Here is a 109,894-nt window from a genome sequence, read left to right as displayed (position 1 = left end):
TTGCGGCGGTGCGCGTGGTCGCGCAGGCCGGCGATGCGCCCATCACGCTCGACGTGGTGCATTGCGACCTGTATTTCTTCTTCGACATCGATGTGGTGATGCTCAACCTCGAAGTCGGCGCGGACCACCTGAGCCTCGCGCAGGCGCAAGACCTGCTCTATCGCTTCGGCCGCGCGTATCCGGCGGGCTGGAATGCCGAGGGCGGCGCGCTGCATTGCATGGCCAGCGTCGAATGGCTGGCTGCCGATGGCAGCGTGCTCGCACGTTCGGATGCACAGCAACGCGAAGCTTTTCTTTCGCACGTGGCCCAGCACCGCGCACCACGCATCTCGGCCCACTGGGCCTATCTGATGCAGCCGCTGGTGAGCGACCATTCCGACGATCCGGGCGTGCTGCGCTACCGGCAGATCGAGTACTACCGCATGCCGGTGATGGCGTACCTTTCGCTCGACGATCCAAAGCGCCTCTCGCGCAACGACTTCATCCGGCTCGGGCTGGTCACCGGCGCCGCCGAGGCCGATGCGGCGCAGCGGGCGCACCTGCCCTATGCCGAGCAGCATCTTGCCGACTTCGAGAAGCGCTATTGCTACGACCGCTTCTGGGTCGATGCGGGCGCGGCGCCGAACACGCGCTACCTGTGCAACGGCCACGCACTGATCGTGGTGGGCGATGCGCGCTCCGAATTCTTCTGCTGCCGCGACCGCGGCGTGCTCGCGCAGTTCAGGCACCAGCACTTCCTGCTGTTCCTCATCGCGCACTTCCAGAAGGCCTCGCTCCTGATGTTCTCGGACCAGCTGGTGGAAGCCCTCAAGCGGCTCGACATCCGCAGCACGCCGAGCGTGAAGCAGTTCAAGCGCGCCATTCGCGCGAGCTTCGAACGCTTTCTGCGCTTCACGCACCGCTACTGGTTCCATGAAATCTCGGAGCAGGCGCAGGTGCGCGCGCTGTCCCACATGTGCACCGCGCACCTCGGGCTCGACCCGCTCTACGACGAGGTCAAGGCACGTATCGCCGACATGAACACCTATCTCGATGCAGACAGCCTGCGCCGGCAGGCCAGCACCGTGGTGCGGCTCACCGTGGTCACGCTGTTCGGCCTGATCGGCACCGTGACGACGGGCTTCCTCGGCATGAACCTGCTGGCCGAGGCCGACGCGCCGCTGTGGCGCAAGGTGCTCTGGTTTGGCGTGGTGTTCGTCCTCACCACCTGGCTCACCATCTACACCATGGTGAAATCGCAGCGGCTTTCGGACTTCATCGATGCGCTCTCGAACGACCGGTTGAGCCTCAGGGGCAAGCTGGCCGCGCTCGCGCGGGTGTGGCGGCCGGGCTCGGACTGATCAGAAAGCCATGTCGGCCGAGGCCACGGCGCGGATCGGCACGCCAAAGCTCGTGATGTCCGACAGCGTGGCGTTGTGGTGTGCGCGAATGAAGGCGCCCGTGGCGTGCGGCTTGTCGTGCGAGGTGTGGGCGTCGGCCGCGAGCATGACCTCGTAGCCCAGCCCGGCGGCGCGGCGCGTGGTGGTGTCCACGCAAAACTCCGACGAGTAGCCGCAGATCACCACGCGCTGCACCCCTTGCCCGGTCAGCCAGGCCTCGAGCGGCGTGCGCAGGAAGGAGTCGGGCGTGGTCTTGCGGATCTTGGTGTCGCGCGAATCGACGTGCAGCGCATGAGCCAGTTGCCAGCGCTCGGAATCGAACTCCAGGTCGACGGCGTTCTCGTGCTGGATGAAAGCCACCGGCACGCCTGCGGCACGCGCGCGTTCGGTGAGCGCATTGATCCGCTGCACGACCTCACCGGCCTCGTGAGGGCGCGGCGGATCGTCGCAGAGGCCATGCTGCATGTCGATGACGAGAACGGCAGTTTTCATGATGATGGAAAGCAGGACCTTGGGTCACCGAGTATGACCCCGGAGCCGCCCTTCCGGGGCGCCGCTTCAGCTCCAGGCGCTCACTTCGAGCCGTACCTTGCCGCTGATGCCCGGAGCCGCCGGTGCCGCGCCCAGGCTGGAAAGCGGAACGATGAACTGCAGCTTGCCATTGGCCAGCTGCTTCGGGCTGATCGGCAGCGACGCCTGCCCCGCGGTGTCGGTCTGCCAGCCGTACTTGACGTTCCAGTTCTGCGCCGGATCGTCCGCCCGGGGCGGCGCGATCTCGATGACCAGCGTGTCGCGGAACAGCGAACTGCCTTCGTAGTGGCCGTCGATCCAGAACTTCTTGTTCACCTGGTAGTCGGGCACGCGCACGCCCAGCGTCATGGCGTAGGCCAGCGTCGGGCGGTCCTGCTTCACGCGGGCCTTGTTGGCAAGGAACACGGTCGAGAGATAGATCGAGCGCCGCTCGGGCTTTTCGGGGTCGGTCAGTTCCTTGTGCGTGCGGCAGGCGGGCGAGTCTTCCTCGGCCACGCGCCGGCTCAGGTACCAGCGCTTGCCGCGCGGCGCGGCGAGCAGTTCGACCTGGTAGAGCGCATCCACGTCGGCATCCTTGGGCAGATCCGGTGGCAGGGTGACGCCGTCGACGTCGAACCAGAGATCGACGCGCACGTCGCCAAACAGAAAGCGCACGAGGTTCTGGTAGGCCTCCTCGGAATTGACGATGCCGAAGTAGCCCGAGTGCGAACGAAAGGCATAGGCAGTGGCCACGGGCTTGCTGCGTTTCAGCTCGTCGATGGACCAGAGCGAGGCGTTCTCGATGCGCACCAGCCCGTCGCTGCCGTGGCCCGCGAACATGCGCGAAAGGCCCTTGGCCGCTTCGTAGTCGCCGCGGTTGGAGCCCACCATGCAGAAGAAGCGCTCGGCCGGAAAGGCCGCGGCCGGCAGGTAGTCCATGCGGCCGTCGACCGGGGCCGTGTCCAGAAACTCCGACATCTTCTCGCGGTTGAAGGTGTTCATCTCGTTGGCCGTGAGCCAGGCCGGCACGTTGACGCCGCCCATGTCGATGCCGTTGTGCGGTGTGGCATAGGTAAACACCTTGTCGACGCAGGCCCGCGCCGCTGCATCGCCGAGCGCCGGGTTCTGCAGGAAGGCCCGCACCACCAGGCCGCCCATCGAATGCGCCACCAGGTAGCAGCGGAAGTCGGCCGCCGGGAAAGCGGGCCCCTCGCGCAGCGCCACCAGGTCGCGCACGCGAAGGATCAGCTTGCCCAGGCCCTGCGCGTAGATCTTCACGTCGCGCGACTTGCCGTCGCCCAGCAGCTCCGAGCCGCTGTCGTAGTAGCGGTAGATGACGATGGAGGCGGCCGGAATGCCGTCCACGTCCTTGCCGGTTTCGTCGGGCGAAGGCTTCCAGTCGTTGTCGAGAATGTCCAGGCCGTTTTGATAGACGCTCTGGTATTGGTAGTCGGCAAGGAGCCGCACCACCGGAGATTCGAAGACGAACTTCTGCGCCGGCGCGTCCTTCTTGACCGTGGCGCGGTACACGGTGGAGCCCACATTGAAGCCGCAGAACGGATCGGCGGCGGTGTCGTCGCGCTCAGCTTCGGTCATGGCGTAGCCGCGCACGTAGATGATGGGATAGCGGTTGCTGCTCATGGTGTGTGCGCCTCTTCGAAGCCCGCGAAACGTGGCGCTTTTCAGTGTGCCGCGCCAGGCCCTTGCCATCCATAGAACGCATGGCATACGACAGGTGGCGGGCCGGCGAATGGCCCTTCGCACCGAATGTTTCTGCCGCTGAAACCATTGCACGCGGCGCACGGGCTAAGCTCGCGCCGCAAAAATCCGACGACTTGCCCCGCCCATGAACAACGATCCTCGCCCCCCGAACCTCCTGAAGCGCAGCTTTCGCCGTTGCGCCACTTTGCTGTTCGCGGCCAGCTGCACGCTGGTGGCCGCCTGCACCAGCAACAGCGGATGCGAGGCGCGCTACGACGCGTCGCCGCAGTTCAAGGGCTGTACTTTCCAGAATCTGCCGAACCCCGAAGTCATGCCTTCCGCCAGCGGATGGCGGATCTGGTCGCGCTTCATCGTGGGCAGCAAGATCGACACCGTGCCGGTCGATCCGATTCCCGTGCGCATGCTGAGCACCGCCGATCTGGACGCGCTCGATGCCAAGGCCAACCACGTGGTTCGGCTCGGCCATTCGTCGCACCTGTTCAAGCTGCAGGGCAAGTACTGGCTGATCGACCCGGTGTTCAGCGAACGAGCCTCGCCGTTCAGCTTCGTCGGGCCCAAGCGCTTCCACAAGCCGCCGCTCACGCTCGAGCAATTGCCGCCGATCGAAGGCCTCGTCCTCTCGCACGACCACTACGACCACCTCGACGTGGCCACCATCGAGTACCTTGCACTGCGCGTAAAGCACTACTTCGTGCCGCTGGGCGTGCGTGCGCGGCTCGTGGCCATGGGCGTGCCCGCGGAGCGCGTGACGGAGTTCGACTGGTGGCAAAGCGGCGAGCACGACGGCGTGAAGCTCACCGCCACGCCGGCACAGCACTTCTCGGGCCGCACGCTGACCGACCGCGACCGCACGCTGTGGGCTTCATGGGTGGTGCAAAGCGGCGACCAGCGCATCTTCTACAGCGGGGACTCGGGTTACTTTCCGGGCTTCAAGCAGATCGGCGAGCGCTTCGGCGGCTTCGACCTGGCACTGATGGAAAACGGCGCCTACGACGCCTACTGGCCCGCCGTGCACATGACGCCCGAGCAGAGCGTGCAAGCATTTGAAGACCTGCGCGGCAAGGTCCTCTATTCGGTGCACAACAGCACCTTCGACCTCGCCTTTCACACCTGGCACGATCCGCTGGACCGCATTGCCGATCTGTCGCAGGCAAAGAAGATCGAACTGGCGACACCGGTGATCGGCGAAGTGCTGACGGTAGGGAAGGCGCGCACCAATGAGCGCTGGTGGCAGGGCCTGCGCTAGGACCTGCCCACCCCAGGAGGCCCTAGCCGCGCTCCTTGCGCTCCCGGGCCCGGCGCTGCTGCCGGGTTTCGTTGGCCTGCGCCGCGATGCGGTCCTTCTCGCGCTGCTTGGCCCCGCGCTTCATGCGCATGCGGCGGCCGAACCAGAAGCTGGCAAGGCCGGTGACCACCGCAATGACGAGGCCGATGACGCTGATGTCGATGCCGCCCATCACAACACCCGCACGATGCCGGCCGGCTTGAAGCCGAGGTCGGCCGCCTTGCCCTTGCGTGCACGGCTGCCGCGCGCGTTGTTGAGCGTGCGGATCTCCAGCGTCTCGTCGCGCTCCTTGCCACCGCGGCCAATGCCTTCGATCTTCACGCTGCGCGTGTAGGCCGCGGCGCCCGCCAGCGTGTCCTTCGCCTCCAGGTCGATCAGCGTGAGGCCGCGGCCGCCCTTCGGCAGGCTCTTGAGCTCGGTGATGTCGAAGGTCAGGATGCGGCCGCCGGTCGAGGCGCAGGCCACGTGCGTGGCCGCCGGCATCGGCTCCGCGCCGCTCGCGCCGCCCACCAGCGACGGCCGGCAGAGCTGCTCGCCCTCGCCCACGTCGATGAAGGCCTTGCCGCCGCGCTGGCGCGACATCATGTTCTCGACGGTGGCGATGAAGCCGTAGCCGCCCGTGTTGGCCAGCAGCACGCTCGCGCCCACCGGCCCCGCGAAGAAGTGCGTGACGTGCGTGCCGGCATCGAGTTCGATGAGCGTGGTCACGGGTTGGCCGTCGCCGCGCGCGCCGGGGAGCGACGCCACGGGCACCGTGTAGACGCGTACCGATTTGTCCTTGGCGCTGCCGAAGACCAGCAGCGTGTCGACGCTGCGGCACTCGAAGGCGCCATAAAGGGCGTCGCCGGACTTGAAGCTGTATTCGGGCGCTGCCGAGCCGTTGGCGCCGTTCTTCTCGCTGGCCCAGCCCTTTTGCGCACGGACCCAGCCCTTCTGCGAGACGATGACGGTGACGGGCTCATCGACCACCTTGACTTCGGCCACGGCGCGCTTCTCGGCCTGGATGAGCGTGCGGCGCGGGTCTTCGAAGGTCTTGGCGTCGGACTCGATTTCCTTGACCAGCAAGCGGCGCAGCGCGGCGGGGCTGGCCAGGATGTCCTCGAGCTTCTTCTGCTCTTCGCGCAGGCCTTTGAGCTCCTGCTCGATCTTGATGGCTTCGAGCCGCGCGAGTTGGCGCAACCGGATTTCAAGGATGTCCTCGGCCTGGCGTTCGCTGAGGTTGAAGCGCGCAATGAGTGCCGCCTTCGGGTCCTCCGCCGCGCGGATGATCGCGATCACCTCGTCGATGTTGAGCAGCACCAGCTGCCGGCCTTCGAGGATGTGGATGCGATCCAGCACCTTGCCCAGTCGATGCTGCGAGCGCTTCTCGACAGTGACCGCGCGGAACGCGATCCACTCGTTGAGCATCTGGCGCAGCGACTTCTGCGTGGGCTTGCCGTCGATGCCCACCATGGTGAGGTTGATCGGCGACGAGGTTTCGAGCGAGGTCTGCGCGAGCAGCGTGGTGATGAACTCTTCCTGGCTGATGCGCGAGGTCTTGGGCTCGAACACCAGCCGCACGGCGGCATCCTTGCTGGATTCGTCGCGCACCACGTCGAGCACCGAGAGCAACGCGGCCTTCAGCTGGGTCTGCTCGGCGGAGAGTGCCTTCTTGCCGGCCTTGACCTTCGGGTTGGTGATTTCCTCGATCTCTTCGAGCACCTTCTGCGTGCTGACGCCGGGCGGCAGCTCATTGACCACGAGCTGCCACTGGCCGCGCGCGAGGTCTTCGATCTTCCAGCGCGCGCGCACCTTGAGCGAGCCGCGGCCGGTGCGGTAGGCGTCGGCGATGTCGGCCGGGCCGCTGATGATCTGGGCCCCACCGGGATAGTCGGGGCCGGGCACGATCTGCAGCAGTTCCTCGTCGCTGAGCTTGCCGTTTGCCTTGATCAGCGCCACGCAGGCATCGGCGATCTCGCGCAGGTTGTGGCTCGGGATTTCGGTGGCCAGGCCGACGGCGATGCCGCTGGCGCCATTGAGCAGCGTGAACGGCAGGCGCGCAGGCAAGAGGCGCGGCTCTTCGGTGCTGCCGTCGTAGTTGGGAATGAAGTCGACCGTGCCTTCGTCGATCTCGTCGAGCAGCAGGCTGGTGATGCGCGCGAGCCGCGCCTCGGTGTAGCGCATGGCCGCGGCGCCGTCGCCGTCGCGGCTGCCGAAGTTGCCCTGGCCGTCGACCAGCGGGTAGCGCTGCGAAAAATCCTGCGCCATGCGCACCAGCGCGTCATAGGCCGCCTGGTCGCTGTGCGGGTGGAAGCGGCCGAGCACGTCGCCTACCACGCGCGCGCTCTTGACGGGCTTGGCACCCACGGCGCCGTTGGCGCCGCCAAAGCCCAGGCCCATGCGCGACATCGAATAGAGGATGCGCCGCTGCACCGGCTTCTGGCCGTCGGAAACGTCGGGCAGTGCGCGGCCCTTGACCACGCTGAGTGCGTATTCGAGATAGGCGGTTTGTGCGTAGTCGGCCAGCGTGAGGGTGGTGTCGCCGTCGGTGGGACCCTGGAGATCGAGCGGAGGTTGGGAGTCCATGTAGAAGAGAGAAAGAGAAACAGTTGCGGGCCGTGCGTTTTTTTCGCTCAGCCTAGTGTGAAAGCCTCGTGCACCGCGGACTGCACGGAGCCGCCGAGCACCGCGCCGCCGCCGGCCACGTAGATCCAGTCGCCGATCACCGCGGCACCGACGGCGTGCCGCGGCGTGGTCATCGGTGCGTGGCGCTGCCAGGTGTCGGCCACGGGATCGTAGCTTTCCATCTGGCCGAACACCTTGGCCTGGCGCGGCACGCCGCCCGCCAGGAAGCCGCCCTCCCCGCCCATGGCGAAGAAGCGGCCGCGATACACCACGAGCCCATGGCCCGATCGCGCGGTGGGCAGCGGCGAGCGCAGCTCCCAGGTGTCGCGCGCGGGCAGGTAGGCGTGGTGCAGGTCGGTGTTGTATTCGAAGGTGTTGAAGCGCCCGCCGATCACGTGGATCTGGCCGCCGTGCGCCACGCAGCCCACGTGGTCGCGCGCGCCGGGCAGCGGCTTGGCGCTCGACCAGCGGTCGGCCTTCGGGTCGTAGACCTCGTGCCAGCCCACGCTGGCGCGCTCGGCCGCGGGCTCGGAAGCGCCGCCGATCAGGTGCAGAGCGCCGCCAAGCATCACGGATGCCGCGGCGCCGCGCGGTCGCGGCAACGGCGCGATGGCGGTCCAGCGGTTGGCCGCGATCTCGTAGACGTAGGCGTTGGTGTCGGAGCGGCGGTTCTGTTCGACGAAACCGCCAAGCGCATACACGCGCCCGTCATCGGCCGTCACCGCGACATGGTTGGCGCCGCGCGGCAACGGCGCGCCGTCCAGCCAGCGGTCGGCCTTGGGGTCGTAGATGTGGTGGTAGTCGCGGTTGACCGCGCCCTCGCCATAGCCGCCGACCACGTGCATGCGCCCCTGGGCCGCCGTGGCCCAGGCCATCTCGCTGCGCGGAATCGGCAGTGCCGCGCGCGGCACCCAGCGTCCGGCGGAGCCGGCCGGTGCGGGGCTCTCGGTGACGCGCTGCGCCTCCTGCTCGGGCGTCATGTGGTGTGGCACGCCGCCTTGCAGCCGCGCATACGGCTCGTTCGAGGAAGGCGCCACGGGCAGGGTGTCGTGCGGGGCCGCATGCTGCGCGCGCGCCGTGCCCGCCAGCGCGCAGGCAGCTGTCGCGAGGACGAAGCTTCGGCGGTGCATGGCGGACTCCTTCATCGGCGAGGAAAGCACGAATGCGGCATCAGGACACCGGCGCGTCCGCTGCGCCGTCCAGCACCGTCGGCTGCTCGGGCATCTCGGGCATCGCCGGCATGCCGCTCGGTGAATCGGGCGGCATGTTGCCACGGCCCAGGGCACCGCCCTTCGGCACCGTGAGCTCCATGCGGATGCGCCCCGGTGCCTTGCCGCCGCGCGCGCCGCCACCCAGCGTTGCCGAGGGCTTCAAGTACGCATAGAGCTGCAACACCGTCTGCACGTAGTTCTGAGTTTCCTTGTAGTTCGGAATCTTGTTGCCTGCGCGCTGCACGGCGCCCTCGCCGGCGTTGTAGGCGGCCAGCGCCAGTTCGATCTGGCCCGGGAACATGGCGATCAGGTCACGCAAATAGCGCGAGCCCGCGGCGATGTTGACGCGCGGATCGAACAGCTTCTTCTCGATGGTGCTGCGCTTGTCCGCCGAGACGCCATAGCGCTGCGCGGTGGCCGGCATGAGCTGCATGAGCCCCATCGCGCCCTTGGGCGACACGGCCTGCGCATCGAAGCCCGATTCGGTCGCGATCAGCGCCTGCAGCAATTCGTAGTCGATCGAATGCTTGTCCGCCGCATCGCGCAACGCGGCCTTCGCGGTCTTGTAGCTCGGTGAGGCCTCGAAAAGAGCAAGCAGGGTCTGCGACGCCTGCGGCACCTTTCCATCGAGCTTGCGCCCGCCGCGCCCGAACGGCGCCACGCCCTGCGAGGTGTCGAAACTCTGGCCGCGGCGAAAGAAGATCTGATAGCGCTCGTCGATCTTTTCCGCCGCGAAATGGGCCACGCCCTTGCTGTCGATGTAGCCGTAGATGTCAGCGGCGTGCGCAAGCCCCTGCTGCGTGCAAAAAAGCAGCAGGGCCAGGAACAACGGACGCATGAAATCTGAAATTTTCACGAGGGTGGTCAAACATCGATGTCGACATCGTCGGCGCGCAGTTCCATCAACTCGCGCCGCGCGGCTGCCTCGCCCTTGCCCATGAGCTTGGTGATCTCTCCCTGGGTGGACGTGAAGTCGAAGCGCCCCAGCTGCACCTTCATCAGGCGCCGGGTATCCGGATTGAGCGTGGTTTCCCACAATTGTTCCGCGCTCATTTCACCCAGGCCCTTGAAGCGGCTGATGCTCCAGGCGCCTTCGCGCACGCCATCTTTGCGCAATTTGTCGAGCGTGGCGGTCAATTCGCCCTCGTCGAGCGCATAGACCTTGGAGGCCGGCTTCTTGCCGCGCGCCGGGGCGTCGACGCGAAAGAGTGGCGGCTTTGCGACATACACATGGCCGGCTTCGATGAGTTTCGGAAAGTGCCGGAAGAACAGCGTGAGCAGCAGCACCTGGATGTGCGAGCCGTCCACGTCGGCATCGGAAAGGATGCAGATCTTGCCGTAGCGCAGGCCGCTCATGTCGGGCGAGTCGCTGGGGCCGTGCGGATCGACGCCCACGGCCACCGAGATGTCGTGGATTTCGGTGTTGGCAAAGAGCCGGTCGCGCTCGACTTCCCAGGTGTTCAGCACCTTGCCGCGCAGCGGCAGGATGGCCTGGCTTTCCTTGTCGCGGCCCATCTTGGCGCTGCCGCCGGCCGAGTCGCCCTCGACCAGGAAGACTTCGTTGTGGCTGATGTCCTTGCTCTCGCAATCGGTCAGCTTGCCCGGCAGCACGGCCACGCCGGAGCCCTTGCGCTTCTCGACCTTCTGGCCGGCGCGCTGGCGCGTCTGGGCGGCCTTGATCGCCAGTTCGGCGAGCTTCCTGCCGTAGTCGACGTGCTGGTTGAGCCACAGCTCGAGCGCGGGGCGCACGAAGCTCGACACCAGCCGCACCGCATCGCGCGAGTTGAGCCGTTCCTTGATCTGGCCCTGGAACTGCGGGTCGAGCACCTTGGCACTCAGCACATACGAGGCGCGCGCGAACACGTCTTCGGGCAACAGCTTCACGCCCTTGGGCAGCAGCGAATGCAGCTCGATGAAGCCCTTCACCGCCGTGAAGAGGCCGTCGCGCAGGCCGCTTTCGTGCGTGCCGCCGGCGCTGGTGGGAATCAGGTTGACGTAGCTCTCGCGCACCGGCTGGCCGTCTTCGGTGAAGGCCACGCACCAGTCGGCGCCCTCGCCTTCGGCGAAGTTGTCCGCGTTCTTGTCGGCATGGCCGCTGCCTTCGAACAGCGGGATCACCGGGTCGCCGTTGAGCGTCTGCATCAGGTAGTCGCTCAGGCCGCCCTTGTAGAGCCACTGCTGCGTTTCCTTGGTCTTCTCGACAGTGAGCGTGACGCTCACGCCGGGCATCAGCACGGCCTTGCTGCGCAGCAGGTGCGTGAGCTCGCCCATCGGCAATGCGGCGGTCTCGAAGTACTTGGCGTCGGGCCAGGCGCGCACCGTGGTGCCCTGGCGGCGCTCGCCGGCTTCGAGCTTGCGGATTTCGAGCGCCTCGACCACGTCGCCGGCGCTGAAGGCCAGCCTGGCCACGGAGCCTTCGCGGTGCGAGACGACTTCAAGCCGCTTGGAAAGCGCATTGGTCACCGACACGCCCACGCCGTGCAGGCCGCCCGAGAAGCTGTAGGCGCCGCCCGAGCCCTTGTCGAACTTGCCGCCCGCGTGCAGGCGGGTGAACACCAGCTCGACCACCGGGGCCTTTTCTTCGGGGTGCAGGCCGAACGGAATGCCGCGGCCGTCGTCTTCGATGCTGACCGAGTTGTCGGCGTGCAGCGTGACCTTGATCTTCTTGCCGTAGCCCGCCAGCGCCTCGTCGGCGGCGTTGTCGAGCACTTCCTGGATGATGTGCAGGGGGTTGTCGGTCCGGGTGTACATGCCCGGGCGCTGCTTCACGGGCTCGAGGCCCTTGAGCACGCGGATGGAACCTTCCGAGTACCCGGAGGACGCGGACGATGAACTGGGGGGAGTCTTGGGGGGAGTCGCCATGGGGGCGGATTGTAGTCAGTCGAACCGAAATGACTGGATACCCATACAGGAACATCGCCCGGCCGCTCCTTCATGCCGTCGAATTTCGAGGCGTTCACGGTGCCGGTCTGCTTTGATGCCCGGGGCGCATCAAAGCCGTGGCTATAAATCATCAATGACGCGACGCCCCTCCGCCTGCCAGAGGACGCAAGTCGCTACATTCGACGCCATGCAAGCCTCCGCTCCCACTCTCTCGATCAAGCAGGTGCTGATCTGCGGCGCCATGATCGTCACGCTTTCGATGGGCATCCGACACGGCTTTGGCCTCTGGCTGCAGCCGATCACGCAGGCGCAGGACTGGACGCGCCAGACCTTCTCGTTCGCGCTGGCCGTGCAGAATCTGTCGTGGGGCATCTTCGGCGTGTTCGCGGGCATGGTGGCCGACCGCTTCGGCGCCTTCCGGGTCCTGGTCGCGGGCACGGCGTTCTATGCGCTGGGCCTGCTGGGCATGGCGTATTCGCCCACGCCGCTGCTGTTCACGCTCAGCGCCGGCGTGCTGATCGGCGCGGCGCAGGCGGGCACGACCTATGCGGTCGTCTACGGCGTGATCGGGCGCCAGATTCCGGCCGAGCGGCGCTCGTGGGCCATGGGCGTGGCGGCGGCGGCCGGCTCGTTCGGCCAGTTCCTGATGGCGCCCATCGAGGGCCGCTTGATCGGCCACCTGGGCTGGCAGACCGCGCTGGCGGTGGTGGCGGTGCTGGCGCTGGTGATCGTGCCGCTGGCCTTCGGCCTGCGCGAACCGCAGCGCGGGGCGCTGGCCGGACACCGCGAGCAATCCGTGCTGCAGGCTGTGGGCGAGGCCTTCCGCTACCCGAGCTTCGGCCTGCTGATGGCCGGCTACTTCGTCTGCGGCTTCCAGCTTGCGTTCATCGGCATCCACATGCCGACCTACCTGCGCGACCAGCGCCTGGCGGCCGACGTGGCGGGCTACGCGCTGGCGCTGATCGGGCTTTTCAACGTGTTCGGCACCTACACGGTCGGGCTGCTGGGGCAGAAGCTGGCCAAGCGCAAGATCCTGGCGGCCATCTACCTTGCGCGGGCGGTCTCGATCGTGCTGTTTCTGCTGGTGCCGATCTCGCCGCTCAGTGTGTATGTGTTCTCTGCGGCCATGGGCTTTCTCTGGCTTTCGACCGTGCCCGCCACCAACGCGATCATCGCGGGCATCTTCGGGGTCGCCCATTTGTCGATGCTCAGCGGCTTTGTGTTCCTGAGCCACCAGGTCGGATCGTTCATCGGCGTCTGGCTCGGCGGCTACCTGTACGACACCACGGGCAGCTACGACATCGTCTGGTACATCGCGATTGCCCTGGGCGTGTTCGCGGCGCTGATCAACCTGCCGGTCAAGGAAGGCGCCATCGGGCGCGGCGTCCGGCCGGCCGTCGTGCCCGGCTGACGGCGGAGAATGGCAACCCATATGACTGCGCAGTTGCGCCATCGCCTCGTGCATGCCGGCTGGCTGGCCGGCGCGCTGGCGGCGCTGGGCGGGGTTTTCGCGCTCTACGTTCAGCCGGGTTTTCTCGTGACGCTGGTCGACCAGGTCTGGTCCTGCTTCTGATCGCCATGAAAGACATGGCAAACCCGCACGCCGGGCTGGCACCCTCGGAATGGATCGTGAAGTGGTCGCACCTGCTCGCGCCCGGCGCCACCGTGCTCGACGTGGCCTGCGGCCAGGGACGGCACATGCAATGGTTCGCGGGGCGCGGGCATGCGGTCACCGGCGTCGATCGCTCACCGGAAGCCACCCAGGCCGCAAGTGCCTTCGGCCATACCCTGACCGCCGACATCGAGTCCGGCCCCTGGCCTTTCGCCGGCGAGGCTTTCGGCGCGGTGGTCGTGACCAACTACCTGTGGCGGCCGCGCATGGCGGACATCGTGGCCGCAGTCGCGCCGGGTGGCGTGCTGCTCTACGAGACCTTTGCCGCCGGAAACGAAAGCGTGGGCAAGCCCTCGCGCCCGGACTTCCTCCTGCAGCCCGGCGAACTGCTGGCCGCCTGCCGGGAACTGCGCGTGGTGGCCTATGAAGACGGCTTTCTTGCCGAGCCGCCGCGCTTCGTTCAGCGCATTGCGGCCGTCCGTGCCGGCGAGGCCGGTTCGGGCCAGCCTGCACGCCATCCGCTGCGGGGAAACTGACCCCACCGGGGGGCCGGTTTCCCCCGACCACGGAGTAAGTAGAATCGGCGCTTTCGTCCACCGACAGAGAGATTCCCCCTTGGAGCAACTGACAGGCAGCATCGTCGCTCTCGTCACGCCGATGCACGACGACGGCAGTGTCGACTATCCCGCCCTGCGCCGGCTGATCGATTGGCACATCGACGAAGGCACCGACTGCCTCGGCGTGGTCGGCACCACCGGCGAATCGCCCACGGTCGACGTGGAAGAGCATTGCGAAATCATCCGCGTCGCGGTCGAGCAGGCCAAGGGCCGCGTGCCCGTGATGGCCGGCTGCGGCGCCAACTCGACCAAGGAAGCCATCGAGCTCGCCCGCTTCGCCAAGGGCGTGGGTGCCGATTCGCAGCTGCAGGTCGTGCCCTACTACAACAAGCCGACGCAAGAAGGCCAGTACCAGCACTTCAAGGCCATTGCCGAAGCCGTGGGCGACCTGCCCACCGTGCTGTACAACGTGCCCGGCCGCACCGTGGCCGATATGGCGCACGACACCGTGCTGCGCCTGGCCCAGGTGCCGGGCATCATCGGCATCAAGGAAGCCACCGGCAACATCGAGCGCGCGCAGTGGCTCATCCGCGACCTGCCCAAGCACTTTGCCGTGTATTCGGGCGACGATCCGACCGCCGTGGCCCTCATGCTCTGCGGCGGCCAGGGCAACATCAGCGTCACGGCCAACATCGCGCCGCGCAAGATGCACGAGCTGTGCGTTGCAGCCATCGCAGGCGACGTGCGGCGCGCCATGGAGATCCAGTTCGAGCTCATGCCGCTGCATCGCCACCTGTTCGTCGAGCCCAATCCGATTCCGGTCAAGTGGGCCATGTCCAGGCTCGGCCTGTGCGGCGGCACGCTGCGGCTGCCACTCACCGAACTGGCCGAAACGAACCAGCCCGTGGTCGAGGCCGCCCTGCGCGCCACCGGCCTGCTCAAGGGCTGAGCCGGCTCGCCGCTCCCCGACACCCCCTGCACTTCTTTTTCGCCTGCCGCACCAAGGTCAAGCAACCTTTTGCCCGAACCGTGCTCAGAGAGTGCGGGCAATGCGGCCCCTAGATTGATCGAACCCATTCCAACAAGGAAGACGACGTTGAAGAACCTTTCGCACATCTCGCGATTCGCACTGCTGGCCCTCGTTGTCAGTCTCGCCGCCTGCTCCGTCCTCGAGAGCGACAAGATCGACTACAAGAGCGCCGGCAAGGCCCCGACGCTCGAAGTCCCCCCCGACCTGTCGCAGCTTTCGCGCGAAAACCGCTATGCGGTGCCGGGCGGCGCGGTCACGGCCAACGCCTACCAGGCCGGCGTTGCCAACGCGCCGGGCGTTCCCACCGCGGTGGCCAACATCGGCGACGTGCGCATGGAGCGCTCGGGCACCCAGCGCTGGATCATCGTCAACCGCTCGCCCGACCAGCTCTGGGACCCGGTGAAAGACTTCTGGCAGGAAAGCGGCTTCCTCCTGACCACCGAGCAGCGCAACCTCGGGATCATGGAAACCGACTGGGCCGAGAACCGCGCCAAGCTGCCGCAGGACATCATCCGCGGCACGCTGGGCAAGCTGGTCGACTCGGTCTACTCGACCGGCGAGCTCGACCGCTTCCGCACCCGCCTGGAACGCACGCCCACCGGCACCGAGATCTTCATCAGCCACCGCGGCATGCAGGAGGTCTATAACAACAGCCGCCAGGACCAGACCGTGTGGCAGCCCCGTCCGAGCGACCCTGAACTCGAAACCGAGTTCCTGCGCCGCCTGATGGTCAAGCTCGGCGTTTCGCAAGAGCAGTCGAAGATCCTGGCCGCCACCACCGCGCCGACCAAGACCGCAACCGTCGCCGCCGTAAGCGGCCAGCCGGTCGTGCAGATCAGCGAAGGCTTCGATCGCGCATGGCGCCGCGTGGGCCTGGCACTCGACCGCACCGGCTTCACCGTGGAAGACCGCGACCGCACCGCCGGCATCTACTACGTGCGCTACGTGACGCCGAACCCCGACAAGAAGGAACCCGGCTTCTTCGGCAAGCTGTTCGGCAGCTCGAGCAAGAACGAGTCCCCGATCAAATTCCGCATTCTGGTGAAGGGCCAGGGCGAGAGCACCACCGTCTCGGTCCTGAACGAATCCGGCGCGCCCGAAACCTCGGCCAACGCACAGCGCATCGTCCAGGTCATTGCCGACGACCTGAAGTAACCCGCATGCTCCGCTTCCGAAGCCTCGGCAGCGGCAGCACGGGCAACGCCGCGCTGGTCGAGGCGACCAGCGGCGGCCGCACCTCGCGGCTCCTGATCGACTGCGGCTTCGGCCTGCGGCAACTCGATCTGCGGCTCGCCAAGGCGGGCCTCGCGGCCGGCGACGTCGACGCGATCTTCATCACCCACGAACACGGCGACCACATCGGCTGCGCCCATTCGCTGTCGCGGCGCAACCGCATTCCCGTCTGGATGAGCGAAGGCACCTGGCTCGCCACCGGCGGACGGGATTTCGAAGGCCGGCTCAACCTCGCGCAGGACGATGCGGAATTTGCGGTCGGCGATATTGCGGTGCGGCCCTTTACCGTGCCGCACGATGCGCGCGAGCCGCTGCAGCTGCGCTGCTCCGACGGCGCCCGCACCTTGGGCGTTCTCACCGACCTGGGCCATGCCACGGCCCACGTGCTCTCCCGGCTCAGCGGCGTGCATGCGCTGCTGCTCGAGTTCAACCACGACAGCGAGCTGCTGGCCAATTCGGCCTATCCGCCGTTCCTGAAGCTGCGTGTCGGCGGCAAGCACGGCCACCTGTCGAACGCGGCGGCTGCGGACATTGCGCGCGCGGTGCGCCACGACGGCCTGCGCCATGTGGTCGCGGCGCATCTGAGCGAACAGAACAACCGTCCCGAGATCGTGCGGCGCCTGATGGCCGACGCCCTCGGCGGACATGAGGCCGAGATGCTCACGGCCAATGCATCGGAAGGCTCACCCTGGCTGGACGTCTGAGCGCAGCAGCCCGGCCGCGCTCTTTTCGAGCGCCATGCAAAAAGCCGCCCCTGGGCGGCTTTTTGCCGGGCGCATGAAACGCCCCATGCCGGCCTTGCTTACTGCTTTGGTGCTTCCTTCTTCTTGGCAGCCTCTGTCGCGGCATTGGCCGCGTCCAGAGCCGACGAGGCGCCCGGCGAAGGTGTTGCAGCTGCGGGATCGCTGGTCGAGGGCGCCGGCGTGACCGCAGGCGGCGGAGGCGCCGGCTCGGTGACGGGAGCGGGCGGCGGGGTCACAACCGCCGGCGCGGCATCCTCCTTCTTTCCGCAAGCCACGAGTGCGGCAGCGGCGATCAACGAGGCGAGCAGGACGGAAGACGACTTCTTCATGGAAACTCCTTTGGCGATGAATGTCTGAACGAAAAAATTCTAGACCCGCATCACTGCCCGTTCATGTCTCGCAGCCTCATTCGCGGCATTGGCTTACAAGCCCAGTGTCGATGCCGGAAATGCGGGCCGCCCTGCCCGCCACGACTCATCAATTGTTTCTCGAAGTTCGCGCCGCGCACGCGGATCGAAGCCGCACACGCCGCGGCTGCGTTCCGGATCGGCCCGGTGCACGAACCAATCCGGAGTCCAGATGGCACTCGGCACCGCGGGGCTCCCCGCCTCCGGCCGGACCGCCCTGCATTCGATGATGTGATCCCACATGCGCCGCCACGGCACCAGCCGCGTGTGGGCACGTTCGATGACGTCGAAGCGCCGTGCCAGCAGTATGAAACGGCGGCCGGTGGCCGACCAGGCCTGTAGCGCCTGGATGCTGGCCCGCTCGCCGAGCGGCCAATCGGCAAAGTCGGGGTCGCTCAGAACCAGTTCTCTCCAGCCTTGCCGCGCCGCGTTCTCGAGCGCAGCCCGCACGATGCCCTCGAAGGCCTCGCGGCCATCGAACCGTCCTTCGGGCAAGGACGGTTCCGAAGGTACGGGCGTCTCACCCTGCATGAACCCACCCCGCTTCGCACCACTCGGCCAGCAGCGCCAGCGCCCCCTCGCTCGCACGCGCCAGTTCGCGTGGACCGAGCGCACGCCGGTCGGCCAGCCGCCGCATCAGCGTTGCGTCGGCCCCGCCGGCGCGAAAGCTCTCGCCGTTGATGTACAGGTGCCGCGCGTCGTAAAGCATGCGCGTGCGGCGGTCGAGCACCACCTGGTTCAACCCGTCCGGCGCTTCGGCGCCTTCATCGAACCAGACGTTGGCCTTGGGCTCCGTGAGCGATTCGCCGAGTGCGCGGTCGATCGCGTCGGGGTCGCGCAGCGCGGCTTCGACGGCCTTGCGCGCGAACGCCTGCAGCGCGGCCGGCATGGCGGCCGGTGCATCGACCGCGGGCTGCGACGGATCGCGATAGCGCGCGAGCTCGGCCGGGCCCGCATCTTCGAGCGCCTCCGAGTAGGCCTGCGCCATGCGCGCCAGCAGGTCGGCGCCAAGCTCGCCCGCCGCGGACGAACGCAGGCCGATGGAGCAGGTCATGCAGTCGTCGCCGATCGCCACGCCATCGTGCGCATAGCGCGGCGGCAGGTAGAGCATGTCGCCCGGCTCCAGTACGAAGCTTTGCTCGGGCTCGAAATGCTCGAGGATCTTGAGCGGGACGCCTTGCTGCAGGCGCAGGTCGCTCTGCTTGCCGATCGACCAGCGCCGCGTGCCCTGCGCCTGCAGCAGGAACACGTCGTAGCTGTCGAAATGCGCGCCCACGCCGCCCTGGTCGCTCGCGTAGCTGATCATCAGATCGTCCAGCCGTGCATCGGGCAGGAAGCGGAACTGCTGCAGCAGCGCATGCACGCCCTCGTGATACAGGTCGACGCCCTGCACCAGCAGCGTCCATGCGGGCTGCTTCAGCGGCGGCAGCGCACGCCGCGCAAGCGGCCCGTGCCTGATCGTCCAGCCGGCCTTGCCTTGGCGGATGAGGCGCGATTCCACGTCCTCACGCTCGGCCAGGGCAAACAGCGCGCCGCGCTCGACCGGTGGCACCATGGCGGGGATGGCCTGGCGCACCAGCAACGGTTTTTTCTGCCAATACTGCCGCATGAACTGCGCGGCGCTCAGGCCGCCGAGCAACGGCAGCGGTTGTGTAGTCTCCATGGGAGAATTCTGCAATGGAAATCTCTGAACAATGCGTGGTCGGCCTGACCTGGACGATGAAAGACACTCTGGGCGAAGTGTTGGACGTGCTCGACGAACCGGTGGAATTCATGGTCGGGGGCGACGACCTCTTCGACGTGATCGAAGCCGCCCTGCAGGGCCATGAGCCCGGTGCCCGGGTGCAATTGCAGCTCGAGCCCGAACAGGGCTTCGGCGACTTCAACGACCAGTTGCTCTTTCTCGAGCCGCGCTCGCTGTTTCCCGAGGGCACCGAGGAAGGCATGACCTTCGACGGCGCCGCGCTGCCCAAGGGCGTGAGCGACGCCATGCCCAAGGACGTGATCTACACCGTGGCCGAAATCTACCCGGAGCACCTGGTGCTCGACGGCAACCATCCGCTCGCGGGCATTGCGATCCGGCTCGACATCACGGTGCGCTCGGTGCGCGAGGCCACGGAAGAAGAAGTCGGCCGCGGCACCGCAGGCACGGCCTTTTTCAAGGTGCCGCCGACCGCGCCGGGCAACGATCTGCTGCACTGACCGAAAGGCGGGCATGCCGCTGCAGCGGCCAGCAAAAAGCCGGGTACTGCCCGGCTTTTTGTTGCTTGCGAAAACCGCTGCAAGGCGGTTACATGCGCGAGATCTGGCCGTTGTCGATGCGCACGCGGTCGCCAATGCGCAGGTCGCCCGGATGCTGCACATCGAAGGCGCGATAGCCGCCGCGATCGGTTTGCACCGAGATGCGATAGCTCTCGTAGGCGCGAGGGCCGCTGTTCTGTGCCTCGATGGTGTTGCCCAGCAGCGCACCGCCCACGATGCCCAGGGCGGTTGCAGCGGCGCGGCCGCTGCCGTGCCCGAACTGGTTGCCCACTACGCCGCCCACGACACCACCCGCCACGGCCCCCCCGCCGGTGGTGCCGGTGCCCCTGGTTTCGCTGCGCAGCACTTCGATGTTGGCCACGTGGCCGTATTCGACGTAGGCCGCTTCCTGGTACGGAACGGCCTGTGGCGGCGCCTGATAGGGGTAGCGCGTGGTGTGATAGACCGGCGCGGGAGCGACGCAGGCCGTGAGCGTGGCAATCGCCAGCGCGGAAGCGCCGATGGAAACGAAGCGCGTTGAAATTTTCATGTTGAAGGCTCCTCGAAATAATGGGTGCATCCGAATGCACCAAGCCTGTGTCTAACGCCTTTCCCGCAACAGGGATGACGCGTGACACACACCGAAACGTAGGAGCGGGCCGTGAACCGCCGGTTCCGATCTTTACCGGCCCGATACGCGAAGACGAGGTCAGTGCTTGCCGGTGGACCCGTAGCCGCCTTCGCCTCGTTGCGAAGCTGCAAATTCTGTGACCACGCGAAACTGCGCCTGCACCACGGGCACGATCACGAGTTGGGCGAGCCGCTCCATCGGCTGGAGCACGAAGGGCGTGTCGCTGCGGTTCCATGCGCTGATCTTCAGTTCGCCCTGGTAGTCGCTGTCGATCAGGCCCACGAGGTTGCCAAGGACGATGCCGTGCTTGTGGCCGAGGCCCGAGCGCGGAAGGATCAGCGCCGCATAGCCCGGATCCGCCAGGTGGATCGCGATGCCGGTGCCCACGAGCTGCCAGGCATTGGGCTCCAGCGTGATGGGTGCATCGAGGCAGGCCCTGAGATCGAGGCCTGCGCTGCCGGGGGTGGCATAGGCGGGCAATTGATCCACCATGCGTGGATCGAGGATACGAACGTCTACTTTCACTTCTACTTGCCTTGCTTCTGTTGCTGTTCTCTTTGCTTGCGGGCGGCCTCCTCGAGCACCTGCTGCCACCTGGCGACACCGGCTGAAAGCTTCAGGCCCTTGAACTTGCTGGCGAGCCAGAGGGCCGCACCGAACAAGAACACCAGCACGACGACCGGCACCCCGGCCGACCACAGCGCCAGGAGGACCAGCGCGCCCGCGGCGCCCATGATCTTGAGCGCCGCAGGCGGGAGCGCCCCGAAGCCTGGGGCCGAGGTATCGCCGTTGGAGGATTCACGCCGCTGCGCTGCGGCCGCCGCGGCGCCCTGCGCGCCCGGTGCGCCCGGCGCAGGCGTCATGCCCACGTCGAGCCCATGATCGCCTTCGTGCGCCGCCCGCTTGGGCAATGCAGCCTGGGCGGAGAGCCGTTCCACGTAGCTGGCGAAATCGCCATCGGGCGGCGTGTTCCATTGGGGATTCATCAGACCCTCCAGTCAGGCAGGCGTGCGGCGATCTCGGTCATGAGTTCTCGCGCCAGGGTGAGCTTGGGCGCACGCGGCAGTTCGCGCGTGCGCTTTGCGTCCACCAGCAGCAGCGCATTGTCGTCCTGCCCGAATGTCAGAGGGCCGATATTGCCGACCAGGAGCGGAATTCCCTTGCGCTCGCGCTTGGCCTTGGCGTGCTCCACCAGGTTCTCGCTCTCGGCCGCGAAGCCCACGCAGAACAGCCTGCGGGTCTGAGCGCGCTCGCTCTTGGCGACGGCCAGCAGGATGTCGGGGTTCTCGACGAAATTCAGCACCGGCGTCTTGCCGCTGCCGTCCTTCTTGATCTTTTGTTCGCTGTGCGTCGCGGGGCGCCAGTCCGCCACCGCCGCCGTTGCTATAAAAATGCTAGCAGACTGCGATGCGTGCAGGGTCGCTTCGAGCATGTCCTCTGCCGAAATGACGTCGATGCGGTTGACCCCGCGCGGGGTGGGCAGGTGCACCGGTCCGGCCACCAGCGTCACTTCGGCGCCGGCCTCGCGGGCGGCGCGCGCAATGGAAAAACCCATCTTGCCGGACGAATGGTTGGTGATGCCGCGGATCGGGTCGAGCGGCTCGAAAGTGGGGCCCGCCGTCACCAGCACTTTCTGGCCCGCAAGCAGCTTCGGCGCAAAGAAGGCTGTGATGTCCTCGAGCAGTTCCGGCGGCTCGAGCATGCGCCCGTCGCCGGTCTCGCCGCAGGCCTGCCAGCCGCTGCCCACGCCCAGCACCGTGGCGCCGTCGGCCGCCACCTGCATCAGGTTGCGCTGGGTGGCGGGATGCGCCCACATCTCGCGGTTCATGGCCGGCGCAATCAAGAGCGGCACACGGTCCATCGGCCGGGCCAGGCACATCAGGCTCAGCAGGTCGTCGGCCCTTCCCTGCACCAGCCGCGCGACGAAGTCGGCGCTGCAAGGCGCGAGCACGATGGCATCGGCCTCGCGGCTCAGGTTGATGTGCGGCATGTTGTTGGGCTCGCGCGTATCCCACTGCGAGGTATAGACCGTGCGCCCCGACAGCGCCTGCATCGTGACCGGCGTGATGAACTGCTCGGCCGCCTCGGTCATCACGACCTGGACGGTGGCGCCCGCCTTCACGAACAGGCGGCACAACTCGGCCGACTTGTAGCAGGCGATACCGCCAGTGAGGCCCAGGACGATGTGTTTGCCGGCGAGATCTTGCATGGGGCGTATTGTTGCTCACCCCCAGCCTGCCCGCTCTTCGGGCGGCCGAGCGCAGCGGCCCCTTCGAAAGATGTCCTTGGCGGAAGCTGTCGCAATGGGCACACCTATAATCAGCATTTCCCACTGCCCGGTCCTCGCGTCCGGAACTGGCATGACCAAATTTGTCTTCGTCACCGGTGGTGTCGTATCTTCCCTTGGCAAGGGAATCGCCTCCGCCTCCCTCGCTGCGATCCTCGAATCGCGCGGCCTCAAAGTCACCCTCATCAAGCTGGATCCGTACATCAATGTCGATCCCGGCACGATGTCGCCGTTCCAGCATGGCGAGGTGTTCGTCACCGACGACGGCGCCGAGACCGACCTCGACCTCGGCCACTACGAGCGCTTCATCACCACGCGGATGCGCAAGGCCAACAACTTCACCACCGGCCAGATCTACAAGACCGTGCTCGAAAAAGAGCGCCGCGGCGACTACCTCGGCAAGACGGTGCAGGTGATTCCGCACATCACCAACGAGATCCAGGAATACATCAAGCGCGGCGCCGGCCTGGGCACCGCGCACGAGGTGGACGTGGCCATCGTCGAAATCGGCGGCACCGTGGGCGACATCGAATCGCTCCCGTTCCTCGAAGCCGTGCGCCAGATGAGCCTGCGCATGGGCCCGAACAACTCGGCCTTCGTGCACCTGAGCTACGTGCCCTGGATCGCCGCCGCCGGCGAACTCAAGACCAAGCCCACCCAGCACACCGCCAAGGAACTGCGTGCCATCGGCATCCAGGCCGACGCGCTGCTGTGCCGCGCCGACCGTCCGATTCCCGACGACGAGCGCGCCAAGATCTCGCTGTTCTCGAACGTGCCCGAATGGGGCGTGATCTCGATGTGGGACGTCGACACCATCTACAAGGTGCCGCGCATGCTGCACGAGCAGGGCCTGGACGGCCTCATCTGCGACAAGCTGCGCATCAACACCCCGCCCGCCAAGCTGCAGCGCTGGGACGATCTGGTCTACGAAGTCGAGCATCCGCAGCAGGAGGTGAGCATTGCCATGGTCGGCAAGTACGTCGACCTGTCCGACAGCTACAAGTCGCTCAACGAGGCATTGCGCCACGCCGGCATGAAGAACCACGCCCGCGTGAAGATCGACTACATCGATTCCGAAACCATTTCGGCGCAAGACGTCTCGCGGCTTGCCAAGTACGACGCGATCCTGGTGCCCGGCGGCTTCGGCCAGCGCGGCGTCGAAGGCAAGATCTCCGCCGCCCGCTTTGCACGCGAAGGCAAGGTGCCCTACCTCGGCATCTGCCTCGGCATGCAGGTGGCCACCATCGAATACGCGCGCCACGTGGCCGGGCTCAAGAACGCCAACAGCACCGAGTTCGACCCCGAAACGCCCTGCCCCGTGATCGCGCTGATCACCGAGTGGAAGGACGCCGACGGCACGGTCAAGACGCGCAACGAGAAGTCCGACCTCGGCGGCACCATGCGCCTGGGCGCGCAGAGCTCCGACGTGGCCGCCGGCACGCTGGCCCACAGCATCTACGGCGACGTGGTGACCGAACGCCACCGCCACCGCTACGAAGCCAACGTGAACTACCTCGATGAGCTGCGCGCCGCAGGCCTCGTGATCTCCGCGCTGACGCAGCGCGAACACCTGACCGAAATCGTCGAGTTGCCGCAGGACGTGCACCCCTGGTACATGGGCGTGCAGTTCCACCCCGAATTCAAGTCGACGCCATGGAGCGGCCATCCGCTCTTCAATGCCTTCATCAAGGCGGCGCTCGAGCACAAGGCACGCAGCGCGGGCGGTGCAAAGAACCTGAAGGCCGTAGCATGAAACTTTGCGGATTCGACATCGGGCTCGAACAGCCCTTCTTCCTGATTGCCGGCCCCTGCGTGGTCGAATCCGAGCAATTGCAGATGGACACGGCCGGCACGCTGAAGGAAATCACTTCCTCGCTCGGCATTCCGTTCATCTTCAAGAGCAGCTTCGACAAGGCCAACCGTTCCTCCGGCACCAGCTTTCGCGGCCCTGGCCGCGAAAAGGGCCTGGAGATCCTGGCCAAGGTGAAGCGCGAGCTCGGCCTCCCCGTGCTGACCGACGTCCACACCGAAGACGACATCACCGAGGCCGCCAAGGTGGTCGACGTGCTGCAGACGCCCGCCTTCCTGTGCCGCCAGACCGATTTCATCCGCGCGGTGGCGCAGTCGGGCAAGCCGGTGAACATCAAGAAGGGCCAGTTCCTCGCGCCCCACGACATGAAGAACGTGATCGACAAGGCGCGCGCGGCAGCCAAGGAGGCGGGCCTGCCCGAAGACAGCTTCATGGCCTGCGAACGCGGCGCCAGCTTTGGTTACAACAACCTGGTGTCGGACATGCGTTCGCTCGCAATCATGCGCGAGACTGGCGCACCCGTGGTGTTCGACGCTACCCACTCGGTGCAGTTGCCGGGCGGCCAGGGCACGAGCTCGGGCGGCCAGCGCGAAATGGTGCCGGTGCTGTCGCGCGCGGCGGTGGCCGTGGGCGTGGCCGGACTCTTCATGGAAACGCACCCCGACCCGGCCAAGGCGCTGAGCGACGGCCCCAATGCCGTGCCGCTCAAGCACATGAAGGCGCTGCTCGAAACGCTGCTCGCTCTCGACCAGGTCACCAAGAAGAACGCATTTCTAGAGGACGTTTTCCAATCATGAGCAGTGGTTATGTCATCGCCCACGTCGAGGTCACCAACCCGGCGCAGTACGAGGAATACAAGAAGTGGTCCAGTGCCGCCATGCAGGCGCACGGCGCCGAAGTGTGCGTGCGCGGCGGCCAGGTCGAAGTGCTCGAGGGCGACTGGTCGCCTTCGCGCATCGTCATCCTGAAGTTCCCCAGCTTCGAGAAGGCCAAGGCCTTCCACGAAACACCCGAATACCTGAAGGCGCGCGAAGCGCGTGCCGGTGCCGCCGTCATGCGCATGGTCGCGGTCGAAGGCATTTGATTATCCGAATTCGAGACTGAAAAGAAAGAGAAACGCATGAGTGCAATCGTTGACATCGTCGGCCGCGAAATCCTCGACAGCCGCGGCAATCCCACAGTCGAGTGCGACGTGCTGCTCGAATCGGGCACCATGGGCCGCGCGGCCGTGCCCTCGGGCGCATCGACCGGTTCGCGCGAAGCCATCGAGCTGCGCGACGGCGACAAGAAGCGCTATCTCGGCAAGGGCGTGCTCAAGGCCGTGGAGAACATCAACACCGAGATCTCGGAATCCGTGCTCGGGCTCGACGCCAGCGAGCAGGCCTTCCTCGACCGCACGATGATCGACCTGGACGGCACCGACAACAAGGGCCGCCTGGGTGCCAACGCCACCCTCGCCGTCTCGATGGCCGTGGCACGCGCTGCGGCCGAAGAGTCGGGCCTGCCGCTGTACCGCTACTTCGGCGGCATGGGCGGCATGCAGCTGCCGGTGCCGATGATGAACGTCATCAACGGCGGTGCGCACGCCAACAACAGCCTGGACCTGCAAGAGTTCATGATCATCCCCGTGGGTGCGCCGAGCTTCCGCGAGGCCGTGCGCTATGGCGCCGAAGTGTTCCACGCGCTCAAGAAGATTCTGGGCGACCGCGGCATCAGCACGGCGGTCGGCGACGAAGGCGGTTTCGCGCCCAGCGTCGAGAGCCATGAAGCAGCCATCCAGCTGATTCTCGAAGCCATCGACAAGGCCGGCTACGTGGCGGGCGAGCAGATTGCGCTCGGCCTCGACTGCGCCGCCAGCGAGTTCTACAAGGACGGCAACTACGTGCTCTCCGGCGAGAACCTCACCTTGTCGGCCGGCAACTGGGCCGACATGCTGGCCACCTGGGTCGACAAGTACCCGATCATCAGCATCGAAGACGGCATGCACGAAGGCGACTGGGACGGCTGGAAGCTGCTCACCGACCGCCTCGGCAAGCGCGTTCAGCTGGTGGGCGACGACCTGTTCGTCACCAACACCAAGATCCTGCAGGAAGGCATCGACAAGGGCATTGCCAACTCGATCCTGATCAAGATCAACCAGATCGGCACGCTGACCGAGACCTTCGCCGCCATCGAGATGGCCAAGCGCGCGGGCTACACGGCCGTCATCTCGCACCGCTCGGGCGAAACCGAGGACAGCACCATCGCCGACATCGCGGTGGGCACCAACGCCGGCCAGATCAAGACCGGTTCGCTCTCGCGCTCGGACCGCATCGCCAAGTACAACCAGCTGCTGCGCATCGAAGAAGACCTCGGCGACATCGCCAGCTACCCCGGCCGCGGCGCGTTCTACAACCTGAAGTAGCGCCCGAAGCCGGCGGCATGCGCTCGCGCCTCGTTCCACCCATCGTGCTGTTGCTGCTGCTGGTCATCCTGCAGTGGCAGCTGTGGAACGGGCGCGGCAGCGTGCGCGACGTGTCTCAGCTGCAGACCAAGCTGGCGGAGCAGAAAGAGGCCAATGCCAAGGCCACGGTGGCCAACGAGCGGCTGGCCTCCGAGGTCAACGACCTCAAGGTCGGCCTCGAGATGGTCGAAGAGCGCGCGCGACAGGAGCTGGGCATGGTCAAGCCCAACGAAGTGTTCGTTCAGGTCACACGCTGAATATGGCCCCCACGCTCGGCACTGCGTGTCCTCGCTGCCCCTCGAGGGGGCCGCTCACGCCTTGGGGCGGCCCGGCGGCGCTCGGTGCGTTTGCACGGGGCCGACCGCTGGCGCGCTGATGCCCGAGTTCTTCTCGGCCCCCGCCTTCGCGCTCTGGGGCTCACCGGTCAGTTGGCTCGAACTCGTGGCCGCCGTGCTGGCGCTTGCGATGGTCGGCTGCAACATGCGCGAAGTCCATTGGGGCTGGCCGCTCGCGATCGTCAGCTCGCTGCTCTACGTGGCCGTGTTTGCGCAGGCGCGCATCTATGGCGATGCCTCGCTCCAGGTGTTCTTCGCGATCGTCGCGTTCTGGGGCTGGTTTCAGTGGCTGCGGGGCCATCGCGCCGACGGCAGCGCATTGCGGGTCAGCCGGCTGTCGCCGCGCGGCATCGCGTTTTCGCTGGTGGCCTGCGCAGTGGCATGGCCCGCCGTCGCCCTCTTCCTGCGCCGCTTTACCGACACCGACGTGCCCTGGTGGGACGGATTCTCGACCGGGCTCAGCCTCGTCGGCCAGTTCCTGCTCGGCCGCAAATTCATCGAGAACTGGCTCGTGTGGCTGGCGGTGAACATCGTGAGCGTGGGCCTGTTCATCCACAAGGGCCTGTGGCTCACGGTCGGCCTCTACGCCGTGTTTGCGGTGCTCAGCATCGCGGGTTTTCTTGCATGGCGCACGCGCATGCCCGAGGCCGCGCGCGCATGACTCCCATGCTGCCGGCCGGATGCATCATTGCACTGCTCGGTGCCGAGAGCACCGGCAAGACCGAACTCGCCCGCGCGCTCACGCAGCGCCTGCAAGAGCGCGGCATTGCCACCACGATGGTGGGCGAATACCTGCGCGAGTGGTGCGACCGCGAAGGCCGCACGCCCCGCCCCGACGAGCAGCGGTCCATTGCCCAAGAGCAGACCCGCCGCATCGAAGCCGCGGCCGCCTCGGGGGTGGTGGTGGCCGATACCACGGCCCTCATGACCGCGGTCTACAGCGAGCAGCTGTTCGGCGACACCTCGCTCCATGCCGACGCACTGGCGGCGCAGGCGCGCTATGCCATCACCCTGCTGACCGCGCTCGACATTCCATGGGTTGCCGACGCATTGCGCGATGGCGACCATGCGCGCGAACCCACCGATGCGCTGGTACGCGCGGCGCTGGCGGGTGCAAGGCTTTCTTTCGCGGTGGTGCACGGCACCGGCAGCGAAAGGCTCTCCAGTGCGTGGAACGCCATCAACTCCATTGCCGGCAGCGAAGGCCGGCCCCGCGCGCGAGGCCGCCTCGATTCGAAGCCGGCCACCTGGTCATGGCCTTGCGAGAAGTGCTCCGACCCGGAATGCGAACATCGGCTCTTCAGCGACCTGATCGGACGCCGCGACAACCCGCCAATACCCAGTTCGGAGATCTGATGTCCCCGCTTCGTTTCTCTCATCCCGCTCGCTGCGCCGGCCTCTTGCTTGCCGCACTGCTCATGGCAGCCGGCGCCGCCACGGCCGCGCCCGTCGCCGCCACGGTGGAGAACGCCACCACGCCCACGGCCTGCGCCGAAGAAGACAACGTCTCGCTGGTGCTGCACGGCGCCGGCATCCGGCGCATGCGCATCGAGGCGCTGCCACCGCCCTATCTGGACAGCATCGGCAACGACACCACCGCACCCGACTTCTCGAACTGCAACTTCGACGGCGGTGCGCACCCCACCGATCCCGCGCACAAGTTCAAGCCGCGCCGCGTGGTGCTGCTCGACGACCTGCAGTGGCGCATCGTCGGCATGACCTTGCCGAGCTTCTGGCGGCCGCAGCAGGTGCCGGTGCGCGTGGGCGCGCGCACGGACCGTGGCTTTCACATGCTGCAGATCTTCCGCAAGGAAGAAGGCAAGGCGCTGGAAGCGCTGGTGCTCTATCCGGCCGACGGCTACTGGCGCATCAAGCCGCTGCCGGAAGAACGCTTCGGCGACGGGGTGTACGGCTCTTCGTTCCTGCTCGGGCCGGTCGAACAGGGCAGCCGGCCGGTGGTCGACATCGCGTCGATCCGCATCGTGCCCAAGCCCCTGGCCATTCACCTGCGCTTCGTCGGGGGTGGCAGTGCGGTGGCCAAGGTGTCCGAGATCAGCCGCACACGCACCGCGCTCGACGTGCGGCTCTCGTCGCCGACGGCGAATGCCCGGCCTTTCGCGGTGCTGCGCTCGATGTACGTGACGCCCGACAACGCCGACGTGAGCGAGGTGCGGTGGCAGGAGTCGCCCGATGCGGCGGAGCAGGTGCTGTCCCTGCCAGAGCTGAAGACACTGAGCGGCACGCACCTGCGCTTCGGACGCAGCCTGCCTTCGCGCCACAACACCAGCGCACCCGACATCGTGTTCGGCGACTTCGACGACAAGGTGCCGCGCTGATCGAGGCTGCCGGCTGCGCGGAGGGCGCTGCTGCTACTGGACGACGGAGCTGCCCGGAACCTGGTCGCCCGGCGGCTTGAAGAGCTGCGCCGTATCGACCGCGTCGAAGCGGTACTGCTTGCCGCAGAAGTCGCAGCCCACCTCGATGTCGCCGCGCTCGGCGAGGATCTCCTCGGCCTCCTCCACGCCGAGTCCCCGGATCATCTGCGCCACGCGGTCGCGGCCGCAGGTGCACGCGAAATGCGGTCCGAGCAGGCCCGCCTGGGGTTCGAAACGCAGCAACTTTTCTTCCCAGAACAGGCGGCGAAGAATGGTCTCGATGTCGAGCGTGAGCAGCTCGTCGCGCGTCAGGCTCGAGGCGAGGATCGAGATGCGGTTGTAGTCCTCGTTCAGGCCGATCTGGTCCTGGTTGGCCTGGTCGTGGTCCTTGTCGGCGGTGCCGGACTGGCCTTCGAGGTTGCCCTCGCCCTTCACCGGCAGGCGCTGGATGAGCAGGCCGGCCGCCACCTTGTCGTCGGCCGCGAGCACCAGCGTGGTGTCGAGTTGCTCGCTCTGAAGCATGTAGTGCTGCAGCACGTCGCTGAGCTTGCCGAGCTTCTCGCCCTCGTCGTCGAAGAGCGGCACCACGCCCTGGTAAGGCGTCGTGCCCGGCAATTTGTCCTTGGGGTCGAGGGTGATCGCGCAGCGGCCCTTGTTGCTCTCGTTGACCATCTCGGGCAGGCGCGCATCGGCCGGCAGGTCGCCGATCACCTTGGCGGTGGCGCGCAGGCTCAGGTCGGGCTTGGCCTCGGCCACGGCCACCTTGACCGGGCCGTCGCCGAAGATCTGCAGGATCAACGCGCCGTTGAACTTGATGTTGGCCTGCATCAGCGTGGCCGCGGCGGTCATCTCGCCGAGCAGCTCGGCCACGGGCGGCGCATAGGCGCCGGTGGCGGTGTTGGAGGCGCGCCGCGCCAGGATTTCCTGCCACGCATCTGTCAGGCGCACGATCATGCCGCGCACCGGCAGGCCATCAAACAGGAATTTGTGCAGCTCGCTCAAAACGGATTCTTCTTTCTGTTGGGCCTGCGCGGTGTCAGGCAATCTTCTTGAGGCCCTTCGCATAGCGAACGGCGTTGTTGACGTAGTGCTCCGAGCCGTGGCGCAAACGGGCGGCATCTTCGTCGCTGATCGTGCGCATCACCTTGGCGGGCGAGCCGAAGATCAGGGAATTGTCGGGAAACTCCTTGCCCTCCGTCACGACGCTGCCGGCACCGACAATCGAATTGCGGCCGATCTTCGCGTTATTCAAGACCACGGCCTGGATGCCGATCAGCGAGTTGTCGCCGATAGTGCAGCCATGCAGCATCACCTGGTGGCCGATGGTGACGTTCTCTCCGATGGTGAGCGGGCTGCCGGGGTCCGAATGCAGCATCGACATGTCCTGCACGTTGCTGTTGCGTCCGATGGTCATCGTCTCGTTGTCGCCGCGCAGCACCGCGCCGAACCAGATGCTCGCGTTGTCGCCCAGCTGCACGTTGCCGATCACTTCCGCGCTGTCGGCGACCCATGCGCCGGTGCCGAGTTGCGGCGCAACGCCGTCGAGTTCATAGAGGGCCATCGTGGAGTCTCCGGGGGCAAAAACTAGAATTGTAGGGATGCACCCCCGATTGAGCGCGCTGGCCGCGCTGCGACTGACCGACCCTGAGGCCAAGGTGGCCGCGACACGCGCCACTGCTGCATCGGCAGCTACCGATTTCATAGCAACTGAACCCCTGCGCGCCGTGGGCGATGACATCGGCGTGCCGGGCCGGCCCGAACGGCCGCTGCGCGTGGCCGCCACCGCCGTGCAGAAGCGCTCGCCGTTCACGCCCGAAGGCCGCGCCGCGTTGATCCATTCGATCTGCCACATCGAGTTCAACGCCATCAACCTGGCGCTCGACGCGGTCTGGCGCTACGACAGCATGCCCGAGGCCTACTACCGCGACTGGCTTCGCGTGGCCGATGAAGAGGCGCAGCACTTCACGCTGCTGCATGCGCACCTGCAGGGCATGGGCTGGCGCTACGGCGACTTCCCCGGCCACGACGGGCTCTGGAGCATGTGCGAGAAAACGAAGGACGACGTGCTCGCGCGCATGGCGCTGGTGCCGCGCACCCTCGAGGCGCGCGGGCTCGACGCCACGCCGCTGATCCAGGCCAAGCTGAAGCGTGTCAACACGCCCGATGCGCTGCGCGCGGTCGAGATCCTGGACATCATCCTGCGCGACGAAGTGGGCCACGTGGCCATCGGCAACCGCTGGTACCGCTGGCTCTGCGAACGCGAGGGCCGCGATCCCGAGACGGCCTATCCCGAACTCGTGGCGCGCTACGAGGCCCCGCGCCTGAAGCCGCCCTTCAACCTCGAAGCACGCGGACGGGCGGGTTTCAGCGCCGGGGAACTGCGCGCGCTCTCGGCCGGCAGCAAGGACTGAACGGAAGGCCTACGCGGGCCGGGCGTGCACCACCAGCTTGGGCGTGAAGTACTGGACCACCTCGCCGAGCTGGTTGAGCGTGCGGCATCGCATCGTCACCATCGCGCGGCCGGGCTTGGAGCGCGAGGGCACGATCTCGAGCACCTCGCTCACCACGTGCAGCACATCGCCGGGCCGCGTGGGCTTGGGCCATTGCAGTTCGCCGCCCGAGCCGATGATGCCCTCGGCCAGCGGAATGCCGCTTTCCACCATCAGCTTCATCGTCAGCGCCGCGGTGTGCCAGCCGCTTGCCGCAAGGCCGCCGAAGAAAGTGGTCTTCGCGGCCTTTTCGTCGATGTGGAAAGGCTGCGGATCGAACTGGAGCGCAAAGGCCTTGATCTGCTTCACGTCCAGCGCATGTTCGCCGCTCTGGAAACGATCGCCGACCGACAGGTCTTCCAGGTACAGCGCGCGCTTCGCGCCGGTGTCGTCAGGGAGTGCCACCATGGGAGTTCCTTGTAGTGCCTGTGCGCATTCTCGAACTTTCAGCGCGCCAGGTGGCAGGGTCAATCGGCCTTGATATTCGCGGCCTTGACGATGCGTCCATTGCTCTCGAACTCCGAGGCGATCTCCTTGGCGAAGGCTGCGGGGGTTCCGCCGGTTGGCACGTTGTCGGTGGCGGTGAGCTTGGCGCGCAGCTCGGGGCTGGCCAGCGCCTTGTTGATTTCGGCGTTGTACTTTGCAATCAGCGCGGGTGGCGTCGCCGCGGGCGCGAAGACGCCGAACAGCGAGTTGATGTTGGCCGCGTTGTAGCCCAGCTCGCCCAACGTGGGCACCTGCGGCAGGCTTTCGAGTCGCGCGGGTGCACCTACCGCGAGCGGGCGCAGCTTGCCCGACTGGATGTGCGAAGTGAGCGTGGGGCTCGCATTGCTAGAGAGGATTTCGAACTGCCCGCCGAGCGCATCGTTGAGCTGCTGGCCGCCGCCCTTGTACGGCACGTGCGTGATGTCCACGCCCGCCGCCGAACGGACCTGTTCGAGCACGATGTGCCCGAGGGATGCGGGACCGGACGTGGCCCAGCGCACCGCTCCCGGCTGCGCCTTGGCATCGGCCAGCAGTGCGCGGAAGTCTTTCGCCTTGCTGGCCGGCGTGGCAATCAGCAGCACCGGCGAATACATCACGCTGGCGACCGGTGCCACGTCCTTCAGCGGATCGAAGGGCAGCTTGCCGAGGTGTGGGCTGAGCACCAGCGGGCTGATGGCCGAGAAGCCGAGCGTTGCGCCATCGGGCGCGGCCTTGGCGACCGCGTCCATGCCGATGGCCCCGCTGGCGCCGGCACGGTTTTCCACCACCACGGTGGTTCCCAACTGGGTGGCGAGCTTGTCGCCGAGCGCACGCGCGACCACATCGCTGACACCTCCGGCGGGGTACGCGACGATGAGGCGAATGGTCTTGGGAACGGCTTGAGCCTGTGCACCGGCCGCTGCCGCGCAAAGCGATGCCGCACCGGCAAGGAGCCACGTGGGCCTGAAGGAGAAATGCATGTCGAGCCTGAAGAAGTTCACGGATGTTCCGCTGCGGGAAACGCCGATTCTGAAGCAATGCGCGACAGCGTCAGCGCGTTGCCCACGGCCGCACCGCTGGCCGTGTTGTCGAAGATGCACCAACAGGCAGCGCCCTCCTCGTCCCGGGCCTGCCGCAAGCGCACGGCAAGCCGCTGCAGCAGTGCATCGTCATAGGCCGACCAATAGCGGCGCGGCGAACCGTGCAGGCGCAGGTACGCCAGCCCGGTCCATCCGCCCGGGGCTGCAGCCTCATCGAAGAGGACCGGGTCGGCCAGCACGCGGGCGATGCGAAACTGCGAGAGCAAGGCCTCCGCCTGCGGCACGAACCAGCTGCGATGCCGCGGTTCGAGCGCCACCGCACCTTGGTGCCTTCTGCGCAGCGCCGCCAGGAATCGCTTGGCAACGACGGCGTCGAAAGACAGGCTGGGCGGCAGTTGCACCACGAGGCAGCCGAGCTTGCCGCCCAGCCCGCCAACCTGCGCGAGGAACGCCTCGAAGGCCGGCATCGCCTCGACCAGTCGGCTCTCGTGCGTGATGGATTGCGGCAGCTTGACCGAAAAGCGAAAGCCCTCGGGCGTGCTGGCGGCCCAGCGCTCATAGGTTTCGCGCCGGTGCGGGCTGTAGAAAGAACTGTCGATTTCCACCGCGTCGAAGCGCTGCGCATAGCGCGCGAGATGCGAACCCTCGGCAGGAAACCCGGGCCACGAGGCGCGCGGCAGGCTCCAGCCCGCGCAACCGATGCGCAGTGGCTGCGGCAGCGTTACCGAGCGGGCCATTTCGCGTGGCGCCCTCAGCCGCGCGGGTGGTGCTTGGCGTGCAGCTGTTTGAGCCGCTCGCGCGCCACGTGGGTGTAGATGGTCGTCGTCGAAATATCCGCGTGCCCCAGCAGCAGCTGCACCGCGCGCAGGTCGGCGCCATGGTTCAGCAAATGGGTGGCGAATGCATGCCGCAAGGTGTGCGGCGACAGCGGCACGTGAATGCCGGCCGCGGCGGCCTGCTTCTTCACGATGATCCAGAACATCACGCGCGTCATGCCCGCACCGCGCGCGGTCACGAACAGGTCGGGCGTCTGCTGCGCATCGAGAATGACGGGCCGCGACTCCTCCAGATAGCGCTCGATCCAGCGGCGCGCCTCGCCGCCGAAAGGCACGAGGCGCTCCTTGTTGCCCTTGCCCAGCACGCGCAGGACGCCGTCGTTCAGGCTCATGTCGATGGCCTTGAGCGCAACCAGCTCGCTCACGCGCAGCCCGCTCGCATACATCAGCTCGAGCATGGCGCGATCACGCAGCCCCAGCGGCGTCTCGACGTCGGGCGCGGCCAGCAGGTCGTCGACCTGCTTTTCGGACAAGGTCTTGATGGCGCGCGGCATCTGCCGCGCCGGCGCGAGCCGCAGGCTCGGATCGGCCGCGATGCGCCGCTCGCGCAGCGCCCAGCGGTAATAGCGCTTGAACACGGTGAGCCGCCGATTGGCCGAGGTGGCCTTGCCTTTGGTGGAAAGGCGCACGCCCATGTAGGCCTGCAGGTCGTTCTCCTTCGCGGCATCGAGCACCGCGCCGCCGCGCTCCTTGCGCAGCCACTGCGCGAACAGCGCCAGGTCGCGCCGGTAGGCGGCCAGCGTGTTCTTCGACAGTCCATCTTCGAGCCAGAGGGCGTCGATGAAGTCGTCGATTTCAGGAGTTTGTACGGCAGCGGCCTCGGTCATGCCTGCAAGATAGCAAAAATGAAATCACCAAAGAAAAAGGCCGCCCGTGTGCGGACGGCCTTGGTCAGAAGAAAGCGGATCAGTCGAGCTTTAGCTTCTGCTTGGCCACCACCTGCTTGTAGACCTCGTACTCGGCCTTGATCTGCGCGGCAAACTGCTCGGGCGTGTTGGCCACGATCAGCGAACCGGTGTCTTCGATGCGCTTCTTCACGGCCGGGTCTTCCACGGACTTCTTCACGCCGGCATTGATCTTGTCGACCACTTCCTTCGGCAGGCCCTTGGGACCGAGGATGCCGTAGTAGGCCATGCGATTGACCGGCTCGAGCCCCACTTCCTTGAAGGTCGGCACATTGGGCAGCGCGGCAAGGCGCTGCGGCGCCGACACCACGATGGGAACCAGGCGGCCGCTCTGGATGAACGGCATGGCCGACGGAATGTTGTCGAACATGATCGGCACCTGGCCCGCTACGACGTCGTTGAGCGCGGGGCCCGCGCCGCGGTAGGGAATGTGCGTGACGAAAGTGTTGGTGAGGCTCTTGTAGAGCTCCATCAGCAGGTGGCCGATGCCGCCTGTGCCGGACGAGGCATACGAATACTTGCCGGGGTTCTTCTTGAGCTCGGCCACGAACTCCGCGTAGTTCTTGGCCGGGAAGCTCGGGTTCACCGCAATGATGTTCGGCGTGGCCGCGATGTTGATGATCGGCGTGAAGTCGTTGATCGGGTCGTACGGCACCTTCGGGTTGATGGCCGGGTTGGCCGCCGTGCTCGAGACCGTGGCCACACCGAGCTTGTAGCCGTCGGGCGTGGCGCGCGCCGTTTCGGCCGCACCGACGATGCCGCCGCCGCCCGCGCGGTTGATCACCACCACCGGCTGGCCCAGCACCTTGCCCAGGGGGTCGGAGATGACGCGCGCCACGATGTCGGTCGTGCCGCCCGGTGCAAAGGGCACGCTCAGTTCGACCGGCTTGTTGGGATAGCCCTGCGCGAAGCTCTGGCCAGCGACCGCGACCAGCGCGGCGGCACCTACCATGGCGCCCCATTGACGACGTTGCATCGATAACTCCTTGATTGACTATGTCGAAAAAGCAAAGCCCCGGATGCTAGCGGCTTCGCACTGCGCCCGTGCTGTGGATTACCCATGGTTCGCCACGGTTTATGCTCGAAGCGGTGAACTTCGCCCAGCTGCTCTTCCCGGACTTTTCTCTCATTGCCATCGGTTGGCTGCTTTGCCGCTACACCGCGCTCGACCGCCGCGTGTGGGACCAGGTCGAAAGCCTGGTGTACTACTTTCTATTCCCGGTATTGCTGTTCCATTCGATCGTGCGCAGCCCGCTCGATTTTGGCGCCACCTCGAGCCTGCTCACCGCGGGCGTGGGCATCGGCATCTGCGGCATTGCGCTGGCCTATGCGCTGCCCTTCGTTCCAGGCCTGCGCACGCACATCGACCGCCGCGATCACGCGGCAAGCACGCAGATCGCGTTTCGCTTCAACTCCTTCATCTGCCTTGCGCTCGCCGAACGGCTGGCCGGCCCGCAAGGCCTGTTGCTGATCGCGGTGCTGATCGGCGTATGCGTGCCGATGTTCAACATCGCGGCCGTCTGGCCGATGGCGCGGCACGCCCAGACCGGTTTTACGCGGCAACTGGTGCGCAACCCGCTGATCGTCGCCACGCTGGCCGGGCTGCTCGCGAACGTGCTGGGCTTCACCATTCCGAACTGGGCCACGCCGACGCTCACGCGCATCGGCGCCGCATCGCTCGCGCTCGGCCTGCTGGCGGCGGGGGCGGGCATGCAGTTCGCAACCCTGGGGCGCGGCAAGGTGCTGGCGGTTTCGGTGCTTGCCATACGGCATCTGTTCTTGCCGCTGGTCGCCTGGGGCCTCTCCCTTGCGCTGCGCCTGGACGCCACGCAGGCTTCCGTGCTGATGGCGTTTTCCGCCGTGCCCACGGCCTCGAGCGCCTATGTGCTGGCAGCGCGCATGGGCTACAACGGGCCGTACGTGGCGGGTCTCGTGACCCTGTCTACGTTGCTGGGGATGGCGAGCCTGCCGTTTGCGCTGGCGTTGCCGCGCTAGCCGGCGCGGGTCGCTGCGCCAGGGCCCACGCCACGTGCTCGCGCACCAGTTCGCTGGGGTGAGAGGCCCGCGCGGCCAAGGCCTCCGCGGCGCCGCTCTCGCCGGCGCGCAGCGCGTTGCCAAGTGCCACGGCAATGTTGCGCAGCCAGCGTTCGTGCCCGATGCGCCGGATGGGACTGCCCTCGGTGAAGCGCAAGAAATCTTCTTCGCTCCAGGCGAAGAGCGAAGCCAGCGCCTGGCCGGTCAACCCTTCGCGTGCGTCGAAGTCGGGCAGCGCGCTTTTCTTCGCGAACTTGTTCCAGGGGCAGATCAGCTGGCAATCGTCGCAACCATAGATGCGGTTGCCCATCAATGGCCGAAGCTCCAGCGGAATGGGTCCGCCGTGCTCGATGGTGAGGTAGGAGATGCAGCGCCGCGCATCGAGCCGATACGGCGCAATGATGGCCTTCGTAGGGCACACGTCGATGCAGGCGCTGCAGCTGCCGCAATGCGCGGTGACCGGCTCGCTCTCGGGCAGCGCCATGTCGACATAGATCTCGCCGAGGAAGAACATCGAGCCCGCGCTGCGGTCCAGCACCAGCGTGTGCTTGCCGCGCCAGCCCTGGCCGCTGCGCGACGCGAGCTCGGCTTCGAGCACCGGGGCCGAATCGGTGAAGGCGCGATGGCCGAACGGGCCCACCTCCGCGGCGATGCGCTCGGCCAGCTTGGCCAAGCGCGCGCGCAGCACCTTGTGATAGTCGCGGCCGCGCGCATAGACCGAGACGATGGCCTCCCCGGGCCGCGTGAGGCGTTCGAACTCCACGGCCTGCCAATCGTCCAGCGGCGTGCCCTGCGGCAGGTAGTCCATGCGCGCCGTGATGACGCTCACCGTGCCCGGCACCAGCTCGGCGGGCCTCGCGCGGCGCGTGCCGTGCGTTTCCATGTATTTCATCTCGCCATGGAACCCATGGGCCAGCCATTGCATCAGACCTTCCTCGGCGCTCGATAGATCGACGCCCGCGATTCCGATTTGGGAGAATCCGAGTTCCCGGGCCAATGCCTGAATACGAGCAACGAGTGGATGGCTGACGATCACTTGCCGATTGTAGAAATTCCGAAGAACGCCGGCCGCACGCTGCACTGGCGCAGCGAGGACGACACCGCCGCCTTCGCACGCGCCCTCGCCGCCTCGCCCGCATTGCGCGATGCCTTCATTGCGCTGCATGGCGACCTCGGCGCCGGCAAGACCACCTTCGTGCGCCACCTGCTGCGCGCGCTCGGCATCGAGGGCCGCATCAAGAGCCCGACCTATGCGGTGGTCGAACCGCACGAGGCACCCGACGGGCTCGCCATCTTCCATTTCGACTTCTACCGTTTCAACGATCCCCGCGAATGGGACGACGCCGGTTTTCGCGACATTTTTGCCGGACCGGGGCTCAAGCTCGCCGAATGGCCGGAAAACGCCGCGGGCCGCACACCAATTGCCGACCTCGCTATTAAAATAGAAGCAATGACCGACGACACACGCAGCGTGACCCTCCTGGCCAACACCCCGCGCGGCAGCGATCTGCTGGCGCGCATCGGCGCATGAAGGCGAGCGGACTCAAGCGGCGCGTGCTGCTGCAAGGCGGCAGCATTGCGCTGATGCTCGGCGTGCACCAGATCGCGCGCGGCGCCACCATCCTCGCCGTGCGCGTATGGCCCGCGGCCGATTACACGCGCGTGACCATCGAGTCCGATGCGCGCCTCCATTCGCAGCAGCTCGTGGTGGGCAGCCCGCCCCGGCTGGCGGTGGACATCGAAGGCATCGACCTGAACCCCGAACTGCGCGAACTGGTCGGCAAGATCAAGCCCGGCGATCCGTACATCAACGGCCTGCGCGTCGGGCAGAACGCGCCGAAGGTGGTGCGCATCGTCTTCGACCTGAAGCAGGCCGTGGTGCCGCAGGTGTTCTCGCTGGCGCCGATTGCCGCGTACAAGCACCGGCTGGTGCTCGACCTCTACCCCGAAAAAGCCATCGACCCGATGGAAGCGCTGATCACCGAGCGCCTGCGCGAGGCGCCGCGCAGCAGCAGCGGCGGCAACGACACCGCCGTGGCCAGCGCGCCCTCGGTGCCGCCGCCCGCCGCGCCGTCTTCGGGCCTCGCGCCCGATGGCGGGCCGCCGGTTCTCGTGCGGCCTTCGCCCAACGTGCCCGCGCCGCGCCCTGTGCCCGGCGCTGCTGCGCCTCCCGCCAGGCCACCGGCCGCGGCGGCCGCGCCCGCACCCGATCCGCTGGGCGAACTGATGGCGCAGCAGTCGACGCGGCCCGGCCTTGTCGCGCCACCACCGCCCATTGCGCCCACGGCGCCCGCGGCGCCCATTGCCCCTGCTGCGCCCGTCGCGGCTGCGCGCAACGGCGCCACCGCGAGCCGCACCGACCGCATCATCATCGTGGCCCTCGATCCAGGCCACGGCGGCGAAGATCCGGGCGCCATCGGCCCCAACGGCACGCGCGAAAAAGACATCGTGCTGCAAATTGCGCACCGCCTGCGCGACCGCATCAACACCAGCAGCGTCAACGGCAATCCGATGCGCGCGTTTCTTACACGTGACGCGGACTTTTTTGTGCCGCTGGGCGTGCGCGTGCAAAAAGCGCGGCGCGTACAGGCTGACCTGTTCGTGAGCATCCATGCCGATGCATTCACCACGCCCGCGGCCCGCGGCGCGAGCGTGTTTGCGTTGAGCCAGAGCGGCGCCTCGAGCAGTGCTGCGCGCTGGCTTGCCAACAAGGAAAACGACGCCGACAAGGTGGGCGGCGTGAATGTCGGCAACCACGAAGTGCAGGTACAGCGCGCGCTGCTCGACATGAGCACCACGGCCCAGATCAACGACAGCCTCAAGCTCGGCGGTGCCATGCTGGGCGAGATCCGCGGCATCGGCGCGCGGCTGCACAAGCCCCAGGTCGAGCAGGCCGGTTTTGCCGTGCTCAAGGCGCCCGACATTCCGAGCGTGCTGGTCGAAACGGCGTTCATCAGCAACCCCGAAGAAGAAGCGAACCTGCGCAGCGTCAGCTACCAGGAGAGCCTTGCTGACGCGCTGATGCGCGGCATCCAGCGCTACTTTGCACAGAACCCGCCGCTGGCGCGCAGCCGTCAGCTTTGACTGTCTTGCGCCGCCCTGCTGTCCCACGCCGGGCGGCCCGTGGCAACGCACACCCAGGCGCGGCAGGCTCCTACAACGCTGCCGGCCCCCTCTTGCCCATCATGACTCCATCACTCTAGAAAGGTGGACGACATGATGAAGACACGAATCTGGATGGCCGCTGCGGCGGCTACCACGGTCATGGCAGTGGCGGGTTGCGCTTCCGGTCCCAACCAGAACCTGGGCACCGGGGTCGGCGCACTCGGCGGCGCGGCAGTGGGCCACGCCATCGGGGGCAACACCGCCAGTACGCTGGGCGGTGCAGCCATTGGCGGCGTGATCGGCAACCAGGTGGGCCGCAGTGTGGACGAACGCAACTACTACGAGAGCCAGCGCGCTTATCCGGCCTATCCGCCGAACACTTACTACCCGCGCAACGGCCCGACGTACTGACCGTTGCCAATGTTGAAGCGCGCCATCGCCGGCGCGCTTTTTTTGGGGCTGCGGTCAGGCTTTCGACGGCAATTGCGCGCGGGCTTTTTCCGCGCGCGACGCACGCCAGGCGCCGAAGATGGCGATCAGGCCAGGCACGAAGATCAGCGCCCAGATGATCTTGTCGAGGTGCTCGCGCACGAAGGGCAGGTTGCCGAAGAAGTAGCCCGCCGTTGCAATGCCAAGCACCCAGATCAGCCCGCCGACCACGTTGAACATCGTGAACTTTGCGCGGCTCATTTCGGCCACACCCGCCACGAAGGGCGCAAAGGTGCGAATGAAGGGCATGAAGCGCGCAAGGATGATCGTGACGCCGCCGTAACGCTCGTAGAACGCGTGCGCCTGATCGAAGGCTTTGCGGTTGAAGAAGCGCGAGTTCTCCCACTTGAAGACCTTGGGCCCGAAGTAGCGGCCGATGCTGTAGTTGCACTGGTCGCCCAGGATGGCAGCGGCAATGAGAACCGCGCAGGCCAACGGAAAGTTCATGAGTCCCGCGCCGCACAGCGCGCCCACGATGAAAAGCAGCGAGTCACCGGGCAGGAACGGCATCACCACCGCGCCCGTCTCCACGAACACGATCAGGAAGAGCAGCGCATAGACCCACGGTCCATAGGCGATGACGAAGGCCTCGAGGTGTTTGTCGACATGCAGGATGAAGTCGACGAGAAAGCTGATGATTTCCATGGTGGCGGATTATCCGTGCTGCGTGCCGCATGGCCTGCCGTAATGGATTCAGAGACCCTGCATGACAGCTCGAAACATCCGGTCGGGCTTCTAGAATGCTCGCGTGAGTGCCCTTCCCTCCTCCATTCCCTCTCTCGAGCGACGTCCGATCCGTGAACTTCCCGACGAGCTGATCAGCCAGATCGCCGCCGGCGAAGTGGTCGAACGGCCGGCATCGGTGGTGCGCGAGTTGCTCGACAACGCACTCGATGCAGGTGCCCGGCAGGTCACGGTGCGGCTGGCCTCAGGTGGTGTGCGACTGATCTCGGTCGAGGACGACGGCCAGGGCATTCCGCGCGAAGAGCTCACGGTGGCGCTGCGCCGCCATGCCACCAGCAAGATCGCCAGCCTGAACGATCTCGAAACCGTGGGCACCATGGGGTTTCGCGGCGAGGCGCTCGCGGCGATCAATGCGATTGCCGAGCTCAGCATTCTTTCGCGCTTTGCGGGCGCGGATGGCGCTTTTGCGCTCGACGGCCGCACTGGCGAGTTGCGTCCGGTGGCCCGCGCCGTGGGCACCACGGTCGAGGTGCGCGAGCTTTTCTTCGCCACGCCGGCGCGCCGCAAGTTCCTGAAGACCGACGCCACCGAACTGGCCCACTGCATCGAGGCCGTGCGGCGCCATGCGCTGGCGCGGCCCGAGGTCGGCTTTTCGGTGTGGCACGACGGCAAGCTGGTGGAGCAGTGGCGTGCCGCCGACCAGCGCGAGCAGCGGCTGGCCGATGCGCTCAGCGACGACTTCGTGGCGCAGAGCGTGGCGGTCGACCATGTCGGCGGCCCGGTGCGCGTGGTCGGGCGTGCCGGCATTCCCGACGCGGCGCGGTCGCGCGGAGACCAGCAGTTCTTCTACGTCAACGGCCGTTTCGTGCGCGACAAGGTGCTTTCGCACGCGGTGCGCAGCGCCTATGAAGACGTGCTGCATGGCCAGCGACAGCCCGTGTACGCGCTATACCTCGAAATCGATCCGTCGCGGGTCGACGTGAACGTGCACCCGACCAAGATCGAGGTGCGCTTTCGCGACGGGCGCGAGGTGCACCAGGCGGTGCGCCACGCCATCGAGAACGCCCTTGCCGCGCCGCGCGCGGGCGACGCGGTGGCGCCAGCGGGTGTGCAGCAACCCTTTTTCAAGCCGAACCTGCCGGCTTCGGGCGCCACCTGGGCCCAGCCGGCCATCAATTTCACGGCCAGGGAGCGCGGGGCCGGCGATTTCGAGGCCATGTGGCCGCGTCGGACGGACGAGTCGTTCCGCTCACCCGAGCCCGCTGCTTCGGGCTGGCCCATTGCCGGCGCACCGCCGACGGCGTTCCGCGCGCCGGCCGGGTTGCCGGGAGAATCTTCGGCGCCTGAAGCCCTTGCCACCAACGACGAGGCATGGCCGCTTGGGCGCGCGCTGGCGCAGCTGCAAGGCATCTATATCCTGGCCGAGAACAGCCAGGGCCTGATCGTGGTCGACATGCACGCCGCCCACGAGCGCATCGTCTACGAGCGGCTCAAGACGCAGCTCGACGGCGCCGCCATCACCAGCCAGCCGCTGCTGATTCCGGCCACATTCGCGGCCACGCCACAGGAAGTGGCCACCGCCGAGGCCTGTGCCGCGGTGCTGCCCACGCTGGGGCTGGAAATCACCCCCTTCTCGCCGCGCACCCTTGCGGTGCGTGCGGTGCCGGGCACCCTGGCCGATGGCGATCCGGTGGAGCTCGCGCGCAGCGTGCTGGCCGAACTGGCCCAGCACGACGCGAGCAGCGTGGTGCAGCGGGCGCAGAATGAATTGCTTTCGACCATGGCCTGCCACGGCGCGGTGCGGGCCAACCGCAAGCTCACCATCGACGAAATGAACGCGCTGTTACGTCAAATGGAAGCCACCGAGCGCTCGGACCAGTGCAACCACGGCCGCCCCACTTGGCGGCAGCTGTCGATTCGCGAACTGGATGCGCTTTTTATGCGCGGCAGATAACAAATCGCAGGTTTTTGAGGGTTTTTCCGGAGTTTTCGCCGGTCATCCGCGAAACGGGCACGGGCGTTGCATGTGTAGAACAAAGTGCCACCTGAGCACTTGGGGAGGGGTGCTGGGGCGCAGTGTCGGCGCGTTTCAGTCGAAAGCGTATGAACTTTCTGCCGACTTCGCTGTCCCTCTAGCCCATGAAACGCTGGTCCCTGCTTGCCTCCGTTCTTTCGCTGTGCGCGCTTCTGGCGGCCGGTTGCTCCACGTTCGATGAGCAGCAACGCGAGTGGATCTTTCAACCCAGCGACCGCAGCTGGGGCAATACCGCCACCATGACAGAGGGCATGCAGGACGTCTGGATCGACTTCCAGTCCTCCATCACCGGCGAACCCGCGCGCCTTCACGGCCTCTGGCTCGGCGGCGAGCCCGAAACCACCGACCGGCCCGTGATGCTGTACCTGCACGGTGCCCGCTACAACGTGGCCGGCTCGGCACCGCGCATCCAGCGCATGCACGAACTGGGCTTTTCGGTGCTGGCCATCGACTACCGCGGGTTCGGGAAGAGCTCCAAGGGGCTGCCGTCCGAAGAATCGGCACGCGAAGACGCCCGCGCCGCCTGGACCTGGCTTGCCGCCCGCCATCCGCGACAGCACCGTTACATCTTCGGCCATTCGCTGGGTGGCGCGATCGGCATCGACCTGGCCGCGCATGTCAACGACGAGAGCGGCACGATCGTCGAAAGCACCTTCACCTCCATTGCCGACGTGGTGAGCGGCTTCAAGTGGGGCTGGCTGCCGTTCGGTCCTCTCATCACCCAGCGCTTCGAGGCGATCAACCGGGTCAAGGACATCGGCGCGCCGCTGCTGGTGGTGCATGGCACCGCCGACAGCCTCATCAACCCCACGCTGGGCCGCAAGCTCTACAACGCGGCCACGGTGCCCAAGCTTTTCGTGCTGGTCGAGGGCGGCTCGCACCACAACACCAATTCGGTCGGAGAGGCCCAGTACCGCTCGGCGCTCTCGCAACTGTTCCGCATGAAGCCCGAGGCCACCCTGGCTGTGCGGCAAACGGAAGGCAGCGCGCCCGTGGTGCGCGGCGCACAACCGGTGCCCGTGTCGCCGCCGTCGCAGCGCGCGGATTCGGCCGTTCTGCCCCAGGAAGCGCGCAGCAAGGCCACTGCCAGTGCGCAGGCCATCTGACGCAGGGCCCGGCTTCGTTTTTGTTGTTACCCTCGGGCGCTTATGCCGCCCTTCGTTGCCGCCACTGCGCGCCCTGAAAAACTGAAATACATAGCGCTCGCGGGGCCGACCGCCTCCGGCAAGACCGCGGTAGCGCTGGCGGTGGCGCGCGTTCGGCCGGTCGAGATCGTCAGCGTCGATTCCGCGCTCGTCTATCGCGGCATGGACATCGGCACCGCCAAGCCGACCCTGGCCGAACAGGCGGCCGTGCCGCACCATCTGATCGACATCCTCGACCCCACTGAAAGCTACAGCGCGGCGGCTTTCGTAGCCGATGCGACACGGCTGATCGACGAGATCCGCGCCCGCGGCGCCTTGCCGCTGCTGGTGGGCGGCACCATGCTTTATTTCAAGGCCCTGTTCGACGGCATCGATGCCATGCCTGCCGCGGACGCCGCGGTGCGGGCCCGCATCGATGCCGAAGCCGCCACGCTCGGCTGGCCCGCCATGCATGCGCGGCTCGCCAAGGTCGACCCCGCGACGGCCGCACGCCTTGCGCCGCAGGACAGCCAGCGCATCCAGCGCGCGCTCGAAGTCTGGGAGAGCAGCGGGCAGCCCTTGTCGAGCTTTCATGCCGGGGAAAACAAGGCTGCGAAAGGCCTGGCCGGGGGCGCGCTCTTCTCGCTCGAACCCGGCGACCGCGCCTGGCTGCATGCGCGCATCGCCGATCGCTTCGACGCCATGCTGGCGGCCGGCTTCCTCGACGAGGTCAGGGCGCTGCGCGCACGCGGCGACCTCTCGACAGAGCTTCCATCCATGCGCTGCGTGGGCTATCGCCAGGCCTGGGAAATGCTCGACGCCTGCGGCAGTTCCGAGCCCGACGCGAAGGCCATGAGCGACCTGCGCGAACGCGGCATCGCGGCCACGCGCCAGCTTGCCAAGCGGCAGATCACGTGGCTGCGCAGCATGCCAACTCGCACCGTCATCGCCTGCGACGCGCCCAACGCCGTGCAGACCGCCGTTCAACGCATTGCCACCGCCGCATGACGCTGCGCATTTCCCAGCTCGCCAAGCACTACGGCGACGTACCCGTTTTCGAAAACGTGACGCTCACCGTCGAGCCCGGCGAATTCGTCGCCATCGTCGGCGAATCGGGTGTCGGCAAGTCGACGCTGCTCAATTGCATGGCCGGGCTCGACAGCTGGGACGCGGGCACCGTCACGCACGAGGGCACCGACATCGGCGCGCTCGACGGCGAAGCCTGCGCGCTCTGGCGGCGGCGCCACGTGGGCTTTGTGTTCCAGGCCTTCCACGTGCTGCCGCACCTCGACGTGGCGCAGAACGTGTCGCTGCCGCTGATGCTGCTGGGCCGGCAGAAGGACGATGGCCGTGTCGCACACATGCTCGAAGCGGGGGGCCTGCCCGGCATGGGCGCGCGCCTGCCGCAGACGCTTTCGGGCGGCCAGCTGCAGCGCGTGGCGATTGCGCGCGCGCTGGTGCACCGCCCCGCCCTGCTGCTGGCCGACGAGCCCACCGGCAACCTCGACCCCGGCACCGCCGCAAAGGTGATGGAACTGCTGATCGGCCAGACGCGCGAGCACGGTGCCTCGCTGGTGCTGGTGACCCACTCCGAGAGCGCAGCGGCCCGTGCGGACCGCCTGCTGCATCTCACGGCCGAAGGAATTCGCGCCTGAGCTAGGCCAGCAGCGCGGCGTAGCGCGCGAGGTCCACGTTTCCGCCGCTCACCACGATGCCGACGCGCCGGCCCGCAATGGCCTTGCCTGCCGCGATGGCACCCGCGAAAGCGAGGCAGCCCGTCGGCTCCACCACGATCTTCATGCGCTCGGCAAAGAAGCGCATCGCCTCGACGAGCTGCGCGTCCGTCACCGTGAAGATGTCGTCCACGTCGCGCCGGATGATGCCGAAGGTGTACTCGCCCAGATGCTGCGTCTGCGCGCCGTCGGCAATGGTCTTGGGCGTTTCGATGTGCACGATCTTTCCGGCGCGCAGCGACTGCTGGCCGTCGTTGCCCGCTTCGGGCTCCACACCGTAGACCTTGCAATCGGGCGCCAGCGCGCGCGCCGACAGCGCCGAACCCGACAGCAGCCCGCCGCCGCCCAGGCACACGAACAATTGGTCGAGCGGGCCGGTCTCCTCGATCAGTTCCTTCACCGCGGTGCCTTGGCCCGTGAGCACGTCCGGATGGTCGTAGGGCGGAATCATCGTCATGCCGCGCTCTTGCGCAAGCCGCTTCGTCAGCGCTTCGCGGTCTTCGGTGAAGCGGTCGTACATCACCACTTCGGCGCCATAGCCCTTCGTGGCCGCGACCTTGGCGGCGGGCGCGTCCTTGGGCATGACGATGACGGCCGGCATCGACAAAAGCCGCGCCGACAGCGCAATGGCCTGCGCGTGGTTGCCCGAGGAGAACGCGATCACGCCGCCCTTGCGCTGCGCAGCGCCGAACTTCGACAACGCATTGAACGCACCGCGGAACTTGAACGCACCCATGCGCTGCAAGTTCTCGCACTTGAAGAAGAACCTCGCGCCCCAGCGCTCGTCGGCCGTCTGCGAGCGCAGAACGGGCGTGCGGTGGGCATGGCCTTCGAGCCGCGCGGCCGCGGCAATGACGTCGTCGTAGGTAGGGAGTTGCATGGGCCGAGCTTAGCGGCGGCTTAGGTATTTTTGCAGGCCCGATGGGTAAAAACCCGGGATGCGCGGCAGCTCGGTCTTTGTATTCTGTATACAGAGTTCAGAAAGAATGCCGCCATGCCAGCCCAGCTCGTCAGCATCGAAACCGCGCCCGACCTGGTCGACCAGGTCTATCGTGCCCTGCTCGGCGCCATCAGCAGCGGCTCGCTGGCGCCGGGCGAGCGGATCACGCAGGAAGACATCGCACAGCGCCTCTCGGTGTCGCGCCAGCCGGTGCTGCAGGCGCTGCGCCTGCTCAAGAAAGACGGCTTCGTGCTCGACGCGCCGGGCCGCGGCGTGCTGGTGGCGCCGCTCGATGCCGAGTGGATGCGCAAGGTCTATCAGGTGCGCGGCGCGCTCGACGTGCTGGCCGCGCGGCTCGCGGCCGGGCAGCGATTTCGCATCGACCCCAAGCTGATGGAGCGTGGCCGCCGCGCGGCACGTGGGCGCAACGTCGAAGCCATGATCGATGCCGACATGGCCTTTCACCAGGCCATCTACGAAGCCTCGGGCAATCCGCTGATCGGACAGAGCGCCGACCAGCACTGGCGCCACCTGCGCCGCGCCATGGGTGCGGTGCTGCAGGCCGAGCCGCAGCGCGAGACGCTCTGGGACGAGCATGAAGCCATCGTTGCGGCCATCGCCGCAGGCAACGCCGAACGCGCGGCGCGCCTGAGCGAAGAGCACGTTGCCCGGGCCAGCGCGGCATTGAGCCGGCGGCTCGCGCAGCAACTTGCGCGTACTGCATCCACCCGCCCCCACCAAGGAGACAAGGCATGAAGTTGACCCCCGAGCAACGCGCGCAGTTCGAGCGAAACGGCTACCTGTTCTTCCCCGGCCATTTTTCGCCCGAAGAGACGAAGACACTGACCGATGCCGTGCCCGAGCTCTACAGCCGGCGCGAAGCCTTCAACGTGCGCGAGAAGGGCTCCGACGCGGTGCGCACGAACTTTGCCGCGCACCTGGTCAGCGAGCCCTTTGCCCGCCTTGCACGCCATCCGCGCATGGTGGAGCCGGTGATGGATCTCTTCGACGAAGAGGTCTACATGCACCAGTTCAAGATCAACGGCAAGATGGCTTTCGAAGGCGACGTGTGGCAGTGGCACCAGGACTACGGCACCTGGCTCAACGACGACCTGATGCCCACCGAGCGCGCAATGAACGTCGCGATTTTTCTGAACGACGTGAACGAGCACAACGGCCCGTTGATGTTCATCCCGGGCAGCCACCGCAAGGGCGTGGTCGATGCGAAGCATGATCTCACGACGACGAGCTACCCCCTCTGGACCGTCGATAACGAGCTGATCGCGCAACTCGTGGCCCGCGCCGGAGGAAAGAACGGCGGCATCGTCTCGCCCAAGGGGCCCGCCGGTTCGATGATCCTGTTCCACAGCTGCCTGGTGCATGCCTCGGGCAGCAACCTCTCGCCGTTCAACCGCGTGGCGGTGTACCTGAGCCTCTGCGCCGTCGGCAACCACATCCGGCGCTTCAAGCGGCCCGAGTACATCGCGCATCGGGACTTCACGCCCATCGAGATGCTGCCCGACGACTGCCTGCTGAAGCCCTACCCCGTCGAGGTGCCGTGGAAGAACGGGCTGCCCGAAAGCGCGCTGCAGACCTCGCTCGAAGTCCTCGACACCGCGGAGGCCTGATGCCATGAGCCTCCATAACCGCCTGCAACAGCGTGCCGCCGAAGGCCGCGCCATTCGCATCGGCCTCATCGGCGCCGGCAAGTTCGGCTCGATGTACCTCGCGCAGATTCCGCGCACGCCCGGCGTGCAGCTGGTGGCCATCGCCGACCTGTCGCCCGATGCGGCGCGCGCCAACCTCGAGCGCGTGGGCTGGGAGCCCGCGCGCGTCGCGGCAGGCTCCGCGCAGGAGGCCTTGAAGTCCGGCATCACCTGGATCACCGACGACTGGCAGGCCGTGACGCGCGAGCCGTCGATCGACATCGTGGTCGAGTGCACCGGCAACCCGGTGGCGGCTGTCGACCACTGCCTGGACGCCTTCGCGCACGGCAAGCACGTGGTCAACGTGACGGTCGAGGCCGATGCCTTCTGCGGCCCGCTGCTCGCGCGCAAGGCGCAGCAGGCCGGCGTGATCTATTCGCTGGCCTTCGGCGACCAGCCCGCGCTGATCTGCGACCTGGTCGACTGGGCGCGCACCTGCGGCTTTCCGGTGGTAGCGGCCGGGCGCGGCCACAAGTGGCTGCCGCACTTCACCGAATCAACGCCCGAAACAGTGTGGGGCAACTACGGCCTCACGCCCGAGCAGGCGCTGCGCGGCGGCCTCAATCCGAAGATGTTCAACAGCTTTCTCGACGGCTCCAAGCCGTCCATCGAAAGCTCGGCGGTGGCCAACGCCACCGGTCTCGGCGTGCCTTCGGACGGCCTGCTCTACCCGCCCGCGAGCGTGGAAGACATTCCCTTCGTCACGCGGCCGCAAAGCGAGGGCGGCGTACTCGAGCGCAAGGGCATGGTCGAGGTCATTTCCTCGCTCGAGGCCAACGGGCGAAAGATTCCCTACGACATCCGCATGGGCGTGTGGGTCACGGTCGAGGCCGAGACCGACTACATCAAGAACTGCTTCGAGGAATACAACGCCCACACCGACCCGAGCGGGCGCTACTTCACGCTCTACAAGCGCTGGCACCTGATCGGCCTGGAGGTCGGCATGTCTGTGGCCAGCGTGGCGCTGCGCGGCGAACCCACGGGCGTTGCCACCTGCTGGAATGCCGACGTGGTGGCCACCGCCAAGCGCGACCTCGCGCCCGGCGAAATGCTCGACGGCGAGGGCGGCTACACCGTCTGGGGCAAGCTGCTTCCAGCCGAGCGCTCGCTGCGCCTGGGCGGCCTGCCGCTCGGGCTGGCGCACAACGTGAAGCTGGTGCGCCCGGTGAAGAAGGGGCAAAGCCTCTGCTGGGCCGACGTGGCGATCGACACCTCGACCGCTGCCTACGGGCTGCGCAGCGAGATGGAGGCCATGTTCGCGCCCGCCGTCAGGGCCAGAGCGGCCTGAAGGCGCGGGCGGCGCGCCCTGATTTTCGCGCTTCGATACTCGCCGAAGCGTGGCAGCCAGCCACAATCGCGTCATGCGTGCCTTGCTCACCACCTTTTCATGGCAGGAACTGCGCCACCACCCCTGGCGCAATGCGGCGGCCGTCTTGGCCGTGATGCTGGGCGTGGCGCTCGCGTTCTCGGTGCAGCTGATCAATGCCTCGGCCCTCGACGAGTTCTCGAGCGCGGTGCGGTCGGTCAACGGCCAGCCGGACCTCGAAGTGCGCGCGGTGCAGGGCAGCTTCGACGAAGCCGTGTTCGCGCGACTGGCGCAGCACCCGCAGGTGATGCTTGCGAGCCCTGTGCTCGAGTTCCAGGGTCTGGCACTGGCCGGCGAACGCCAGGTGCCGATGCGCGTGATCGGCATCGATGCGCTCGCGCTTCCCACCATCGCACCGGCACTGATGCCGCAGCCCCTCAAGAACGCCAACCGCTTCGCGATGCTGGCGCCAGGCCATGTGTTTCTCAATGCCGCGGCGCGCAACGTGCTTGGCCTGCCGGCCGAAGCGGTGGAAGGCCGCGCGGAGACAGTTCAGCTGCGCAGCGGCAGCGCCTGGCAGCGGCTCCAGGTCGCAGGCCATGTCGCCGCCAGCGGCGCCGCGCTTGCGGTGATGGACATCGCCGCCGCGCAAGATTTGTTCGACAAGATCGGCCAGATCAGCCGTGTCGACCTGAGGCTGGCACCGGGCACCGACCAGGCGGCGTTCATCGCGTCGCTGCGGCATTCGCCGGGTTGGCCCGCCGGCTTGCAGTTTGCCGAGCCGGGCGACGCGGCCGAGCGCGTGAGCAATCTCTCTCGTGCCTACCGCGTCAACCTGACGGTGCTGGCGCTGGTGGCGCTCTTTACCGGCGCTTTCCTGGTGTTCTCGGTGCTGGCGCTCAGCGTGGCCAAGCGCGCGCAACAGTTCGCGCTGCTCGGCGTGCTGGGCCTGACACCGCGCGAGCGGCTGCGCCTGGTGCTGGTCGAATCGCTGGTGCTGGGCCTGATAGGAAGCGGCGCCGGCCTGGCGCTGGGCACGGCACTCGCGGCCTTCGCGCTGCGCGTGCTCGGCGGCGACCTGGGCGGCGGTTACTTCGAGGGCGTGGCTCCCGCACTGCACTGGAGCACCGGCTCGGCTGTGCTGTACGGCGGGCTCGGCGTGCTCGCGGCGCTGGTGGGCGGCTGGTGGCCCGCGCGCGCGGCACAGGCGCTGCCCGAGGCGCAGACCCTCAAGGGCCTGGGCGCCGCACCGGTCCAAAGCAAGAGCCACTGGCTGGCGCTCGGCCTCATTGCCGCGAGCGCGGCACTGGCCAACATGCCGGCCATCGGCGGCATCCCGGTGGCTGCTTATCTTTCGGTGGGCTGCCTGCTGGTGGGCGGCATCGCAGCGCTGCCCTGGCTGATCGCGCTGCTCTACGACCGCATGGCGCCTGCGTTTGCGCAGCGCGTGTTGCCGATGCTCGCCATCGAGCGCGCAAGGCGCATGCGCGGCACCGCCGCCGTGGCGGTCAGCGGCGTGGTCGCAAGCCTGAGCCTCGCGGTGGCGCTCACGGTCATGGTCGCCAGCTTCCGCGATTCGGTGACGCGCTGGCTCGACGTGGTGCTGCCGGCCGACCTTTATCTTCGCGCCACGTCGAGCGGCCGTTCCGGCAATTCGGGCACGCAGAGCAGCAGCGACACGGCCACCTTCCCGCCGGCCTTCGTGCAGGCGCTGGCGCAACTGCCCGGCGTGGAACGCACCGGCACGCTGCGCACCCGGTCGCTGCAACTCGACCCCGCACAGCCCGCGGTCACGCTGATCTCGCGCAGTCTGGACGGCGGCGCAGTGCGGGCGCTGCCGCTCGTGGGGCCCGCGCTGCCGGTGCCGGCGGGACAGATCGGCATCTACGTGAGCGAACCGATGGTCGAGCTGTACGGCGCCAAGCCGGGCGCCCTGTTCGCGCCGCTGTCGTCGGCATTGGGCGCCACGGGGGCCGGTCCGGCGGCTTTCTTCGTGGCGGGCGTGTGGCGCGACTATGCGCGGCAGTTCGGCGCCATCACCATGGACGCGCGCGATTTCGAGCGCCTGACCGGCGAGCGCAATGTGAGCGATGTGTCGCTGTGGCTTGCGCCAGGCGCATCCGAAGGCGCGGTCCGAGCCGCGGTTCGCGAGCTTGCGGCACGTCGCGCTGGCGTGGGCGGCGAATCCGAATCGAACATCGAGATCTCCTCCGTCGGGCAGATTCGCGCGACTTCGCTGCGCATCTTCGACCGCAGCTTTGCAGTGACCTATTGGCTGCAGGCGGTGGCCATTGCCATCGGCCTGTTCGGTATTGCGGCGAGCTTCAGCGCTCAGGTGCTGGCGCGGCGCAAGGAGTTCGGGCTGCTCGCGCATCTGGGCTTTACGCGGCGGCAGGTGCTGGCCGTGGTGGCGGGCGAAGGCGCCGCATGGACGGCGATCGGTGCCGTGGCGGGGCTCCTGCTCGGGCTCGCGGTGTCTATGGTGCTGGTGAAGGTCGTCAATCCGCAGAGCTTTCACTGGACGATGGACCTGCTGGTGCCTTGGGGTCGGTTGCTGGTGCTTTGTGCTGCTGTTGTCGCTGCGGGGACGGGGACTGCGTGGATGGCTGGGCGTGCCGCTGCTGGGAAGGATGTTGTTCTTGCTGTTAAGGAGGATTGGTAGTTTTTTTCTTCCCGAGGCCGGGTCTCGCCCCGGCCTCGGGAAACAAACAAGACCCACACCAACCCATGACTTGTAGACTGCTGTCGATATGCAGCAAACACCCTCTTCTCCCTGCGGCAGTTGGCTAGGCAGCGCCATACGCCGCATCGAAGCCGACTACCACCGCAGCGCCGACACGCACCTCATCCCCCTGCCGCTGCCAACACTCGCCGCCCAAGGCATCGACCTGTACCTCAAAGACGAGTCGACCCACCCCACAGGCAGCCTCAAGCACCGCCTCGCGCGATCGCTCTTTCTCTATGCGCTGTGCAACGGATGGGTGCGCGAAGGCACCACCATCGTCGAGGCCTCGAGCGGCTCGACGGCGGTCAGCGAAGCCTATTTCGCGCGACTTTTGGGTCTGCCCTTCATCGCCGTGATGCCGCGCAGCACCTCGCCCGAGAAGGTGGCGCAGATCGCCTTCTACGGCGCGCGCTGCCATTTCGTCGACCACGCGGCGCAGGTCTACGAAGAGGCCCGCGCGCTCGCCGAGCAGACGGGCGGCCACTACATGGACCAGTTCACGTATGCCGAGCGCGCCACCGACTGGCGGGGCAACAACAACATCGCAGAAAGCATGTTCCAGCAGATGGCGCGCGAGCGGCATCCGGTGCCGGCGTGGATCGTGGTGGGCGCGGGCACCGGCGGCACCAGTGCCACGATCGGGCGCTATGTGCGCTTTCGCTGCCATGACACGCAGGTGTGCGTGGCCGACCCCGAGGGCTCGGTGTTCTCGGCCTACCACCGCACGGGCGACGCGACGCTGACGGCGGCAGGCTCGCGCATCGAAGGCATCGGCCGGCCGCGCGTGGAGCCGAGCTTCATCCGCACGCTGGTCGACCGCATGATCGAAGTGCCCAATCTCGATTCGGTGGCGGCGATGCATGCGCTCTCGGCGCTGCTGGGACGCAAGGTCGGCCCTTCGACGGGCACCAACTTCGTCGGCATGCTGGCCATTGCACGCGAGATGCGCGCGGCCGGCCGGCAGGGCTCCATTCTTTCGCTGCTGTGCGACGCGGGCGAGCGCTACCTGCCGAGCTATCACGATGCGGCCTGGGTGCAAAACGCATTCGGCGACATCGGACCGTCGCAGCAGCGCATCGACGCGCTGGTTGTGGAGTGATGTCGCCGCCTGCCTTCCTCAGCCTCTCCCGCCGCAGCCTGCTGCTCACGGCGCTGGCCGCCGCAGTGCCAGCAAGTTGGGCATTGCCCGCGCGCGCGCTGCAGTTCCCGCGCGACTTCGGCAGCCACCCCGAACTGCAAACCGAGTGGTGGTACATCACGGGCCACGCGAAGACGCCGGCGGGACGCGAGTTCGGCTTCCAGGTGACGTTCTTCCGCTCGCGCGTCGATGCGGCGCAAGGCCTGCGCTCGGCCTTCGCGGCCAAGCATCTCGTGTTCGCGCACGCGGCCGTCACCGACCTCGATGGCCGCGTGCTGCTGCACGACCAGCGCATTGCACGCGCGGGCTTCGGCATTGCGTCGGCCAGCGAAACCGATACCGACCTGCGCCTGCGCGACTGGTCGCTGGTGCGCGGGGCGGACGGCAGCTATTCGGCGCACATTCCCGCCGGCGAGTTTTCGATCGACCTGCGCTTCGCCCCCACGCAACCCTTGCTGCTGCAGGGCAAGGCCGGACTTTCGCGCAAGGGCCCGGAAGAGACGCAGGCGAGCTACTACTACAGCGAACCCCAGCTCAAGACCCAGGGCAGGCTGACGCTCAAGAAAGGCCAGGCCTTCGACGTCGATGGCACCGCCTGGCTCGACCACGAATGGAGCGAGGCGCTGATGCATCCCGATGCCGTGGGCTGGGACTGGATCGGCATGAACCTGGACGACGGCAGCGCCCTCACCGCCTTCCGTTTGCGGCGTCGCGATGGTGGCGCATTGTGGGCGGGCGGTTCGTTTCGCACACGCGACGGTGCGCTGCGCATCTTCGGCAGCGACGAGGTGCGCTTCGACGGTGCGAGCGCGTGGACCAGTCCGCGCACGCAGGCGAGGTACCCGACGCAGTGGCGCGTGCAGACCCCATCGGGCAGCTTCGAGGTGCGCGCCCTGCTCGACGACCAGGAGCTCGACAGCCGCGGCTCTGCCGGCGGGGTCTACTGGGAAGGCGTGAGCGACCTGCTCGATGCGCAGGGGCGCCGTGTCGGCCGCGGTTACCTGGAAATGACCGGCTACGCCGCACCGCTGCGGCTCTGAGATCCTGCGAAGCCTCCGCCTGTCATCACGCCGTCATGCCGAGCCTCTGAACTCGGCTTTCGACATTGCACGATGGCCGTGCACCAAGGCTCGAATGAAGAACAGACCCCGGATCATCGCCCTGCTGATGCTTGTCCTGGCGATAGCAGCAGGCATCGCATGGGCATTCGCAGCCGCGCGGCCTGCCCCGCCGGCAGACGGAGCCGTGCTCGAAATCCGCTGGCATGGCAACGGCATCATCCTACAAGGCGCCGTGAGGGACACAGCCACGCAACACGCATTGGTGGAAGGCGCGACCGCACGGCTCGGCGGCGAGGCCGACCAGGTGGTGGACTGGCTGGACATCGCACCCGAGGCGCTGCCCGTGGCGGACGCTGCGGCACTTGCCAGCCTCATCCGACTGGGGCAAGAGGGCTGGCATCTGCAGCGCCGAACCACCGGCGGATGGCTCGCCGTGCAGTCACCCGGCGACGCGCGCAGTGCGCAGGCCAGCGAGCTGCTGCAACGCGCCTTCGGCCCCGGCGTGGCCATTCGCCTGGTTCCCCTGCCCTGAGAGTTCGGCCGCAAAGAAGCGGCGGTCACGGCGACGTCATCTGCCATCTTCAGCATGCGCTGCATCCATAAAGAGGAGAGGCTCATGCACATATCGTTGAAACCACGTCTCGCGCTGGCGGGGGTTGTCCTGGCCGCGTTGTCCGCTTGCGGCGGAAGCGGTAATTCGAACGGCTTCATTCCGTTCATCCCGTCGCCCGCACCGGCCCCCGCGCCGCCGGCCCCGCCGCCGCCCGCCACACCTGGCAGCATGGACGTGAAGCTCATTGCCTTCAACGACCTGCATGGCAACCTCGAGCCGCCCAAGCTGTCCATCAGCGCGCCGGCCAAAAACGGCGGCACGGTCGCGGTGCCCGCCGGCGGCGCGGCCTACCTTGCTTCGGCCATCGCGTCACTCAAGGCCAGGAACGAGAACAACGCCGTGGTGTCCGCCGGCGACATGATCGGTGCCTCGCCGCTGGTGTCGGCGCTGTTCCTCGACGAGCCGACCATCGAAGCCGTGAACGAGATGAAGATCGACTTCAACGCGGTCGGCAACCACGAGTTCGACAAGGGCCAGACCGAACTGCTGCGCATGAAGAACGGCGGCTGCGCCAAGAACACGCCGCTGGAGCCCTGCCGGGTGAACAAGGCTTTCCCGGGCGCCAACTTCGGCTTCCTCGCGGCCAACACCGTGAAGACCGACGGCACCACGCTGTTTCCCGCCACGGGCATGAAGACCTTCACGAAGGACGGGGCCACGGTGAAGGTGGCGTTCATCGGCATGACCCTCAAGGGCACGCCCAGCATCGTGACGCCGGCCGGTGTGGCGGGCCTGAGCTTCAAGGACGAAGCCGACACGGCCAACGCATTGATTCCGCAGCTGAAGGCCCAGGGTGCCGACGCCATCGTCGTGGTGGTCCACGAAGGCGGCACGACCACGGTGGGCTACAACGACAAGAGCTGCGCCGGACTGAGTGGCGACATTCTGCCGATCCTCGACAAGCTCGACGCGTCGGTCGACGTGGTGATCTCGGGCCACACGCACCGCTCGTACATCTGCGACTACGGCAAGACGAATCCGGCCAAGCCCTTCTTGCTGACGAGCGCCGGCCAGTACGGCACCCTGCTGACCGACATCAACCTGACGATCGACACGCGCACGCGCAAGGTCACGGCCAAGTCGGCCGACAACGTGATCGTCCAGGGCGAGGCCTACACCAGCGGCGCCAACACCATTGCGCTGACCGACCAGTACCCCGCGTTCGGCAAGAACCAGCAAGTGGCCGCGCTCATCAGCCAGTACCTTTCGATTGCCGCCCCGCTGGTGCAGCGGGTGGTGGGCACGCTCTCGGGTCCGGCCACGCGCACGCAGACCGCTTCGCGCGAGAGCGTGCTCGGCAACCTGATCGCGGACGCGCAGCTCGACGCCACCAGCGCCAGCAACAAGGGCGGCGCGCAGATCGCGTTCATGAATCCGGGCGGCGTGCGCGCCGACCTCGTGCCGGCCGGCGACGGCAGCGTGACCTATGGCCAGATCTTCAGCGTGCAGCCCTTCGGCAACAGCCTGGTGGTGAAGACGATGACCGGCGCGCAGATCAAGGCCGTGCTCGAGCAACAGTTCAACAGCGGCACCAACACGATCGCTTCGCCCAGGGTGCTGCTGCCCTCGCGCAGCCTGACTTACGGCTACAGCCTCTCGGCGCCCGCCGGCTCGCGCATCAGCAACATGGCGCTCAACGGCACCGCGATGGCCGACGGCACAAGCTACCGCGTGACGATGAACAGCTTTCTGGCCACCGGCGGCGACAACTTCACGGTCTTCAACCAGGGCACCGACACGCTCGGTGGCGACCAGGACGTGGATGCACTGGAGGCCTACATCAAGGCGAACAGCCCGCTGGCGCCGCCGGCGACGAACCGCATCACCGTGCTGCCCTGAAGGGGCCTGCCCCAGATGCGAAAAAGGCGGACATCGTCCGCCTTTTTCGTTGCATCAGACCTTGCTTTTTCGGCGGTCGATGAAGGCGATGACCTCGCCCATGATGCCCTTGCGGAATGCAAGCACGCAGATCACGAAGATCAGGCCCGTGACCATGGTCACCGATTCGCCGAGCGTGTTGAACCAGTCGACACCGGTCACGCGTGCCATGAAGGTGCCGAAGTCGCCGACCTTGTTCTCGAGCAGCACCACGACGGCCGAACCCACCAGCGGACCCGAGAGCGTGCCGAGGCCGCCCACCAGTGTCATCAGGATCACGTGGCCCGATGCGGTCCAGTGCACGTCGCTCAGCGACGCGAAGCCCAGCACCAGGGTCTTGAGCGAGCCGGCCAGGCCCGACAGCGCGGCCGAAATCACGAAGGCCAGCAGCTTGAAGCGGTTGACGTCGTAGCCCAGCGAGATGGCGCGCGGCTCGTTCTCCTTGATGCCCTTGAGCACCTGCCCGAAAGGCGAGTGCACGGTGCGCGCGATCAGCAGGAAGGCCGCCACCACGATCACCAGCGCGACGTAGTACATCGTCAGGTCGTCGCGCAGATCGATGAGGCCGAAGAGCTTGCCGCGCGGCACGCTCTGCAGCCCGTCCTCGCCGCCCGTGAAGGGCGCCTGCAGCACGACGAAATACATCATCTGTGCCAGTGCCAGCGTGATCATCGAGAAGTAGATGCCCTGGCGGCGGATGGCCAGCCAGCCGAACACCAGCCCCAGCAGCGCACCAGCCAGCGTGCCCGCGATCAGGCCGAGTTCGGGCGTCAGGTGCCAGACCTTGAGCGCCTGGCCCGTGAGGTAGGCGGCGCCCCCCAGGAAAGCGGCGTGGCCGAATGACAGCATGCCGGTGTAGCCCAGCAGCAGGTTGAAGGCGCAGGCAAAGAGTGCGAAGCACAGCACCTTCATCACGAACACCGGATAGAAGCCGATGAAGGGTGCGGCGACGAGCGCCAGCAGCAGCACCCCGTAGACGACGAGCGATATTTTCTTCATGGGCTTATTTCTCGCTGCCGAACAGGCCCGCGGGGCGGATCAGCAGCACCACGACCATGATCACGAAGACCACGGTGGCCGAAGCCTCGGGATAGAACACCTTGGTCAGCCCTTCGATCACGCCGAGCCCGAGGCCCGTGAGGATGGCGCCCATGATCGAGCCCATGCCGCCGATGACCACCACCGCGAACACGATGATGATGAGGTTCTGCCCCATCAGCGGCGAAATCTGGATCACCGGCGCGGCCAGCACGCCGGCAAAGGCCGCCAGCGCCACGCCGAAGCCGTAGGTCAGCGTCACCATCAGCGGCACGTTGACGCCGAAGGCTTCCACCAGCCGCGGGTTCTCGGTGCCGGCGCGCAGGTAGGCGCCGAGCCTTGTCTTCTCGATGGCATACCAGGTGGCAAAGCACACGACCAGCGATGCGACGACCACCCAGGCACGGTAGTTCGGCAGGAACATGAAACCCAGGTTGGTGCCCCCGCTCAGCGCCTCGGGCGTGCTGTAGGCGAGGCCGGACACGCCGTACACCGAGCGGAAGCCGCCCTCGATCAGCAGCGTGAGGCCGAGCGTGAGCAGCAGGCCGTAGAGGTGGTCGAGCTTGTAGATCCAGCGCAGCAGCAGCCGCTCGATCAGGACGCCGAACAGGCCGACGATCAGCGGCGCCACCACCAGCATGACCCAGTAGTCGATGTTGAAATAATTCATCGCCATCCACGACAGCACCGCCCCCATCATGAACAGCGCGCCGTGCGCAAAGTTGATGACGTTGAGCAACCCGAAGATCACTGCCAGCCCCAGGCTCAGGATCGCGTAGAACGACCCGTTGACCAGCCCCAACAGGAGCTGGCTCAACAGGGCAGGCATAGAAATGTTCATCGTGGAAACGAGGTTCAGAAAGGCGTCAATGACTTCGCGTGGGGGCCGCCGCGCACAGCCGCCCGAAGCGGCCGTGCAACAGTTACTTCCAGAGTGCGCAGGTGCTTTCTTCCTTGGTCGTGTAGACCTGGTCGCCCGGCACCTTCTTGACGATCTTCAGCAGGTCCCACGGGCCCTTGGATTCCGAGGGCTTCTTGACCTCGGCCAGCAGCATGTCGTGCACCATGCGGCCGTCGGCACGGATCACGCCCTTGGCGTAGAAGTCGTTGATCGGCGTCTTCTTGAGATAGGCCATGACCTTGTCGGCGTCAGTGCTCTTCACTGCCTCGACGGCCTTCAGGTAGGCCATGGTGGCCGAGTAGTCCGCGGCCTGGATGTCGGTCGGCTTGTTCTTGGTCTTGGCTTCGTAGCGTGCGGCCCACTTGCGCGATTCTTCGTCCGCGTCCCAGTACCAGCTGGTCGTGTGCAGCAGGCCCTGCGTGGCGGGCAGGCCCAGGCTCTTCACGTCGGTGAGGAACACCAGGAGGCCCGCGATCTTCATCGACTTGTCGATGCCGAATTCCTTCGATGCCTTCATCGAATTGATGAAGTCGCCGCCCGCATTGGCCAGGCCCAGCACCTGCGCCTTGGAGTTCTGCGCCTGCAGCAGGAAGGACGAGAAGTCCGACGCATTGAGCGGTGCCCGCACCGTGCCCACCACCGTGCCGCCCTTGGCCTTGACGACCTTGGCGGTGTCGGCCTCCAGCGCGTGGCCGAAGGCATAGTCGGCGGTGAGGAAGAACCAGCTCTTGCCACCGGTGTCGACCACGGCGCCGCCGGTGCTCTTGGCGAGCGCCACGGTGTCGTAGGCGTAGTGCACGGTGTAGGGGCTGCACTGCGCATTGGTCAGCGCCGAGGTGGCCGCGCCATTGGTGAAGAACACGCGCTTCTTCTCCTGCGCCACCTTGGAGGTGGCCAGCGCGACGCCCGAATTGGTGCCCGCGAAGATCATCGTTGCGCCGGCCGTGTCGATCCATTCGCGCGCCTTCGAGGCTGCGATGTCGGGCTTGTTCTGGTGGTCGACGCTCAGCACTTCCACGGGCTGGCCGAGCACCTTGCCGCCCATGTCGTCGATGGCCATCTGGATGGCCGTTGCGCCGCCCTTGCCTTCCAGGTCGGCGTACAGGCCCGACAGGTCGCTGATGTAGCCGATGACGACCTTCTCCTGCGCCTGCACGGCATGGCTGGCAAGACCCGCGGCTCCGAGCATGAGAGCAATGATTTTGAGCTTGGTTTGCATGGTGTCTCCTGGGATGGTTGAGAGAGTCAACGGAAAAAATGTAATGGCGCGGCCGCGGCTACACGCCCAGCAGCTCGCTGAGCACGGGCATCTTGGCGTCGAGTTCCTTGGCGCCGAAGGCCTCGACCATGCGGCCGTGTTCCATCACGTAGAAGCGGTCGGCCAGCGGCGCGGCGAAGCGGAAGTTCTGCTCCACCATCACGATGGTGTAGCCCTTGGCACGCAGGGTGTGGATCATCCGGGCGAGCGCCTGCACGATGACCGGCGCCAGGCCTTCGGAAATCTCGTCGAGCAGCAGCAGCTTGGCGCCGGTGCGCAGGATGCGCGCGACCGCGAGCATCTGCTGCTCCCCGCCCGAAAGCCGCGTGCCCGGGCTGTTGCGGCGTTCGGCCAGGTTGGGAAACATGTCGTAGATCTCGGCCACGGACATGCCCTGCCCCGCCCCCTTGAGCGCCGGGGGCAGCATCAGGTTTTCCTCCGCCGAGAGGCTGGCGAAGATGCCGCGCTCTTCCGGGCAATAGCCGATGCCCAGGTGCGCGATGCGGTGCGTGGGCATGCCGATGGTCTCTTTGCCGTTGATCTCGATGCTGCCCTTGCGCGTGCCGGTCAGGCCCATGATGGCGCGCAGCGTGCTGGTGCGCCCGGCGCCGTTGCGGCCGAGCAGCGTGACGACCTCGCCGGGCTGCACCACCATGTCGACGCCGTGCAGCACGTGCGATTCGCCGTACCAGGCCTGGAGTCCCTTGATCTGGAGTGCGGCGGTCATGGAGCCTCCTGCCGGGCCGACCCAAAGGAGGCCCGCGCCCCCTCGGGGGGCAGCGCATAGACGAAGTGAGGAGCGTGGGGGTTCATGTCAATGCGCCCCCTGCAATTGGCCGTCCGTGGTGCCCATGTAGGCTTCCATGACCTGGGGGTTGTTCGAAACCTCGGCGTAGGGGCCTTCGGCCAGCACGGCCCCTCGCTGCAGCACGGTGATGGTGTCGGCAATGGTCGAGACCACGCTCATGTTGTGCTCGACCATCAGGATGGTGCGGCCCGCAGACACGCGCTTGATGAGCTCCGCCACGCGGTGCACGTCTTCGTGGCCCATGCCCTGGGTCGGTTCGTCGAGCAGCATGAGTTCGGGGTCCATGGCGAGCGTGGTGGCGATCTCGAGCGCTCGCTTGTGGCCGTACGGCAGGTTCACGGTCAGCTCGTCGGCCTGGTCCGCCAGGCCGACTTCGGCCAGCAGTTCGCGGGCGCGCGCATCGAGCGGCCTGAGCGTCTTCTCGCTTCTCCAGAAGTGGTAAGAGGTACCGAGCGCGCGCTGCAGTCCGAGGCGCACGTTCTCGAGCAGCGTGAGGTGCGGAAACACCGCCGAGATCTGGAACGAGCGAATGATGCCGCGCCGGGCAATTTGCGCCGGCCGCTCGCCCGTGATGTCATGCCCGTTGAACAGGATCGTGCCGCTGGTCGGCTCGAGAAACTTGGTGAGCAGGTTGAAGCAGGTGGTCTTGCCGGCCCCGTTGGGGCCGATGAGTGCATGGATCGATCCGCGCACGACCGAGAGGTTGACCTTGCTGACCGCAGTGAACCCCTTGAATTCCTTGGTGAGCTGGCGTGTTTCGAGGATGACGTCGCTCATCTCGCGAAGTCGCCCGGGTTCAGGAAAGATATGTCGGTCATGCGGTCCATCTCGATGCGCCACTACCGAGCGCGGCCTGATTGTTCGTGGGTGCCTCCCGCTTGCATACTGGGGCAAATGCCTATGCTGCAGTGCAACCTGTGCGCACCCGCAGTCCCCCGGCATCAGGCGACTGTCGTCACAATGACAATGACCCGCCGGATTTGACCTCTACTCCCATGCCGAACTTCCGCTCGCCCGATTTCCTGACAGACCACATCCTGCACACGCTGGCCTTCTACGAGCCGGTCGCCCGCGACTCATCCGGAGGCTTCTTCCACTTCTTCAAGGACGACGGCACGGTGTACGACCGGCGCACGCGGCACCTTGTGAGCAGCACGCGCTTCGTCTTCAACCATGCAATGGCCCACCGGCGCTTCGGCAGGCCGGAAGACCTTGCAGCCGCGCGCCACGGCCTGGCTTTCGTGCAGCATGCGCACGCGCGGCCGGGCGGCGGCTACGCATGGCAGATCGACTGGCACGACGCACGCACCACGGTGCAGGACGACACGAACCATTGCTACGGCCTTGCCTTCGTGCTGCTCGCGCACGCGCACGCACTGATGGCCGGCATCGGCGAAGCACGCGCAGGGCTGGAGCGCACCTGGGATTTGATGGAACAGCGTTTCTGGGAGCCGCAACATGCGCTCTATGCGGACGAGGCCAGCGCCGACTGGCATGTGAAACCCTATAGAGGCCAGAATGCCAACATGCACGCGTGTGAAGCGATGCTCGCCGCATTCGAAGCCACGCAAGAGGCGCGCTATCTCGATCGTGCGCTCACGCTCGCCGAATCGGTCACGGGCCGGCAGGCCGCGCTGGCCGACGGGCTGGTCTGGGAGCACTACCGCGAAGACTGGTCAGTCGACTGGGACTACAACCGCGGCGACAAAAGCAACATCTTCCGGCCCTGGGGCTTCCAGACCGGCCATCTCACCGAATGGGCCAAGCTGTTGCTTCAGCTGGAGCGCGCGCTGGTTGCCGCAGGCCGCGAGGCAGCGTGGATCGTGCCGCGCGCCCGGCACTTCTTCGACACTGCCATGCTGCGCGGCTGGGATGCCGACAACGGCGGGCTGGTCTACGGATTCGGCCCCGATGGCGCGGTGTGCGACGGCGACAAGTACTTCTGGGTCCAGGCCGAAAGCTTTGCCGCCGCTGCCCTCCTGGCCGTGCGCACCGGCGTCGCCGGCTACTGGGACTGGTACGGCCGCATCTGGGCCTACAGCTGGGCGCACTTCGTCGACCATCGGCACGGCGCGTGGTATCGCATCCTCACGCCGGACAATCGCAAGATCAGCGACGAAAAGAGCCCGGCCGGCAAGACCGACTATCACACCATGGGTGCGTGCTACGACGTGCTGCGCGCACTCGGCGCCTGAAGAAGCGCGCCCTTCTTCTCCGCGAGCCTAGTGCGCGCCTGCCGCGGCATCGCCGCCCGCGCCGCCTTTTTGCGGCCTTGCCAGCCACACCAGCGGAATCAACAGCAGGAACAGGATCGCCGAAGCGTAGAAGATGTCGTTCGTGGCCAGCATGAATGACTGCTGGTCGACCAGGCGGTTGATCTGCCCCAGCACCTGCTCCGTACTCAAGCCGCTGCTCGCCAGGCCGGACATGGCGCTGGTCGCCGCGTTGTTGCCCTGGTTCACCGATTCCGCCAGCTGCGAGTGATGCAGTGCGGCCCGGTTCTCCCAAAGCGTGGTGGTGATCGACGTGCCCATGGCGCCCGCGGTGATCCGCAGGAAGTTCGACAGGCCCGAGGCCGCGGGAATGCGATCGGGCGTCAGGCCCGACAGCGTGATGGTCACGAGCGGGATGAAGAAGAACGCCATCGCAATGCCCTGGATGATCGTCGGGATGATGATCGTCACGAAGTCGGCCTGCGTGTTGAAGTTCGACCGCATCCACAGCACCAACGCAAACACCAGGAACGAGAAGGTGGCGTAGCGGCGCGGATCGATCTTGGCGACCGTGAGCCCGACCACCGGCGAGAAGAAGATGGCAAGCAGGCCCACCGGCGCCATGATCATGCCGGCCTGCGTGGCGGTGTAGCCCATCCACTGCTGCAGCCACAGCGGCAGCAGCACCACGTTGCCGAAGAACAGGCCGTAGGCCACGGCGGTTGCCACCGCGCCCGACCAGAAGTTGCGGCGCTTGAAGAGCGACAGGTCGACCACCGGATGCTTGTCGGTCAGCTCCCAGATGAGGAAGAACGCGAAGCCGACCACCGCGATGACCGCCATCGTGACGATCTCGGGCGAATGGAACCAGTCCAGCTCCTTGCCCTTGTCGAGCATGAGTTGCATCGAGCCGACCCACAGCACCAGCAGCGCGAGGCCGATGGCGTCGATCGGCACCTTGTGCGTGGTGCTTTCACGCTTGCGGTAGAGCGCCCAGGTGATGGCGGCCGCGACGATGCCGACCGGGATGTTGATGTAGAAGATCCACGGCCACGAGATGTTGTCGGTGATCCAGCCGCCCAGGAGCGGCCCCATCACCGGCGCGACCAGCGTCGTCATCGACCACATTGCCATCGCGAGACCGGCTTTCGCGCGCGGATAGCTCGACAGCAGCAGCGTCTGCGACAGCGGAATCATCGGACCGGCAACGAAGCCCTGCAGCGCGCGGAACAGGATCAGCGTCGTCATGTTCGGCGCCAGGCCGCACAGCAGCGAGGCGATCATGAACAGGATCACGCTGGCCATGAAAAGCCGCACCTGGCCGAAGCGCTGGGTCATGAAACCCGTGAGCGGCACCGCGATGGCGTTGGCCACCGCGAAGCTGGTGATGACCCAGGTGCCTTGCGTGGTGCTCACGCCCAGGTCGCCTGAAATGGCCGGCAGCGACACGTTCGCGATCGACGAGTCGAGCACGTTCATGAAGGTGGCGGCAGAGAGCGCGATCGTGCCCCAGACGCGGGCGGCGCCCTCGAGCGGCGGATGCGCGACGTACGCGGGAGCAGCAGTGGCCATTGGCTTTGCCTCGGGAACCGTTAACGGCGATCAGCCGGGATGGGATTGCGAAGCACCTTGCGCAGCGGTCGCGGCATTGGCTGCCGGCGTGGCCGAGCGGCCCGTTGCCGGCGCCGCGGAAGCTGCCGGCGCGCCGCGCCCGAGATTCGCGGCCACGATGCGATCGACTTCGGCGTCGGCGCCCTGGTCGAGCTTGCTGTAGACCTGCGTCTGCGACATGGCGGTGGCACGCGGCGCATCGGCCAGCATCTTGCCGCTCTTCTGCGAGATGTCGATCTCGGCATCCATCGAAAGGCCGATGCGCAGCGGGTTGGCCTTGAGCTGCTCGGGGTCGAGCGCGATGCGCACCGGCACGCGCTGCACCACCTTGATCCAGTTGCCGGTGGCGTTCTGCGCCGGCAGCAGCGCAAAGGCGCTGCCGGTACCCACGCCGAGGCCCGCGACCTTGCCGGTGTATTCAACCTTCTTGCCGTAGACGTCGGCCTTGAGCTTCACCGGCTGGTCGATGCGGATGTTGCGCAGCTGCACTTCCTTGAAGTTGGCGTCGACCCACAGCTGGTTGAGCGGCACGATCGACATCATCGGCGTGCCCGCCGCGACGCGCTGGCCGAGCTGCACGGTGCGCTTGGCAACGTAGCCGTCGACCGGCGCGGGCAGCGCCACGCGCTGCGTGGCCAGGTACGCCTCGCGCACCTTGGCGGCGGCGGCCAGCACGCTCGGGTGCTGGGCCACGCTGGTGCCCTCGGTCAGCGACTGGTTGCTGGTCAGCGCTTCGCGCGCGGCCACCACGCCGGCCTGCGCGGCCGCAAGCTGGCTCCTGGCATTGTCGAGCGCCGTCTCGGCGTGGTTGAGCTCTTCCTTCGAAACCGCGCCATTGCCCGACAGCGCGCGGCGGCGCTGCAGGTCGTCCTGCGCCTTGGCGATGTCGCTCTGCGCCTTGACGATGTCGGCCTGTCGCAGCGTGACCTGCGCCGCCAGCGAGCCATTGTTGGCGTACAGCGTGCGTACCTGGCGCACGGCCTGCGCGAGCGCGGCTTCGGCCTGCTCGAGCGCCACCTTCGCATCGGCGGGGTCCAGCTGCACCAGCGGCTGGCCGGCCTTCACGAAGTCGGTGTCGTCGGCGTTGATGGCCATGACGGTGCCGCCGATCTGCGGCGTGATCTGGATGACGTTGCCCTGCACGTAGGCGTTGTCGGTGTCTTCGTAGTGGCTGGCAACCAGCCATTCGTAGAGTCCCCAGCCGCCGCCGGCGACGATCACCACCGCGGCGAGCGCGGTCAGCGCGCGGCGGCGCTTGCCGTTGTCGGCAGGCGCTGCGGGTGCGGTGGTGGGGGCTGCGGAAGCAGCGGGCGTCGGGGTGTTGTTGTCGCTCATGATGAAGTTCTTTCCGAAGACGAAGAAGTCGGTTCAGTTCAGTTCGATGCGGACGGCGCGGGCGCCGCGGCGGTGGCGGTCGCCGGCGGCTGCCAGCCGCCACCGAGAGCGCGCGCCAGGCCCACCTGCGTGTCGAGCGCGCGGGCGGCAAGATCGACCGCCAGCCGGCGCTGCGCGAGCACGGCGGTTTCCGCGGTCAGCACATTGAGGTAGTTGCCGAGGCCGGCGCGGTAACGCTGCACCGCGATGTCGTAGGCACCTTCGGCCGCCGTCTGCGCGGCGCGCTGTTCAGCCTGCTGGCGGGCGATCGACTGCGCGCTCGACACCTGGTCGGCCGCGTCGCGCACCGCGTCGAGGACGGTGGCGTTGTAGCTCTCGATCGCGGCGTCCAGATCGGCCGCCTTGCCGCGCAGGTTGGCGCGCAGGCGGCCGCCTTCGAAGATCGGCAGGTGGATCGCGGGACCCACGCCCCACTGCTCGCTGCCCGACTTGAGCAGCTTGCCGAATCCCAGGCTCTGGAAGCCGACGAAGGCCGTGAGATTCACGTTGGGATAGAACTGGGTCCTGGCATTGGCCACGTCGCTGGTGGCGGCCTCGACGCGCCAGCGCGCGGCGGCAATGTCGGCGCGGCGGCCCAGCAGGTCGGCCGGAATGTTGGCCTGCAGTGCGATGGGCTTGACGGCCTCCAGCATCGGCGGCTTGAGCGATGCGGACACGTTGGGCTGGCCCACGAGCGCATCGAGTGCGTGCTGCTGTAGCGCGATCTGCTCGTTGAGTGCTTCGATCTGCTGGCGCGCTTCGGGCAAGCCGCCTTCGCTCTGGCGCAGTTCGAGGCGGGTGTCGAGGCCCGCAGACACACGGTCGCGCACGAGCTTGAGCGTTTCGTCGCGCTGGGCCAGCGTGCGCTGCGCCACGCCGAGTTGCTCGTTCAGGCGCGCCCACTGGAAGTAGCTGCGCGCCACGTTGCTGGCCAGCAGTACGCGCGCGGCGTCGGCATCGGCCGCCGCGGCATTGGCGCTGCCGATGGCGGCTTCGAGCGCGGTGCGGTTCTTGCCGAAGAAGTCGAGCTCCCAGCTGGCGCCCAGCTGCAGCAGGCCGATGTTCTGCGTCGAGCCGCCCAGCGGTGCGGGATAGATGTAGTTGCTGTTGAACTTCTGGCGGTTCAGGTCGAGTTCGCCATTGACCTTGGGTTTCAAGGCCGACTCGGCGATGTCCGCGGAAGCCTGCGCCCGCGCGAGGCGCGCGCGCGCCACCTGGAGGTTCGGATTGCCGGCCACCGCCTGGTCGATCAGCGTGTTGAGCTGCGCATCGCCGAAGGCCAGCCACCATTGGCGATCGACGCTCGGCACGGTGGCAGCGCTGCCGTCCGCGGCAATGCCAAGCGAAGAAGCATCGCGAAGCTTGGCCTCCGAGCCGATGCCGGCCATGTCGGCACAACCGGCCAGCGCGACCATCAGGATTGCAGCAGCGGCGACGACGGGGGTGCGGCGCACAGCGCGCGCGGCAAGGGATTCAGTCATTTTTTTCTCCACGGGCTGCGAGGGCCTGCGCGTTGTCGAGGATGCGGCGCAGGTAACCCTTGAGCTGCTCCCACTCTTCGTTGGTGAAACCCGCCAGGTGCTCGTTCTGCACACGGCTCAGTACGTGCGGGACTTCCTTGGCGGCGGCGCGGCCTTCTTCGGTGAGTTCGATATTGACCACGCGGCGGTCTTCGAGCGAGCGAACGCGGCGGCACAGGCCCTTGGCCTCGAGGCGGTCGAGCAGGCGCGTCATGGCACCGGCGTCGAGCTCGCAGGCGCGGGCCAGTTCGGCCACGGTGGTGGCCGCGCCGACGTGCAGCTTGTACAGCGGCAGCCACTGGGGAAAGGTCGGGCTGCCGGGCTCGCACATGCGGGTTTCCACTGCCTGGGCCACTGCGCTCAATATGCGCCGCATCAAGTACCCGATGCTTTCCTCGGCCTGGTAGGTTTCGGCACGGTAAAAGTCGGCCGGCCGGCGCTCGGGGTCGCGGGAGGCCGGTGGGGCCTGGGAAGTATCGGGCGGGGTATCTGCATCGCTCATGGGCTGAATATTAATTGCCTCGGCAATTATTGTCAAGGCCGCCTTTGTGGCGGCAAGGGTCGGTAGAATCCGAGCAATGGCTTCTTCCCCTCTGTCTTCACCAGCCAAGGGCTCGCCCCGATCGCTGTCGGGCCTGAACCCTTTTCTACGGCCATACCGCATCCAGATCGTTCTGGCGGGCATTTTTCTGGTGTTCGCCGCGATCACGACCCTGGTCTTTCCGCTGGCGCTGCGCAGCCTGATCGATGGCGGGCTGGTCAGCGCCGACAAGGGTGCGCAGACCATGGCGCTGCGCGAGCACTTCGGCGCTCTCTTCGCCGTGGCCGTGGCCCTGGGTCTTTTTTCGGCCGCGCGCTTCTACACGGTGAGCTGGCTCGGCGAGCGCGTCACCGCAGACCTGCGCAATGCCGTGTACGGCCACGTGCTGCGGCAGAGCCCGGCGTTCTTCGAAACGACCCAGACCGGCGAAGTGCTGTCGCGCCTGACGGCCGACACCACGCTGGTACAGACGGTGGTCGGCTCGTCGCTGAGCATGGGGCTGCGCAACGCGGTCATGGGCGTGGGCGCCCTGGCGGTGCTGATCTGGACCAACCCCTACGTGATGGTCCAGGTGCTGGGCATCCTGGTGCTGGTGGTGCTGCCCAGCATGTGGTTCGGCCGCCGCGTGCGCAAGCTCTCGCGCGCCAGCCAGGACCGGGTGGCCGACTCGAGCGCCATCGCGGCCGAGGTGCTCAATGCCATTCCGGTGGTGCAGAGCTACACCGCCGAATCGCGTGAAGCAGGCCGCTTCAATGCATCGACCGAAAATGCCTTCAGGACCGCGGTGCGCCGCACCAAGGCGCGTTCGGTGCTGGTGGCCTTCATCATCATCGCCACCTCGGCAGCGCTGCTCTGGGGCCTGTACCAGGGCACGCAGGCCGTGCTGCGCGGCGACATCACGGCCGGCCACCTGGGCCAGACGGTGGTCTACGTGGCCATTCTCGCGAGCGCGACCGCCGTGCTCGGCGAGGTCTACGGCGACCTGCTGCGGGCGGCCGGCGCGACGGAGCGCCTGATGGAACTGCTTCATGCGCCGGCGGCGATCGTCTCCCCGCCGGATCCGGCAGCTGCGCCCGTTCCTGTGGCGGGCAGCGCCGTCAAGCTCGAGGCGGTGACTTTTCACTACCCCTCGCGCCCCGGCACGCCGGCGCTGAAGAACTTCAGCCTCGACATCGCGCCCGGCGAAACGGTGGCGCTGGTGGGCTCGAGCGGCGCGGGCAAGAGCACGGTGTTCCAGTTGCTGCTGCGCTATTACGACCCCCAGTCAGGGCGGCTGCTGCTCGACGGCGTGCCGCTGGCCTCGCTCGCGCTGCGCGATCTGCGCACCCGCATCGGCCTGGTGCCGCAGGATGCCGTGATCTTCTCGGCCAGCGCTTTCGAAAACATCCGCTACGGACGCCCCGACGCAACCGCCGACGAGGTGCATGCCGCCGCCCGCGCGGCCTTTGCACACGACTTTCTGCAGGCATTGCCCGAGGGCTACGACACCTTCCTCGGCGAGCGCGGGGTGCGCTTGTCGGGCGGACAGCGCCAGCGCATCGCGATCGCGCGCGCCATTCTCAAGAACCCGCCACTCCTGTTGCTGGACGAAGCGACGAGCGCGCTCGATGCGGAGAGCGAGCGCATGGTGCAGGCGGCGCTCGAATCGGCAATGGAAGGCCGGACCACGCTCGTCATTGCGCACCGCCTGGCCACGGTCCAGAAGGCCGACCGCATCATCGTGCTCGACCATGGCGGCATCGTCGAACACGGAACGCATGCCACGCTGGTAGCGCAAGGCGGGGTGTACGCCCGCCTGGCGGCCCTTCAATTCGCGGCTTGAAGCCGCAAGAGCGGCAGCAGCGGATTACTGCAGCGTTTCCTTGAGCGCGGCGGGTATCGGCAGCGGCATCACCGGAATGCCTTCTTCGAGCAGCGCTTCGGTCTGCTCGCGGGTGGCCTGGCCGCGGATTCCGCGCTCTTCGGCTTCGCCGTAGTGCATCTTGCGAGCCTCGTCGGCAAAACGCTCGCCGACGTCCTCGGTCTTCGCGAGAACCTCGCGCACGGCGCGCATCCAGCGCGCCTCGGGAGACATTTCGGCCGGCAACTGCGCCTTGGCAGCCGAAGCAGGGCCCGGCGCTGCGGCGGCACCCGCGGGTTCCTTCGCATTGCCAAGGTTGAGGCGCGGCGCGCTCAGCAGCTTGACGATGCGCGTGTCGGCACAGACCGGGCACTCGACGAGGCCGGCCGAGAGTTGGGTTTCAAACGCCTCGTTGGACGCAAACCAGCCTTCGAAGCCGTGGCCATGCGAGCAGCGTAGATCGAGAACCTTCATGCGCGGATTATCCCGCGCCGCCTTGCGCAGCGGGGGCCTGCCAATCGAGTTCCCATGCGCCCGAAAGGACGTTCTGCAGCCAGAGCGCGCAAGTGAGCGACTTGGCGTCGGTGATCGTGCCGTCGCGGCACCAGCCGGCCACTTCCTGCGGCGTGGCCGTGAAAACGTCGAGAAACTCGCCGTGGTCGAGTTGGCGCTTGCCGAGCGAAAGGCCGCGCGCAAAGTAGATGTGGATGATCTCGGTGGAATAAGCCACCGCCAGGTGCATGGCGCCGGCATATGCCCATTCGCGCGCGGTGTAGCCGGTTTCCTCGAGCAGCTCGCGCTGGCCGCAAAGGAACGGATCCTCGCCCGCGTCGAGCTTGCCGGCCGGAAACTCGGTCATCACGTGCCCGACCGGATAGCGGTACTGGCGCTCCAGCACCACGCGGCCGTCGTCGAGCAGCGGAACCACCACCACCGCGCCCGGATGGATCACGTACTCGCGCGTGGCGGTGTGGCCGTCGGGCAGGCGCACGGTGTCGCGGCAGACCTGGAGGAAGTTGCCCTTGACCAGGACCTCGCTGGCGGTGCGTTCTTCCTTCAGGTGCGATTCGGCAATGGAGGTGGAAGTCATGTCAGTGCCTGTGCTTCATGAGGTAGCGCCAGGTGAATCCTGGAAATGCCAGCACGATGAAAAGCGCGCCGGTCACCGCGTAGAACTCCCAGCCCTGCGGGGCGATCTGCCCTGCCCTGCGTTCGAACAGCAGTCCCACGCCGCCAGCGACGAAGTACATCACCACCAGTTCGGCAAGGCGGATCGCCAGCGACTTGGGATGGACTTGCAGCGGTATGGCGCCAAACAGCCGGTCGTTGAAGAACGGCAGGTTGGCCGCCAGCAGCGCCACCACGAGCACGACCCAGACCGAGGCGGTTTGCGACACCGTGCTCTGGCCGGGATCAGTTGGCCAGCGTCGCCACGATGGCGTTGGCGCACAGCGTCATAAGGCCGCCGGGAACGATGCCCAGCAAGAGAATCAGCAAGCCGTTGATCGAGAGCACGGTGCGCACGTCGCGCGGCGCCGACACGGTGCTGGCCGTGACGGGAGCGTCGAAATACATGACCTTGACCACGCGCAGGTAGTAGAAGGCGCCGATCAGCGACGTGATCACCGCAAACACGGCCAGGCCGATATAGAGCGCCTGGCCCGACGCGATCAGCGCCTGCAGGACCGCCAGCTTGGCATAGAACCCGACCAGCGGCGGCAGGCCCGCGAGCGAGAACATCGCGATGGCCATCACGCCGGCATACAGCGGGCTGCGCTGGTTCAGGCCTGCCAGGTCGGTGATCTCTTCGCTTTCGAAGCCCTCGCGCGCCAGCAGCAGGATGATGCCGAAGCTCGCCAGCGTGGTCAGCACGTAGGTCACGATGTAGAACATCGAGGCGCTGTACGCGAACTGCGCGTTGTAGGTGTTGCCGTTGACCACGCCCGCCACCAGGCCGAGCAGCATGAAGCCCATCTGCGCAATGGTCGAGTAGGCCAGCATGCGCTTGAGGTTGGTCTGCGCGATGGCGGCGAGGTTGCCCACCAGCAGCGATGCGATGGCCAGCAGGGCCAGCATCTGCTGCCAGTCGATGGCCAGCGGCAGCAGCCCTTCCACCAGCAGGCGGATGATGATGGCGAAGGCGGCCAGCTCGGGCGCCGCGCCGATCAGCAGCGTGACGGCCGTCGGGGCGCCCTGGTACACGTCGGGCACCCACATGTGGAAAGGCGCAGCCCCCACCTTGAAGGCCAGGCCCGCGACGATGAACACCAGGCCGAACACCAGCACCTGGTGGTTCACCTTGCCGCTCGCGATGATCTTGAACACCTCGTTGACGTCGAGCGAACCGGTCGCGCCGTACATCATGGAGAGGCCGTAGAGCAGGAAGCCGCTGGCCATGGCGCCGAGCACGAAGTACTTCATGGCCGCTTCGCTTGCCACCGCGTTGTCGCGGCGCAGCGCCACCAGCGCGTAGCTCGAGAGCGTGAGCAGTTCGAGGCCCAGGTAGATCAAGAGGAAGTTGCTGCCCGAGATCATCACGAACATGCCCAGCAGCGCAAACATGCTGATGGTGAACATTTCGCCGCCGCGCAGCATTTCTCGGTCCGCCGCGTAGGGCCGGCCATAGACCAGCGTGACCATCAGGGCCACCGTGGCAAAGCACTTGAGCCAGTTGCCCATGGGGTCGCTCACGACCATGCCGCCGAAGCCGTAGACCGTCTTGCCGTCGTTGGCGGCGATGCCGGTCAAGACGGCCACCACGGCCAGCGTGAGCAGCGTCAGGATGTAGGTGCGCGTGCGCTGCGCACTGGTGCTCGACAGGTCGACCAGCGCAATGATGCAGGCCATGACCAGCAGCACGACTTCGGGGTAGATCGCGACCCAGCTGAGTTTGTCAATCATCTCGTTCTCTTCATCAGGAGGGCAGCTTCGAAATCGCCACATGGCGCAGGAGCTCCGTCACGGAAGCATCCATCGCAGCGGTGAACGGCTTCGGATAGAGGCCCATCCACAGCACGGCAATGGCCAGCAGCGACAGCATCAGGAACTCGCGGGCATTGATGTCGCTGAGTTCCTTGACGTGGTCGTTGCCGACCGGGCCGAGGTACACGCGCTTGTACATCCAGAGTGTGTAGGCCGCGCCGAAGATCAGCGCGGTCGCGGCACCCATGCCGAGCCAGAAGTTGGCCTTGACCGCACCCAGGATGACCATCCATTCGCCCACGAAACCGGCGGTGCCCGGCAGGCCGCAGTTGGCCATGGCGAACAGCAGCGCGAACGCGGCGAACTTGGGCATGGTGTTGACCACGCCGCCGTAATCGGCGATCTGGCGCGAATGCACGCGGTCGTACAGCACGCCGATGCCGAGGAACATGGCGCCCGACACGAAGCCGTGCGCAATCATCTGCACGATGCCGCCGGACACGCCGAGCTCGTTGAAGATGAAGAAGCCGAGCGTGACGAAGCCCATGTGCGCGACCGACGAGTACGCCACGAGCTTCTTCATGTCTTCCTGCACCAGCGCCACCAGGCCGACATAGATCACCGCGATCAGCGACAGCCCGATCATGAGCCAGGCCCATTCGTGCGAGGCGTCGGGCGCGATCGGCATCGAGAAGCGCAGGAAACCGTAGGCACCGAGCTTCAGCATGATGGCGGCCAGCACGGCCGAGCCACCGGTCGGCGCCTCGACGTGCACGTCGGGCAGCCAGGTGTGGACCGGCCACATCGGCACCTTGACCGCAAAGGCGGCAAAGAACGCGAAGAACAGGAAGGTCTGCGCCGTGGAACCGAGCGGAAGCTTGTGCCAGCTCAGGATGTCGAAGCTGCCGCCCGACTTGTTGTACAGGTAGATCAGCGCCACCAGCGTCAGCAGCGAGCCGAGCAAGGTGTAGATGAAGAACTTGAACGCCGCGTAGATCTTGTTCGGGCCGCCCCAGATGCCGATGATGAGATACATCGGGATCAGCGTGGCTTCGAAGAACACGTAGAACAGGATGCCGTCGAGCGCGGCGAACACGCCGATCATGAAGCCCGAAAGAATCAGGAACGCGGCCATGTACTGGTTGACGCGCTCGGTGATCACTTCCCAGGCCGAGATCACGACCACCACGGTGGTGAACGAGGTCAACAGCACCAGCCAGAGCGACAGGCCGTCGATGCCAACGTGGTAGCTGACATTGAAGCGTGTGATCCAGCTGGCCTTTTCGACGAACTGCATCGCGGCGGTGCCGTTCTGGAAGCCCGTGTAAAGCGGCACGGTCACCAGGAAACTGACGATGGCGCCGACCAGCGCGACCCAGCGCACGCCCCGGGCGTGCTCGTCACGGCCGAACGCCAGCAACGCGACACCGAATGCGATCGGCACCCAGATGGCAAGGCTCAACAAACCCATTTTTCTTTTTCTCCAGCGCTAAAGCTCAGCGTTTGAACCAGACGAAGTACGTCATCAGGATGAAGATGCCGAGCAGCATCGCGAAGGCGTAGTGATAGATGTAGCCCGACTGGAGCCAGCGCACCGCGCCCGAGACGCGGCCGACGACCTTCCATGAACCGTTGACCAGGGCACCATCGATCAACGCCTGGTCGCCGCCCTTCCACAGGCCGGTGCCAAAGGCACGCGTGGCACGGGCGAGGACGTTCTCGTTGAACCAGTCGAGGTAGTACTTGTTGTCCAGCAGGCGATAGACCGGGCCGAAGGCGCGCTTGATCGCGGCCGGCAGCGCCGGATTGACCATGTACATGTAGAACGAGAGCACCACGCCGGCCAGCGCCAGCCAGAACGGCGGCGCCGTCAGGCCGTGGATCGCCATGGCCACGGGGCCGTGGAAGGCTTCTCCGAGTTCCTTCATGGCATGGTGCTTGTCGGCGTCGACGGCGATGGCGCCCTTGAAGAACTCGCCGAAGAGCATCGGCTCGATCGTCATGAAGCCGATCACCACGGACGGGATGGCCAGCAGAACCAGCGGCAGCCACACCACCCAGGGCGATTCGTGCGGCTTCTGGCCGTGATGGCCATGGTTCTCGTCGTGCTCAGCATGCTCGTCGTGATGGTGCGCGTCGGGATTCTGGTCGTAGCGCTCCTTGCCGTGGAACACCAGGAAGTACATGCGGAACGAGTAGAACGCCGTCACGAACACGCCGGCCAGCACTGCGTAATAGGCGAACTGCGCGCCCCACAGGTGGCTTTCGTGCACCGCTTCGATGATGCTGTCCTTCGAGTAGAAACCGGCGAAGAACGGCGTGCCGATCAGCGCGAGCGAACCCACGAGCGAGGTGATCCAGGTGATCGGCATGTACTTGCGCACGCCGCCCATCCAGCGGATGTCCTGGTTGTGGTGCATGCCGATGATCACCGAGCCCGCGCCGAGGAACAGCAGCGCCTTGAAGAAGGCGTGCGTCATCAGGTGGAACACCGCGACCGAATAGGCCGATGCGCCGAGCGCCACCGTCATGTAGCCCAGCTGCGAGAGCGTCGAGTACGCGACCACGCGCTTGATGTCGTTCTGGATGATGCCGAGGAAGCCCATGAACAGCGCCGTGATGGCACCGATCACTAGGATGAAGCTCAAGGCGGTGTCGCTGAGTTCGAACAGCGGCGACATGCGCGCCACCATGAAGATACCCGCCGTCACCATGGTTGCCGCGTGGATCAGTGCCGAGATGGGGGTCGGGCCTTCCATCGAGTCGGGCAGCCACACGTGCAGCGGGAACTGCGCGCTCTTGCCCATGGCGCCGATGAACAGGCAGATGCAGATCACGGTCACCAGCATCCACTCGGTGCCGGGGAAGGTGATGCCAGCCAGCGTGTTGGCCTTGGCGAAAGCCTCGCCGTAGTTCAGCGTACCGGCGTAGGCCGCGATCAGGCCGATGCCGAGAATGAAGCCGAAGTCGCCCACGCGGTTGACCAGGAAGGCCTTCATGTTCGCGAAGATGGCGGTCGGCTTGTTGAACCAGAAGCCGATCAGCAGGTACGACACCAGGCCCACCGCCTCCCAGCCGAAGAACAGCTGGAGCATGTTGTTGCTCATGACGAGCATCAACATCGAGAAGGTGAAGAGCGATATGTACGCGAAGAAGCGGTTGTAGCCCTCGTCTTCTTCCATGTAGCCGATGGTGTAGACGTGCACCATCAGCGAGACGAAGCTCACCACGCACATCATCATGGCCGTGAGGCCGTCGACCAGGAAGCCGATCTCCATCTTGAGGCCGCCGACCACCATCCATTCGTAGATGGTGGCGTTGAAGCGGGCGCCGTCGACCACCACGCTCTTCAGCGTCATGGCCGAGATGATGAAAGCGACGAAAACACCGAGGATGGTCAGCGAGTGCGTGACCTTGCGGCCGATATGGTTGCCGCCGAACTTGGTGCCGAACAGGCCGGCGACGACGGCGCCGACCAGGGGTGCCAGCGGCACGGCCAGCAGGGTGGGTGCGGAAAGGGTTGCGCTCATACTGCTTTCAACCCTTGAGTGAGTTGAGTTCGTCGACGTTGATGTTGGACTTGTTGCGGAACAACAAGACCAGCAGCGCAAGGCCGATGGCCGATTCGGCCGCGGCCACCGTCAGGATAAAGAACACGAAGATCTGGCCGTGCATGTCGCCCAGGTAGTACGAGAACGCCACGAAGTTCATGTTCACCGCGAGCAGCATCAGCTCGATGGCCATCAGCAGCACGATGAGGTTCTTGCGGTTCAGGAAAATGCCGATCACCGAGAGCGCAAAGAGCATGGCGCCGAGCGATAGAAAGTGTCCGAGCGTGAGCGTCATGCCTTGTTTTCCTTTGCCGCTGCGGCGTCGGCGGGTGCTTCCACCACGGGCTCGGCGGCGCGCGTGACCGCCATCTGCACGATGCGAACGCGGTCGCGTGCCTTCACGCGCACCTGGTCCGACGGGTTGACGTACTTGCTGTCCTTGCGGGTGCGCAGCGTCAGTGCAATGGCGGCCACGATGGCCACGAGCAGGATGACCGCGGCAATTTCCAGCGGATAGAGGTATTCGGAATACAGCAGCTTGCCGAGTTCGAGCGTGTTCGAGCTGTTGGGAGAGGTGATCGCCATGGCGCGCGGCGCTTCACCGAGGCGAAAGCCGCCCATCAGCACCGCGGCCATTTCGAGCGCGATGAGCGCGCCCACGCCGGCAGCCAGCGGAAAGTGCTTCCAGAAGCCCTGCCGCAGGCCGTCGACGTTGATGTCCAGCATCATCACGACGAACAGGAACAGCACCATCACCGCCCCGACATAGACGAGCACGAGCGCGATCGCCAAAAACTCGGCGCGCAGCAAAAGCCAGATCGCCGAGGCCTGGAAGAAGGCCAGCACCAGGTACAGCGCGGCGTATACGGGATTGCGGGCGGTGATGACGCGGAAGGCTGCAAACAGCAGCACCACGGCAAACAGATAGAACAGACCGGTCTTGACGTCCATTTGGAATTCGAATTGGTACGGGGTTCGGGCTGAGCGGGATCAGCGGTACTTGGCGTCGGCCGCCTTGTTCGCTGCAATTTCTTTTTCGTAGCGGTCGCCCACGGCCAGCAGCATGTCCTTGGTGAAGTACAGGTCGCCGCGCTTTTCGCCGTGGTATTCGAAGATGTGGGTCTCGACGATCGAGTCGACCGGGCAGCTCTCTTCGCAGAAACCGCAGAAGATGCACTTGGTCAAGTCGATGTCGTAGCGCGTGGTGCGGCGCGAGCCGTCGTCGCGCACATCGGATTCGATGGTGATGGCGAGCGCCGGGCACACGGCTTCGCAGAGCTTGCAGGCAATGCAGCGCTCTTCGCCGTTTTCATAGCGGCGCAGCGCGTGCAGGCCGCGAAAGCGCGGCGAAAGCGGCGTTTTTTCTTCGGGAAACTGCACCGTGATCTTGCGGGCGAAGGCGTACTTGCCGGTGATGGCAAGACCCTTGAACAGTTCGAACAGCATGAAGCTGCCCAAAAAATCCTTGAGCGAGAACGGAGCGGACGTTGTTGCGGTATGCGCAGCAGACATGATGTTGGCGCTTCCAGTTATTTCCAGATGTTGAACGGGGTCTGCATCCAGGCACCGACCACGACCAGCCACACGAGCGTGACCGGGATGAAGATCTTCCAGCCCAGACGCATGATCTGGTCGTAGCGGAAGCGCGGGAACGTCGAGCGAACCCACAGGAACATGGTGACCACGCAGAAGGTCTTGGCACCGAGCCAGATCCAACCGGGGATGAAGCTCAGGAACTCGAACGGCGGCAGCCATCCGCCGAGGAACAGCACCACGCACAGGATCGAGACCAGCCACATGTTGGCGTACTCGGCCAGGAAGAACATGGCAAAGCTCATGCCCGAGTACTCGATCATGTGGCCCGCGACGATTTCGGACTCGCCTTCGACCACGTCGAAGGGGTGGCGGTTGGTTTCAGCCAGGCCCGAGATGAAGTAGACGACGAAGATCGGCAGCAGCGACAGCCAGTTCCACGACAGGAACCCGATGCCCATCGATGCGAACGTGCCCTTGCCCTGCCCTGTCACGATGTCGGTCATGTTCAGGCTGGCCGAGACCATCAGCACCACGACGAAGCAGAAGCCCATCGCGATTTCGTAGCTCACCATCTGCGCCGAGGCGCGCAGCGCGCCAAGGAAGGCGTACTTCGAGTTGGAAGCCCAGCCCGCGATGATCACGCCGTAGACCTCGAGCGAGGTGATGGCCATCACGAACAGCAGGCCGGCGTTGATGTTGGCCAGCGCCACATCGGGACCGAAGGGAATCACGGCCCATGCGGCGAGCGCCGGCATGATGGTCATGATCGGGCCCAGCAGGAACAGGCCCTTGTTGGCGACCGTCGGAAGAATGATTTCCTTGGTCAGCAGCTTGAGCGCGTCGGCGATGGGCTGCAGCAGGCCCAGCGGCCCGATGCGGTTCGGGCCGATGCGGATCTGCGTGAAGCCGATGGCCTTGCGCTCCCACAGCGTGAGGTAGGCCACGGCCCCCATCAGCGGAAGCACGACCACGATGATCTTGATCAGCGTCCAGATCACGGGCCAGGCCGCGGCTGTCCACCAGCCCGCATGGACCAAGCCCTGGCCGAAAGCATGCAGTGAATCGATCATGCCAATGCCTCCTCGGCACGGGCCGGTGCTGCCAATGCGTTGCGCGCATCGGCGGTAAGTTGCAGCGACGGTGCGCGGCGCACGATCGAGTCGAGCCGGTAGATGCTCGCGACCACGGGTGCGGGAACCGCACCCGTGGAAGCCACGGCCTTTGCGGCGGTCGTATTGCGGAGCACATCGGCCGGCACGGCGCCGTTGTCGCCGATGGTGCGCAGCACGTCGGCGGTCGATTCGAAAGCAAAGCCCGGCAGGCCGAGCAGGTTGGCGAGCACGCGCAGCACCTTCCAGGCCGGGCGCGCTTCGCCTTGCGGCTTCACGACGGCATGGAAGCTTTGCAGGCGGCCTTCGGCATTGACGAAGGTGCCCGGCGTTTCGGTGAACGGCGCGATGGGCAGCAGCACGTCGCTGAACTCGAGGTTGGCCTTGAAGGGGCTCAGCGTGACGACCATTTGCGCATTGCCGATGACATCGGCGGCTGCGGCGCCCGCGGCCGAGTCGAACACCGGCTCGGTATTGAGCAGCAGCACCGCCTTGAGGCCGGAACCCGCCGCCAGCATGCGGCCGGCATCGAGGCCGCCGTTCTTCGGGAACGCGCCGACGAGTTGCGCGCCCACGGTGTTGGCGGCTTCGGTCAGGTAGCCGACGGTGGCGCCGGTCTGCGCGCCGATCCAGTTCGCGAGGGCCAGCAGGCTGCTGGCTTGCGCGTGGTGGGCGGCGGCATTGCCGAGCAGGATGGCCTTGCGCTCGCCGCTCAGCAGCGAAGCTGCGATGGCCTGCGCGGCGGCATCCGGTGCATTCTTCGGTGCCAGAGGCGCAGCGGCGCCGTTGGTCTGGCCGATGGCCGCGGCAACAGCGGCCAGCGCTTCGACCCACTGGTCGGCTTCGACGATCGTCGATTGCGCCACGCTGATGGCCCAGGCTTCGCGGTCGGCCATCAGGCTGGCCGAGGTGATCACCGACAGCGCGGCGCCCTTTCGCACGGCCTGGCGGATGCGCTGCGCGAACAGCGGGTGGTCCTTGCGCAGGTTCGAACCGACGACCAGCGCGCGCTGCAGCTGCGTGAGCGATGCGATCGAGGTGCCGAGCCAGCGCACGCCTTCGAACGCCGTGAATTCGGCGTTGCGCAGGCGGTAGTCGATGTTGTCGCTGCCGAGTTCACGCGTGAGCATGGCGGCAAGCTGCAGCTCTTCGAGCGTGCTGTGCGGGCTCGCCAGCGTGCCGATGCTCTGCGCGCCGTGGTCAGCCTTGATCTGCTTCAGGCCGTTGGCCACGTATTCGAGCGCGGTCTGCCAGTCGACCTGGTGCCATTGGCCGCCCTGCTTGAGCATGGGCTGCGTGAGGCGTTCCGGGCCGTTGAGCCCTTCGTAGGAGAAGCGGTCGCGGTCGGCAATCCAGCACTCGTTGACGTCTTCGTTCTCGAGCGGCACCACGCGCATCACGCGGTTGTTCTTGACCTGGACGATCAGGTTGGCGCCGGTGGAGTCGTGCGGGCTCACCGACTTGCGGCGCGACAGCTCCCAGGTGCGGGCGCTGTAGCGGAACGGCTTGCTCGTGAGCGCGCCGACCGGGCAGATGTCGATCATGTTGCCCGACAGTTCGGAGTCGACCGAATCGCCGAGGAAGGTTTCGATTTCGGAGTGCTCGCCACGTTGCGTCATGCCGAGCTCCATCACGCCGGCCACTTCCTGGCCGAAGCGGACGCAGCGCGTGCAATGGATGCAGCGGCTCATTTCTTCCATGCTGATCAGCGGGCCGACGTCCTTGTGGAAGACGACGCGTTTTTCTTCTTCGTAGCGCGAAGAAGAACCGCCGTAGCCCACGGCCAGGTCTTGCAGCTGGCATTCGCCGCCCTGGTCGCAAATGGGGCAATCCAGCGGGTGGTTGATCAGGAGGAACTCCATGACCGACTGCTGCGCCTTGATGGCCTTTTCGCTCTTGGTGCGAACGATCATGCCCTGCGTGACGGGCGTGGCGCAGGCCGGCATCGGCTTGGGCGCTTTTTCCACGTCGACCAGGCACATGCGGCAGTTGGCCGCGATGCTGAGCTTCTTGTGATAGCAGAAGTGCGGGATGTAGGTGCCCGCCTTGTCGGCCGCATGCATCACCATGCTGCCTTCGGTCACTTCGACCTTCTTGCCGTCGAGTTCGATTTCAACCATATGTGTGGGCTTCCGCCGGGCCGCCCCAAGGGAGGCCAGCGCCCCTCGGGGGGCAGCGAACGAATGTGAGTAAGGGGGCAATTTCATCGCGCTCAGGCCTTGACGGGCGCTTTCGGGACGTAGCCCGGAATCAAGGCCTCGAACTCGTGACGGAAGTGCTTGATCATGGCGCGCACCGGCATGGCCGCCGCGTCGCCGAGGGCACAGATCGTGCGACCCTGGATGTTGTCTGCCACGGAGTTGAGCAGGTCCATGTCGGACGCCCTGCCCTGGCCGTTGTGAATGCGGTCCACCACGCGGTAGAGCCAGCCCGTGCCTTCGCGGCAAGGCGTGCACTGGCCGCAGGACTCGTGCATGTAGAAGTACGACAGGCGCCTGAGCGACTCGACCATCGAGCGGCTGTCGTCCATGACGATGACGGCGCCCGAACCGAGCATGGAGCCGGCCTTGGCGATGGAGTCGTAGTCCATCGTGCATTCCATCATGATGGAAGCGGGCAGCACCGGTGACGACGACCCGCCGGGAATCACGGCCTTGAGGGTGCGGCCCTTGCGAACACCGCCGCACAGCTCCAGGAGCTTGGAGAACGGCGTGCCCATGGGCACTTCGTAGTTGCCGGGCAGTTCGACGTCACCGCTCACCGAGTAGATCTTGGTGCCGCCGTTGTTCGGCTTGCCGCATTCGAGGTAGGCCGGACCGCCGTTGTTGATGATCCAGGGCACCGCCGCAAAGGTCTCGGTGTTGTTGATGGTGGTCGGCTTGCCGTACAGGCCGAAGCTCGCCGGGAACGGCGGCTTGAAGCGCGGCTGGCCCTTCTTGCCTTCGAGCGATTCGAGCAGCGCGGTTTCCTCGCCGCAGATGTAGGCGCCGAAGCCGTGGGCGGCGTGCAACTGGAAGTTGTACGTGCTGCCCATGATCTTGTCGCCGAGGTAGCCGGCGGCGCGCGCTTCTTCGAGGGCCTCCTCGAAGCGGTCGTAGCTCTGGAAGATCTCGCCGTGGATGTAGTTGTAGCCCACGCTGATGCCCATCGCATACGCGGCGATGGCCATGCCTTCGATCACGATGTGCGGGTTGAACTGCAGGATGTCGCGGTCCTTGCACGTGCCGGGCTCGCCTTCGTCGGAGTTGCAGACGAGGTACTTCTGCCCCGGAAACTGGCGCGGCATGAAACTCCACTTCAGGCCGGTCGGAAAACCCGCGCCGCCGCGGCCGCGCAGGCCCGAAGCCTTGACTTCGGCGATCACCTGGTCGGGCGTGAGCCCCTCGGTGAGGATCTTGCGCAGCGCCTTGTAGCCGCCGCGCGCTTCGTAGTCGGCCAGGCGCCAGTTGGTGCCGTCGAGTCCCGCATAGATCTGCGGCTCGATGTGGCGGTCATGGAAACAGGTCTGGACGCCCGTCGCCTGGAATTGCTGGAGCACTTGTTCGGGCGACATCACGCAGCCTCCCCTTTGGTGGCGCCGGTGGAGGCGCGCAATCCGTCGATGAGCTGGTCGAGCTTCTCGTTGCTCATGAAGCTGCACATGGTGCGGTCGTTGACCAGCATCACGGGCGAATCGGCGCAGGCACCCAGGCATTCGCTCTGCTGCAGCGTGAACAGGCCATCGGCCGTGGTCTCGCCCATCTTGATGCCGAGCTTCTTCTCGAGGTGGACGAGCGCGGTGACGCCGTCGCGCAGCTGGCACGGGAGGTTGGTGCACACGTTGAGCTTGAACTTGCCCACCGGATGCTGGTTGTACATGTTGTAGAAGGTCGTGACCTCGTGCACGGCGATGGGCGCCATGCCGAGGTACTCGGCGATCTCGCGTTCGCGCTGCATGCTGACGAAGCCTTCGTCCTGCTGCACGATGGCCAGGCAGGCCATCACGGCCGACTGCTTGCCGGCTTCAGGGTACTTGGCGACTTCGCGCGCAAAGCGCTCGAGAATCGCGGGCTTCAGAGGAGCAGAAGGCGCCGTAGGCGCCGTGTCATGGTGGGTCGAGGAAGTCGTCATTCGCTCTTTCTCACCTGTCGATTTCGCCGAACACGATGTCCATCGTGCCGATCACCGCGACAGCGTCGGCGATCATGTGGCCGCGCGACATTTCGTCGAGGGCGGCAAGGTGCGGGAAGCCGGGGGCCCGGATCTTCAGGCGGTACGGCTTGTTGGCGCCGTCGCTCACCAGGTAGATGCCGAACTCGCCCTTCGGGTGCTCGACGGCGGCATACGCCTCGCCTTCGGGCACGTGGAAGCCTTCGGTGAAGAGCTTGAAATGGTGGATCAGCTCCTCCATGTTCGCCTTCATCGATTCGCGCGCTGGCGCTGCCACCTTGTGGTTGTTGGTGATCACCGGGCCGGGGTTGGCGCGCAGCCAGGCCGAGCACTGCTGGATGATCTTGTTGGCCTGGCGCATTTCTTCCACGCGCACGAGGTAGCGGTCGTAGCAGTCGCCGGTCTTGCCGACCGGCACATCGAACCTCATCTGGTCGTAGACGTCGTAGGGCTGCTTCTTGCGCAGGTCCCACTCGACGCCCGAGCCGCGCAGCATCGGGCCGGTGAAGCCGAGGTTCAGCGCGCGCTCTGGCGTCACGACGCCGATGCCCACGGTGCGCTGCTTCCAGATGCGGTTGTCGGTGAGCAGCGTCTCGTACTCGTCGACCATCTTCGGGAAGCGCTTGCAGAAGTCGTCGATGAAGTCGAGCAGCGAGCCCTGGCGGTTCTCGTTGAGACGCTCGATCGCCTTCGCGTTCTTGATCTTGCTGACCTTGTACTGCGGCATGGCATCCGGCAGGTCGCGGTAGACACCGCCCGGCCGGAAGTACGCCGCATGCATGCGCGCGCCCGACACGGCTTCGTACATGTCGAACAGGTCTTCACGCTCGCGGAAGCAGTAGATGAGCATGTTCATCGCACCGCAGTCGAGGCCGTGCGCGCCGAGCCACAGCAGGTGGTTCAGCAGGCGGGTGATCTCGGCGAACATCACGCGGATGTACTGCGCGCGAATCGGCACGTCCAGGCCCATCATCCGCTCGATGGCGAGGCAGTAGGCATGCTCGTTGGACATCATCGACACGTAGTCGAGGCGGTCCATGTAGGGCAGCGACTGGATGAAGGTGCGCGATTCGGCGAGCTTTTCGGTTGCGCGGTGCAAGAGGCCGATGTGCGGATCGGCGCGCTGGATCACTTCGCCGTCGAGCTCGAGCACCAGGCGCAGCACGCCGTGCGCTGCCGGATGCTGGGGACCGAAGTTGAGTGTGTAGTTCTTGATTTCGGCCATATCAGTGCAAACCGCTGCCGTAGTTGTCTTCGCGGATCACGCGCGGCGTGATTTCGCGGGGCTCGATCGATACCGGCTGGTAGACGACGCGCTTCTGCTCTTCGTCGTAGCGCATCTCGACGTGGCCGGACACCGGGAAGTCCTTGCGGAACGGATGGCCGATGAAGCCGTAGTCGGTAAGAATGCGGCGCAGGTCGTCGTGCCCCTCGAACACGATGCCGTAGAGGTCGAAGGCCTCGCGTTCGAACCACGTGGCCGCGTTCCAGACGGGCTGGAGCGAATCGACCACCGGCAGGTCTTCGTTGGGGGCGAACACCTTGAGGCGCACGCGCTGGTTGAGGCTTACCGAAAGCAGGTGCGTGACGACGCAATAGCGCTCGCCCTGCCACTCGCCTTCGCGATAGTCGGAGTAGTCCATGCCGCAGAGGTCGATCAGCTGCTCGAAACGGCAGCCGGACGCATCGCGCAGCAGCGTGGCCGCCTCGATGTAGGCGTCGGCAGCAACCACCACGGTCACCTCGCCCAATGCGAGCGTGACGCTCTTGGCCCTGGCGCCGAGCACCTCGGCGATGGTGGCGCGCAGCACCTCCGGCGATATTGCAAAGTCAGTCATCGTCGGCAATCCCTCAGGCGCGGGCAATGGTGTTGGTGCGGCGAATCTTCTGCTGCAGCTGGATCACGCCGTAAAGCAGGGCTTCGGCGGTGGGCGGGCAACCCGGCACATAGACGTCGACAGGCACGATGCGGTCGCAGCCGCGCACCACTGAATAGCTGTAGTGGTAGTAGCCGCCGCCATTGGCGCAAGAGCCCATCGAGAGCACCCAGCGCGGCTCCGGCATCTGGTCGTAGACCTTGCGCAGCGCCGGCGCCATCTTGTTGCACAGCGTGCCGGCCACGATCATCAGATCGGACTGACGGGGGCTGGGCCGAAACAGCATGCCGAAACGGTCGATGTCGTAGCGGGCCGCGCCCGCGTGCATCATCTCGACGGCACAGCAAGCCAGACCGAAAGTCATCGGCCACAGTGATCCGGTCTTCGCCCAATTCACCACCGAGTCGTAGGTGGTGGTGACGAAGCCTTCCTTCATGACGCCTTCAATGGCCATTTTGTCGATTCCTTGTCATTCCCAGTCGAGCGCGCCTTTTTTCCACTCGTAGACAAAGCCCACGACGAGGATGGCGAGAAAGATCATCATGGCCCAGAAGCCGACGGCGCCGATTTCCTTGAGCGCGATGGCCCACGGAAAGAGAAAGGCAATCTCGAGATCGAACAGGATGAAGAGAATGGCGACGAGGTAATAGCGCACGTCGAATTTCATGCGCGCATCCTCGAAGGCCTCGAAGCCGCACTCGTAGGGAGCGTTCTTCGCTGCGTCGGGCCGGTTGGGACCCAGGATGTAGCCGATGACTTGCGGTGCGACACCTACACCGACACCGACCAGAATGAACAAAAGGACGGGGAGATAGGAATCGAGGTTCATCGGGAGATTTTTCACCGCTTGCCACCGGCAGAAAAACACTCTGGATGAGGCTTTCTGCCAGTGAGATTTGGTGCGGTCGGCGAGACTCGAACTCGCACAGCTTTCGCCACTACCCCCTCAAGATAGCGTGTCTACCAATTTCACCACGACCGCGGTTTTTTGTTCGGATGGCATGAGGTACCTGGAAAGGTGTTTGGCTTTCCGAACAGCTTTAGAGTTTACCCTGAAATGAAGCCGTTTCTCGCTGGCGACTTCATGAAAACAACTTGATTATTTGTTCGGGATCTGGCCCGGGCCCGAAACAGGTGCGGCAGGCGCCGAAGCTGGTGCCTTGGCAGGCGCCACGGCACCGGAGGTACCCGAAGGAATTTGCCCTGCAGCACCGGAAGCGGGCGCAGCAGGCGTCCCCACGGCCGCGCGTTCCAGCAGGCTGCCGCCGCCCGTGGGCCGCGCATGGCTGAAGTAGGCCAGGAGCAGCGTGCATGCAAAGAACACCGCTGCCAGGACCGCCGTGGTGCGCGAAAGGAAATTCGCACTGCCGCTGGCACCGAACAGGCTGCCGGCACTACCGCTGCCGAAGGCCGCGCCCATGTCGGCGCCCTTGCCGTGCTGGATCAGGATCAGCCCGATCATTGCAAGGGCCGACAGCATCTGCACGCCGACCAGAAGATTGAGGACCACATTCATTCGTTCTTACTCCTAATTGATGGCAGCCGCGGCTCGCGTTCAGCGAGCGGCAGCGGAAATGATCTGCAAAAAGTCGGGGGCCTTGAGCGACGCGCCACCAATGAGGCCGCCGTCGATGTCAGGCTGTGCGAGCAGCTCTGCGGCATTGGCCGCGTTCATGCTGCCGCCATAGAGAATGCAGATGCCGGCCGCGTGTTCGCTGGCGGCGTGGTGCAGTTGCGCACGCAGCACGGCATGAACCGCCTGCGCCTGCTCGGGCGTGGCCGTCTTGCCGGTGCCGATGGCCCAGACGGGCTCGTAGGCCACGACGATTTCGCTGATGCAGTGGCCGTTGACATGGATCACCGCCGCCAGCTGGCGCTTGACGACTTCTTCGGTGTGCCCCGCTTCGCGCTCGGCCAGCGTTTCGCCCACGCAGACGATCGGCGTGATGCCGTTCGCCAGCGCAGCCGCCGTCTTGGCCGCCACCGCTTCGTCGGTTTCGCCGTGGTACTGGCGGCGCTCCGAATGGCCGACGATCGCGTAGCGCACGCCGAATTCCTTCAGCATGGCCGCCGATTGCTCGCCGGTGAACGCACCTTGCGGGTGCGCCGAAATATCCTGTGCGCCGAGCGCCATGGCCGTGGAGCCCGCCAGCAGCGATTGCAGCTGGGCGAAATACGGGGCCGGCGCGCAAAGCGCGACGTCGCAACCGGCCGGCGCCGCGGCCAGGCCCTGCTGCAGGGCTTTCACCAGTGCCTCGTTGGCAGCAAGGCTGCCGTTCATCTTCCAATTGCCCGCGATCAGCTTCTTTTTGGTCGTTGTCATCGTGTTGTTGCCCGTCACCATGTCAGCACGATCTTGCCGATGTGCTGGTTGGATTCCATCAGCGCATGCGCCTGTGCCGCGCCGCTGGGTTCGCCGCCCGCCACAAAGGTGCTGTGGATCACGGGCTTGATCGCGCCGCTTTCGAGCAGCGGCCAGACCTTTTCGCGCAGCGCCATTGCGATGGCCCCCTTGAAGGCCACCGGCCGGGGCCGCAGGGTCGAGCCGGTGATCACCAGCCGCTTGCGCAGCACCAGGCCCGCGTTGAAGTCGCTCTTGACGCCGCCCTGCACCGCGATGATCACGAGCCGGCCGTCTTCGGCCATGCATTCGATCTCGCGCGCCACGTAGTCGCCGGCGACCATGTCGAGAATCACGTCCACACCCTTGCCGCCGGTCAGCTTCTTTGCCTCTTCGGCGAAGTCGCTCGTGCGGTAATTGATCGCGTGGTCGGCGCCCAGTGCCTTGCAAGCTTCGCACTTGTCGTCGCTGCCGGCCGTGACGATCACAGTCGCACCCAGCGCCTTGGCGATCTGGATGGCCGTCACGCCGATGCCGCTGGAGCCGCCCTGGATCAGCAGGGTTTCGCCCTTTTGCAGGCGGCCCCGCTCGAACACGTTGCTCCAGACGGTGAAGAATGTCTCGGGCAGCGAGGCTGCCTCGGTATCGTTCCAGCCCTTGGGCACCGGCAGGCATTGCGCCACAGGCGCCACGCACAACTCGGCATAGCCGCCGCCTGCAATCAGCGCGCAGACGCGGTCGCCGATCTTGAAACCCGCTTCGGCCAAGGCCGCGGCATCGCCCGACACGATCTCGCCGGCCACTTCGAGGCCCGGCAGGTCGGAAGCGCCCGGCGGCACCGGATAGTGCCCCTTGCGCTGCAGCACGTCCGGACGGTTCACACCGCTGGCCGCGACGCGGATCAGCAGCTCGCCCACGCCGGCCACCGGATCCGGGCGCTCCACAGCGCGCAGCACCTCAGGGGCGCCGTACGAAGTGATTTCAATGGCTTTCATGGTCTTTGGCCTGCAACGCCCGCGGAACGGGCGTGATTAGCTGTTCAAAAAGATGGCAACGGCAGGCATGGCCGCCGTTGCGCCCTTCTTCTCTACTTACTCTTGCGGTTCGCGCGGTGCGTACTGCTGCTCGCCAACGGGCGCCTGCGGCTGCTCGTTGCGCGGCTGCTGTTGCTGCTCGTTGTTGAAACGCGGCGCACGTTCGCCACGATCGCCACCGCGGTCGCCGCGGTCCGAGCGCTCGCGGCGCTCGCCGCCGCGATCACCGCGGTCGCCACGGTCTTCACGCGGTGCACGCTCCTGGAATTCCATGCCGGCCGGACGCTCGGTCAGGGCCTTCATGGACAGCTTGACGCGGCCCTTTTCGTCCGTCTCGAGGACCTTGACCTTGACGATCTGGCCTTCGCTCAGATAGTCGGTCACCTTCTCGACGCGTTCGTGCGCAATCTGGCTGATGTGCAACAGGCCGTCCTTGCCGGGCAGAAGGTTGATGAGCGCGCCGAAGTCCAGGATCTTGGTGACCGGGCCTTCGTAGACCTTGCCGATTTCGACCTCGGCCGTGATCTGCTCGATGCGCCGCTTGGCGAACTCCGCCTTTTCCGGATCGGTCGAGGCGATGGTGATGGTGCCGTCTTCGTCGATGTTGATCGTCGTGCCGGTTTCTTCCTGCAGGCCGCGGATGACCGCGCCGCCCTTGCCGATCACGTCGCGGATCTTCTCGGGGTTGATCTTCAGCGTGGTCAGGCGCGGCGCGAATTGCGACACCTCGGTCTTGGCCTCGCCCATGGCTTCCTGCATCTTGCCCAGGATGTGCATGCGTGCTTCCTTGGCCTGGGCCAGTGCGACCTGCATGATTTCCTTGGTGATGCCCTGGATCTTGATGTCCATCTGCAGCGCGGTAATGCCGTTGGTCGTGCCGGCCACCTTGAAGTCCATGTCGCCCAGGTGATCTTCGTCGCCCAGGATGTCGGTCAGCACCGCAAAGCGGTTGTCTTCCTTGATCAGGCCCATGGCGATGCCGGCCACGTGGGCCTTCATCGGCACGCCGGCGTCCATCATGGAGAGGCAGCCGCCGCAGACCGAAGCCATCGACGAGGAGCCGTTCGACTCGGTGATTTCCGACACCACGCGAATGGTGTACGGGAATTCTTCCTTGGTCGGCAGCACGGCGACGAGCGCGCGCTTGGCCAGGCGGCCGTGGCCGATTTCGCGGCGCTTGGTCGAGCCCATGCGGCCCACTTCGCCGGTGGCAAAGGGAGGCATGTTGTAGTGGAACAGGAAGCGGTCTTCGTACTCGCCGGCCAGCGCGTCGATGCGCTGCGCGTCACGCTCGGTGCCGAGCGTGGTGATGACCAGGCCCTGCGTCTCGCCGCGCGTGAACAGCGCCGAGCCGTGGGTGCGGGGCAGCACGGAGTTGCGGATCTCGATGGGACGCACGGTGCGCGTGTCGCGGCCGTCGATGCGGGGTTCGCCCGAAAGAATCTGGCTGCGGACGATCTTGGCTTCGATCGAGAACAGCAGGTCGTTGACCTTGCCGGCATCGAAGGGCTCGCCGCTTTCCTTCAGCGTGTTCATCACGCTGGCGTTGGCTTCGCGCAGGGCCTGCGTACGGGCTTGCTTGCTGCGGATCTGGTAGACGGCGCGCAGCTTTTCCTCGGCCAGGCTCTTGACCTTGGCGACGAAGGCTTCGTCTTCGGCCGGCGGCTGCCAGTCCCACACCGGCTTGCCGGCGTCGCGCACGAGTTCATGGATCGCGTTGATCGCGATGTTGGCTTGCTCATGGCCGAACACCACGCCACCCAGCATGATTTCTTCGCTGAGTTGCAGGGCTTCGGATTCGACCATCAGCACGGCCGCTTCGGTGCCGGCAACGACGAGGTCCATCTGCGAATCCTTGCGGGCGGTCTGGCCCGGATTCAGCACGTACTGGCCGTTGATGTAGCCCACGCGCGCAGCGCCGATCGGGCCGCTGAACGGAATGCCGGAGATCGACAGCGCGGCGCTCACGCCGATCATGGCGGCGATGTCGGCGTCGACTTCGGGGTTGAGCGACAGCGTGTGGATGACCACGTGCACTTCGTTCAGGAAGCCCTCGGGGAACAGCGGGCGGATCGGACGGTCGATCAGGCGGCTGGTCAGGGTTTCGTGTTCGCTGGGCTTGGCTTCGCGCTTGAAGAAGCTGCCGGGAATCTTGCCCGCGGCGTAGGTCTTCTCGATGTAGTCGACGGTCAGCGGGAAGAAGTCCTGGCCCGGCTTGGCGGTCTTGGAGGCCACCACGGTCGCGAGGATCACGGTGCCGTCGATGTCGACCACCACGGCGCCGCTGGCTTGGCGGGCGATTTCACCCGTTTCCATGACGACGGTCTTGTCGCCCCACTGGAAGGACTTGGTGACTTTGTTGAAGAGGCTCATGTTTTGCTCCTGTTTTGATAGCGAAACACCTGTATTCGGTACAGGTTCCGCAGGGACGGAGGCTTCTCAGAACACGATGCCATTCCAGCGAAGCTCGGCGGGAACTTCATTGGAATGACACAGCTTCGCTCTGTTTTGGCACTCCGAAAGTGGATCGCGAAGTAAAAAACGCCTGAGCTAGCGGACTAACCCAGGCGTTTTTTCATGCGATTCGGTTTACTTGCGCAGACCCAGCTTGGCGATCAGCGCGGTATAGCGGTCGGCGTCCTTGGACTTGAGGTAGTCCAGGAGCTTGCGGCGGCGGCTCACCATGCGCAGCAGGCCGCGACGGCCATGGTGGTCCTTGGCGTGCGTCTTGAAGTGGGGGGTGAGCTCGTTGATACGGGCGGTCAGCAGTGCAACTTGCACTTCGGGGCTGCCGGTGTCGTTGGCGGCGCGGGCGTTGTCCTTGACGACTTCGGCCTTGATGGAGGCTGCGATCATGTTGAGTTTCCTTGTTCCGGGATGTTTGACTTGCGGTGAGCGCTGGAACTACCCTCACCGTGCGCCTTGCGGCATGCAAAGCCATGGGATTATAACCCTCCCCCGATCTCGCTCACTTCGTGTAGCTCGTTCCCCCTCAAGGGGGCAACACCGGCGGCCCGGCAAAGCCGGTTCCGCGGTGTTTCCCGAACGGCCCTGGCTTCGCCGGGCGCGATTTTGGCAGGCGCCTATTTCTGGGCGGCAAGCCAGGTTTTGAGGCGCTCCACGCCCTGCACTAGGCGCTGTGGGTCTTTGGAGGCAAAGCACCAGCGCAACCAGCCTTGGGCTTCCGGGGCGAAGGCGTTGCCGGGAGCGAGGCCGAGGCCGGCTTCGACGACCAGGCGCTTGGCCAGGGCGAGGGAGTCGCCGAAGCCTTCGAGGCGGAAGAAGGCGTACATGCCGCCCTTGGCGGGGGTCACCTGCACGCCGGGCAGTGCGGCCAGGAGGGGCACCAGGGTGTCGCGGCACTGCTTCAGATGGGCCACCACGCGGGGTGTGATCTCGGCGGTGTGCTCGATGGCGGCGACGGCGGCGCGCTGGGTGAAGACGCTGGCGCAGGAGGTGTTGAACTCGATCAGCTTGCCGATGCCCTCGACCAGCGCGGGCGGCAGCACGAGCCAGCCCAGGCGCCAGCCGGTCATGAGAAAGCTCTTCGAAAAGCTGTGCGTCACCACCAGCCGATCGTCGGGCCTGGAAATATCGAGGAAGCTGGGGGCGCAGCCATTCGACGTGGATTCAAAGTAAAGGCGCTCGTACACCTCGTCGGCCAGGATCCAGGTGCCGGTTTCGCGGCAGTGGTCGAGCACAGCCTGCTGCTCTTCGCGCGTCATGGTCCAGCCGGTGGGGTTGTTGGGCGCATTGACGATCAGCAGCTTCGTCTTCGGCGTGACCGCCTTGCGCAGCGCGGCCAGGTCGAGCGTCCATTCGCCGTTGGCAGGCACCAGCGACACGGTGCGCACGTGGGCGCCGAGGATCGCGGGCTGCGCCGTGAGGTTGGGCCACACCGGCGTGACCGCGACCACCTCGTCGCCCGCATCGACCAGCGCCTGAACCGCGAGCATCAGCGCGCTGACGCCGCCGGAGGTGACGGCAATGCGCGACGCATCGACCGCCGGATGCAGCATGCTGGTGTAGCGCGCGATGGCCTCGCGCAGTTCGGGCAGGCCGAGGTTGTGCGCATAGAAGGTTTCGCCGCGCTGCAACGAATCGATGGCCGCCTGGCGGATCACCTCGGGCGTGACCTCGTCGCTTTCGCCGAACCAGAACGCGAGCACGTCGTCGCGGCCGAGCCCGGCATTGGCAACCTCGCGGATCTTGGAGGCTTCGAGGTTGTGAATGGCTTCGCGCATGTCTTCTTTTCCTAGATTCTTTTCATTTTGCAGCTGGTCGGCAGTTCGGCGCGTTCGGGTGCAATCGTCTTGATCACGCGAAAGCCGTAGCCCGAGCCTTCGACATCGAACTGCACACCCGGCCGGCCCTGTTTGTCCATCACGCCGACCACGAGCTGCTGCTGAAACTGGTGGTCGGCCGCGCGCATGCGGCCGCGCTGTCCGTAGAGGCTCACGTCGGCCTGCTCGAGTGCACGCGCCACGGCCACCGCTTCGACACTGCCCGCGCGCTCGATCGATTGCGCCAGCGACTCCACGAGCAGCTGCATGCGCATGTGCACGTAGTCGTCAGCCGGCTTCGGAAAGCGCGCGCGGAAGGCGCGGTAGAACGCCTCGGACTGCACGGTCTGCACGTTGGGCAGCCAGTCGGCCACCGCGATCACGCGGCCGATGCCGGCATCGCCGATGGCCGCGGGCGCACCGAGCGCGTTGCCATAGAAGGTATAGAACGTGCCGTTGAATCCGGCTTCGCGCGCCGCCTTCACCAGCAGCGTGAGGTCGTTGCCCCAGTTGCCGGTGAACACCGCCTGCGCGCCACTCGCGAGGATCTTGCTGGCATAGGGCGCGAAATCCTTCACCCGGCCCATCGGGTGCAGTTCGTCCCCGACGATTTCCACGTCTGGCCGTTGCACGCCCAGCTGGCGCTTCGATTCGCGCAGCACCGCCTGGCCGAAGCTGTAGTCCTGCCCGATGAGATACGCGCGCTTGAGCGCCGCATCGTCCTTCACCACCTCCATCAGCGCAGCCACGCGCATGTCGGCATGGGCGTCGAAGCGAAAGTGCCAGAAGCTGCAGCGCTCGTTGGTGAGCACCGGATCGACGGCCGCGTAGTTGAGAAAGATCACGCGCCGCGAAGGATCGCGATCGTTGTTCTTCTCGATGGCATCGACCAGCGCCGCGGCGGTGGCCGAGGAGTTGCCCTGCAGCACGATGCGCGCACCATCGTCCATGGCCGCGCGCAATGCCGACAGCGCCTCTTCGTTCTGCCCCTTGCTGTCGTAGCGGTCAAGCTGCAGCGGCCGTGCCCCGCCAGGCAGCTTGATGCCGCCGCGCGCATTCACGCGCTCCACGGCCCACAGCAGGTTGCGGAAGACCGCCTCGCCGGTGTTGGCAAACGGGCCGCTCATGCTTTCGATCAACGCAAGGCGAATGGGCGCGGGTGCTGCGGACGGCGTCTGCGCCTGCGCGGCAAAGGGCGCTGCGCATAGCGCCAGCACCGCAAATTTCAAGGCCTTGCGACGCCAAATAAAGGGGGGATTCATTGTCTTGAAACGGGTGCGGCCATGCCTAGATGGGTGTCAAGCGGCACTCAGGATTGAATGGCCGCGCAGTGTAAGGGACACACATTCCTTGTCCCCATTGTGTTCATTCAGGAGTTCTCACATGTTTTTCGCACCCACCCTTCGCACGGCCCGCTTCGCTCCCCGTTCGTACGACCGCGCCTTCGAGCGCTTCGTCAACGAAGCCTTCGCCGGAGCAAGCCGCTCGCCGCTCGTCGAACAGGACGACAAGAGCTGGACCCTTTCCCTCGATGTGCCGGGCCTCTCGCGCGAAGACCTCACGATCGGCATCGAAGGTGCCGTGGTCCGCATCGACAGCAAGGCCGAGGCCAAGCGCCAGTTCAAGGCCGCCTACGAACTGCCGCTGGACATCGAAGTGGCCTCGAGCGAAGCCAAGCTCGAGAATGGCGTGCTCACGCTGAAGCTCGGCAAAAAAGTGCCAGCCAGCCAGATCTCGGCGTTGCAGATCAACTGAGTTTGCAAAGCCCACGAGAGGAAAGTGTCGTTAACTTTTGTTTTTGACTTTATTCGCACTCCCTATTCACAATAGGGCAGCGGATAACGTCACATGATGTGACGTTTTCACATTTTTCTTCTTCGTGGGCGTCTCGCAAGCGCACCGAATCCTTGCGGTGCGGATTCGGGTGCCCCCTCAAGGCACACCATGATCACGCACCTCAAGCCAGCCAAAGACAATGAACGGTCCGAGACGCTCCTGGTCTTCCTGCCGGGCGCTTATCTGAAACCCGACGAATTCGAGCGCGAAGGCTTCATCAGCGCCGTCCGGGAGCGCCACCTGGCCGCCGATTCGCTGCTGGTGGATGCCGACGTTTCCTACTACTACGACCAGACGCTCAGCGAGCGCCTGCATGCGGACGTCATCGAACCGCAGCGGGCCAAGGGCTACAAGTCGATCTGGCTCGTGGGCATTTCCATCGGCGGCTTCGGCGCGCTGATCCATGAACTGTCCAGGCCAGGCTCGGTCGACGGCATCGTCGCGCTGGCCCCCTATCTGGGGCGGCGCGTTCTCGGCGCCGAAATCCTCAAGGCTGGCGGCCTGCGCGCGTGGCAGGCCCCCACCGGCCCGCAGCCCGACGAGGAAGTCGACCGCAAGCTGTGGCCGTGGTTCAAGCAATACCTGGAACCCCAGCAAGCCCAGAGGCTGCCGAAGCTGTATCTCGGCTTTGGCCTGGACGACCGCTTTGCCAGCAACCACAAGCTGCTGGCCGATGCCTTGCCCGAAGGCCGCGTCTTCACGACCGAAGGCGGCCACGACTGGCCGCAGTGGCGCCAGCTGTGGCGCAACATGCTCGACGTGCTGCCGGTGCCCTCGCTCGGCCGCTCACCGCGTCCTGCGGCTAGGCGGGCACCTGCGAGGGTGTCCCGGGTGCCATCAGCGACGTCATGGGCCATCGCGGCTTGACGTCGAAGGCATAACGCTCGCTGGCCTGCGCCAGGCCCGACTGCAGCCGCATGGCGGCCGCCATGGCGATCATCGCGCCGTTGTCGGTGCACAGATGCAGTTCCGGATAGTGCACGCGCACGCCGCGTTTCGCACAGGCGGCGTTCAATTGCTCGCGCAGGCTTCGGTTCGCCCCCACCCCGCCAGCCACGACGAGCCGCTTGAGGCCGGTCTGCTCGAGCGCCGCCATCGACTTCTTCAGCAGCACCTCGACGATCGCCGCCTGCGTCGACGCGGCAAGGTCCGCCTTGTTCGCTTCGAGCGCGGTGCCGAGCTTCTTGGCCTGCGTCAGCACGGCGGTCTTCAGCCCGGCGAAGGAGAAATCCAGATCGCCGCTGTGCAGAAGCGGCCGCGGCAGCTTGAAGGCGGTGGCGCTGCCCTTTTCCGCCAGCTTGGCCAGCCAGGGGCCGCCCGGATACGGCAGGCCCATGAGCTTGGCGCTCTTGTCGAAGGCCTCGCCGGCCGCATCGTCGATGGTTTCGCCCAGGAGCTCGTAGCGCCCGACGCCATCGACCCGCATCAGCTGCGTATGCCCACCCGACACGAGCAGTGCCACGAACGGAAATTCCGGCGGATCCGCACTCAGGAACGGCGACAGCAAGTGGCCTTCGAGGTGATGCACGCCGAGCACCGGCTTGCCGAGCGCCGCGCCCAATGCGCAGGCCACGCCCGCCCCCACCAGCAAGGCGCCGGCGAGGCCTGGCCCGCGCGTGTAGGCGACCACGTCGATTTCGGCCAGCGAGCGCCCCGCCTCGGCCAGCACGGTTTCGGTCAGCGGCAGCACGCGGCGGATGTGGTCGCGGCTGGCCAGTTCGGGCACCACGCCGCCATAGGCCTGGTGCATGGCGATCTGGCTGTGCAGGGCGTGCGCGCGCAGCAGCGGCAGCGCGTTGCCGTGCGATTCGACCAGCGCCACGCCGGTTTCGTCGCAGGAGGATTCGATTCCCAGGAGAAGCATCCTGCGAGTGTAGGCGGGGCGCAAATCCCGCACGGCACGGATGTTGCAGCACACCTGTCGCCCTCCCTTTCCCCTCATGAAATCCGGACTGAGTTTTCTGATCGCCGCCAGAAAGTGCGAAATCGACGAGCTGGACCAGCTCGCGCGCACCAGCGACCTGGTCGGCCTGATCGCGCGGCTCGTTCATGCGCTGCAGCGGGAGCGCGGCATGTCCAACGTCTTTCTCGCCTCGCGAGGCGTCCGCTTCGCCGACCAGCGCGATCCTCAGATTGCCGAATGCCTGGCGCTCGAACAGGCGGTACGCGCTGGATTCGACCAGCTCCAGACCGAGGCGCGTCCTGGAGCCACCGCCGGCAACAGCGCCCGCCTCTTCAGCCGCATTGCCTGGGTGCTTCCGGGGTTCGACGGCCTGCCTGCCCTTCGCCGCCGCGTCGGCGCGCTCGAGCTGACGCCCGCGCAGGCCACCGCGGCATTCGCCAAGCTCGTCGCCGGCTTGCTGGCCGTGGTGTTCGAAGCGGCCGACGGCGCCACCGACCCCGAAATCTCGCGCCTCCTGGTCGCGATGTTCAATTTCATGCAGGGCAAGGAATTCGCAGGCCAGGAGCGCGCGTTTGGCGCCGCCTCGCTGGCCGTGGGGCGCCGCGACGAGGCACAGCGCCAGCAATGGCTGCATCTCATCGAGCTGCAGGAGCGCTGCTTCCAGGTCTTTATCGATTTCTCCAGCAGCAGCGTGCTGGCGCTCTGGCATCACAGCCAGTCCGACGCGGCCACGGCCGAGATCGAGCGCATGCGCCGGATGAGCGTGACCTCGGCCCAGGCGGCTTCGGCCGCCGTACCCGACCCCCGGTTGAGCCAGGCGTGGTTCGACAGCTGCACGCGCCGCATCGACACCATGAAGACCGTCGAGGACCGCCTGGCCACCGACCTGCGCGAGCTCTGCGCCCGCAAGACCACGCAGGCGCGCAGCGAATTGCAGAAGTACGAGGAGGTGCTTGGCACCCTGGCGCCCCAAACCGAAGGCGCGGCCTTCTTCGACGACGCCGACACCCAGGCCACCGAGCCCGCCCAGTACGGCCGGCACCTGGAGCGCTCGGTGCTCGACATGGTTCAGGAGCAATCGCGCCGCCTGCAGGCCATGAGCGACGAGCTCGAGACCGTGCGGGCCTCGCTCAATGAGCGCAAGCTGGTCGAGCGTGCCAAGGGCCTGCTGATGGCGCACCGGCGGATGACCGAGGGCGAAGCCCACAAGATGCTGCTCAAGACAGCCATGAACCAGAAGCGCCGGCTCGTCGACGTGGCCGAGTCGATGCTCGCCATGGCCGACTACCTCCCTGTGGCCGAGCCGTCCCAACGCTGAAGAAACGGGCACGGGCGTTCGAATTGGTGCGGCGCACAACATTCGTGCACGGAACCGACTTTCCGGCCCAGCCCACCGTGCCGCACACCGGCAGCCGCTCTTCTGCTGCCTATTTGATAGCACCTGAGGGCCCGAAAAGCTGGCATACAGTTTGCTGAAGTAGTACATGGACCCAAGGGTCCCAGGCAGGCAGCACCCAACGGCGGGTGTTTGTCGACCGACATCGGACAAAGGCGTCCCCATCCCGCAAGGGCTCGTTTTCGAGCAGCCCTTGCGCGGTGCGGACGCCTTTTTTGTTTTTTGCTTTTCCTTTTTTGTCTGTCCTTCAACCGGAGCCCGTCACATGACCGACCTGCTGAAAACCCGCCTCAGCCGCCGCCGCGTACTGCAAGCCGCCGCCATTGGCGCCGTGGGAATCGATCCCGCGCTGCGCGCCGCCGTCTGGGCCCAGGGCTCCGACAAGCCGGAGAAGGAGGAAGTGAAGATCGGCTTCATCCCGCTGACCGATTGCGCCAGCGTGGTGATGGCTTCGGTGCTCGGCATCGACAAGAAGTATGGCGTGAAGATCGTGCCCAGCAAGGAAGCCAGCTGGGCCGGCGTGCGCGACAAGCTGGTCAACGGCGAGCTCGACATGGCACACGTGCTGTACGGCCTCGTCTACGGCGTGCACCTGGGCCTGAGCGGCCCCAAGAAGGACATGGCCGTGCTCATGACCCTGAACAACAACGGCCAGGCCATCACGCTGTCGAAGAAGCTCGCCGACAAGGGTGCGGTGGATGCCGCCTCGCTCGCCAAGCTCATCGCCGGCGAAAAGCGCGAATACACCTTTGCCCAGACCTTCCCCACGGGCACCCACGCGATGTGGCTCTACTACTGGCTGGCTTCCGCGGGCATCGACCCGTTCAAGGACGTCAAGAACATCACGGTGCCGCCTCCGCAGATGGTGGCCAACATGCGCGTCGGCAACATGGACGGCTACTGCGTGGGCGAGCCCTGGGGCCAGCGCGCGATCATGGACGGCATCGGCGTGACGGCCATCACGACGCAGGACATCTGGAAGGACCACCCCGAAAAGGTGCTCGGCACCACGGGCGACTTCGTCAAGAAATATCCCAACACGGCGCGCGCCGTCACCGCGGCCATCATCGAGGCCGGCAAGTGGATCGACACGGGCCTTCAGAACAAGAACAAGATGGCCGAGACCATCGCCGACAAGAGCTACGTGAACACCAGCGTGGACGCCATCAACCAGCGCATCCTGGGCCGCTACGTCAACGGCATGGGCAAGAGCTGGGACGACCCCAACCACATGAAGTTCTACAACGGCGGCGCCGTGACCTTCCCCTACCTGTCGGACGGCATGTGGTTCCTCACGCAGCACAAGCGCTGGGGCCTGCTGAAGGAGCACCCCGACTACCTGAAGGTGGCCACCGAGATCAACCGCATCGACATCTACAAGCAGGCCGCCGCCGCCACGCAAACGCCAGTACCCAAGGACCCGATGCGCAGCAGCAAGCTGTTCGACGGCACCGTGTGGGACGGCAAGGATCCGAAGAAGTACGCCGAGTCTTTCAAGCTGCATGCCTGAGGAGAAACACATCATGGTCAGCGCTGTATTCCATTCGCCCCTGGACGCCTCTCTTCCTCTATCGCGTGCGGCAGAGGGCCGGAGCGAGGCCGTGGCCCGCACCGAAGCGGCCCCTCTTCCCGCCCCTCCTCCTAAAAAGGAAAGGGAACAGAAGCAACGCTCACCCATCGATCTGCGGGCCTTCTGGATGCGCGTGCTGCCGCCGCTCGCCGGCTTCGGCCTGCTGGTGCTGATCTGGGAATTGGTCGCCATGAAAAGCACCACCGGCTTTCCGTCACCGCTGGCCACCTGGCAGCAGGCGCTCACGGTGTTCAGCGACCCGTTCTACAGCAAGGGTCCCAACGACCAGGGCGTGGGCTGGAATGTGCTCTCGTCGCTCCAGCGCGTGGCGCTGGGCTTCGGCCTCGCTGCGGCCGTCGGCATTCCGGCGGGCTTTGCCATCGGGCGCTTCGAATTCCTATCGCGCATGTTCAATCCGCTGATCAGCCTGCTGCGTCCGGTGTCGCCGCTGGCGTGGCTGCCCATTGGCCTGCTGGTGTTCAAGGGTGCCAACCCGGCGGCCATCTGGACCATCTTCATCTGCTCGATCTGGCCGATGGTGATCAATACCGCCGTCGGCGTGCAGCGCGTGCCGAGCGACTACATGAACGTGGCCAAGGTGCTCAACCTCAGCGAATGGAAGATCTTCACCAAGATCCTCTTCCCCGCCGTGCTGCCCTACATGCTGACCGGCGTGCGCCTGGCTGTGGGCACCGCATGGCTGGTGATCGTCGCGGCCGAAATGCTCACCGGCGGCGTCGGCATCGGCTTCTGGGTGTGGGACGAGTGGAACAACCTCAACGTCGCCAACATCATCATCGCGATCTTCGTCATCGGCATCGTCGGCCTGGTGCTGGAGTTCGCGCTCATCAAGCTTGCAACGGCATTCACGTTCGAAGAGGTGAAGTCATGAACGACGATTCGAAGTACATCGAGATCCACGGCGTCGAACAGGCCTTCAAGACGCCCAAGGGGCGCTTCCTGGCGCTGCAGGGCATCAACCTGAACGTGGCCAAGGGCGAGTTCGTCACGCTCATCGGCCATTCGGGCTGCGGCAAGTCGACGCTGCTGAACCTCATTGCCGGCCTGACCACGCCGACAGAAGGCGTGCTGCTGTGCGCGAACCGGGAAATCAAGGGTCCGGGCCCGGAGCGCGCGGTGGTCTTCCAGAACCACTCGCTGCTGCCCTGGCTCACCTGTTTCGAGAACGTGTACCTCGCGGTCGAACGCGTGTTTGCCGCCACCGAAAACAAGGCGCAGCTGCGCGCGCGCACCGATGCGGCGCTCGCGATGGTCGGCCTCACGCCGGCCGCGCAAAAGCGCCCTGGCGAAATATCGGGCGGCATGAAGCAGCGCGTCGGCATTGCACGCGCGCTGTCGATGGAACCCAAGGTGCTGCTGATGGACGAGCCCTTCGGCGCCCTCGATGCGCTCACGCGCGCCAAGCTGCAGGACGAGTTGCTCGCCATCGTGCAAAAGACCCAGAGCACCGTCGTCATGGTCACGCACGACGTGGACGAGGCGGTGCTCTTGAGCGACCGCATCGTGATGCTCACCAACGGCCCTGCCGCCACCATCGGCGAAGTGCTGACGGTCGACATCGCCCGTCCGCGCAATCGTGTCGAACTGGCCGAAGACCCCGTCTACGTGCACGCCCGCAAGGCGGTGATCGACTTCCTTTATACGCGCCAGGCGCACGTGGAGAAGGTTGCAGCCTGATACAACAGGCGCCGCACAACCGGAGTCAGGACATGATGACTTGCAGGCTGTGCTCGTACCAGGCTGTGAGGCGCTCGAAGGTGTCCACCAGCGCTTCGCTGGAACGCACCAGTGTCGCCCGGCCCTCGGGACTGTCGAGCGCCTGCACGCCGCCCACCAGGTGCAGCCATTCGTCGCGCGCGGCAACCAGCGCAGCGCGGATCTCGGGTGAGCTGAGGGGCGCGCGCTCCAGTTCGCCCAGCGCGGCCTCGAACTCGTTCATGGTCGGCAGCAGCCGGCCGCGCGAAGCCTCTGCCGCAATGGTCGAAGCGAGCAAGGCGTCTTTCGCCAGGCGCTGCGCGCGCATGCGCTGGCGGCCGCAGATGTTCACGATGCGCAGCGCGCGCCGCGCGCCGGAGGCTTCCAGCGCGTCCGTCATGGCCTCGGCGGCCGACAGCAAGGCCTCGCCACGCGCATCGATCTCGGCCAGCCCCTCGGGCACCGGCCGCGCGGCCAGCAAGGCGGCCAATCCATCCCAGGCCGTCCGCACCTCGCCCAGCGCCTGCACGCCGGACGCGCCCAGATCCAGAGTGGCCAGATGATCCAGGTTCTGCTGCACCCGCTCGGTCGATTGCGTGCGCAGGACCCGCGCGCGCTGCACGTCGATGCCGGCGAGCAGCTGCGCCGCCACGCGCACCAGCCGCTGCGAGAGCATGCGCAGCTGTCCGGCGCGGTTGATGGCATCGGCCCATTGCGCGGCCTCGATCACCGAGCGCGACACCTCGCCCAGCCTCAGGTTGGCATGCATGGCGGCACCGCGCAGCAGGCCGAAGGCTTCGTCCTCGCCGATGCCCCGTGCGGACATCAGCAGGCCCTTGGCGCGATCGACCCACTTGCGCTCGTCCATGCGGGTGCGCAGGCCGTCGAGTTCCGCCCGCAACACGGCTTCGCGCTGCCAGCGGGCCTGCGCCCGGGCGGTCAGCCCGGCCAGCGAAGCGCCGTCGATCGCATCGAGCGGCAGCCACGCATGCACGCCCAGCGCAACCAGCGCTTCGTGCTGCGCGCCGTCGAGCGGCGCGCTCACCAGGCTCAATGCGCACGGCGGGGCGCCGTTCCATTCCTTCAGCGCATCGAACAGCGCCTGCAGCTGATGCGCCGCTGCCGGCGCCGGCAGGCAGGCCAGCACCTGTTGCGGTGCAAGCACCCCCACCCGCTGCACCAGCGTGTGGCAGGTGGCCCGCTCGCTGGCGGCGGCGCCGGTATCCGCCAGCGCCTGCTGCAATGGCTGCGGCAACGGCGCGGGGTCGGCGAATTCATTGGGCAGGACGACGAGAAGGGACATCATGGCAAAGCGGTTGAGGGCACCGGAAGCATAGGCCACGCCTGCCCGCTCACGCAGGCACGCCTCTTGCATCAATCGGGGTGCGGTGTAACGAAGCACCGCTTTGGTGAAGCTGCAGGCTCCTGCATCCGTCCCGGCATTGCCCATGCCGGAACGCACCCCTACGCCGACAGCGTCCGCTGCCGGCACTCCGCCCCAACCCCGTCCGTCGACACGGCTCCCGAAGAGCTGCGCCGCGGCATTTCGCACGATTGAACGCCATGTCCAGTTTCAGGACCTTCTTGCAATCAGGCCACGGCCCGACGCTGTTCTCGGCCTTTCTGTACTTCTCGTTCTCCTGCTGCATCTGGGTGCTGAACGGTGCCATGGCGCCCTTCATCGGCGAGACCTTCGACCTCTCGCCCGCGCAGAAGGGCCTGATGCTGTCGGTGCCCATCATCGCGGGCGCGCTGATGCGCTTTCCGCTCGGCATCCTGTCGCAGTACATCGGCCGCAAGAACGCCACGCTGGTCGAGATGGGCCTGATCGCGGTGGCCATGCTTTTCGGCTTCTTCTTCGTGAAGAGCTTCAACGACCTGCTGGCCATGGGCGTGCTGCTGGGCATCGCGGGCGCAAGCTTCGGCGTGGCGCTGTCGCTGGGCTCGGGCTGGTTCCCGCCGCAGCACAAGGGCCTGGCCATGGGCCTGGTGGGCGCCGGCAACGTGGGCACCGCGGTGTCGGTGCTGGTGGCGCCGCCGCTCGCCCAGTGGCTCGGCTGGCAGGCGGTGTACGGCGTGGCCGCCGCGGCCATCCTGGTGCCGATGATCGTGATGATCGTGTTTGCCAAGGAGCCGCCCGACGTCGACAGCCACGCGAGTTTCCGCGAGCACATCGCCTGCCTGTTCGAAAAAGACGGCTGGGTGTTCAGCCTCATCTACGGCGTGACCTTCGGCGGCTTCATCGGCCTCACCACCTTCCTGCCGTCCTACTACTACGACCAGTTCGGCGTGAGCAAGGTGCAGGCCGGGCAGCTCACGATGCTGGCCGCCTTCATGGGCGCCGCAGTGCGCATCGTGGGCGGCTGGATCTCCGACCGCTGGGGCGGCGTCAACACCCTCACGTTGGTGCTGCTGGTGGTGGCTCTCGGCCTGGTGCTGGTGGGCATCTCGTCGTCCTCCCTGGCGCTCACCACGCTGCTCCTGATCGTGTGTTTTGCCGCGCTGGGCGCGGGCAACGGCGCGCTGTTCCAGCTGGTGCCGCTGCGCTGGCCCACGAGCACCGCGGTGGCCGGTTCGATGATCGGCGAGATCGGCGCGCTGGGCGGCGGCCTGGTGCCCAACGCCATGGGCCTGTCGAAGCAGTACCTGGGCAGCTATGTCTGGGGCTTCGTGTTCTTCGGCGCGCTCTCGCTGGTGATGCTGGGCGTGATGCGCGTCATGCAGATCCGCTGGACCCGCACCTGGGCCGAAAAAGGCGGCCGTGCGCGCACCTCGCCCCAGCCGGCGGAAACGAAGAAGTACGTCCCCCCACGGAAAGCGGCACGCCCATGACCTTCCTCCGCTCGCCGTCAGCGTGGCAGGAAGAGAAGCCACACCACGAGCAGTGCGTTGAACAGCAGCGACACGGCCAGCGCGATCTTGTAGAGCGCAGCCGGATCGCGGCGGATCAGCGGCGTGGCGGCGGGTGCGCTGACGGGGCGGGAAGCGCCCCGCTCCAGGGCGAGCAGCATTTCTTCGGCGGTTTCGAAGCGCTCCCTCGGATCGCGCGCGACGGCCTTGCGCACCAGGTGGTCGAGCCACACGGGCACGTCGGGCCGCAGGCGCGAGAGCGCAACCGGATCGCGCCGGTAGCGCGCCACCTGGTAGGGCTCGATCTCGCCGTAGGGCAAGTGCCCGCCGAGCCACTGGTACAGCGTGGCGCCGAGTGCGAACAGGTCGCTGCCGGGGTCGGCATGGGCGCCCTCCCATTGCTCGGGATTGATGTAGCTGGGCGTGCCGGCATGCAGCTCCCGCTGGGCCGAGCCTTCGCGTCCGGACAGCGCCACGCCAAGGTCGAGGATGCGCCATCGTCCGTCATCGCCCAGGTGCAGGTTGGCGGGCTTGATGTCTCGATGCACCACGCCATGGCGGTGCAGCCGGCCCAGCGCCTTGGTCACCTCGATGGCCGCCGTGACCACTTCGGCCACCGTGCCGCGGGCGCCGGATTTGCGCATCTGCTCCAGCGTGCGCCCGCCGTGCCAGTCGAACACGATGTAGAGCGCACTGGCGTTCTCGGACCGCTCATGCACGCGCACGAATCCGCCGCTGCCCACGCGCTGGCCCAGCCAGGCTTCGTGCGCGAGCATGGCGCGCTCCTGCGGATCGCTGGCGCGCGAGGGGTGCAGCGTCTTGAGCGCCACCAGCTCGCGCGTGGCCGCATTGCGCGCCTGGTACAGCAGGTGCACGCCGGTGTCGGCCACCAGGCCGGTGACGACATAGCCGTCGAGCGCATCGCCCACTTTCAAGAACGGCGGCGGCGCCAGGCGTCGGCCGTCGCCGAGCTCGTCGTCCAGCTGCCGCGCGTCCAGGCCCACGACGCGAATGACCAATGCGGTCGCGTTGTCGCGCGTGCCGGCATCGAGCGCCGCTTGCACCAGCGCTTCGCTCGCGTCCTCGGCACCGCCCTGCAGGGCCAGCTCGGCCAGGCGCTGCGGCTTGAGCACGCCGTGCACGCCGTCGGACGTGAGCACGAAGCAGTCTCCCACGCGCACGTCGCCTTCGACGTAGTCGACGCGCACCTGGTCGTCCAGGCCGATGGCGCGCGTCAGCCGGCTGCGCATGTCGGGATGCTCGAAGGCGTGGTCCTGGGTCAGCAGCATGGCCGGCTCGCCGTCGGTGCGCACGCGCCATGCGCGCGTGTCGCCCACGTGCGCCAGCGTGTAGCTCTGGCCATGCAGCACCAGCGCCGTCAAGGTGGTGAGCGCCGTACCCCCCCCCTGGCGACGCCGGTTGTGATCGGCGAGCCAGGCGTTCTGCGCGGCGACCAGGCGGTCGAGCGCGGCGGTCGGCTCCCAGGTGTCGGGCGTGGCGAAGTAGTCGGCCAAAAGCCCCATCACCGTGGTCTGCGACGCCTCCAGCCCGCGGCCGCCGGTGGACACGCCATCGGCAATGGCCGCGATGAGTCCGCGCGACTCCTCGCCGGGTGGCGCGTTGACGGCGCCAGCAAAGTCTTCGTTCACTTCGCGCGGTCCGCGCTGGCTGCTGTAGCCGATGTCCACTTCAAAGCTCATGGCGCCATTCTCCGCGTGCTTTCCACGCTCGCCCCGTGCTTCCTTTGCTTGATTCGTTGAAAGGCCCCACCCCATGAAGAAACTCAAACTCGTGATGGTCGGCAACGGCATGGCCGGCGTGCGCACCCTGGAGGAGCTCCTGAAGCTCGCCCCGGAGCTGTACGACATCACCGTCTTCGGTGCCGAGCCGCACCCCAACTACAACCGCATCCTGCTGTCGCCCGTGCTCGCCGGCGAGCAGACCGTGGAGGAGATCGTGCTCAACAGCTGGGAGTGGTACGCCGACAACCACATCACCCTGCACGCGGGCAAGAAGGTGGTCGAGGTCGACCGCGTCAAGCGCATCGTGCGTGCCGAGGATGGCACCGAGGCCGCCTACGACCGCCTCTTGATGTGCACCGGCTCCAACCCCTTCATGCTCCCGGTGCCCGGCAAGGACCTCCAAGGCGTCATCGCCTACCGCGACATCGCCGACACCGACTACATGATCGAGACCGCCAAGACCCACAAGCACGCGGTCGTCATCGGCGGCGGCCTCCTGGGCCTGGAGGCGGCCAATGGCCTGATGCTGCGCGGCATGAGCGTCACCGTGGTGCACGTCATGCCCTGGCTCATGGAGCGCCAGCTGGACGACGTGGCCGGCAAGCTGTTGCAAAAGTCCCTGGAAGAGCGCGGCCTCACGTTCCGCATCGGCGCCCAGACCCAGGAGCTGGTGGGCGATGCCGACGACGGCAAGGCCGGCCGCGTCAAGGCCATCCGCTTCAAGGACGGCACCGAAGTGGCCGCCGACCTGGTCGTCATGGCCGTGGGCATCCGCCCCAACACCGCGCTGGCCGAGCAGATGCGCCTGCACTGCAACCGCGGCATCGTCGTCACCGACACCATGCAGACCGTCACCGATGCGCGCATCTACTCGGTGGGCGAATGCGCCGCCCACCGCGGCATCGCCTACGGCCTGGTGGCGCCCCTGTTCGAGCAGGCCAAGGTCGCGGCCAACCACCTGGCCCAGTTCGGCATCGGGCGCTACCTGGGGTCGCTCACCTCCACCAAGCTCAAGGTCACCGGCATCGACCTGTTCTCCGCCGGCGAGTTCATGGGCGGCGAAGGCACCGAGGAGATCGTCATGAGCGACCCCTTCGGCGGGGTCTACAAGAAGCTGGTGATCAAGGACGACAAGCTGGTGGGCGCCTGCCTGTACGGCGACACGGTGGACGGCAGCTGGTACTTCAAGCTGCTGCGCGACGGGCGCAGCGTGCACGACATCCGCGACAAGCTGATGTTCGGCGAATCCAACATCGGCGACACCGGCCACGAGGGCCACAGCAAGGCCGCCAGCATGCCCGACGAGGCCGAGGTGTGCGGCTGCAACGGCGTGACCAAGGGCACCATCTGCAAGGCCATCAAGGAAAAGGGCCTGTTCACGCTGGACGAGGTCAAGAAGCACACCAAGGCCAGCGCCAGCTGCGGCTCGTGCACCGGCCTGGTCGAGCAGATCCTGATGTTCACCGCCGGCGGCGACTACTCGGCCACGCCCAAGAAGAAGGCCGTGTGCGGCTGCACCGACGCGAGCCACCAGGACGTGCGCGATGCCATCCGCAAGGAACACTGGCTCAGCCACGACGCGGTCTACCGGGGCCTGGGCTGGCGCACGCCCAACGGCTGCGCGACCTGCCGCCCGGCCGTGAACTACTACCTGATCTCGACCTGGCCCAAGGAGGCCAGGGACGATCCGCAGAGCCGCTTCGTCAACGAGCGCAGCCACGCCAACATCCAGAAGGACGGCACCTATTCGGTCATTCCCCGGATGTGGGGCGGCCACACCACGCCGGACGAGCTGCGCCGCATCGCGGATGCGGCCGACAAGTACAAGATTCCCACCGTCAAGGTCACGGGCGGCCAGCGCATCGACCTCCTGGGGGTGAAGAAGGAGGACCTGGAGGGGGTCTGGAAGGACATCGGCATGCCCTCGGGCTTTGCCTACGCCAAGAGCCTGCGCACGTGAAGACCTGCGTGGGCAGCGAGTGGTGCCGCTTCGGCACGCAGGATTCCACCCAGATGGGCAAGGACCTGGAGCGGGCGCTGTGGGCGATGTATTCGCCGCACAAGGTCAAGCTGGCGGTCTCGGGCTGCCCGCGCAACTGCGCCGAGGCGGGGATCAAGGACGTGGGCGTGATCGGGGTGGACTCGGGCTGGGAGCTGTACGTGGGGGGCAACGGCGGCATCAAGACGGAGGTGGCGCAGTTCCTGGTGAAGGTGAAGACGGCGGCCGAGGTGATGGAGTACTCGGGCGCGTTCCTGCAGCTGTACCGCGAGGAAGGCTGGTACCTGGAGCGCACGGTGCACTACATCGGGCGGGTCGGGCTGGACTATGTGAAGAAGAAGATCCTCGAAGACGCAGAAGGCCGCAAGGCGCTGTGGGAGCGGCTGCAGTTCGCCCTGGACGGCGAGCCCGATCCGTGGTTCGCCTCCAGCCAGGCTCAGGTGGATGTGCGGCAGTTCACGCCGCTGACGGCGTAAACGGAAAGCGCGGAGAAAAAAACTTGAAAAGAAGACTCTTCATCGCTTCCTCGGCGTTGGCCGCTGCAGGCGTCCGTGCGCAGGTGGCCGACCTCAACGATGCCATCAACAAGGCGGGCCGCCAGCGCATGCTGTCGCAGCGCGCGAGCAAGGCCTATCTCGCGCTGGCGCAGAAGGTGGAAACGCGCAACGCCCAGCAGGTGCTCGACAAGTCCATCGTGCTGTTCGAAAAGCAGCTGGCCGAACTCAAGGCCTTTGCGCCGAGCCCTGCCATCCGCAGCACCTACGACGCACTCGACGGCGCCTGGGGCGAGTTCAAGCGCGAGCTCACCGGCCCGACCGCCGGCAAGGAAGAAGCCGTCCGGATCGTCAAGCTCGACGCCGCCGTGCTCGCGCTTGCGCACCAGGGCACCACGCAGTACGAAGCCGCCTCGGGCAAGTCCGTGGGCCGGCTGGTCAACATCGCGGGCCGGCAGCGCATGCTGTCGCAGCGCATGGCCAAGTTCTACCTGGCCGGTGCGATGCAGATCGACGCGGCCGGCAGCACGGCCGAAATCGCCAAGTCACGCACCGAATTCCTGGCCGGCCTGGACACCCTGCGCAACGCGCCCGAAGCCACCGCCCCGATCCGCCAGGAACTGGTGCTGGCGGACGCGCAGTGGATGTTCTTCAACCGCGGGCTCCAGCGCCTCGAAGGCGCCGGCACCTCGCCCGCCCTCATGTCCGACGTGTTCGTGACCAGCGAAAACATGCTGGCCATCATGGACCGGGTGACAGGCATGTATTCCGACCTCAAAACCTAGAGACCCCATCATGAGTGAATGGAAAACCATCTGCCGTATCGACGACATCCCCGTGCTCGGGGCTCGCCGTGTGGCGCGCCCGGTGGGCGTGGA

The 109,894-nt window shown here is 66.4% G+C and carries 105 protein-coding genes, 1 tRNA gene and 1 pseudogene (2 of these 107 running past the window's edge); 46 read left to right on the top strand and 61 right to left on the bottom strand.

The window, feature by feature from the left end; translation table 11 throughout:
• A protein-coding gene (locus ACAM55_RS08050; protein ID WP_369655507.1) for a hypothetical protein crosses the window boundary here: on the top strand, nt 1-1,340 show its 3' portion. It extends 382 nt beyond the left edge of the window; 1,340 of the gene's 1,722 nt are visible here — the last part of the coding sequence; its start codon lies off the left edge, out of view; the stop codon is at nt 1,338-1,340.
• Here the strand turns inward: ACAM55_RS08050 and ACAM55_RS08045 are convergent, their stop codons facing one another.
• Together ACAM55_RS08045 and ACAM55_RS08040 are read right to left on the bottom strand one after the other, a co-directional pair.
• The gene (locus tag ACAM55_RS08045; protein WP_369655506.1) at nt 1,341-1,871 is read right to left on the bottom strand and encodes a cysteine hydrolase family protein; all 531 of its coding nucleotides are present in this window, start codon (nt 1,869-1,871) and stop codon (nt 1,341-1,343) included.
• A 66-nt stretch (nt 1,872-1,937) separates the two neighbouring features.
• Nucleotides 1,938-3,530, bottom strand: a complete 1,593-nt coding sequence (locus ACAM55_RS08040) for an esterase/lipase family protein (protein WP_369655505.1) — start codon at nt 3,528-3,530, stop codon at nt 1,938-1,940.
• A gap of 205 nt (nt 3,531-3,735) precedes the next feature.
• Between ACAM55_RS08040 and ACAM55_RS08035 the strand changes: the two genes are divergently transcribed.
• On the top strand, nt 3,736-4,857 hold the full coding sequence (locus ACAM55_RS08035; protein WP_369655504.1) for an MBL fold metallo-hydrolase: 1,122 nt from the start codon (nt 3,736-3,738) through the stop codon (nt 4,855-4,857).
• Between the two features lie 22 nt (nt 4,858-4,879).
• Here the strand turns inward: ACAM55_RS08035 and ACAM55_RS08030 are convergent, their stop codons facing one another.
• The 5 genes from ACAM55_RS08030 to ACAM55_RS08010 are packed head-to-tail and all read right to left on the bottom strand — an operon-like array spanning nt 4,880 to nt 11,573.
• Complete coding sequence (locus ACAM55_RS08030; RefSeq protein WP_369655503.1) at nt 4,880-5,068, bottom strand: hypothetical protein; 189 nt, start codon at nt 5,066-5,068, stop codon at nt 4,880-4,882.
• Entirely contained in the window at nt 5,068-7,461 is a 2,394-nt protein-coding gene (gene parC / locus ACAM55_RS08025; protein ID WP_369655502.1) for a DNA topoisomerase IV subunit A, read from the bottom strand. The genes ACAM55_RS08030 and parC overlap by 1 nt, the downstream gene beginning before the upstream one ends.
• 47 nt (nt 7,462-7,508) lie before the next feature.
• Nucleotides 7,509-8,630 carry a Kelch repeat-containing protein gene (locus ACAM55_RS08020; RefSeq protein ID WP_369655501.1) on the bottom strand — a complete coding sequence of 374 codons (1,122 nt, stop codon included), beginning with the start codon at nt 8,628-8,630 and terminating at the stop codon, nt 7,509-7,511.
• A gap of 40 nt (nt 8,631-8,670) precedes the next feature.
• Nucleotides 8,671-9,549: a lytic transglycosylase domain-containing protein gene (locus ACAM55_RS08015; RefSeq protein WP_369655500.1), complete on the bottom strand. Its 879-nt coding sequence runs from the start codon at nt 9,547-9,549 to the stop codon at nt 8,671-8,673.
• 26 nt (nt 9,550-9,575) lie between these two features.
• Nucleotides 9,576-11,573 (bottom strand): DNA topoisomerase IV subunit B, encoded by a 1,998-nt coding sequence (locus tag ACAM55_RS08010; RefSeq protein ID WP_369655499.1) that lies wholly within the window; start codon nt 11,571-11,573, stop codon nt 9,576-9,578.
• Between the two features lie 208 nt (nt 11,574-11,781).
• Here ACAM55_RS08010 and ACAM55_RS08005 point away from each other — a divergent pair, with 208 nt between their 5' ends.
• From ACAM55_RS08005 to ACAM55_RS07980, 6 genes are all read left to right on the top strand, one after another.
• Nucleotides 11,782-13,005: an MFS transporter gene (locus ACAM55_RS08005; RefSeq protein ID WP_369655498.1), complete on the top strand. Its 1,224-nt coding sequence runs from the start codon at nt 11,782-11,784 to the stop codon at nt 13,003-13,005.
• Nucleotides 13,006-13,026: 21 nt separating this feature from the next.
• The gene (locus ACAM55_RS08000) at nt 13,027-13,167 is read left to right on the top strand and encodes a hypothetical protein (protein WP_369655497.1); all 141 of its coding nucleotides are present in this window, start codon (nt 13,027-13,029) and stop codon (nt 13,165-13,167) included.
• A 5-nt stretch (nt 13,168-13,172) separates the two neighbouring features.
• Complete coding sequence (locus ACAM55_RS07995) at nt 13,173-13,742, top strand: class I SAM-dependent methyltransferase (RefSeq protein ID WP_369655496.1); 570 nt, start codon at nt 13,173-13,175, stop codon at nt 13,740-13,742.
• A 121-nt stretch (nt 13,743-13,863) separates the two neighbouring features.
• A complete protein-coding gene (gene dapA / locus ACAM55_RS07990; RefSeq protein ID WP_369656354.1) occupies nt 13,864-14,712 on the top strand; it encodes a 4-hydroxy-tetrahydrodipicolinate synthase in 849 nt (282 codons plus the stop codon).
• 147 nt (nt 14,713-14,859) lie between these two features.
• Nucleotides 14,860-15,948, top strand: coding sequence for an outer membrane protein assembly factor BamC (gene bamC / locus ACAM55_RS07985; protein WP_369655495.1), 1,089 nt, complete (start codon nt 14,860-14,862; stop codon nt 15,946-15,948).
• Between the two features lie 5 nt (nt 15,949-15,953).
• Nucleotides 15,954-16,730 (top strand): MBL fold metallo-hydrolase, encoded by a 777-nt coding sequence (locus tag ACAM55_RS07980; protein ID WP_369655494.1) that lies wholly within the window; start codon nt 15,954-15,956, stop codon nt 16,728-16,730.
• Nucleotides 16,731-16,828: 98 nt separating this feature from the next.
• Here the strand turns inward: ACAM55_RS07980 and ACAM55_RS07975 are convergent, their stop codons facing one another.
• The 3 genes from ACAM55_RS07975 to ACAM55_RS07965 form a co-directional block, all read right to left on the bottom strand.
• Nucleotides 16,829-17,098 carry a hypothetical protein gene (locus tag ACAM55_RS07975; RefSeq protein ID WP_369655493.1) on the bottom strand — a complete coding sequence of 90 codons (270 nt, stop codon included), beginning with the start codon at nt 17,096-17,098 and terminating at the stop codon, nt 16,829-16,831.
• Nucleotides 17,099-17,191: 93 nt separating this feature from the next.
• A complete protein-coding gene (locus ACAM55_RS07970) occupies nt 17,192-17,707 on the bottom strand; it encodes a hypothetical protein (protein ID WP_369655492.1) in 516 nt (171 codons plus the stop codon).
• The gene (locus ACAM55_RS07965) at nt 17,697-18,839 is read right to left on the bottom strand and encodes a cupin domain-containing protein (RefSeq protein WP_369655491.1); all 1,143 of its coding nucleotides are present in this window, start codon (nt 18,837-18,839) and stop codon (nt 17,697-17,699) included. Before ACAM55_RS07965 ends, ACAM55_RS07970 begins: the two co-directional genes overlap by 11 nt.
• A gap of 14 nt (nt 18,840-18,853) precedes the next feature.
• On the opposite strand from ACAM55_RS07965, the gene ACAM55_RS07960 reads away from it, so the two are divergent.
• Entirely contained in the window at nt 18,854-19,378 is a 525-nt protein-coding gene (locus ACAM55_RS07960; protein ID WP_369655490.1) for a peptidylprolyl isomerase, read from the top strand.
• Between the two features lie 88 nt (nt 19,379-19,466).
• Here ACAM55_RS07960 and ACAM55_RS07955 read toward each other — a convergent pair whose 3' ends face one another.
• From ACAM55_RS07955 to coaBC, 4 genes are all read right to left on the bottom strand, one after another.
• Entirely contained in the window at nt 19,467-19,967 is a 501-nt protein-coding gene (locus ACAM55_RS07955) for a glycine zipper 2TM domain-containing protein (protein ID WP_369655489.1), read from the bottom strand.
• 159 nt (nt 19,968-20,126) lie between these two features.
• Complete coding sequence (gene dut / locus ACAM55_RS07950; RefSeq protein ID WP_369655488.1) at nt 20,127-20,573, bottom strand: dUTP diphosphatase; 447 nt, start codon at nt 20,571-20,573, stop codon at nt 20,127-20,129.
• A gap of 2 nt (nt 20,574-20,575) precedes the next feature.
• Nucleotides 20,576-21,034 (bottom strand): hypothetical protein, encoded by a 459-nt coding sequence (locus ACAM55_RS07945; RefSeq protein WP_369655487.1) that lies wholly within the window; start codon nt 21,032-21,034, stop codon nt 20,576-20,578.
• A complete protein-coding gene (coaBC, locus tag ACAM55_RS07940; RefSeq protein WP_369655486.1) occupies nt 21,034-22,257 on the bottom strand; it encodes a bifunctional phosphopantothenoylcysteine decarboxylase/phosphopantothenate--cysteine ligase CoaBC in 1,224 nt (407 codons plus the stop codon). Before coaBC ends, ACAM55_RS07945 begins: the two co-directional genes overlap by 1 nt.
• A gap of 151 nt (nt 22,258-22,408) precedes the next feature.
• Here coaBC and ACAM55_RS07935 point away from each other — a divergent pair, with 151 nt between their 5' ends.
• From ACAM55_RS07935 to ACAM55_RS07900, 8 genes are all read left to right on the top strand, one after another.
• The gene (locus tag ACAM55_RS07935) at nt 22,409-24,088 is read left to right on the top strand and encodes a CTP synthase (protein WP_369655485.1); all 1,680 of its coding nucleotides are present in this window, start codon (nt 22,409-22,411) and stop codon (nt 24,086-24,088) included.
• The gene (gene kdsA / locus ACAM55_RS07930) at nt 24,085-24,942 is read left to right on the top strand and encodes a 3-deoxy-8-phosphooctulonate synthase (protein WP_369655484.1); all 858 of its coding nucleotides are present in this window, start codon (nt 24,085-24,087) and stop codon (nt 24,940-24,942) included. Before ACAM55_RS07935 ends, kdsA begins: the two co-directional genes overlap by 4 nt.
• Nucleotides 24,939-25,229, top strand: coding sequence for a DUF1330 domain-containing protein (locus tag ACAM55_RS07925; RefSeq protein ID WP_369655483.1), 291 nt, complete (start codon nt 24,939-24,941; stop codon nt 25,227-25,229). The genes kdsA and ACAM55_RS07925 overlap by 4 nt, the downstream gene beginning before the upstream one ends.
• A 36-nt stretch (nt 25,230-25,265) precedes the next feature.
• Nucleotides 25,266-26,549: a phosphopyruvate hydratase gene (gene eno / locus ACAM55_RS07920; RefSeq protein ID WP_055805298.1), complete on the top strand. Its 1,284-nt coding sequence runs from the start codon at nt 25,266-25,268 to the stop codon at nt 26,547-26,549.
• Nucleotides 26,550-26,566: 17 nt separating this feature from the next.
• Nucleotides 26,567-26,845: a cell division protein FtsB gene (gene ftsB / locus ACAM55_RS07915; protein WP_369655482.1), complete on the top strand. Its 279-nt coding sequence runs from the start codon at nt 26,567-26,569 to the stop codon at nt 26,843-26,845.
• A gap of 118 nt (nt 26,846-26,963) precedes the next feature.
• Entirely contained in the window at nt 26,964-27,584 is a 621-nt protein-coding gene (gene pnuC / locus ACAM55_RS07910) for a nicotinamide riboside transporter PnuC (protein ID WP_369655481.1), read from the top strand.
• Nucleotides 27,581-28,279, top strand: a complete 699-nt coding sequence (locus ACAM55_RS07905; RefSeq protein ID WP_369655480.1) for an AAA family ATPase — start codon at nt 27,581-27,583, stop codon at nt 28,277-28,279. Before pnuC ends, ACAM55_RS07905 begins: the two co-directional genes overlap by 4 nt.
• Nucleotides 28,279-29,259 carry a hypothetical protein gene (locus tag ACAM55_RS07900; RefSeq protein ID WP_369655479.1) on the top strand — a complete coding sequence of 327 codons (981 nt, stop codon included), beginning with the start codon at nt 28,279-28,281 and terminating at the stop codon, nt 29,257-29,259. Before ACAM55_RS07905 ends, ACAM55_RS07900 begins: the two co-directional genes overlap by 1 nt.
• Nucleotides 29,260-29,292: 33 nt before the next feature.
• Here the strand turns inward: ACAM55_RS07900 and ACAM55_RS07895 are convergent, their stop codons facing one another.
• Together ACAM55_RS07895 and ACAM55_RS07890 are read right to left on the bottom strand one after the other, a co-directional pair.
• A complete protein-coding gene (locus ACAM55_RS07895) occupies nt 29,293-30,300 on the bottom strand; it encodes an Hsp33 family molecular chaperone HslO (RefSeq protein WP_369655478.1) in 1,008 nt (335 codons plus the stop codon).
• Nucleotides 30,301-30,334: 34 nt separating this feature from the next.
• Nucleotides 30,335-30,859 (bottom strand): gamma carbonic anhydrase family protein, encoded by a 525-nt coding sequence (locus ACAM55_RS07890; RefSeq protein ID WP_369655477.1) that lies wholly within the window; start codon nt 30,857-30,859, stop codon nt 30,335-30,337.
• 37 nt (nt 30,860-30,896) lie between these two features.
• On the opposite strand from ACAM55_RS07890, the gene ACAM55_RS07885 reads away from it, so the two are divergent.
• Complete coding sequence (locus ACAM55_RS07885) at nt 30,897-31,709, top strand: ferritin-like domain-containing protein (RefSeq protein ID WP_369655476.1); 813 nt, start codon at nt 30,897-30,899, stop codon at nt 31,707-31,709.
• 9 nt (nt 31,710-31,718) lie between these two features.
• Here the strand turns inward: ACAM55_RS07885 and ACAM55_RS07880 are convergent, their stop codons facing one another.
• The 5 genes from ACAM55_RS07880 to ACAM55_RS07860 form a co-directional block, all read right to left on the bottom strand.
• A complete protein-coding gene (locus tag ACAM55_RS07880; protein WP_369655475.1) occupies nt 31,719-32,195 on the bottom strand; it encodes a MaoC family dehydratase in 477 nt (158 codons plus the stop codon).
• Nucleotides 32,196-32,254: 59 nt separating this feature from the next.
• On the bottom strand, nt 32,255-33,232 hold the full coding sequence (locus ACAM55_RS07875; protein WP_369656353.1) for a Bug family tripartite tricarboxylate transporter substrate binding protein: 978 nt from the start codon (nt 33,230-33,232) through the stop codon (nt 32,255-32,257).
• A gap of 17 nt (nt 33,233-33,249) precedes the next feature.
• Nucleotides 33,250-34,029, bottom strand: coding sequence for a DUF72 domain-containing protein (locus tag ACAM55_RS07870; RefSeq protein ID WP_369655474.1), 780 nt, complete (start codon nt 34,027-34,029; stop codon nt 33,250-33,252).
• Between the two features lie 14 nt (nt 34,030-34,043).
• On the bottom strand, nt 34,044-34,955 hold the full coding sequence (xerD, locus tag ACAM55_RS07865; RefSeq protein WP_369655473.1) for a site-specific tyrosine recombinase XerD: 912 nt from the start codon (nt 34,953-34,955) through the stop codon (nt 34,044-34,046).
• A gap of 79 nt (nt 34,956-35,034) precedes the next feature.
• Nucleotides 35,035-36,009: a tripartite tricarboxylate transporter substrate binding protein BugE gene (locus tag ACAM55_RS07860; protein WP_369655472.1), complete on the bottom strand. Its 975-nt coding sequence runs from the start codon at nt 36,007-36,009 to the stop codon at nt 35,035-35,037.
• A 101-nt stretch (nt 36,010-36,110) separates the two neighbouring features.
• Here ACAM55_RS07860 and ACAM55_RS07855 point away from each other — a divergent pair, with 101 nt between their 5' ends.
• On the top strand, nt 36,111-37,028 hold the full coding sequence (locus ACAM55_RS07855; protein ID WP_369655471.1) for an AEC family transporter: 918 nt from the start codon (nt 36,111-36,113) through the stop codon (nt 37,026-37,028).
• Here ACAM55_RS07855 and queG read toward each other — a convergent pair.
• A complete protein-coding gene (queG, locus tag ACAM55_RS07850) occupies nt 36,976-38,103 on the bottom strand; it encodes a tRNA epoxyqueuosine(34) reductase QueG (protein WP_369655470.1) in 1,128 nt (375 codons plus the stop codon). The two genes, ACAM55_RS07855 and queG, sit on opposite strands and share 53 nt — an antisense overlap.
• Here queG and tsaE point away from each other — a divergent pair.
• From tsaE to ACAM55_RS07835, 3 genes are all read left to right on the top strand, one after another.
• Nucleotides 38,089-38,598 carry a tRNA (adenosine(37)-N6)-threonylcarbamoyltransferase complex ATPase subunit type 1 TsaE gene (gene tsaE / locus ACAM55_RS07845; protein ID WP_369655469.1) on the top strand — a complete coding sequence of 170 codons (510 nt, stop codon included), beginning with the start codon at nt 38,089-38,091 and terminating at the stop codon, nt 38,596-38,598. The genes queG and tsaE overlap by 15 nt on opposite strands.
• Nucleotides 38,595-40,151, top strand: coding sequence for an N-acetylmuramoyl-L-alanine amidase (locus ACAM55_RS07840; protein WP_369655468.1), 1,557 nt, complete (start codon nt 38,595-38,597; stop codon nt 40,149-40,151). The genes tsaE and ACAM55_RS07840 overlap by 4 nt, the downstream gene beginning before the upstream one ends.
• Before the next feature lie 132 nt (nt 40,152-40,283).
• Complete coding sequence (locus tag ACAM55_RS07835) at nt 40,284-40,583, top strand: glycine zipper domain-containing protein (protein WP_369655467.1); 300 nt, start codon at nt 40,284-40,286, stop codon at nt 40,581-40,583.
• A gap of 54 nt (nt 40,584-40,637) precedes the next feature.
• Here ACAM55_RS07835 and ACAM55_RS07830 read toward each other — a convergent pair whose 3' ends face one another.
• Complete coding sequence (locus ACAM55_RS07830) at nt 40,638-41,306, bottom strand: DedA family protein (RefSeq protein ID WP_369655466.1); 669 nt, start codon at nt 41,304-41,306, stop codon at nt 40,638-40,640.
• Nucleotides 41,307-41,409: 103 nt separating this feature from the next.
• Between ACAM55_RS07830 and mutL the strand changes: the two genes are divergently transcribed.
• The 4 genes from mutL (at nt 41,410) to ACAM55_RS07810 (ending at nt 46,159) form a co-directional block, all read left to right on the top strand.
• On the top strand, nt 41,410-43,299 hold the full coding sequence (gene mutL / locus ACAM55_RS07825) for a DNA mismatch repair endonuclease MutL (RefSeq protein ID WP_369655465.1): 1,890 nt from the start codon (nt 41,410-41,412) through the stop codon (nt 43,297-43,299).
• Between the two features lie 185 nt (nt 43,300-43,484).
• On the top strand, nt 43,485-44,486 hold the full coding sequence (locus tag ACAM55_RS07820) for an alpha/beta hydrolase (protein ID WP_369655464.1): 1,002 nt from the start codon (nt 43,485-43,487) through the stop codon (nt 44,484-44,486).
• A gap of 42 nt (nt 44,487-44,528) precedes the next feature.
• Complete coding sequence (gene miaA / locus ACAM55_RS07815; protein ID WP_369655463.1) at nt 44,529-45,512, top strand: tRNA (adenosine(37)-N6)-dimethylallyltransferase MiaA; 984 nt, start codon at nt 44,529-44,531, stop codon at nt 45,510-45,512.
• Nucleotides 45,509-46,159, top strand: coding sequence for an ABC transporter ATP-binding protein (locus ACAM55_RS07810; protein WP_369655462.1), 651 nt, complete (start codon nt 45,509-45,511; stop codon nt 46,157-46,159). Before miaA ends, ACAM55_RS07810 begins: the two co-directional genes overlap by 4 nt.
• A gap of 1 nt (nt 46,160) precedes the next feature.
• Here ACAM55_RS07810 and ACAM55_RS07805 read toward each other — a convergent pair whose 3' ends face one another.
• The gene (locus ACAM55_RS07805) at nt 46,161-47,117 is read right to left on the bottom strand and encodes a threo-3-hydroxy-L-aspartate ammonia-lyase (RefSeq protein ID WP_369655461.1); all 957 of its coding nucleotides are present in this window, start codon (nt 47,115-47,117) and stop codon (nt 46,161-46,163) included.
• Nucleotides 47,118-47,231: 114 nt separating this feature from the next.
• Between ACAM55_RS07805 and ACAM55_RS07800 the strand changes: the two genes are divergently transcribed.
• The 8 genes from ACAM55_RS07800 to ACAM55_RS07765 all read left to right on the top strand — a co-directional run bounded on the left by ACAM55_RS07800 (nt 47,232) and on the right by ACAM55_RS07765 (nt 57,565).
• Entirely contained in the window at nt 47,232-47,933 is a 702-nt protein-coding gene (locus ACAM55_RS07800) for a GntR family transcriptional regulator (RefSeq protein WP_369655460.1), read from the top strand.
• Nucleotides 47,930-48,805 (top strand): phytanoyl-CoA dioxygenase family protein, encoded by an 876-nt coding sequence (locus tag ACAM55_RS07795; RefSeq protein ID WP_369655459.1) that lies wholly within the window; start codon nt 47,930-47,932, stop codon nt 48,803-48,805. Before ACAM55_RS07800 ends, ACAM55_RS07795 begins: the two co-directional genes overlap by 4 nt.
• A 4-nt stretch (nt 48,806-48,809) precedes the next feature.
• The gene (locus ACAM55_RS07790) at nt 48,810-50,171 is read left to right on the top strand and encodes an NAD(P)H-dependent oxidoreductase (RefSeq protein WP_369655458.1); all 1,362 of its coding nucleotides are present in this window, start codon (nt 48,810-48,812) and stop codon (nt 50,169-50,171) included.
• Between the two features lie 73 nt (nt 50,172-50,244).
• Nucleotides 50,245-52,851, top strand: coding sequence for an FtsX-like permease family protein (locus ACAM55_RS07785; protein ID WP_369655457.1), 2,607 nt, complete (start codon nt 50,245-50,247; stop codon nt 52,849-52,851).
• Between the two features lie 88 nt (nt 52,852-52,939).
• A complete protein-coding gene (locus ACAM55_RS07780) occupies nt 52,940-54,013 on the top strand; it encodes a PLP-dependent cysteine synthase family protein (protein ID WP_369655456.1) in 1,074 nt (357 codons plus the stop codon).
• Nucleotides 54,013-55,092: a lipocalin-like domain-containing protein gene (locus ACAM55_RS07775; RefSeq protein ID WP_369655455.1), complete on the top strand. Its 1,080-nt coding sequence runs from the start codon at nt 54,013-54,015 to the stop codon at nt 55,090-55,092. Before ACAM55_RS07780 ends, ACAM55_RS07775 begins: the two co-directional genes overlap by 1 nt.
• Nucleotides 55,093-55,186: 94 nt before the next feature.
• The gene (locus tag ACAM55_RS07770) at nt 55,187-55,645 is read left to right on the top strand and encodes a hypothetical protein (RefSeq protein WP_369655454.1); all 459 of its coding nucleotides are present in this window, start codon (nt 55,187-55,189) and stop codon (nt 55,643-55,645) included.
• Nucleotides 55,646-55,729: 84 nt separating this feature from the next.
• Entirely contained in the window at nt 55,730-57,565 is a 1,836-nt protein-coding gene (locus tag ACAM55_RS07765; RefSeq protein WP_369655453.1) for a bifunctional UDP-sugar hydrolase/5'-nucleotidase, read from the top strand.
• Nucleotides 57,566-57,619: 54 nt separating this feature from the next.
• On the opposite strand, the gene ACAM55_RS07760 is transcribed toward ACAM55_RS07765, so the two are convergent.
• From ACAM55_RS07760 to ACAM55_RS07740, 5 genes are all read right to left on the bottom strand, one after another.
• Nucleotides 57,620-58,603 (bottom strand): branched-chain amino acid ABC transporter permease, encoded by a 984-nt coding sequence (locus ACAM55_RS07760; RefSeq protein ID WP_369655452.1) that lies wholly within the window; start codon nt 58,601-58,603, stop codon nt 57,620-57,622.
• A gap of 4 nt (nt 58,604-58,607) precedes the next feature.
• Nucleotides 58,608-59,483, bottom strand: coding sequence for a branched-chain amino acid ABC transporter permease (locus ACAM55_RS07755; protein ID WP_369655451.1), 876 nt, complete (start codon nt 59,481-59,483; stop codon nt 58,608-58,610).
• Nucleotides 59,484-59,565: 82 nt separating this feature from the next.
• The gene (locus tag ACAM55_RS07750) at nt 59,566-60,762 is read right to left on the bottom strand and encodes an ABC transporter substrate-binding protein (protein WP_369655450.1); all 1,197 of its coding nucleotides are present in this window, start codon (nt 60,760-60,762) and stop codon (nt 59,566-59,568) included.
• Nucleotides 60,763-60,820: 58 nt separating this feature from the next.
• Entirely contained in the window at nt 60,821-61,528 is a 708-nt protein-coding gene (locus ACAM55_RS07745; protein WP_369655449.1) for an ABC transporter ATP-binding protein, read from the bottom strand.
• 87 nt (nt 61,529-61,615) lie between these two features.
• Nucleotides 61,616-62,386 (bottom strand): ABC transporter ATP-binding protein, encoded by a 771-nt coding sequence (locus tag ACAM55_RS07740; RefSeq protein ID WP_369655448.1) that lies wholly within the window; start codon nt 62,384-62,386, stop codon nt 61,616-61,618.
• A 218-nt stretch (nt 62,387-62,604) separates the two neighbouring features.
• Between ACAM55_RS07740 and ACAM55_RS07735 the strand changes: the two genes are divergently transcribed.
• Complete coding sequence (locus tag ACAM55_RS07735) at nt 62,605-63,804, top strand: AGE family epimerase/isomerase (RefSeq protein WP_369655447.1); 1,200 nt, start codon at nt 62,605-62,607, stop codon at nt 63,802-63,804.
• 27 nt (nt 63,805-63,831) lie between these two features.
• On the opposite strand, the gene ACAM55_RS07730 is transcribed toward ACAM55_RS07735, so the two are convergent.
• The 4 genes from ACAM55_RS07730 to ACAM55_RS07715 are packed head-to-tail and all read right to left on the bottom strand — an operon-like array spanning nt 63,832 to nt 68,829.
• Nucleotides 63,832-65,394, bottom strand: coding sequence for a DHA2 family efflux MFS transporter permease subunit (locus ACAM55_RS07730; protein WP_369655446.1), 1,563 nt, complete (start codon nt 65,392-65,394; stop codon nt 63,832-63,834).
• 30 nt (nt 65,395-65,424) lie between these two features.
• On the bottom strand, nt 65,425-66,768 hold the full coding sequence (locus ACAM55_RS07725) for an efflux RND transporter periplasmic adaptor subunit (protein ID WP_369655445.1): 1,344 nt from the start codon (nt 66,766-66,768) through the stop codon (nt 65,425-65,427).
• A 38-nt stretch (nt 66,769-66,806) separates the two neighbouring features.
• Entirely contained in the window at nt 66,807-68,288 is a 1,482-nt protein-coding gene (locus ACAM55_RS07720; protein WP_369655444.1) for an efflux transporter outer membrane subunit, read from the bottom strand.
• A complete protein-coding gene (locus ACAM55_RS07715; RefSeq protein ID WP_369655443.1) occupies nt 68,281-68,829 on the bottom strand; it encodes a MarR family winged helix-turn-helix transcriptional regulator in 549 nt (182 codons plus the stop codon). The genes ACAM55_RS07720 and ACAM55_RS07715 overlap by 8 nt, the downstream gene beginning before the upstream one ends.
• Nucleotides 68,830-68,905: 76 nt before the next feature.
• On the opposite strand from ACAM55_RS07715, the gene ACAM55_RS07710 reads away from it, so the two are divergent.
• Nucleotides 68,906-70,690, top strand: coding sequence for an ABC transporter transmembrane domain-containing protein (locus ACAM55_RS07710; RefSeq protein WP_369655442.1), 1,785 nt, complete (start codon nt 68,906-68,908; stop codon nt 70,688-70,690).
• A 24-nt stretch (nt 70,691-70,714) separates the two neighbouring features.
• On the opposite strand, the gene ACAM55_RS07705 is transcribed toward ACAM55_RS07710, so the two are convergent.
• The 25 genes from ACAM55_RS07705 to ACAM55_RS07585 form a co-directional block, all read right to left on the bottom strand.
• On the bottom strand, nt 70,715-71,182 hold the full coding sequence (locus ACAM55_RS07705) for a DUF1178 family protein (protein WP_369655441.1): 468 nt from the start codon (nt 71,180-71,182) through the stop codon (nt 70,715-70,717).
• A gap of 7 nt (nt 71,183-71,189) precedes the next feature.
• Complete coding sequence (locus tag ACAM55_RS07700; RefSeq protein WP_369655440.1) at nt 71,190-71,798, bottom strand: NUDIX domain-containing protein; 609 nt, start codon at nt 71,796-71,798, stop codon at nt 71,190-71,192.
• A gap of 1 nt (nt 71,799) precedes the next feature.
• Nucleotides 71,800-72,105, bottom strand: coding sequence for a DUF2818 family protein (locus tag ACAM55_RS07695; protein ID WP_369655439.1), 306 nt, complete (start codon nt 72,103-72,105; stop codon nt 71,800-71,802).
• Nucleotides 72,106-72,121: 16 nt separating this feature from the next.
• Nucleotides 72,122-73,609 carry an NADH-quinone oxidoreductase subunit NuoN gene (nuoN, locus tag ACAM55_RS07690; RefSeq protein WP_369655438.1) on the bottom strand — a complete coding sequence of 496 codons (1,488 nt, stop codon included), beginning with the start codon at nt 73,607-73,609 and terminating at the stop codon, nt 72,122-72,124.
• A 13-nt stretch (nt 73,610-73,622) separates the two neighbouring features.
• The gene (locus ACAM55_RS07685; protein ID WP_369655437.1) at nt 73,623-75,101 is read right to left on the bottom strand and encodes an NADH-quinone oxidoreductase subunit M; all 1,479 of its coding nucleotides are present in this window, start codon (nt 75,099-75,101) and stop codon (nt 73,623-73,625) included.
• A 25-nt stretch (nt 75,102-75,126) separates the two neighbouring features.
• Nucleotides 75,127-77,160 carry an NADH-quinone oxidoreductase subunit L gene (gene nuoL / locus ACAM55_RS07680; RefSeq protein WP_369655436.1) on the bottom strand — a complete coding sequence of 678 codons (2,034 nt, stop codon included), beginning with the start codon at nt 77,158-77,160 and terminating at the stop codon, nt 75,127-75,129.
• 7 nt (nt 77,161-77,167) lie between these two features.
• The gene (gene nuoK, locus ACAM55_RS07675) at nt 77,168-77,476 is read right to left on the bottom strand and encodes an NADH-quinone oxidoreductase subunit NuoK (protein ID WP_012748597.1); all 309 of its coding nucleotides are present in this window, start codon (nt 77,474-77,476) and stop codon (nt 77,168-77,170) included.
• Nucleotides 77,473-78,132, bottom strand: a complete 660-nt coding sequence (locus tag ACAM55_RS07670) for an NADH-quinone oxidoreductase subunit J (protein WP_369655435.1) — start codon at nt 78,130-78,132, stop codon at nt 77,473-77,475. Before ACAM55_RS07670 ends, nuoK begins: the two co-directional genes overlap by 4 nt.
• Before the next feature lie 39 nt (nt 78,133-78,171).
• Nucleotides 78,172-78,693 (bottom strand): NADH-quinone oxidoreductase subunit NuoI, encoded by a 522-nt coding sequence (gene nuoI / locus ACAM55_RS07665; protein ID WP_055805171.1) that lies wholly within the window; start codon nt 78,691-78,693, stop codon nt 78,172-78,174.
• Between the two features lie 17 nt (nt 78,694-78,710).
• A complete protein-coding gene (gene nuoH, locus ACAM55_RS07660; protein ID WP_369655434.1) occupies nt 78,711-79,787 on the bottom strand; it encodes an NADH-quinone oxidoreductase subunit NuoH in 1,077 nt (358 codons plus the stop codon).
• A complete protein-coding gene (gene nuoG / locus ACAM55_RS07655; protein ID WP_369655433.1) occupies nt 79,784-81,946 on the bottom strand; it encodes an NADH-quinone oxidoreductase subunit NuoG in 2,163 nt (720 codons plus the stop codon). Before nuoG ends, nuoH begins: the two co-directional genes overlap by 4 nt.
• Before the next feature lie 92 nt (nt 81,947-82,038).
• A complete protein-coding gene (nuoF, locus tag ACAM55_RS07650; RefSeq protein WP_369655432.1) occupies nt 82,039-83,379 on the bottom strand; it encodes an NADH-quinone oxidoreductase subunit NuoF in 1,341 nt (446 codons plus the stop codon).
• Nucleotides 83,379-83,936: an NADH-quinone oxidoreductase subunit NuoE gene (gene nuoE / locus ACAM55_RS07645; RefSeq protein ID WP_369655431.1), complete on the bottom strand. Its 558-nt coding sequence runs from the start codon at nt 83,934-83,936 to the stop codon at nt 83,379-83,381. The genes nuoF and nuoE overlap by 1 nt, the downstream gene beginning before the upstream one ends.
• A 10-nt stretch (nt 83,937-83,946) precedes the next feature.
• On the bottom strand, nt 83,947-85,200 hold the full coding sequence (locus ACAM55_RS07640; RefSeq protein WP_369655430.1) for an NADH-quinone oxidoreductase subunit D: 1,254 nt from the start codon (nt 85,198-85,200) through the stop codon (nt 83,947-83,949).
• Between the two features lies 1 nt (nt 85,201).
• Complete coding sequence (locus ACAM55_RS07635) at nt 85,202-85,813, bottom strand: NADH-quinone oxidoreductase subunit C (RefSeq protein WP_369655429.1); 612 nt, start codon at nt 85,811-85,813, stop codon at nt 85,202-85,204.
• A gap of 13 nt (nt 85,814-85,826) precedes the next feature.
• Nucleotides 85,827-86,306 (bottom strand): NADH-quinone oxidoreductase subunit B family protein, encoded by a 480-nt coding sequence (locus ACAM55_RS07630; protein ID WP_012748606.1) that lies wholly within the window; start codon nt 86,304-86,306, stop codon nt 85,827-85,829.
• 15 nt (nt 86,307-86,321) lie between these two features.
• Nucleotides 86,322-86,681: an NADH-quinone oxidoreductase subunit A gene (locus ACAM55_RS07625; protein ID WP_055805154.1), complete on the bottom strand. Its 360-nt coding sequence runs from the start codon at nt 86,679-86,681 to the stop codon at nt 86,322-86,324.
• Between the two features lie 68 nt (nt 86,682-86,749).
• A tRNA-Leu gene (locus ACAM55_RS07620) sits at nt 86,750-86,834 on the bottom strand.
• A gap of 117 nt (nt 86,835-86,951) precedes the next feature.
• Nucleotides 86,952-87,368: a preprotein translocase subunit SecG gene (gene secG, locus ACAM55_RS07615; protein ID WP_369655428.1), complete on the bottom strand. Its 417-nt coding sequence runs from the start codon at nt 87,366-87,368 to the stop codon at nt 86,952-86,954.
• Between the two features lie 39 nt (nt 87,369-87,407).
• On the bottom strand, nt 87,408-88,196 hold the full coding sequence (gene tpiA, locus ACAM55_RS07610) for a triose-phosphate isomerase (protein WP_369655427.1): 789 nt from the start codon (nt 88,194-88,196) through the stop codon (nt 87,408-87,410).
• Nucleotides 88,190-89,188 (bottom strand): NAD(P)H-quinone oxidoreductase, encoded by a 999-nt coding sequence (locus tag ACAM55_RS07605; protein ID WP_369655426.1) that lies wholly within the window; start codon nt 89,186-89,188, stop codon nt 88,190-88,192. Before ACAM55_RS07605 ends, tpiA begins: the two co-directional genes overlap by 7 nt.
• 96 nt (nt 89,189-89,284) lie before the next feature.
• Complete coding sequence (gene pnp / locus ACAM55_RS07600; protein WP_369655425.1) at nt 89,285-91,600, bottom strand: polyribonucleotide nucleotidyltransferase; 2,316 nt, start codon at nt 91,598-91,600, stop codon at nt 89,285-89,287.
• A 216-nt stretch (nt 91,601-91,816) separates the two neighbouring features.
• Nucleotides 91,817-92,083, bottom strand: coding sequence for a 30S ribosomal protein S15 (rpsO, locus tag ACAM55_RS07595; protein WP_007837783.1), 267 nt, complete (start codon nt 92,081-92,083; stop codon nt 91,817-91,819).
• A gap of 227 nt (nt 92,084-92,310) precedes the next feature.
• On the bottom strand, nt 92,311-93,471 hold the full coding sequence (locus ACAM55_RS07590) for a pyridoxal phosphate-dependent aminotransferase (protein ID WP_369655424.1): 1,161 nt from the start codon (nt 93,469-93,471) through the stop codon (nt 92,311-92,313).
• An 11-nt stretch (nt 93,472-93,482) separates the two neighbouring features.
• Nucleotides 93,483-94,772 carry a branched-chain amino acid ABC transporter substrate-binding protein gene (locus ACAM55_RS07585; RefSeq protein ID WP_369655423.1) on the bottom strand — a complete coding sequence of 430 codons (1,290 nt, stop codon included), beginning with the start codon at nt 94,770-94,772 and terminating at the stop codon, nt 93,483-93,485.
• A 121-nt stretch (nt 94,773-94,893) separates the two neighbouring features.
• Here ACAM55_RS07585 and ACAM55_RS07580 point away from each other — a divergent pair, with 121 nt between their 5' ends.
• Both ACAM55_RS07580 and ACAM55_RS07575 read left to right on the top strand, forming a co-directional pair.
• Nucleotides 94,894-95,265: an Hsp20/alpha crystallin family protein gene (locus ACAM55_RS07580; protein ID WP_369655422.1), complete on the top strand. Its 372-nt coding sequence runs from the start codon at nt 94,894-94,896 to the stop codon at nt 95,263-95,265.
• 189 nt (nt 95,266-95,454) lie between these two features.
• A complete protein-coding gene (locus ACAM55_RS07575; RefSeq protein WP_369655421.1) occupies nt 95,455-96,213 on the top strand; it encodes an alpha/beta hydrolase-fold protein in 759 nt (252 codons plus the stop codon).
• Here ACAM55_RS07575 and tsaD read toward each other — a convergent pair.
• Nucleotides 96,149-97,210, bottom strand: coding sequence for a tRNA (adenosine(37)-N6)-threonylcarbamoyltransferase complex transferase subunit TsaD (gene tsaD, locus ACAM55_RS07570; protein WP_369655420.1), 1,062 nt, complete (start codon nt 97,208-97,210; stop codon nt 96,149-96,151). The two genes, ACAM55_RS07575 and tsaD, sit on opposite strands and share 65 nt — an antisense overlap.
• A 76-nt stretch (nt 97,211-97,286) precedes the next feature.
• Here tsaD and ACAM55_RS07565 point away from each other — a divergent pair, with 76 nt between their 5' ends.
• From ACAM55_RS07565 to ACAM55_RS07550, 4 genes are all read left to right on the top strand, one after another.
• The gene (locus ACAM55_RS07565) at nt 97,287-98,567 is read left to right on the top strand and encodes a nitrate- and nitrite sensing domain-containing protein (RefSeq protein ID WP_369655419.1); all 1,281 of its coding nucleotides are present in this window, start codon (nt 97,287-97,289) and stop codon (nt 98,565-98,567) included.
• 343 nt (nt 98,568-98,910) lie between these two features.
• Nucleotides 98,911-100,155: a CmpA/NrtA family ABC transporter substrate-binding protein gene (locus tag ACAM55_RS07560; RefSeq protein ID WP_369655418.1), complete on the top strand. Its 1,245-nt coding sequence runs from the start codon at nt 98,911-98,913 to the stop codon at nt 100,153-100,155.
• Between the two features lie 13 nt (nt 100,156-100,168).
• A complete protein-coding gene (gene ntrB / locus ACAM55_RS07555) occupies nt 100,169-101,107 on the top strand; it encodes a nitrate ABC transporter permease (RefSeq protein WP_369655417.1) in 939 nt (312 codons plus the stop codon).
• On the top strand, nt 101,104-101,913 hold the full coding sequence (locus tag ACAM55_RS07550; RefSeq protein WP_369655416.1) for an ABC transporter ATP-binding protein: 810 nt from the start codon (nt 101,104-101,106) through the stop codon (nt 101,911-101,913). Before ntrB ends, ACAM55_RS07550 begins: the two co-directional genes overlap by 4 nt.
• A gap of 25 nt (nt 101,914-101,938) precedes the next feature.
• Here the strand turns inward: ACAM55_RS07550 and ACAM55_RS07545 are convergent, their stop codons facing one another.
• Nucleotides 101,939-103,237 carry an ANTAR domain-containing protein gene (locus tag ACAM55_RS07545; RefSeq protein WP_369655415.1) on the bottom strand — a complete coding sequence of 433 codons (1,299 nt, stop codon included), beginning with the start codon at nt 103,235-103,237 and terminating at the stop codon, nt 101,939-101,941.
• 257 nt (nt 103,238-103,494) lie between these two features.
• On the opposite strand from ACAM55_RS07545, the gene ACAM55_RS07540 reads away from it, so the two are divergent.
• Nucleotides 103,495-104,763, top strand: coding sequence for a nitrate/nitrite transporter (locus ACAM55_RS07540; protein WP_369655414.1), 1,269 nt, complete (start codon nt 103,495-103,497; stop codon nt 104,761-104,763).
• A gap of 17 nt (nt 104,764-104,780) precedes the next feature.
• On the opposite strand, the gene ACAM55_RS07535 is transcribed toward ACAM55_RS07540, so the two are convergent.
• Nucleotides 104,781-106,481, bottom strand: a complete 1,701-nt coding sequence (locus ACAM55_RS07535) for a protein kinase (protein ID WP_369655413.1) — start codon at nt 106,479-106,481, stop codon at nt 104,781-104,783.
• Nucleotides 106,482-106,554: 73 nt separating this feature from the next.
• On the opposite strand from ACAM55_RS07535, the pseudogene nirB reads away from it, so the two are divergent.
• The 3 genes and pseudogenes from nirB to nirD all read left to right on the top strand — a co-directional run.
• Nucleotides 106,555-108,998, top strand: a pseudogene (gene nirB / locus ACAM55_RS07530) (nitrite reductase large subunit NirB).
• Between the two features lie 23 nt (nt 108,999-109,021).
• On the top strand, nt 109,022-109,801 hold the full coding sequence (locus ACAM55_RS07525) for a type IV pili methyl-accepting chemotaxis transducer N-terminal domain-containing protein (protein ID WP_369655412.1): 780 nt from the start codon (nt 109,022-109,024) through the stop codon (nt 109,799-109,801).
• 10 nt (nt 109,802-109,811) lie between these two features.
• Nucleotides 109,812-109,894, top strand: partial view of a nitrite reductase small subunit NirD gene (gene nirD, locus ACAM55_RS07520; RefSeq protein WP_369655411.1) — the beginning only. The gene runs 343 nt beyond the window's last position; 83 of the gene's 426 nt are visible here — the first part of the coding sequence; its start codon is at nt 109,812-109,814; its stop codon lies beyond the right edge, outside the window.

The organism is Variovorax sp. V213, assembly GCF_041154455.1.
GTDB lineage: Bacteria > Pseudomonadota > Gammaproteobacteria > Burkholderiales > Burkholderiaceae_C > Variovorax.
This window is presented reverse-complemented; position numbering and strand designations above follow the sequence as displayed.

What these genes read in the sequence shown, in the direction of transcription:
- ACAM55_RS07790 (WP_369655458.1), top strand. Translation starts at nt 48,810, where the DNA reads ATGAGCCTCCATAACCGCCTGCAACAGCGTGCCGCCGAAGGCCGCGCC.
- ACAM55_RS07955 (WP_369655489.1), bottom strand. Translation starts at nt 19,967, where the DNA reads ATGAAAATTTCAACGCGCTTCGTTTCCATCGGCGCTTCCGCGCTGGCG.
- ACAM55_RS07855 (WP_369655471.1), top strand. Translation starts at nt 36,111, where the DNA reads ATGCTCGAAGCGGTGAACTTCGCCCAGCTGCTCTTCCCGGACTTTTCT.
- ACAM55_RS07760 (WP_369655452.1), bottom strand. Translation starts at nt 58,603, where the DNA reads ATGAAGAAAATATCGCTCGTCGTCTACGGGGTGCTGCTGCTGGCGCTC.
- ACAM55_RS08020 (WP_369655501.1), bottom strand. Translation starts at nt 8,630, where the DNA reads ATGCACCGCCGAAGCTTCGTCCTCGCGACAGCTGCCTGCGCGCTGGCG.
- ACAM55_RS07770 (WP_369655454.1), top strand. Translation starts at nt 55,187, where the DNA reads ATGAAGAACAGACCCCGGATCATCGCCCTGCTGATGCTTGTCCTGGCG.
- nuoG (WP_369655433.1), bottom strand. Translation starts at nt 81,946, where the DNA reads ATGGTTGAAATCGAACTCGACGGCAAGAAGGTCGAAGTGACCGAAGGC.
- ACAM55_RS07890 (WP_369655477.1), bottom strand. Translation starts at nt 30,859, where the DNA reads ATGGCCCTCTATGAACTCGACGGCGTTGCGCCGCAACTCGGCACCGGC.
- ACAM55_RS07805 (WP_369655461.1), bottom strand. Translation starts at nt 47,117, where the DNA reads ATGCAACTCCCTACCTACGACGACGTCATTGCCGCGGCCGCGCGGCTC.
- ACAM55_RS07840 (WP_369655468.1), top strand. Translation starts at nt 38,595, where the DNA reads ATGAAGGCGAGCGGACTCAAGCGGCGCGTGCTGCTGCAAGGCGGCAGC.
- ACAM55_RS07625 (WP_055805154.1), bottom strand. Translation starts at nt 86,681, where the DNA reads ATGAACCTCGATTCCTATCTCCCCGTCCTTTTGTTCATTCTGGTCGGT.
- ACAM55_RS07685 (WP_369655437.1), bottom strand. Translation starts at nt 75,101, where the DNA reads ATGGGTTTGTTGAGCCTTGCCATCTGGGTGCCGATCGCATTCGGTGTC.
- ACAM55_RS07580 (WP_369655422.1), top strand. Translation starts at nt 94,894, where the DNA reads ATGTTTTTCGCACCCACCCTTCGCACGGCCCGCTTCGCTCCCCGTTCG.
- ACAM55_RS07775 (WP_369655455.1), top strand. Translation starts at nt 54,013, where the DNA reads ATGTCGCCGCCTGCCTTCCTCAGCCTCTCCCGCCGCAGCCTGCTGCTC.
- ACAM55_RS07935 (WP_369655485.1), top strand. Translation starts at nt 22,409, where the DNA reads ATGACCAAATTTGTCTTCGTCACCGGTGGTGTCGTATCTTCCCTTGGC.
- ACAM55_RS07765 (WP_369655453.1), top strand. Translation starts at nt 55,730, where the DNA reads ATGCACATATCGTTGAAACCACGTCTCGCGCTGGCGGGGGTTGTCCTG.
- ACAM55_RS07605 (WP_369655426.1), bottom strand. Translation starts at nt 89,188, where the DNA reads ATGAAAGCCATTGAAATCACTTCGTACGGCGCCCCTGAGGTGCTGCGC.
- nuoH (WP_369655434.1), bottom strand. Translation starts at nt 79,787, where the DNA reads ATGATCGATTCACTGCATGCTTTCGGCCAGGGCTTGGTCCATGCGGGC.
- ACAM55_RS07720 (WP_369655444.1), bottom strand. Translation starts at nt 68,288, where the DNA reads ATGACTGAATCCCTTGCCGCGCGCGCTGTGCGCCGCACCCCCGTCGTC.
- ACAM55_RS07565 (WP_369655419.1), top strand. Translation starts at nt 97,287, where the DNA reads ATGAAATCCGGACTGAGTTTTCTGATCGCCGCCAGAAAGTGCGAAATC.
- ACAM55_RS07585 (WP_369655423.1), bottom strand. Translation starts at nt 94,772, where the DNA reads ATGAATCCCCCCTTTATTTGGCGTCGCAAGGCCTTGAAATTTGCGGTG.
- ACAM55_RS07970 (WP_369655492.1), bottom strand. Translation starts at nt 17,707, where the DNA reads ATGCAGGGTGAGACGCCCGTACCTTCGGAACCGTCCTTGCCCGAAGGA.
- ACAM55_RS07905 (WP_369655480.1), top strand. Translation starts at nt 27,581, where the DNA reads ATGACTCCCATGCTGCCGGCCGGATGCATCATTGCACTGCTCGGTGCC.
- ACAM55_RS08010 (WP_369655499.1), bottom strand. Translation starts at nt 11,573, where the DNA reads ATGGCGACTCCCCCCAAGACTCCCCCCAGTTCATCGTCCGCGTCCTCC.
- ACAM55_RS07900 (WP_369655479.1), top strand. Translation starts at nt 28,279, where the DNA reads ATGTCCCCGCTTCGTTTCTCTCATCCCGCTCGCTGCGCCGGCCTCTTG.
- ACAM55_RS07795 (WP_369655459.1), top strand. Translation starts at nt 47,930, where the DNA reads ATGAAGTTGACCCCCGAGCAACGCGCGCAGTTCGAGCGAAACGGCTAC.
- ACAM55_RS07575 (WP_369655421.1), top strand. Translation starts at nt 95,455, where the DNA reads ATGATCACGCACCTCAAGCCAGCCAAAGACAATGAACGGTCCGAGACG.
- ACAM55_RS07735 (WP_369655447.1), top strand. Translation starts at nt 62,605, where the DNA reads ATGCCGAACTTCCGCTCGCCCGATTTCCTGACAGACCACATCCTGCAC.
- ACAM55_RS07560 (WP_369655418.1), top strand. Translation starts at nt 98,911, where the DNA reads ATGACCGACCTGCTGAAAACCCGCCTCAGCCGCCGCCGCGTACTGCAA.
- ACAM55_RS08035 (WP_369655504.1), top strand. Translation starts at nt 3,736, where the DNA reads ATGAACAACGATCCTCGCCCCCCGAACCTCCTGAAGCGCAGCTTTCGC.
- nuoK (WP_012748597.1), bottom strand. Translation starts at nt 77,476, where the DNA reads ATGACGCTCACGCTCGGACACTTTCTATCGCTCGGCGCCATGCTCTTT.
- ACAM55_RS07750 (WP_369655450.1), bottom strand. Translation starts at nt 60,762, where the DNA reads ATGCAAACCAAGCTCAAAATCATTGCTCTCATGCTCGGAGCCGCGGGT.
- secG (WP_369655428.1), bottom strand. Translation starts at nt 87,368, where the DNA reads ATGAATGTGGTCCTCAATCTTCTGGTCGGCGTGCAGATGCTGTCGGCC.
- nuoL (WP_369655436.1), bottom strand. Translation starts at nt 77,160, where the DNA reads ATGAGCGCAACCCTTTCCGCACCCACCCTGCTGGCCGTGCCGCTGGCA.
- tsaD (WP_369655420.1), bottom strand. Translation starts at nt 97,210, where the DNA reads ATGCTTCTCCTGGGAATCGAATCCTCCTGCGACGAAACCGGCGTGGCG.
- eno (WP_055805298.1), top strand. Translation starts at nt 25,266, where the DNA reads ATGAGTGCAATCGTTGACATCGTCGGCCGCGAAATCCTCGACAGCCGC.
- ACAM55_RS08040 (WP_369655505.1), bottom strand. Translation starts at nt 3,530, where the DNA reads ATGAGCAGCAACCGCTATCCCATCATCTACGTGCGCGGCTACGCCATG.
- ACAM55_RS07780 (WP_369655456.1), top strand. Translation starts at nt 52,940, where the DNA reads ATGCAGCAAACACCCTCTTCTCCCTGCGGCAGTTGGCTAGGCAGCGCC.
- nuoF (WP_369655432.1), bottom strand. Translation starts at nt 83,379, where the DNA reads ATGTCGCCCGAACAAGTGCTCCAGCAATTCCAGGCGACGGGCGTCCAG.
- ntrB (WP_369655417.1), top strand. Translation starts at nt 100,169, where the DNA reads ATGGTCAGCGCTGTATTCCATTCGCCCCTGGACGCCTCTCTTCCTCTA.
- ACAM55_RS07550 (WP_369655416.1), top strand. Translation starts at nt 101,104, where the DNA reads ATGAACGACGATTCGAAGTACATCGAGATCCACGGCGTCGAACAGGCC.
- ACAM55_RS07880 (WP_369655475.1), bottom strand. Translation starts at nt 32,195, where the DNA reads ATGGTGGCACTCCCTGACGACACCGGCGCGAAGCGCGCGCTGTACCTG.
- ACAM55_RS07700 (WP_369655440.1), bottom strand. Translation starts at nt 71,798, where the DNA reads ATGACTTCCACCTCCATTGCCGAATCGCACCTGAAGGAAGAACGCACC.
- ACAM55_RS07980 (WP_369655494.1), top strand. Translation starts at nt 15,954, where the DNA reads ATGCTCCGCTTCCGAAGCCTCGGCAGCGGCAGCACGGGCAACGCCGCG.
- rpsO (WP_007837783.1), bottom strand. Translation starts at nt 92,083, where the DNA reads ATGATCGCAGCCTCCATCAAGGCCGAAGTCGTCAAGGACAACGCCCGC.
- ACAM55_RS07945 (WP_369655487.1), bottom strand. Translation starts at nt 21,034, where the DNA reads ATGAATCCCCAATGGAACACGCCGCCCGATGGCGATTTCGCCAGCTAC.
- ACAM55_RS07925 (WP_369655483.1), top strand. Translation starts at nt 24,939, where the DNA reads ATGAGCAGTGGTTATGTCATCGCCCACGTCGAGGTCACCAACCCGGCG.
- ACAM55_RS07630 (WP_012748606.1), bottom strand. Translation starts at nt 86,306, where the DNA reads ATGGCCATTGAAGGCGTCATGAAGGAAGGCTTCGTCACCACCACCTAC.
- ACAM55_RS07540 (WP_369655414.1), top strand. Translation starts at nt 103,495, where the DNA reads ATGTCCAGTTTCAGGACCTTCTTGCAATCAGGCCACGGCCCGACGCTG.
- ACAM55_RS07535 (WP_369655413.1), bottom strand. Translation starts at nt 106,481, where the DNA reads ATGAGCTTTGAAGTGGACATCGGCTACAGCAGCCAGCGCGGACCGCGC.
- ACAM55_RS07875 (WP_369656353.1), bottom strand. Translation starts at nt 33,232, where the DNA reads ATGCATTTCTCCTTCAGGCCCACGTGGCTCCTTGCCGGTGCGGCATCG.
- ACAM55_RS07870 (WP_369655474.1), bottom strand. Translation starts at nt 34,029, where the DNA reads ATGGCCCGCTCGGTAACGCTGCCGCAGCCACTGCGCATCGGTTGCGCG.
- ACAM55_RS07710 (WP_369655442.1), top strand. Translation starts at nt 68,906, where the DNA reads ATGGCTTCTTCCCCTCTGTCTTCACCAGCCAAGGGCTCGCCCCGATCG.
- ACAM55_RS07960 (WP_369655490.1), top strand. Translation starts at nt 18,854, where the DNA reads ATGGAAATCTCTGAACAATGCGTGGTCGGCCTGACCTGGACGATGAAA.
- ACAM55_RS07995 (WP_369655496.1), top strand. Translation starts at nt 13,173, where the DNA reads ATGAAAGACATGGCAAACCCGCACGCCGGGCTGGCACCCTCGGAATGG.
- pnuC (WP_369655481.1), top strand. Translation starts at nt 26,964, where the DNA reads ATGCCCGAGTTCTTCTCGGCCCCCGCCTTCGCGCTCTGGGGCTCACCG.
- ACAM55_RS07785 (WP_369655457.1), top strand. Translation starts at nt 50,245, where the DNA reads ATGCGTGCCTTGCTCACCACCTTTTCATGGCAGGAACTGCGCCACCAC.
- ACAM55_RS07715 (WP_369655443.1), bottom strand. Translation starts at nt 68,829, where the DNA reads ATGAGCGATGCAGATACCCCGCCCGATACTTCCCAGGCCCCACCGGCC.
- ACAM55_RS07755 (WP_369655451.1), bottom strand. Translation starts at nt 59,483, where the DNA reads ATGAACATTTCTATGCCTGCCCTGTTGAGCCAGCTCCTGTTGGGGCTG.
- ACAM55_RS07545 (WP_369655415.1), bottom strand. Translation starts at nt 103,237, where the DNA reads ATGATGTCCCTTCTCGTCGTCCTGCCCAATGAATTCGCCGACCCCGCG.
- ACAM55_RS07730 (WP_369655446.1), bottom strand. Translation starts at nt 65,394, where the DNA reads ATGGCCACTGCTGCTCCCGCGTACGTCGCGCATCCGCCGCTCGAGGGC.
- coaBC (WP_369655486.1), bottom strand. Translation starts at nt 22,257, where the DNA reads ATGCAAGATCTCGCCGGCAAACACATCGTCCTGGGCCTCACTGGCGGT.
- ACAM55_RS07830 (WP_369655466.1), bottom strand. Translation starts at nt 41,306, where the DNA reads ATGGAAATCATCAGCTTTCTCGTCGACTTCATCCTGCATGTCGACAAA.
- pnp (WP_369655425.1), bottom strand. Translation starts at nt 91,600, where the DNA reads ATGAGCCTCTTCAACAAAGTCACCAAGTCCTTCCAGTGGGGCGACAAG.
- parC (WP_369655502.1), bottom strand. Translation starts at nt 7,461, where the DNA reads ATGGACTCCCAACCTCCGCTCGATCTCCAGGGTCCCACCGACGGCGAC.
- ACAM55_RS07800 (WP_369655460.1), top strand. Translation starts at nt 47,232, where the DNA reads ATGCCAGCCCAGCTCGTCAGCATCGAAACCGCGCCCGACCTGGTCGAC.
- nuoI (WP_055805171.1), bottom strand. Translation starts at nt 78,693, where the DNA reads ATGTCTGCTGCGCATACCGCAACAACGTCCGCTCCGTTCTCGCTCAAG.
- ACAM55_RS07740 (WP_369655448.1), bottom strand. Translation starts at nt 62,386, where the DNA reads ATGAGCGACGTCATCCTCGAAACACGCCAGCTCACCAAGGAATTCAAG.
- xerD (WP_369655473.1), bottom strand. Translation starts at nt 34,955, where the DNA reads ATGACCGAGGCCGCTGCCGTACAAACTCCTGAAATCGACGACTTCATC.
- tpiA (WP_369655427.1), bottom strand. Translation starts at nt 88,196, where the DNA reads ATGGTGACGGGCAACAACACGATGACAACGACCAAAAAGAAGCTGATC.
- ACAM55_RS08015 (WP_369655500.1), bottom strand. Translation starts at nt 9,549, where the DNA reads ATGCGTCCGTTGTTCCTGGCCCTGCTGCTTTTTTGCACGCAGCAGGGG.
- ACAM55_RS07705 (WP_369655441.1), bottom strand. Translation starts at nt 71,182, where the DNA reads ATGAAGGTTCTCGATCTACGCTGCTCGCATGGCCACGGCTTCGAAGGC.
- ACAM55_RS07590 (WP_369655424.1), bottom strand. Translation starts at nt 93,471, where the DNA reads ATGCGCGAAGCCATTCACAACCTCGAAGCCTCCAAGATCCGCGAGGTT.
- ACAM55_RS07835 (WP_369655467.1), top strand. Translation starts at nt 40,284, where the DNA reads ATGATGAAGACACGAATCTGGATGGCCGCTGCGGCGGCTACCACGGTC.
- ftsB (WP_369655482.1), top strand. Translation starts at nt 26,567, where the DNA reads ATGCGCTCGCGCCTCGTTCCACCCATCGTGCTGTTGCTGCTGCTGGTC.
- miaA (WP_369655463.1), top strand. Translation starts at nt 44,529, where the DNA reads ATGCCGCCCTTCGTTGCCGCCACTGCGCGCCCTGAAAAACTGAAATAC.
- ACAM55_RS07810 (WP_369655462.1), top strand. Translation starts at nt 45,509, where the DNA reads ATGACGCTGCGCATTTCCCAGCTCGCCAAGCACTACGGCGACGTACCC.
- nuoE (WP_369655431.1), bottom strand. Translation starts at nt 83,936, where the DNA reads ATGACGACTTCCTCGACCCACCATGACACGGCGCCTACGGCGCCTTCT.
- dapA (WP_369656354.1), top strand. Translation starts at nt 13,864, where the DNA reads ATGCACGACGACGGCAGTGTCGACTATCCCGCCCTGCGCCGGCTGATC.
- ACAM55_RS08030 (WP_369655503.1), bottom strand. Translation starts at nt 5,068, where the DNA reads ATGGGCGGCATCGACATCAGCGTCATCGGCCTCGTCATTGCGGTGGTC.
- ACAM55_RS07885 (WP_369655476.1), top strand. Translation starts at nt 30,897, where the DNA reads ATGCACCCCCGATTGAGCGCGCTGGCCGCGCTGCGACTGACCGACCCT.
- nuoN (WP_369655438.1), bottom strand. Translation starts at nt 73,609, where the DNA reads ATGATTGACAAACTCAGCTGGGTCGCGATCTACCCCGAAGTCGTGCTG.
- ACAM55_RS07745 (WP_369655449.1), bottom strand. Translation starts at nt 61,528, where the DNA reads ATGACCGCCGCACTCCAGATCAAGGGACTCCAGGCCTGGTACGGCGAA.
- ACAM55_RS07975 (WP_369655493.1), bottom strand. Translation starts at nt 17,098, where the DNA reads ATGAAGAAGTCGTCTTCCGTCCTGCTCGCCTCGTTGATCGCCGCTGCC.
- kdsA (WP_369655484.1), top strand. Translation starts at nt 24,085, where the DNA reads ATGAAACTTTGCGGATTCGACATCGGGCTCGAACAGCCCTTCTTCCTG.
- ACAM55_RS07860 (WP_369655472.1), bottom strand. Translation starts at nt 36,009, where the DNA reads ATGCAACGTCGTCAATGGGGCGCCATGGTAGGTGCCGCCGCGCTGGTC.
- ACAM55_RS08000 (WP_369655497.1), top strand. Translation starts at nt 13,027, where the DNA reads ATGACTGCGCAGTTGCGCCATCGCCTCGTGCATGCCGGCTGGCTGGCC.
- ACAM55_RS07820 (WP_369655464.1), top strand. Translation starts at nt 43,485, where the DNA reads ATGAAACGCTGGTCCCTGCTTGCCTCCGTTCTTTCGCTGTGCGCGCTT.
- ACAM55_RS07965 (WP_369655491.1), bottom strand. Translation starts at nt 18,839, where the DNA reads ATGGAGACTACACAACCGCTGCCGTTGCTCGGCGGCCTGAGCGCCGCG.
- ACAM55_RS08045 (WP_369655506.1), bottom strand. Translation starts at nt 1,871, where the DNA reads ATGAAAACTGCCGTTCTCGTCATCGACATGCAGCATGGCCTCTGCGAC.
- ACAM55_RS07640 (WP_369655430.1), bottom strand. Translation starts at nt 85,200, where the DNA reads ATGGCCGAAATCAAGAACTACACACTCAACTTCGGTCCCCAGCATCCG.
- ACAM55_RS08005 (WP_369655498.1), top strand. Translation starts at nt 11,782, where the DNA reads ATGCAAGCCTCCGCTCCCACTCTCTCGATCAAGCAGGTGCTGATCTGC.
- ACAM55_RS07670 (WP_369655435.1), bottom strand. Translation starts at nt 78,132, where the DNA reads ATGGACGTCAAGACCGGTCTGTTCTATCTGTTTGCCGTGGTGCTGCTG.
- ACAM55_RS07635 (WP_369655429.1), bottom strand. Translation starts at nt 85,813, where the DNA reads ATGACTGACTTTGCAATATCGCCGGAGGTGCTGCGCGCCACCATCGCC.
- ACAM55_RS07725 (WP_369655445.1), bottom strand. Translation starts at nt 66,768, where the DNA reads ATGAGCGACAACAACACCCCGACGCCCGCTGCTTCCGCAGCCCCCACC.
- tsaE (WP_369655469.1), top strand. Translation starts at nt 38,089, where the DNA reads ATGGCTGACGATCACTTGCCGATTGTAGAAATTCCGAAGAACGCCGGC.